This is a genomic window from Nocardia sp. NRRL WC-3656, assembly GCF_000720265.1.
Classification (GTDB): Bacteria; Actinomycetota; Actinomycetes; order Mycobacteriales; family Mycobacteriaceae; genus Nocardia; species Nocardia nova.
The window spans coordinates 1-110,996 of record NZ_JOJF01000013.1; the positions used below are offsets into that span (position 1 = coordinate 1).

The following is a 110,996-nucleotide window of genomic DNA, read 5'->3' on the forward strand; positions in this document are numbered from 1 at the left end:
CGACCCCAGCGAACAGGAGGACACCCCAGCACTGACCGCCTGACCGACCAGGATCACGCGGCAATCACCCCGATACACCACGCAATTGGACTTGACCTCGCGAGTGCGGGCGTTCTCGCGACAGTGTGGATCAGCGCTGCGGCCGTTCTCCCGTCCGCGCTCGCTCCGGTTCACGCCGAGGCGCCCGGCTGCCCGGCCTCGTCCGTGGAACAGCTGCTGCCCGCCCAGGCCCCGCTGCTCGATTTCGCGGAGAACCTCGGCTACGACGCACAAGGTAACCTCTGGGTCTCGCGCGTCTTCCGAAATGTGGTGCAGCGCTACGACTCCGGCGGGCACGTGACCGCGGAGGTGCCCGTGGAGGTGCCCGTGGACGCGCCCGGTGCGGTCCGGCTCGGGCCCGACGGTGCGCTGTACGTGATCTTCGGTGACTCGTCGGCCGGACTGCTGCCCGGCGCGCATTCCTCCGGCGTCGTGCGGTTCGATCCCGGCGCCGACCATCCGGCGCCGCAGGTCTACGTCTCCGGTCTCGGCATGGCCAACGGTGCGGCCTTCGACGGCGCGGGCAATCTGTACGTCGCCGATACGGCACACGGAGTGGTGAAGGTGCGGCCCGGCGGTTCCGTCGACGCCGACTGGACCGCGCGCGCCGCGGCATCCGGGGTGAACGGCATTGTGCTGCAGGGTGATTCGCTCTACGCGACGCTCTATCAGAGCCTCGACGGCCGCATCGTCCGCATCCCCGTCGATGCTCCGCAGGCGCAGACGACCGTCGCTTCGGTCACCGTCGGGGCGCTCCCGCTGACCGCCCTGCCCGACGATCTCACCGTGGGTCCGGACGGCATGCTGTACGTCGCGACCACGACCGGTCGTCTGGTCCACGTCGACCCGGCCACTGGCGGGGTCTGCACGGTCGCCGACCTCGGCGTGCCGGCCACCTCGGTCGCGAAGGTTCCCACCGACGATCGCGCGCTGCTGGTCACCACGGGAACGGGGACTGTGCTTCGGGTGGTTCTCGGCGCGTGAGGTTCGTCGGTGCCTGGGCGCGGATGACCGGATGCGGGCCGCGCTCGGACCGGCGGCTACAGCATCGGGGCGAGGGTGCGCAGACCGGCGACGAGCTGCTCGGCCGAGGGGGCGGACTTCGGGTCCAGCAGCCACTGGACGAGCAGGCCGTCGAGTAGCGTCCAGAGCAGCACGCCGATCGGGCCGCCGTCGTCGTCCTCGATATCCATGTCGGGCAACAACATTCGGGTCAGTGCCACTTTGCCCTCACGCTGCTTGGTCGTGATGTCGGCCTTCACCTCACCGGAATGCAATGCCTGCGCGAGACTCTCGATATTGGCCGCCCACAGCGCACGCTGCTCGGTGAATGTGGCGGTGAGACGCCCCAGGAAGGTGAGCAGCCGCTGCGCCGGTTGCGGTTCGCTGCTCTCGGCGAGCGCGTCGAGGATCTGCTGCACGGCCTCGGCGGACGATTCGATCATGGCCTGCGTGAGCAGGTTGTCGCGGGTGCCGAAGTGGTAGTTGATCGCGGCCAGATTGCTGCCCGAGGCGGCGACGATATCGCGCACCGTGGTCCGGGCGTAGCCGCGTTCGGCCAGGCAGTGTTTGGCCGCTGAGAGCAGATCCTCACGTGTTCCCACGTCGGCAGGGTAGCAAGCGCCCGCTGACGAATGTTTCAAACAAATGTTTGTGACAAGCGTTTGAAACGTCTGTATGGTTCTCCGTGTGGTCTCCGAATCGTCCGAGAGGTGCCAGATGGTCACGCAACGTCCGATATCGCCCTTCGAGTCGGGTTACTTCCAGGAACACGCCACCTTCGGGTCCGTGCCGGTCGGCGGGATGGCGCTGTTCATCGGGTCGACCGTGGAAGGGGAATTCGACACCGAACTGCTGCGCACGGTGCTGGCCGAACTGGCCGCCGAGCATCCGCTGCTCAGCTGTCGCCGATTCGACGACGCCGGGGTGCCGGTACTTCGCCATGTCGAGGGCTATCGCCCCGCGGTCACCGAAAGTCCCGGTGGCGACATCGAATACGTCGACTTCGTCAACCAGCCGCAACCGTGGGACGAGGGCTTGTTCTTCGCACGAGTGTTCCGCGAGGACGACCGGACCCGCATCGTGCTCGTCGTCCATCACGGAATCACCGACGGCCGTTCGTCTTTCGCGCTGCTGGACGAGATGTGGCGGCGCTACACGGCGCATCGCCGCGGGGCGCCGCTGCCGGTGCGCGCGAATCACGAACTGCCGCAGGCGGTCGACGAGCGCCTCGCCGCACTCGTCTCCGGGGCGGAGGTCGACGAATTGCTCGCGGCGATGCGCACGATCATCGGTGAGCCGCCCGCTAGATTGCCGCGCGACGGCACGGCGGGGTTGGGGCGCGGTCTGTTCGTCGCCGAGCGGATCGAGCTGGAACCGGAGGTGACCGCGGCCTTCGCCGCCGCGGCGCGCTCGGCCGGGATCGGGGTGAACGCCTTGCTGAGCGGGTGTGCGCTGGCCGCGGTCCGGGCCGAACTGGGCGGCGTGGGCACACTGCCGATGGTCTGCGGCTATGCCGCCGATATGCGGGCCGCGGTGGACCCGTGGCTGCCCGACGAGACGGTCCTCAACTGCGCCTCCGGCTGGGGCACGCTACTGGCGGTCGCCGAATCCGCCGATCCGTTCGAACTGGGCAGGGTGGTGCACGCCGACGTCCGTGCGGCCCTGGAGCGCCGCGACCCCGCGCGTCTGGCGTTGGCGGGCCGATACATTCGCGACGAGGCCACCGCGCGGATACTCGCGGAACAGCCCAGTATCGCGCTGTCGAACATCGGGCGGGTGCCGGACCATATCGTCCCCGAGGGGGTGCGGCTGGTGCGCGACAGCCTGCTCGCCATGGGACCCGGGATGCCGCCCAAGCTGACCGCGTTCACCCTGGGGGAGCGGCTGACGGTGCAGGTGGAATACGACACCAACGATCACAGCCGCGCCCAGATGGGCCGGGTGCGCCGCAATCTCGCGGAGTTGTTGCACCGCACCGCCGGCCGGGCGGCAGCGTCGTCCGTCGGCCGGGCGGGAACGTCATCCGCCGACGGCTCGGTTCCGGTATCCGCCGACGGCTCGGGTTCGCCCTCCGGCGGCGACGCCGAGCGCGCGGACGCCGGCGTCGCCTCGAAATTCACATGGTGGCGGCGTCGATGACGAACCGGTACCGAACGTCGCTGGCGACCACGCGCTCGTAGGCCTCGTCGATGCGGTCGGCGGAGATGACCTCGATTTCCGCGCCGATGCCGTGTTCGGCGCAGAAGTTCAGCATCTCCTGGGTTTGCGGGATGCCGCCGATATTCGACCCGGCCAGCGACCGGCGGTTGCCGGTGAGGGTGAAGGGGCGCACCGCGAGCGGCTGCTCGGGCAGGCCGAGGATCACCATGGTGCCGTCGAGGTTCAGCAGGCGCATATAGGTGTCGATCGGCAGATCGGCCGAGACGGTGTTGATGATCAGGTCGAACCGGTTGCGCAGATCGCGGAAGATCTGGCGGTCGGTGGTGGCGTAGTAGTGGTGCGCGCCGAACCGCCGGCCGTCGTCCTCTTTGCTCAGTGAATGGCTCAGCACCGTCACCTCGGCGCCCATCGCGGCGGCGATCTTCACCCCGACATGGCCCAGCCCACCCATGCCGATGATCGCCACCTGCTTGCCCGGGCCCGCGTTCCAGTGCCGCAGCGGTGAATACAGGGTGATGCCCGCGCACAGCAGCGGCGCGGCCTCGTCGAGCCCGATGCCCTCCGGAATGCTGACCACGAAGCCGTCGGTCACGACTACCTGGCTGGAATAGCCGCCGAGGGTGTAGCCGCCGGCCTGGATCTCCTCCGGGACGGCGCCGTTGTAGGTCATGGTGGCGCCGCGCACGCAGTACTGCTGCTCACCGGCCAGGCACGGCTCGCACTGTCCGCACGAATCGACCATGCAGCCCACGCCCACCCGGTCGCCGACCGAGAACTCGGTCACCTCAGGGCCGACCGCGGCGACCAGACCGGCGATCTCGTGGCCCGGGACGCAGGGGTACTTGGTGCCGTGCCACTCGTTGCGGGCGGTGTGGATGTCGGAGTGGCAGATGCCGGCGTACTTGATGTCGATCAGCACATCGTGCGGGCCGAGTGCGCGGCGTTCGATGGTGGTCTTGGTGAACCGGCCGTCGGGCGCGGAAACGGAATACGCGGCAGCTGTCGTCATGCGTTCATGCCTACCCGCGCATGGATGCCTACGCAAACCACCCGCCCGGAGCGATGCGACCGGGGCAGGGGCCATGCCCACCACCGGCGACCCGCCGGTCGGATGTGCTCGGCGGGCTCGCGCCGATATCGGATGCTGATCCGGTGGCGATCGTGCTGGCGTTGATATCGATGTGTTCGACGCTGGCAGGCGGGTTGGTGGCCGCGCGCATCGGAGAGCGCAAGCGGCTGATCCTCGGCCTGGCCGCTGGAATCATGCTCGGCGTGGTCGCCTTCGACCTGATCCCCGATGCCCTGGCCGAATCCGACCGGGTCGTCTCGGGTGTGCCCGGCGTACTCGTGGCGGCCGTGATCGGCTTCTTCACCATTCACATCATCGAACGCGAGATGGCGATCCACATCGGGCACGAGCAGGATTTCGGCCGCCACACCCACGACTTCCCGTCGGTCGGGCTGGTCGCCACCGGGGGATTGATCTTCCACAGCATGCTCGACGGTCTGAGCATCGGCGTCGGATTTCAGGCCGGAACCGCGCTGGGCATCTCGGTCGCGATCGCGGTGATCTCGCACGACTTCGCCGACGGATTCAACGCCTTCACCATTCCCACGCTGTACGGCAATGCCCGGCGGCGGGCGCTGACCCTGCTGTTCCTGGATGCGCTGGCGCCGGTGGCGGGCGCGATCATCGGCACGGTGATCCGGGTGCCCCCCGACGTCGCGGGCCTGTATCTGGGATATTTCGCCGGATTCCTGCTGTATCTGGCAACGAGTGACATTCTGCCGGAAGCACATTCGGGCCGCCCGTCGCGCACCGTGCTGTTCTGCACGATCGCGGGCGCCGCGTTGATGTTCGCGGTGGCGGCATTGCAGGACTGATACCGGGCGCCGCGCCGATTTGGTACACATAAAAGCACAAACTCCGCCAGCCCACCCCGGGCATGCAGAATCGGGAGCGGCGATGGACGAGCAGCATTCGGGCCGGCAATCGCGTCCGGCTCGGGGCGGGTGGCTGTCGACGGTCGTCTTCGTGCTCGTCATGGCCTTGGTCGGCGCGGCATTTCTGGGCTACCGCGGGGATCTGCCACGGTGGGCGGTGCCCGCGGGCCACTCCACCTCGGCGCTGTTCGGGCCGCCCGTGCCGCCGATGGATCCCGCGGCGGTGGCCTCGGCCGTCGAACCCGAACTGGTGAACATCAACGTGTCGATCCGGCCCAGCGGGATGGGCGCGGCCGGATCGGGGATCGTGCTCAGTCCCGACGGTGAGATCCTGACCAGCCACCACGTGGTGAAGGGCGCGGAGACCATCACCGTCGGCGATCTCGGCAACGGCGGGCACTATCCGGCGACGGTGCTCGGCTACGACTCCGACGCCGATATCGCCCTGCTGTCGCTGAGCGGGGCGGCGGCGCTGTCGGTGGCCCGGATCGGCAGCTCCGCCGGGGTCCGGGTGGGCGATCAGGCGCTGGCGATCGGCAATGCGGGCGGAACCGGTTCCCCGACCGCGACACCGGGCACGGTCACCGCGCTGGATGCCTCGATCGTGGCGCGCGATACCGCCGATCTGTCGCGCAAGGCGTTGATCGGCATGATCGAGGTGGCCGCGCCGGTTGTCTCCGGACAGTCCGGCGGCGCCTTGGTCGACCGGACCGGCGCGGTGATCGGCGTGGTGACCGCCGCCTCGGGAGAACTGTCCCGGCAGCAGGGGCAGGCCAGCGGCTACGCGGTGCCGATCGATCGGGCGTTGAGTGTGGTGCGCCAGATCCGCACCGGCATTCCGACCGATACGGTCCACGTCGGCCCTACCGCGACCCTCGGCGTCCTGACCTCCGATGCCAAACCCACCGGCGCCCGGGTGGACGTGGCGATCTACGGGCTGCCGGCCTTCACTGCCGGGCTCGATTCCGGCGAGGTGATCGTCGCGGTCGACGACACACCGGTCACCTCGGCGCAGACGCTCAAGGCAGCGCTCAACGTGCGCCGGCCGGACGAGGTGATCCGGCTGGATCTGGTCGAGCCGGACGGCACGCACCGCACGCTCGCGGTGACGCTGGCCGCCGGCCCGCCCAACTGATCAGAACAGCGAGAGCCAGTAGTCCTGGAAGCGCAGGAAGACCAGCAGCAGCACGATCGCGTAGTAGACCACGACGATCGTCCACCGCCACTGCGCGACGATGCCCATGATCCCGCGGGCCCCACCCCACAGCTGATCGGTGACGACCGCCAGGCAGACCGGCGTGAACGTCCACACCACCATGCAGTACGGGCACAGCGCGCCGATGCGGTAGAGGCTCTGGAAGATCAGCCAGAAGATGAAGCCCATCCCGGCGACCAGGCCGATCCACAGCCCGCCCCAGAACCAGCGCGGCAGGCCGACACCGGACACCGCGAGCACCGCGATGGTGACCGCCACCGAGAATCCCGTGACGCCGATGATCGGATTCGGGAATCCGAACACCGACGCCTGATGGGTCGCCATCACCGAGCCACAGGACAGGATCGGATTGATGCTGCACGACGGCCGATAGGACGGATCCTTCAGCAGTTTGAAGTCTTCGATCGTCAACGTCACCGCGGCCAGCCAGCCCAGCAGGGTGCCGAGCAGGAGTAGCCACGCGGGGCGGGGCCGGACGGTGATCACTTGGCCGCGGCCTCGATCACCGGGCGCAGACCGTCGGGCTGCATCAGCTGCTGCGAGCTGGTGATCTGCTTACCGTTCACGTACACCGTCGGCGTGGACTTGATGCCGCTGTTGAGCACGTCCTTGGTGGTCTTCTGCACGTACTTGTCGTACTTGTCCGACGTGATGCACTCGGCCACGGCCGGATCGGTGTAGCCGGCGGCCTGGGCGATCTGCACCAGCTTCTCGTCGGGCAGGCCGGTGCCGCCCTCCGGGGGCTGCTGCTCGTACATGGTGGTCAGCCACGGCAGGAACTTGGTCGGGTCGGAGCCGGCGACGCAGTAGGCGGCGTTGGCCGCGCGCGAGGAGTAGCGGGTGCCGCCCGAGGACTGATCCAGGAACGCGATGATGTTGTAGCGCACGCTGGCCGTGCCGGCGTTCACCGCATCCTCGATGGCCTTGGCGTTGGCGGTCTCGAACATCTTGCAGGCCGGGCACTGCAGGTCGGCGACGACCCGGATGTCGACCTTGGCGCCGGGCTTGCCGATCTTGATCTCGCCCTGGTCGGTGATCGAGCCGGTGACCGCGTCGGGCGAGGCCGGCTGCGCGGCGACCGAGGGCACCGGCCCGGTGTCGTTCTTGTTGGACTGTTTGACGGCGATGCTGATGCCGATGGCCGCAATGAGCGCGATCAGCACGGCCGCGACACCCACCTGAATCAGGATCGTGCGCGTGCGATCTCCGCCTCGCACCGCCGTCAGCGAGTTCTTCCCACGCGGATTCTTGCTCACCTCGGAGTTCACCACGCCTTTCCTGTGTTACGTGTCGGTGTGCGACATCGGTGTTGTGCGGCCGGGCGCCGCCTGCGATCGTACGGGCCGTCCGCCACGCCGTCGCGGTGCCGCATCGCGGGCGGGCGGCCGCACGAGGCACACTCGGCACCACATGATTCCCGGTCAACCTGAGAGATCCCCGAGATTCGGGCCGAAATATCCGCGGTGGTGACCGGCGTCTCCGTGCCGATCAGCTCGCGGCGAGCCGCGCCTTCTCGGTGTCGATGTCGAACTGCGGCGCGGGCCAGCCCAGCTTCAGATCACCCAGCGCATCGATGAGCAGTTCGGTGACGGCCAGGCGGGCGAACCACTTCCGGTCGGCCGGAACGACGTACCACGGCGCGTGGTCGGTGTCGGTGCGGTCCAGTACGTCCTGATAGGCCTGCTGATAGTCGGGCCAGAGCGCGCGGTCGTCGATATCGCTCGGGTCGTACTTCCAGTACTTGTCCGAGCGTTCCAGCCGTTCGCCGAGGCGGCGCTTCTGTTCCTCCAGCGAGACGAACATCGCGACCTTGACGATCGTCGTGCCCGCCTCGGTGATTTCCCGTTCGAACCGATTGATCTCGTCGTAGCGCGACTCCCATTCCTCGCGCGGCACCAGGTTCTGCACCCGCACCACGAGGACGTCCTCGTAATGGGACCGGTCGAAGACACCGATCTGCCCGCCGGCCGGCAGCCGGTGGCGGATTCGCCACAGATAGTGGTGCCGGCGTTCCTCCTCGGTGGGAACGCCGAAGGCGGCATGCCGCACCCCCTGCGGGTCGACCATGCCGATCACGTGGCGCACCACGCCGCCCTTCCCTGCGGTGTCCATACCCTGCAGGATGAGCAGCAGGTTGCGGTGGTCACCCGAGCGGCCGTTCGCGAACAGCATCTCCTGCAGCTCCGACAGCACCTGACCGCGTTCGGGCAGCAATTGCTCACCGAGTTTCTTGTCGCCGGTGAATCCGGGCGTCGCGGAAAGGTCGTAGGAATCGAGCCGGACCCCGGCGGCTCGCAACGCGGTGGTGGCCGGTTCGGTCCACGGAGATTTCGCCATAACCGTCGAGTATGGACGGCGGCCCCGACAGCCGGGTGGTGATCGTGCCGTGAGTCAGCCGATTCCGGCCAGTCTCGTCAACTGTGCGGCGAATTCGGCGTCGTCGACCGGGGTCAGCACCAGCTCGGCGGCCGTGGTGAGCAGATAACGTCCGTCGCCGGTGATGTCGAGCCAAGTGCGATGCCGCGTCGGCGGCGACATGGGATTGTCGGGTGCGACGGTGACGGTGATGAATCCGCGCGCGTCGACCGGGGCGCGCAGCGTGCGGCGGAAGCGGGCGGCGCCCGGATCCTGCGGTGTGTCGATATCGCCGCCCGGATGGGCGTCGGTCCCGATGTCGAGCACCGCGTGCTGCGGTTCGCGCATCGGCCCGCGTGTGCCCGCCGGCGCCGAGCCGATCGCGGCCACCAGACGTTCGCCCACCCCGCGCGCGTGGCAGACGGCGACCGTGACGGCGTCGGGCCGTGCGATCAGCAGCCCGGCGTGCCGGTGGACGACGGCGGCGAAGGCGAGGATCAGTTCCGGCTCGTCCGCCGGTGTGGAGCGCCGGCCGGAGACGGTGATCGTGGTGGCGTCCGGGCGGGTGCACAGCAGCAGTGCGGCGGTGAGATCCGGATCCGTGTTGCGCGCATAGCGGGTGCGCAAACCCAGTGCGGCATATTCGGATTCGGTGCGCACGGTGGATTCCGGGATCATGTTCACCGGATAGGGACGGCGGTCGAGATCGGTTTCGGTGGCCCAGACGTGGGCGAACTCGTCCGGCGTCAGCACCCACTTCACTACGGATGACCCCCACCCGAATCCGGCCGGGGTGCGGGAACGAAGCGCGGCACCCGGTCACCGGAGGCGACCAGGGTGCTGTTGTAGCGGAAGGTCATGATGTCGCGGGCGTCGGCCAGGGCCGCGGCGGCGGCGACGTCGTGGGTCATCCGGCGGGCGCCGCCGTGCACCACCTCGGCGACCGGGTCGGGCAGCGGAACATAGGTCGGCGGCGCGGGCAGGGCGTCCCGAATGGATTGCGCCGCTTCCGCATCGGCCTCCAGCAGTTGCCGCAGCCGGGCGCAGACCTCGGCCGCGGCGGCGCCTCGTTCGACGAACGCCGCCGTCGCGGGTTCGGCCGCCGCGCGGGCTCGCCCCGACCAATGCTCGAATTCGCCGTGCGTGGCCTCGGCGAAGGTCCGGAACGCCGCGGCGACGGCGTCGGCCTGCTGTTGCCAGGCCGCGGCCGCCTCACCGAGCGCGGCCGGATCCAGTGTCTCGTGCACCAGCTCCCACAGTTGCCGGTGGCTGTAGGAGCCGTACACCTCCCGATCCGCGACGAAGGGCGGATCGACATGCGATGCGTCGGTCACCTCACGCTCCCGGCTCGGGCCGGATCAGCGCCAGCGCGGCGCGGTTGGCGGCCTCGGCCTCGTCGAAGTGTTTCCCCGCGGCCAGATAGGCGGCTTTGAACAGCAGTGCCGTCTGCTGGAACGAGAGGACGGTGTCGAGGTATTCGCCGCCCTTGCGGGAGAATCCGCGCGCCAGGGCCCGGCCGGAGGCGAGTTCGCCGAAGCCGCGCACCGTCGTCGGTACGGCACCGCCGCTGCGAGCGGCATGGAGATCCTCGACGAGACGGTCGCAGGCCGCCGCGAGATTGCGCGCGGTGTCCTCGGCGATCTCGAACACCTCCGCTCCGGAACCTGTTGCCGCGGCGTACAGCTCGCGCGCCAGATGCTGGCCGGTCTCCGGAATCGGCACCGTGATGATCCCCTTCCGCCCGAGAGTTTCCCGCGAGCGAGCTTACCGGAGCAGCGGTCGCCGGGCGCGTGGCGACGCATTGTGAATGCGCACATCGATGGGTGCGAAGAATGTGTAAATCACTGTGGCGCTGTCTGTTTCAGGCGGCGTCGGCGGCCCGGGCGCTGACGTACTGCAGCAGGCCGTGCACTTCCTGCTCGATATCCACCAGCCCGGATTCGGCGAACAGTTTCGGGAACGTGTCGAGGTCGAATACGCGGAGCCCGCCCGCCCCGCCGACCGCGCTCGAGACCTCCCCCACCCAGCCCTGGGGGCGGTGACTGGTGCTGATCGCGATGCGACCGCCGGGCGCGAGCACCCGGATCATCTCGGCGGCGGCGGTCAGCGGATCCGGAATCAGATACAGCGCACCGAAACAACAGACCGCGTCGAAGCTGTTGTCGGGGAAGGGAAGCCGGCGAGCGTCGCCGCGGACGTAGCCGGCTCGCGGGCCGGAGTTGTCGGCGACGGCCTGCCGCAGCATCGGCACCGAGAAATCGATGCCCACCGCGTATCCGGGGCCGATATGTTCACTCAGGTAGTGGGTGAAATTGCCCGGCCCGCAAGCGATGTCGAGCACCCGGTCGCCCGCGTCGAGGCGCAAGGTCCGCACCGCGTCACGGCGATCGGCCTGCATGGTCCGCCCGGTGGCCAGCAGAAAACTGGTCGGCCGCCACGCCCGCTCGTAGAGCAGGGCGAAGACCGGGTTGTTCATGGTGTGGCGTGCGAGATTCACCAGGTCATCCTCGCCTCGAGGTCGTCTGCTGTCGAGATCCGATACGGCGGTGCGCTGTGCCCGACGAGCCGCAGTCGCCCCCAAAAGTCGCGATCACCGAGGATCGCGTTCGCGGCGCCTTCGGTGGTCCGCAACGTGACGCGCTGCTTCCGGTTGCCGGCCGCCGCATCCAGCGCCGCATCCGGATCGACGCGTCCGTACCAGCGGTAGATGCCGTCGATCGGCTGGCGATGGCCGCGCAGCCGCACTCGGACGGCGAACTCCCGATCGCCCAGCACGACGACGGCCGGCCCCAGATAATCCGCATCGGGTTGCCGCATGATCGCCTTTCCGAGCTACGCGTCAGGGTCCTGCCGCACTATAGCCGTGACAATGAGTAATAGGTAATATCGAGTGTGCCACCGCTCACATCGGGCGGCAAATGCGCCGACGGTGAGCACGGACAACGCGCCGGCCGCGGCGTAGCGGCAGAACGGTGAAGCCGATGACACAGCACACCGACAATCTCGCGGGGGACGGTTTCGACGGGCGCGAGCGCGTGGCCCAGCGGCTGCTTCGCTCGTCGGCGGAACACTTCTACGACGCCGATATCGACATCGACTGGGAGCAGCCGTGGGCCCCGGACAAGGCGTGGCTGCCCGAACACCGGATTTCGCTCTATGGCACTCCGCTGTGGGATCGGCTCACTGCCGAGCAGCGGATCGAACTCGGCAAACACGAACTGGTGAGCCTGCTGTCGTTCGGGATCGTCGCCGAGGGGCTGCTCAGCAAGTATCTGCTGCGCATCGTCGCACGCGACCCGACCTCGCAGCATGCGATGTACGCGCTCACCGAACTGAGCGAGGAAGCGCGTCATTCGATCATGTTCGCGCGGCTCATCGACAAGACCGGAATACCGCCGTATCGGCCGGTGGCGCTCAACCGGATGCAGCTGCGCGTCGCCGAACACTTCCCGATCGGTCCGGTCGTCTACGCCGGCACGCTGCTGATCGAGGAGATCCTCGATCGCGGTCAACGAGAAGCCATGGCCGACAGCACTGTTCAGCCGCATGTGCGGCAGTTGATGCGGATTCACGTGCTGGAGGAGGCGCGGCACATCGGTTTCGCCCGCGATGCGCTGGCGCGCGGGATGGCCCGGCGTTCGCGGTGGCAGCGGCTGCCGCATCAACTCCTGCTGGCCTACTTCGCGCTGGTGCTGTATCCGATGCTCGTCAATCCGCAGGTCTATCGCGCGGTGGGTATCGACCCCCGGCGCGGATTCGCCGCGGCCTTCACCGGCCCGCAGTACCGGCGGACGATGAGCTTCCTGTCCGAGCCGATGCTGCGCTATTTCGACGAGGTCGGCATGCTCGACGGCGCGGCGGTGCGCACGCTGTGGCGGCTGACCCGTTCACTGCCCGACGATCTGTGAACGGGCCTGCCGCCGCAAGCTCTCCGTCGTTCAGGCTCGCTCGACCTCGATGGTCATCCCGGCCCGCCGCAAGCGATCGGTGAGGGGATCGCCCATGGCGGAGGCGGGCGTGAGGATGCCCGCCAATTCCGGAAGTTCGTCGAAGGCCAGGCACAGTCCGGCCTCGCCGAGCATCACCGAGGTGGCCTGATAGCCGGGGTCGCCCTGTCCGGCGAAGGTGCAGACGTACCGTGCGCCCGAGGTGGTGTCGGCGAAGGTCTTCATGGTGAACCAGCCACTGCGGCGGGCCTGCTCGCCGGGGCCGGTGCCCGGCTTCGGCAGGATCCGGTCCAGGAGCCGGCGCCCCACCGACACGCGGGAGAGCAGAGCGCCGGCGGTCATGGTGGCGACGATGCCGCCCGCCATACCCGCGGCGACCAGCGGTGCCGCCGGCGAGCTTCCGGCGCTCATCACCTCGCGATAGCGGAAGTTCTTGCCGTAGACCCAGCCCAGCAGGCCGTTGCTGCGCCGCACCACCTTGGTGTTGTGCGCGGCCATCACGAAGGTGGCGACCCAGCCGTCGAGGCTGGGGTCGATGGCCGAGGCGCGCGAGAGAGCCTGATCGGACTGCCGGCCCACATCGGGTTCCATCGACTTGTCGGGGCTCAGCGAATACGGGTGCGAGAGCACCGAACCCTTGGCCGGATCGGTGGCGATGGCCTCCATCATCGCCCGCCCGGAGTCGATGGTGCCGCCGCTGGCGCCGCCCTTGAGCCAGGCCACCAGGGTGGTGTCGGTGAGCTCCCCGGTGTTGTCCTCGACCGACCGGCGGTAGAGCCGATAAACGCTCAGATCGGACGGAATCGAGTCGTAGCCACAGGAATTCACGATTTTCGCGCCGGTTTCGGCGGCCCGCTCGCCGAACCGATCGATACATTCGCGGATGAACAGCGGCTCGCCGGTGAGGTCCGCGTAGTGGGTGCCGGCGTTCGCGCAGGCCTGGGCCAGGGGCAGGCCGTACCGCAGATACGGGCCCACGGTGGTGACCACGACCTTGGTCCGGGCCGCCAGCGCGTCCAGTGCCGCCTGGTCGGAGGAATCGGCGACCAGCAGCGGCCAGATCGCCGCCCCGCCGCCGAGTTCGTCGCGCACCGCGGTGAGTTTCTCCGGCGAACGGCCCGCGAGGGCGATACGCGCATCCGCGGGCGCGGCCTCGGCCAGATACTGCGCGGTCAGCCGGCCGACGAACCCCGTCGCGCCGAACAGTACGAGGTCGAATTCCCTGTCGGTCATGCCCATCCCATTCTCGTGGTGGCCGATTACTTTGTGCTGGTACGTTTTCCGCCGGCGGCTTTGCGTGGCGCGGCGCGCTTGGCAGGTTTGCGCGGCAGGCCGCGCCGGGCCAGCCAGGCGTGGTGCTGCTTACCGAGTTCGGTCACCGGGTCGTCGCCGTAGAGCCACTCGCGGGCGATCCGATGCCAGTTCCCGGTCGCTTCCAGCTGGCCGAGTACCCCGAAGGTCAGGAAATCCGCGCGCCGGGAGAACAGATGTTCCGGCGGCAGATTCTGCTGCTTCATCCCGGCGTACTCACTCGCGCGCGGATCGACCGCCAGCACGAAGGCGCCGCTGGCCAATTCGGGGGTGATGGTCAGGTCCTGGTCGATCAGCGCCCACTCGCACGCGGCGAGCACATACTCCAGACAGTCCTCGGGGGTGATCTCCTCCGGCGAATCGATGATGCCGTGGTCGATCATCAATTGGCGCAGATCTTCGGCACGTTCCTCGGCCGCCGCACGGATGCAGGTGGCCTCGAACCGGACGTGTTCGGGATCCATCCGGTTGAACAGCCCGAAATCCAGGAAGGCGACCCGGCCGTCCTCGCCGAGCAGCAGATTGCCCGGATGCGGGTCGCCGCAGAATTCGTTGAAGCTGAACAGCGAACCGACGTAGAAGCGGTAGATGATCTCGCCGACCCGGTCGCGTTCGGCCTCCGGCAACCGGCGTATCTCCTCGAAACCGCGACCGGGAAAGTACTCGCTGACCAGCACGTGCGTACTCGACAGCTCGGGCATCGTGGCCGGAACCACGATGAACGGATGGTCGGCGAACAGTTCGGCCACCTCGCGCTGGGTATGCGCCTCGGCCACGTAGTCCAGTTCGCTCTCGAGGTTCAGCCGCAGTTCGTCGAGGACCGCCGGCGTCACCCACGGCATCGCCGACTGCAGGACGCGGCGGAACATCGCGAGATTCTTCAGATCGGCGCGCACGGCGGTATCGATGCCCGGATACTGCACCTTCACCGCGACCGCGCGCCCGTCGTGCAGCCGCGCCCGGTAGACCTGGCCGATGGAAGCCGCCGCGATCGGTTCGTCCTCGAATTCGGCGAACAGCTCTTCGAGCGTGCGGCCGAAATCCTTCTCGATGACGCCGCGCATGGTGTCGAAGGAGACCTTCGGCGCGCTGTCGCGCAAGACGGCCAGCCGGCGCTGGAATCGCTCGCGATGTTCGGGCGGAACCAGATCCAGATCCAGCACCGAGAGCATCTGGCCGAGCTTCATGGCCACGCCCTTCATGGTGCCCAGCACCATGACCATCTGCTCGGTGGCGCGGATCATCGACTCCTCGGCCATCCGCTCGCGCACCGCTTCGGAGCGTCCGCGCATCGAGCGGCGGGTCTTCTGCGCACGTAAGACGTTGCCGGCGACGGCCACACCCAGTTTCGTCCCCCGCGCCAGCCGCGACGTCGGCAGCTCTTTCGCCATTGATGACCTCCGTTGATGCCCCGCCTGGCCGGTCTTCAGCGTAGCCAAGCGCGAGCCGTCGGCCCAGAGACGGCGAGCGCGGATTCCTTCGCGGGCGAATCAGCCCAGGTCGGCCTCGGGAAGTTCGTGCGGCACGGCGTTGAACTTCTCCGGCGAACCACCCGCGCGGACCATGCCCTCGATGGCGCTCCACACCATCATCGCCAGGTGGTCGAGCATGCGATCGGCCGACATCGAGCGGTTGCTGATCCACCAGTCGGTGGCCAGCTGCACACCGCCGACGATCACGTACGAATACAGCAGCACGCCCTCGGTGTCGACGCCGCGATCGAAGGCCTTGGTCTGCACCACCACCGAGACCACGTCGGCGAACAGCTTCTCGAAATCGGCGAGGCTGGACTTGTCGGTGGTCGAGCCGTTGCCCATGATGAAGCGGTAGACGTCGATATCGGCCTCGACGGTGTGCACATAGGCGGCCAGAGTGTTGCGGACGAGCTGATATTCGTCGGCGTCGTCGCTGATCGCCTCGTAGATCCGCGGCATCAGCGTGGTCTCGATGAACCGTTCCATGGTGGCGCGGGTCAGATCGGACTTGTCCGAGAAGTAGCGGTAGAGGACGGTTTTGGATACGCCGATCTCCGCGGCGATCTCGTCCATCCCGACATCGCCGCCGCGTTTGCGGATAGCGGCGAGGGTGCCGTCGACGAGTTCTTCCCTGCGGTCGATCTTGTGCTGATGCCAGCGCCGCTTGCGACCGTCCACCCGGCCGGGGCGCACCGCAGCGGAGTCGACGGCAGCGCTCGCGGCACGATGTGTGGTCATGCTCTAGGGGACTCCTGGATCCGGGGATAAGGGCACCACCAGCTTAAGTCCTTCGCCGAGGTGATGTTCCCGGTTCGCCGAGTGGCCCGGCTCTCGGCCCGGGAGCGTTCGCCCGGGGCGGGCGCGGGCGCGGGGTGAGCGGGCGCACGCCGGCGACGCCGATATTCCGGCCAGAATGGGGATATGGAGCAATCTGCCGGCAGCGCCCCCGTCCTGGCGGAAGCGAACGCGCACCCCGATACCCGGCCGGGAGTGGGAAATGCCACACGGTCCTCGGCCCGGGGCGCGCCCGGACCACCGTCTTCGTTCGCCGACCTGATGGACGAATCCGGGAAGAAACGCGATCTGCGCAAGATGAAGATGGTCGCGACCGGCTTCCTGGCGGCGGCCACGGTCGTCTATCTGGTCTGTTGCTGGCTCGGCTCGAACGATATCGGCGGCAGCTGGGTCGGCTACGTGCGCGCGGCCTCGGAGGCCGGCATGGTCGGCGCGCTGGCGGACTGGTTCGCGGTCACGGCGCTCTTCCGGCATCCGCTGGGCCTGCCCATTCCGCACACCGCGATCATCCGCAAGAAGAAGGATCAACTCGGCACCAGCCTGGGCGATTTCGTCCGCACCAATTTCCTCTCGCCCGACACCGTGGCGACGAAGGTGAATTCGGCGCAGATCTCGTTGCGCCTCGGAACGTGGATGGCCGATTTCCGGCACGCCGAGCGGGTGTCGGAGGAGTCGTCGACCATTCTGCGTGCGGTGATCGGCGCGCTGCGCGACTCCGATGTCGAGCAGGTCATCGACCAGACCATCGTCAAGCGCATCGCCGAACCGCAGTGGGGGCCGCCGATCGGGCGGGTGCTCGCCGAACTGCTGGCCGAGAACCGGCAGGAGCCGCTGCTGGATCTGCTGGCCGAACGCGCCCACCAGTGGGCGCTGGCGAGTCAGGAGACCCTGGACCGGATCGTCATGCGCGATGCCCCGTCGTGGGCGCCGAAATTCGCCAATATCCTGCTTTCGGAGAAGATCTACCGGGAATTGGTGGAATTCACCTGGAAGATTCGCTCACAACCCGATCACGAAGTGCGATCGGCGGCGAACCGATTTCTCGAGGATTTCGCTCGCGATCTGCAGTACGACGAGGCGATGATCGCCAAGGCCGAGCGGGTGAAGGCCGAGATCATGGGACGCGAGGAAATAACCGGAATGGCGCGTGCGACCTGGCGTGCGGCCAAACGGATGATCCTGGAATCGGCCGACGATCCGAACAGCACCTTGCGCCGCAAGATCTCGGAGAATGTGCAGCAGTTGGGTCAGCGTCTGGTCGACGAACCCGAACTGACAAAACAAGTGGACGCTTGGGTTGAACGCGGTGTGAGATATCTCGTCGCCAACTACGGTTCCGAGATCGCGGCCCTGATCAGCGACACGGTTGCCCGCTGGGATGCCGATGAGGCGAGTCGCAAGATCGAATTGCAGGCGGGGCGCGATCTGCAATTCATCCGGATCAACGGAACGGTGGTCGGATCACTTGCCGGCCTGGCGATTTACGCCGTATCGCATTTACTCTTCCCAGGCTTCTGACGGCTGCTGCCCGAAGTTTGCTGAAATAGTGCTAACAAGGGTGCTTGCAAGAGTTAGCACCCTCATTTAGAATCGACCGTACAACCGCCGGAAGGTGAGCAGTGTGATGGCACAGGAACCAGAGGTTTCTGATCGGAACACGGGGGAAACCACAGAGACGTCTGCGGTTCCCGGAGACCGGGTGGGTCGCGTAGCCAACGCGGCGCACGACATCGGAGGCTTCATCCGGGCGCAGCGGGAGGCCGCTCAGGTCTCGTTGCGTCAGCTCGCACAGCTGGCGGGGGTGAGCAATCCGTACCTGAGTCAGATCGAGCGCGGATTGCGCAACCCGTCCGCCGAGGTACTCACGCAGATCGCCAAGGGTCTGCGCGTGTCTTCGGAGGTCTTGTACGTCCGGGCCGGCTATCTCGAACAGAGAGAGCACAGCCCGGTGCGGGACGCACTGCTGGCCGATACCGACATCACGGAACGGCAGAAGCAGGTGCTCCTGGACATCTACGAATCGTTCCGCCGCGAAAACGGGGGGAACGACAACGGAGGGAACGTCTCGGAATCCGTTCAGGGGGAATCCGAGGGGGGCGTTCCAGGGGGGAGCAGGGGCGGTGTGCCCGAGAGCCCGAGGGGCGGTGCACCCGAAAGCCCAAGGGACAACGAGGTTCCGCACCAAGCCACCGATGGCAGTACTACCGAAATCTCGCCACGCCAGGAGAACGAACAACCATGACCCAGCCCAACGTCACTGTGACCAAGCCGATCTACGCGACCGTCGGAGCCGGTGACGCGCTCTACGCGGCGGTCAACGACATCGTCGACCGCGTCCGCGACCGCGCCGCCACCGTCGATGTGAACTCCCGCGTCGAGGAGGCTCGCGAGCGCCTGTCGAATCTGCCGGCCGATGTGCAGGATCAGATCGAGACGCTGCGCGGCCGCCTGACCGGACTGCCCTCCGAACTGCCGGACGACCTCGCCGAACTGCGCGAGAAGTTCACCCCGGAGGAGCTGCGCAAGCTGGTCGACCAGTACTACCGCCAGCTGGTGGATCTGTACTCGGATCTGGCCGTGCGCGGCGAGGAGACCGTCGACCGGCTGCGTTCCAACCCCGGCTTCGACGAGCGTTTCGACAAGGTGGAGAACATCTACACCGATGTCGTCACCCGGGCCGAGGATGTGCTGACCAAGGTGTCCGATCAGGCTCGCGGGTTTCTGGGCAAAGCGGCCGAGCAGGCCGACGAGGCCGCCGCGGTCGTCGATGCCGAGGTCGTCGCGGTGACCACCGAGGCTGCCGCCGAGGAGCCCGCCCCGGCCAAGAAGGCCCCGGCGAAGAAGGCCCCCGCCAAGAAGGCGCCGGCCAAGACCACCACCACCACCACCGCCGCGAAGAAGACCACTCCGGCCAAGAAGTAATTCGGCCGCAGCAAAGACCGGCCGAGGGGTAATCCGGAACCGTCACACGGATCCGGGTCGTACCGGATCCCGCAACGCCCGCATGCGCACTGCCGCATGCGGGCGTTGCTTCTATCATGGGTGCTGTGTACCAGCTGACTAGTGCAATCCTGTGGCTGCTCTGGCTCGCCGCGATGGCCGCGACCATCTTCGCGCTGGTGCATGCGATCCGGCAGCGCGCCGACGCGTTCACGGCCGTGGACAAACTCACCAAACCCATCTGGGTGTCGATTCTGGCGGTCGCCCTCGGTTTCCTGCTGCTCGCCCGCACGCCGGTGGGATTGCTGGGGATCGCGGCGGTGATCGCCACGGGTATCTATCTGGCCGATGTGCGGCCGAAGGTCGACGAAATTCAGCGCGGTCCGCGCTGGTGAAATAGCGAACCCCGTGCTTGCACTAGCAAGCACCCACTCCTTCGGGTTACTGTATCGATCAGTAACACACAAAGGAGTGTTCTCATGCAGGCAACGTTGCCCAGCACGGTGGCGGGGATCGTGGAGCGTCTCCGCGGGCTGCCGGCCGCCCATCGCGCCGCACTGCGCACCCGGTCTTACGACCTGCCCGCATTGAATTCCCCGGCGGTGCCGTGTGAGGTGACCGCGGTGACCGCGTCCGACGGCGCCCGGCTGCGCGTGCACAGTTACGGCCCCGCCGACGGCGAGGCGATCGTGCTGGCGCACGGCTGGACCTGCTGCATCGAATACTGGAATCCCCAGATCAACGCCTTCGCCGGCGAATACCGGGTGATCGCCTACGACCAGCGCGGTCACGGCGAGAGCGAATCCGGCACCGCACCGCTGTCCACCGATCTGCTGGCCGACGATCTCGCGGCCGTCCTGGATGCCACCCTGAGCCCCGGTCAGCGCGCGGTCCTCGTCGGGCACAGTCTCGGCGGAATGACCATTCAGGCCTGGGCCGGCCGGTATCCGCGCCAGGTCGCCGAGCGGGCCGATGCGGTGGTGCTGGCCAATACCGCCTCCGGTGACCTGATCGCCGAGACCACCGTGGTGCCGCGCTTCAATCGCGGGCCGCTCGCGCTGCCGTTCCCGATCGGCCGCCTCGGACTCGGCCTGCCGGTGGTATTCCCGCCGATCCGGCTGGTGAAGTGGATCTTCCGCCGCCAGATCATGACTCTGGCCGCGGCCGGTGAGGTGGTCGATTTCGCCCTGGCGATCGTGCGCTCCTGCCCGGCGAGGGTGCGTTCGCGCTTCGGCTTCCTGCTGGCCGAACTGGCTCTGCAGAGCTGTACCCGCTGTGTGACCGTGCCGACCACGGTGATCTCCGGTTCCGCGGACGATATGACGCCGCCGGTGCACTCCGAGTGCCTGGCCGAGGAACTGCGCTCGGTCGGCGCGTTCCGCAAGCTGGTCGAACTGCCGACCGGCCACCTCGGCAACGTCGAGGCATACGAGGCGTTCAACGATGAACTCGCCGAGGTGCTGGACGAGACGTACGCCTCGCGGCACGTTCGCGAGGCGACCGCCTAGCCGGTTCGGCAATTGCCTGGCGAATTCGGCGTAGCACTTCTGTGGCGCCGGCCGATAGAAGCGGGTAGTGGGACGTTGCGCCGGCGGATGTGAATGCCGTTGGGCGGAATGGGTATTCGGTGTCTGCGGCGGTGTGAGCAGCGCTGAAGTGCGGCTTCGCCGGACAAAGGTGCGAAACCGGAAATTCTTCACTGCTTGCACTAGCAAGCACCGTTGCTAGCGCGGTAACGTGCGGTAGGACACAAAGGAGTGCTCATGCTGGTGAACCTGCCCGAGAACGTTGCCGACCTTCGGACCGGCATCGGCGCTCTGACCGGCGGATACCGCGCGAAAATGCGTTCGCGTACCTACCGCACGGCCGAGTTGAACTGCGCGCCCGACGCAGAGGTCGTCTCGGTCACGACGACCGACGGCGCCCGGCTGCGGGTACACGCGTACGGCCCTGCCGACGGCGACGTGATCGTCTTCGTGCACGGCTGGTCCTGCTGCCTCGAATACTGGAACCCGCAGATCAACTCCTTCGCCCGCGACCACCGAGTGATCGCGTTCGACCAGCGCGGTCACGGCGACAGCACCCTGGGGACGGGCCGGTTCGACGCCGAACAGCTGGCCGACGATCTGTGCGCCGTCCTGGACGCGGTTGTGCCGGCGGGACGTAAGGCCGTCCTGGTGGGACACAGCATGGGCGGCATCACGATTCAGGCCTGGGCCAAATTCCATCCGGAGCAGGTGGCGCAGCGCGCGAGCGCGGCCCTGCTGCTGACCACGACGGCGGGCGATATCGCCGCCGAAACCCGGGTTCTGCCGATCTTCAACGACATCGTCCCGGCCCCCGACTGGCTGGGCCGCGCCCTGTTCGGTCAGCCCGTGCCGTTCCCGGCCGGCGCGCCGGTGCGCGGAATCTTCAAGGCGCGCATCATGAATCGGTACGCCACAGCGGATCAGGTGGACTTCGGGCTCTCGATCGTGCGCTCCTGCCGTCCGCTGGTGCGGGCGAAGTACGCGCTGGCGCTGATCGAACTCGAAATTCACGGCGCCGCAGCGAATCTGTGCATCCCGACCAGTGTCGTGGCCGGGGCCTACGACAATCTGCTGCCGGAGAGCATGTCGCGCAAGATCGCCGACGAGCTCGCCGCGGCGGGCAATCTGGATCGCTATTCGGTTTTCGCCACCGGACATCTGGCGAATGTCGAGGCGAGCGCGGAGTTCAACGCCGAACTGCGCCGATTGATCGAGGTCACTCGCTTCGGCCGCCGTGCGGTGGCGGGCTGAGCGCCCGGCGACTGCCCGCCGGGGCTGGACGTACTCGCGGCGCGGGTGCATCCTGGTGACCCACGTTCGGATCGGGAAGTCGCCACAAGACCTGTCGTAGCGGAGCCGCTCTGCCGGCTCCGCGCGGCGAGGACGGCAACACGATGCTGAATCGTGTTGTCCGCCAAGGCCGGTCAAGGGCGCCCGGTCTTGGCCCGCCGCGTCGCCACGAGAAGACCGGCTACCAGAAGACCGGCTACGAGAAGACCCGCTACGAGAAAACCACGGTGCGCCGCCCGTGCACCAGCACCCGCCCCTCCAGGTGCCAGCGCAGTCCGCGCGCGAGCACCACACGTTCGATGTCACGGCCCTGCCGGACCATGTCGCGCACGGTGTCGGCATGGTCGATGCGGCTGACGTCCTGTTCGATGATGGGTCCCGCATCCAGGTCGGCGGTGACGTAATGGCAGGTGGCGCCGATCAGCTTCACGCCGCGGGCGAAGGCCTGGTGATACGGCCGCGCCCCCACGAACGAGGGCAGGAAGCTGTGGTGGATGTTCAGCGCGCGCCCGGCCCAGTGCTCGCACAATTCGGCCGGCAGCACCTGCATGAACCGCGCCAGCACCACCGCGTGCGGATCGTGGGCGTCGGTGAGCTCGCGCACCCGCTCGAAGGCCGGGCCGCGCTCGGCCGGATCGGCGGGGAAGGGCACGTGGTGGAACGGAATACCGTGCGCGCGCGTCATCTCGCCCAGATCCGGATGGTTGCCGATCACCGCTTCGATGGTGGCGGGCAACTCGCCACTGGCGGCCCGGCCGAGCAGATCGTGCAAGCAGTGCCCGTCACGGCTGACCAGCAGGACGGCGCGGCGGCGACGCCCGGAATCCAGCAGCTGCCAATCGGTCTGCGGCCCCAGTTCGGCGGCCACCACGGTGAAGCGCTCACGCAACTCGTCGATGCCGAACGGCACGGTCGCCGCCGCGATGGCCTGGCGGGTGAAGAACCAGCCGGTATCGGGATCGGAGTGATAACCGGCCTCCACGATCGACCCGCCGAACTCGGCGATGAACGAGGTGATGCGGGCGATGATGCCCGGTCGGTCGGGACAGCCCAGGCTCAGGACGAAACGCCGATCATCGGCTGACGCGGTGCCACTCATGGGCACGATCCTCGCAGGTCGCGCCCGGTTCGATCACGTCGCCCGGGCAGCGAGCCGCAAAGCCGGTCCCGGGTAAGCGAATTCGCGGGCCGCATCGGATCGCGAGCGCTCGGCGGCCGGGAACGCTCGCGCGCTGTGCCAGACTTGGTCCCCATGTCCGAAACCGTTCCCACCGCCTACACCCGCGCCCAGGTCGCCGCGATGATCGATCACACGTTGCTGGCGCCCGAGGCGACCGCCGCCGACGTCGCGAACACCATCGCCGAGGCTCGTGAACTGGGTGTCTACGCGGTGTGCCTGTCCCCGTCGATGCTGCCGGTGACCGCGCCCGGTCTGGTCGTCGCCACGGTCGCGGGCTTTCCCTCCGGCAAACACCACTCCCTGGTGAAGGGCACCGAGGCGCGATTCGCGGTAGAGCAGGGCGCGGCCGAGGTCGACATGGTGATCGACATCGGCGCGGCCGTCGCGGGGGACTACAACGCGGTCCTCGCCGATATCGTCACCGTCCGCGAGGCGGTCGAGGATCGGGCGCTGCTCAAGGTGATCATCGAGTCCGCGGCGCTGTCGGATGCGGCGATCGTCGAGGTGTGCCGCGCCGCCGAACGCGCCGGGGCCGATTTCGTGAAGACCTCCACCGGATTCCACCCCGCGGGCGGCGCCGAGGTACGGGCCGTGCGGCTGATGTGGGAGACCGTCGGCGGGCGGCTCGGCATCAAGGCCAGCGGCGGAATTCGCACCGCCGCCGCGGCCGCCGAACTGATCGACGCCGGTGCGACCCGGCTGGGGTTGTCCCGCTCGGCCGATGTTCTCGCAGGCTTCCCGGAGTAGAGCCCGCGAGCGGCGCCGATGAGGTGCCGGGCCCGCTGCACCCCGGCACCTCGCGGCTCGATCAGCAGCGGATCTCCGTGTCGCCACCGCCTTGCAGGGTGGTCGGGCCGCCCCGCAGGGAAACCGAGATGCCGTTGTCGGTGACCTTCACGCTGGTCGGCTGCATACCCAGCGGGTAGTTCTGCAGGCTCTGCGTCATCGACTGGACGATGCTGTCGACCAGATCGGTGGGCAGCCCCAGCCCGAGCAGCGAGGCCGACTGCGTGCTGACCTCGATCTTGCCGTCCACGATGTGCGGCTGAACCTTCAGATCGGCGATACCGCCGAGCACCTTGACGTCCAGGGTGCCGCCGGCCGGATCCGATTCCACGCCGGAGACGAGCCCGGTCAGGGTCTGGGCGATGCCCTCGTTGCTCCAGGTCGCGTCGGCGGAGCTGCTGCCGACCTTCGCGCCGCCGCGCCCGCCGTCGAGCAGGGTGATGTCGTTGAGCCGGGCGTGCACCTTCATGTCCACGGCGGGCCCGAACTTCGCGTCGTCGCTGTCGACGGTGATGTACTGGACCTTGTGGTCGACGGCGGTGAGCAGTAACGGCTTCGGCCCGAATCCCACATCGACCTTCGACCCCAGCTCCTTCTCGACCTGGGAGGCCATGCACTGCTGATTCTTGTGACGCAGATAGGTTTCGGCGCCCGCCGCGGTGCCGACCAGCGCGAGCAGCACGACGAGTCCGACGATCAGTGCGATCCGCCGCCCGTTGCGGCGTTTGGGTTCACCCGCCGGTGCGGGAGCGGGTACCGCGGTGTCCGGAGTGGTCATGGCAACCGATTCTTCCCGAGCTTTCTGAGCCCGCTCTGTGGAGCCTGTGAGGCTTGTCATGCAGTGCCGACGCGATTGTGACATGAGGCACAGCGGTCCGGCGTAACCTGATCCCATGTCCGCGCACGATGCAGAGGACGCCGCGGCCGCGCGCCGACCGGGGGATTCCGAGCAAGGCTGGTGGGTGCTGCGCCGGCTGGCCGATCGGCACGCCGGATACTTCACTACGCGCATCGTATTGCGTGCCGGCTGTGAGCACCGGGTCCGCGGCGCCCTCGCCGACGGTTCCGTGATCCGCGCCGGCCTCGGCATCCTTCGCATGGCCGATTGGCCGGACGGCCCGCTCGACGAATACGCGATGTGGGCGGCCTGGTTCGACGGCGCCGCCGCCGTCTCTCATCACAGCGCTGCCGAACTGCACGGCCTGGGCCGGCTGCGCCCGCGCTTCCTGCACCTGTCCGCGAGTGCGGGCCGCCCGCCCGCGGCCCCGCGGCTGGTCGTCCTGCGCCGCGAGCTGCACCGCGGTGATGTGGAGTCGGCCGGTGCGTTCCTGGTGACCACCCCCGTGCGGACCGTGCTGGACCTCGCCGAAACCGGGATCGGACAGGGGGCGCTGGACGAGGTGGTGGCCGACGCGGTCGCCATCCATCGCTGCATCCCGCACGAAATCGCTTCGGCGAGTGCGAGTTTGCCGCCGCATGCGGCCGCACGGGTGCGCCGCGCCCTCGCCGCGGCCTGAACCCGGCGATCGCGCACCGCGAATTCAGTCGGGCCGCACGCACTCCCACGGCACCGACAGGACGCAATCACGCATCCGCCGCCGGTAGTTTCGCACCGGAAAGCCTTGCTCCCGCAACAGTTCCGCCGCCACCCGCCAGCGCACGCGTGGCCCGTACACCGCCATCGGCGCGGCATGCGCCCACGCCCGGTCGGCCGCGGTGAGCAGCGTGTGCACGCGTTCACCGCGAATATTGCGGTGGATCAACGCCTTCGGCAGCCGTTCGGCGATATCGGAGGGTTTGGCGACGGTGAACGGATCCCAGGCCAGCGTCAGCGAGATCGGGCCGTCGCGGTCGAGCAGAATCCACGCGCAGCGGCGGCCCAGTTCGTCACAGGTGCCCTCGAGCAGGAGTCCCTCGGGCGCCAATCCGCCGAGAATTGTCGACCACGCCTGCGCGACCTCGCTCTCGTCGTATTGCCGCAACACATTGAACGCCCGCACCAGGACCGGCCGCAGTCCCGCGAGTTCGAATCCGCCCCGGGCGAAGTGCACGCCGTCGCGAGCGGGAACGACGCGCTCGGGATCGATCTCCAGACCGACGACGCGAATGTCGGCGCGAACCCGGCGCAGCCGGGCCGCCAATTCCAGCGTGGTCACCGGACTCGCCCCGTAGCCCAGATCGATCACCAGCGGGTCCGCGGCCGACCGCAGCCGCTCGACGACCAGCGGATCGTGGCTCAGCCAACGGTCGCTGCGGCGCAGCCGATTGATCCCGGTGGTTCCGCGCGTGATGGCGCCCACCGGCTTGGACGTACCCCCGGCCGACGGGACTGCGGCGGTGTGCGGGTGGCCGGCCGAGCCGAGATGTCCGATATTCGCAGCGCGGGTCCGGCCCGGCGGTCTCATCGTGGTGATGCAGGCGTGCGGTGGAGCCACGGAACTCAGGCCGTCGGGCGCTGCTCTTCCAGCCACTGCTGGGTGAATTCGGCTTCGGCGCGGAACAGGTCTACGAGGTTGACCAGCATCATCTGCTCGAGTTTGGGCCCCAGCATCGGAATGAAGACCTTCGCCACGGGTGAGGTGCGCAGGGTGCAGCCGGTCTCGGTAGGAAACAATCGCACGGTGCCGGTCAGCGTCCCCGGGCCGGCCGGAACCGATGCGCTGAACTCACCCTCCACCTCGGGACCGAACGGCCCGTAGCTCTCCTTGCGGGTGATCACCAGATCCTTGCGCATCACGGTCTGCGCGATCTCGGGCAGCATGTCGCGCGGCAGGATGTGGCGGACCTCGACCTCGATACCGTCGCCGTCGGCCTGCAGGTGGACCACCTCGTTCGGCGAGTGCTTGCGCATCTCCTCCATCCGCGCATTCCAGTAGGCGCGGTCGGACAGCGCCGCGTACACCTCTTCGGTGGTGTGCAGCGGATAGCGAGCGGAATAGTCCAGTCGGCGGGCCATGGGGGACCAGGGTACTGGTCCCCGGGGAGCGCCCTGATCAGTGGTTGGCGATCCAGGTGTTGGTGAAGTCGGTCTCCGAGGCCAGCAGTTCCAGCAGTTTCTCGGCCACCACGGCCTCGATCTTCTTGCCGAACAACGGGATCGTCACCTCGACCGAGCCGTCGACCACGGCCTGGGAGGCGGTGTCGGAACCGGTCAGGGTGACCGTGCCGCGCACCTTCGCCGGCGCGCCCTCGACATACGCTTCGAAAACGCCGGACAGGCCCTCGTAGGTTTCGGTACGCGGGATGATCAGATCGCCCGGGCGGACCGAGGTGATCGCGGCGGGCAGTTCGGAGGCGGGGATGGTCTGCACCATCTCCACTCGCAGCCGGTCCCCGTCGGCCGAGAAGGAGTCCAGCCGCGCACCGGGCCCGCCGACCTCCTCGATGCGGTCCTTCCAGTACTGCTGGTCGGCGAGCGCAGCACGCACCGCCGCGGCGGGGTGCGCGTAGTGAGCTGTGTACGCCAGGGGTGTCGCCATGGTGTGACACGCTACCGTCTTTCGATGTGCAGACATCTCGAGTGGTGGCATTCGACAACGTGCGGGAGTTGCTGGCCGCGACCGGCGCGCAGGTGCGCGAATCGGTGCCGCTGGCGCAGCTGACCACCCTGCGGGTCGGCGGGCCCGCGACGGTCGCCGAATGTCGCACCACCGAGGCACTCGTCGAGACGGTACGCACGCTCGACACCGCGGGCGTTCCGGTGCTGCTGGTGGCCGGTGGCTCCAACCTGCTGATCGCCGACAGCGGATTCGCCGGCGTCGTCGTCCGCATCGCCACCGACGCCGTCGAGCTCGGAGCCGACAGTGTGACGGCCGAGGCGGGCGCGGACTGGGACGGCGTGGTCGCCACGACGGTCGCCGCCGGATTCGGCGGACTCGAGTGCCTGTCCGGAATTCCGGGTTCGGCCGGCGCGACGCCGGTGCAGAACGTCGGCGCCTACGGCGTGGAGGTGGCGCAGGTGCTGCGCCGGATTCACCTGCTGGATCGCGTCAGCGGCGAAATCCGCTGGGTCGCACCGGAGGAACTCGGCTTCGGTTACCGCACCTCGGTGCTCAAGCATTCCGATCGGGCGGTGGTGCTGGCGGTGGAGTTCGCGGTGAATCCCGACGGTGCCAGCGCCCCACTGCGATACGGCGAACTGGCCCGCGCCTTCGATGCCGCCGACGCCGAGTCCCGTCCGGCCGCGGCCGTGCGCGAGGCGGTACTCGCCCTGCGTGCCGGCAAGGGCATGGTGCTCGATCCGGCCGACCACGACACCTGGAGCGCCGGGTCGTTCTTCACCAATCCCGTGGTGGCGCACGATCGCGCGCCCGCCGTCGTCGAGGCGATCCGGGCGCGTGTGGGCGATATCACTATTCCGACCTATGCCGCCGAGGGCGGGGTGAAATTCTCCGCGGGCTGGCTGATCGAACGCGCGGGATTCGGCAAGGGTTTCCCAGGTCCGGACGCTCCCGTCCGGTTGTCGACGAAACATACACTCGCCCTGACCAACAGGGGTTCTGCCCGCGCCGCGGACCTGGTGGACCTGGCGCGCACCGTGCGGGCGGGCGTCGAACAGTGTTTCGGAATCAGGCTGGAACCCGAACCGGTGACCGTCGGTCTCGAGCTCTAGGGGGTGGCGGGCGCCACGTTCCGATCGGACCGGGCTGTCGGAGGGGCGCGGTAAATTCGCGGAAGTGAACATTCGAGGAATTGCCGGCCGCCGGGCGGTTCTGGTCGGGGCCGGCCAGCTGGCGGTGGCCGCGCTGGTGGCCGGATGTTCGGGCAGCGGCGGGAGCGGTTCGTCCGCGCCGAAGGAGTCCGGCCCGGTCGCGAAGCTGAAATTCGAGCCCGGGAACGGAACCGGCGACGTCAACCCGATCGCGCCCGTCTCGGTGACCGTGACCAGTGGCCGCCTGGACCAGGTCGCCCTGACCAATCCGGACGGTAAGCAGGTCACCGGCATCCTGTCGCCCGACAGGAGCAGTTTCAAGGTCAACGAGCCGCTCGGCTACGGCGTCACCTACACCTGGTCGGGCACGGCGGTCGGCACCGACAACAAGCCCGTGCCGATCGAGTCGAAATTCACCACCCTCGCCCCCAAACAGACCGTGCCCGCCACCATCAACATCGGTGACGGGCAGGAGGTAGGCATCGCCGCGCCGATCATCGTGCAGTTCAAGAAGCACGTCGAGAACAAGGAGGCGGTCGAGAAGGCGCTGACCGTCACGACCACTCCGGAGACCGAGGGCGGCTGGGCCTGGCTGCCCGACGAGAACGGCGGGTCCCGCGCGCACTGGCGCCCGCGCAACTACTGGGCGCCCGGCACGGCGGTGACCTTCGCCGCCAAGCTGTACGGCCTGGACCTGGGCGGCGGCGCCTACGGCAACTCCGATCTGTCCTCGCAGTTCACCATCGGCCGCAGCCAGATCGTGAAGGGTTACGCGCCCAGCCACCGGGTGCAGGTGATCCGGGACGGTTCGACGCTGTTCGACTTCCCGTGCAGTTTCGGCGAGGGCAACGAGGCGCGCAACGTGACGCGTTCGGGCATTCACGTGGTGACCGAGAAGTACGAAGACTTCCTGATGTCGAATCCGCCGTTCTACACCAACGTTCGCGAACGCTGGGCGGTACGCATCTCCAACAACGGCGAATTCATCCACGCGAACCCGGAATCGGCCTCCGCGCAAGGCAATACCAACGTCACCAACGGCTGCATCAACCTGAGCACCGGCGACGCCCAGCAGTACTTCCCGACGGCCATGTACGGCGACCCGGTCGAGGTCACCGGCACGTCGATCGCCCTGTCCGCCGCCGACGGCGACCTCTACGACTGGACCATCGACTGGGACACCTGGAAGACCATGTCGGCGATCCAGGGCCAGCCCGCACCGGTGGTATCGGCGACTCCGGTGGCGCCGGGACCCGTGCGCGGCGGCAGCTAGAACCCGCTGACCGGCCCGTCGAGTTCGGGCCGTCGTGGTCGCGTCCGGCTGCGCGCCGGGCGCCCGCTCAGCTGCGGCGGGCGAAGCGGCCGGCGTCGGCCTGGTCGCGCGGCTTCACCACGATGGTGTCGAGGTTGACGTGCGGGGGGCGGCTCGCGACGAAGCCGATGATTTCGGCGATGTCGGCGGCGAACAGCGGGTCGATACCTTCGTAGACCTTCGCCGCGCGCTCGGTGTCGCCGCCGAACCGGACCAGCGAGAATTCGGTTTCGACCGCGCCCGGCGCGATTTCGGTGAGCCGCACCGGCTTGCCCAGCAGCTCGCCGCGCAGTGTGCGGTGCAGGACGGCCTGCGCGTGTTTGGCCGAGGTGTAGCCGGAGCCGTTGTCGTAGGGCTGCAAGGCGGCGACCGAGGTGACGGTGACGATCAACCCGTCACCCGAGTCGATCAACTTCGGCAGCAGCGCCTTGGTCACCCGCAGCGTGCCGAGCACGTTGGTCTCCCACATCCACCGCCATTCGTCGAGGTCGGCCTCGGTGACCGGCGCCAGCCCCTTCGCCCCGCCGGCATTGTTGACCAGCACGTCGGCCCGTTCGACCGCATCCGTGAACAGGCGTACCGACGACTCGTCGGTGACGTCCAATTCGATTGCGGTACCGCCGATTTCGTCGGCCAGCGCCTGCAGCCGGTCCATCCGGCGCGCCCCCACGTACACGTGATAGCCCTGTTTCGCGAGCTCGCGGGCGGTAGCCTCACCGATTCCCGAGCTCGCTCCGGTGACGACGGCGTGACGAGTGCTCATGGGAATCGAGCCTAGCGTCCCCGTTAACCTGGCGAGCATGGCGATTCGGGATGTGGTCAGCGCGGACGGAACCAATATCGTGTATCAGGTCTCCGGGCCCGAACAGGGACGTCCGCTGGTGTTGTTGCACGGGTGGGCCGGCACGTTGCGGTGCTGGGGCCGTGCGGCGGAGATTCTGGCCGAGACCTTCCGCGTGGTCGCCGTCGATCTGCGCGGGCACGGGTACTCCGATGCGCCCGAGACCGGATACGACGATCCGAAGAACTGGGCGGCCGACGTCGCCGCGGTGCTTGCCGCGGAGAACATCACCGCCGATGCCGTGCTGCTGGGCTGGTCCTACGGCGGCATCGTGCTCAGCGACTATCTGACCGCGTACGGCACCGGCGCCGTGGCCGGGGTGGTGTACTGCGGATCGCAGGCCGGGATCGGCCGGGGCGTCGAGGGTTCCCAGCCCGGGCCGGCGATGCAGAAGGCCATCCCCGACGTGTTCGAGGAGAGCGCCGGCCGGGCGATGCGCGGCTTCGCCGCCTTCGGCAACGCCAACACCGGACCCGGCCGGGACAAGGGCGAGGACGCCCAGCGCCTGTTCGGCGGCAGCCTCGCGACTCCGCCCCGCGTCCGCAAGGCGCTGTTCTACCGCACCGTCGACAACACCGAAACTCTGCGCAACCTCGACGTTCCGGTCTTCGTCATGCACGGCACCGCCGATCCCGTGGTGCCCGTCGAGAACGGCCGCTACATCGCCGAGCACGCCCCCGAGGCGCGCACGTCGTTCTGGGACGACGCCCAGCACGGCCTGTTCGTCGAGGATCCTCAGCGCTTCGCCGATGAGGTCACGGAATTCGTTGTCTCGCTCGGATGATCCCGTCCACTACCACCTCCCAGCCATGGGTGTGACTACGCTCACTCGAGGCACGAGCGCATAACGGTTGACGCGTCGAGGCGTGCACACTGGAGTGTGTGAGTTATCGCCCGGATCAACGTCCGCATCGGATCGCGGTGTTGTCGGTGCACACCTCTCCGCTCGCGCAGCCGGGTACCGGCGATGCGGGCGGGATGAACGTCTACGTGCTGCAGTCGGCGCTACAGCTGGCTCGCCGCGGCGTGGAGGTGGAGATCTTCACGCGTGCGACATCCTCCAACGACGAGCCGGTGGTCGAGGCCGCGCCGGGGGTGCTGGTGCGGCATGTGGTGGCGGGACCGTTCGAGGGGCTGGACAAACACGATCTGCCGACTCAGCTGTGCCCGTTCGCGGCGGAGGTGTTGCGTCAGGAGGCCCGGCAGCTGCCCGGTTACTACGACCTGATCCATTCGCACTACTGGCTGTCGGGGCAGGTGGGCTGGCTGGCCCGGGATCGGTGGCGGGTGCCGCTGGTACACACCGCGCACACGCTGGCCGCGGTGAAGAACGCATTCCTGGCCGAGGGCGATACGCCGGAACCGCTGTCGCGGGTGGTCGGCGAGAAACAGATCATCGCCGAATCGGATCGGCTGGTCGCCAATACCGCGGAGGAGGCCCGCCAGCTCGTCGAGCTCTACGGCGCCGAATCCGAGCGCATCGACGTGGTGCCCCCGGGTGCGGACCTGTCCCGGTATCGCCCCGGTGACCGGGCGGCCGCGCGCGCCGAATTCGGAATCGAGCCGGATGAGCAGGTGGTGGCCTTCGTCGGCCGGATCCAGCCGCTCAAGGCTCCCGATGTACTCGTCTTCGCGGCGGCCGAGGTGCTGCGCGCCGAACCCGACCGCAAGCTGCGGGTGCTCATCGTGGGTGGGCCCTCGGGCACCGGTCTGGATCGCCCGGACGCGCTGATCGAGTTGGCCGCCACGCTCGGCATCTCGGATCGGGTGACATTCCTGCCGCCGCAGCCGCCGCATCGTCTGGTGCAGGTGTACCGGGCCGCGGATATGGTCGCGGTGCCGAGTTACAACGAGTCGTTCGGCCTGGTCGCCATCGAGGCGCAGGCCAGCGGCACACCGGTGCTGGCCGCCGACGTCGGCGGGTTGAGTACCGCTGTGCGAGACGGTGTTTCGGGCATGCTGGTGTCCGGGCACCAGGCCGACGAGTGGGCGGCCGCCCTGCGCGGGCTGCTCGACGATCCGGAACGGTTGCGGCGGATGGGCGCGGCAGCGGTGGATCATGCGGCCGGTTTCTCCTGGGAACACACCGCCGACGGGTTGCTCGACTGCTATGCCGAGGCGTTGGCCGCGCATCGGGGTGTGCGTTCGCGAATGCCGGGTACGTTGCTGACAGAGAGCAGTCAAGCCAGGTCGCGGGCGCTGTGGCGGCGCCGGATGGGAGTGGTACGCCGGTGAGTGACACCATCGCGCAGACCGCGCAGCTGATCGACGACACCGTGCGTGAGCGCGAGATCGACTACACCCGCGAGGGCCGGGACACCTTCGTCGTGGTGCTGCCCGGTGAGCGCAAGCTGAAGACGACGGTCATGCTGACGGTCGGCAAGCACGGCGTGCGCTTCGAATGCTTCGTCTGCCGCAAACCCGACGAGAACTTCGAGGGTGTCTACAAGTATCTGCTGCGCCGCAACCGCCGCCTCTACGGTGTCGCCTACACCCTGGACCGGGTCGGTGACATCTACCTGGTCGGCCGCATCGCGACCCATGCCGTGACCCCCGACGAACTGGACCGCATCTTCGGCCAGATTCTCGAGGCGGTCGACGGCGACTTCAATGTGCTGCTGGAGCTCGGTTTCGCGGAATCCATTCGGCGCGAATGGAAATGGCGTGTCTCGCGCGGTGAATCGCTGAAGAACCTGCGGGCGTTCGAGCATCTGGTGGATACCGAGGAGTCCTGACAGCTCTCGCCCGCCGAGTGGGTACCGTGCATCCGATCGGGTGATGCGCTGAGGAGGCGGTGGCGAGATGGGCGTGCTGGCTGTGGATATCGGCGCGACGAAATTCGCCGCGGCCGTCGCGTCGGCGCCGATCGAGGCAGTTCCATACGACGACCCCGCAGTGCGACCCCGATCGCTGTCCCTGTTGCGGCACATGCGCCGAGTCGACGTGCCCTCCCGGGGAGCGTGGGAAGCCTGCCGCGAGCTGCTGCGGCAGGTGGTAGCTGCCGCATCGGCCGACGACACCTGTGGCACCGGCGAATTCGAGGTGACCTCGATCGGAATCGCCGCCGCCGGCCCGGTGGATGTCGGTGCCGGTAGCACCGCCCCCTTGAACATTCCCGAGTGGCGTGACGGCTTCCCGATCGTCGCCGCGGTGCGAGAACTGTTCCCCGAGGCCGATATTCGATTCGCGATCGACGGCGCGGCCTTGGCATTGGCGGAGTATCGCGTCGGTGGTTTACGCGGTGTCCGTTCCGGGTTGGCGATGACGGTCTCCTCCGGAATCGGCGGCGGCATCGTCAGCGACGGCCGAGTTCTCGTGGGCCGCACCGGGAATGCCGGGCACGTCGGCCATATCGTGGTACCGGGCTGGGATGTGCCGTGTGCCTGCGGCGGTGTCGGATGTGTGGAGGCCGTCGCGAGTGGCATGTCCTCGGTCCGGTGGGCACGCGCACAGGGCTGGACGGGAACGACCGGCATGGAACTGGCGCGCGCCGCCGGAGAGGGTGAAGCCGTCGCCGTGGCCGCGCTGTTGCGTGCGGGGACAGCTCTGGGACAAGCCATTTCGTCTGCCGCCGCGATGCTCGACATCGACCGTGTCGTGATCGGTGGCGGTTTCGCCGAATCCGGCGCCCCGCTGTGGGATCCGCTGCGGGCGGCGGTCGTGAAACATGCCGGCCTCGGCTTCATCCGTGAACTTCGTGTCCTGAAATCCCCGATCACCGACGGTGCCACGCTGGTGGGCGCGGCGGCTCTCGCGACCGATTGAGGACGTGTGCCGGTTCGACGGCCGGCGCCTGCGCGCTGTCGCGCCGGTCCTGCGCCGCCTACCCGTTGTCGATGCTGCGCACATGCGCGACAAGCGCATTCGCGTGCCCGTGCCCCAGCCCGTGCTCACTCTTCAACCAGGCGACCAGCTCCATATGCTTGGTCAGCTCCGATCCGCGAACCATGTCGAACCATTCCTCGACGGGCCGTCCGTATTTCTTCTCGATGGCGGGGAAGTAGGACGCGGGACCCTTCACCGCTGCGGTGCTCTGTGCGCTCATATTCGGGTAGACGGAACGCGCCGGGAGAACTCATCCACCTCGCGCAGTGATGTGGGTCACGAACTCCCGGCGCTCGAAGGCGCGTCGTGCGGCTTCAGTGCCGACCGGCGAAGTCGCGCAAGAGTTCTCCGGTGGGGCCGGGCTCCTCGATCATCGGGCTGTGGCCGCAGTCGAGCGATTCGATCCGCACACCCGGCACGCGCCGGTAGTCCTGGAAGGATGCGGCCGGCCACCGGTGGTCCCGGGAACCGTAGAGCACCAGGCTCGGCAGCCCGAGATCGGCGAGGCGGTCGGGTTCCTGCCGTTCCCGCAGATAGACATCCGATGCGTCGGAGGTGGCGGTGATACTGCGGTAGGTCATGCCGTGGAAGTCGTCCACCAGCTGCTGCGGAATCGCGACGTCGCGAGTGAACGCGCTGCTCATGGCGTATCGAATGGCGGCGTCCGGAAGCAGGGGCCACAGCGGTTGCCCGATCTGCGGGACGAACAGCAGGTTGCCGAGCGGGCCGTTGTCGGTGAAGGCGTCCAGGCGGGACCCGGTGCTGATCAATCCGATCGCGCTCACCAGATCCCGGCGCTGAGCGGCGAGTTCGGTCGCCACGTATCCGCCGGTGGAGTGCCCGACGACGATCGCGTGCCGAACGCCGAGCCGGTCGAGGACCGCCCCGACCCGATGTCCCTGTTCGGCCATGCCGTAACCGCTGTCCGGTTTGGCCGAGCGGCCGTGACCGAGCAGGTCCACCCGCACCACGTAGAAGTCCGTCAGCGCGGGCAGTACCGGATCCCACCACGAGACCGAGCCGCCGGTCCCGTGGATCAGCACCACCGCCCGTGCGCTCGGCGCCCCGCTGGTGACGACGTGGATATCGCCGTCCGGCAGCGGCACCATCCGGTCCACGGAATCGTCCGGTGCGGCCGTCGCGACCCCTGTGGTGTTCCCGACGAGCAGTGCGGCGAGCGCGCTGACCAGCAGCAGCACCGCGCGTCTCGCCCGACCGGCAGCGGCAGTTTTCATATCTCCTCCTGAGGACGGCTGATGCCCTTACCGTCCCGGAGGTCGCGGCCGCGCGTCTTGTAGAAATGTCGGCCGCTGCCGGCTGTGGGTCAGTCGACCACGCCCCAGTGCAAGACCCGGACGGTGAACAGCACCAGTCCCAGCGAGACCGTCGCGACCACGACCAGGCCGACCACCGCCACCGCCAGGGGCCGCCATCCGCTGCGCCCCAGTTCCCGGAAATCGGTGTTGAGACCCACGCCGGCGAAGGTGAGCAGAAACGCCCACTTCGACAGGTTGGCCCAACGGTATTGGCGATGATCAGCCCGAAAACGATGGCCCAGAGCACATATTCGATATCGGGGAAGCGCCGGTGGTGATCGTGAACGAAGTCGTTCACCCAGATCCGGGTGTACTTGCCGAGCAAGCCGACCGCCACCAGCAAAGCGATGCCCGGCAGATAGGCAGGCCGACTCCCTCATAGCCGTCGATCGCGGTGACTCCTGCGATCAGGCGTCATCATGAGCGGCGTCGAGTCGCCGGGAAAGTAAGCGAATCACCGAGATTCGAGCAGAGCGGGACTAGCGGTCCTTGCTCGTGTCGGCGGCTTCGCGCGCCAGTGGCTGGGTCCGGCGCATCGAGGTCCAGGCTTCCAGATCTTCGGCGAGGATCGCATTGAGTTCGATCATCGCCTCTCGCGCGAGCACATCGCGGTCCTCGTGCTGAGCGCGCCGGAGTTCGACGCCGCGCAGCAGTGTCTGGAGCTGGCCGATGATGACGCTGCGCTGAATCCACATCTCGCGGTGGCGATACAAGCCGTCCCAGGCGGTGACCACGCCGATCGACGCCGCGAGGCCCGTGCTGAGCAGGCCGATCCAGGGAGCCTGGAAGACGGCCACCGCGGTACCGAGGACGGCGATGACACCGTTGGCGACGGCGGTCCATACGACCACCCGCTTGGCCCGGGTCTTGACCACCAGCCGGGAGCGTTCGTACTCGTTCCGGTAATAGACCAGGTAGTGCAGGCTCACGGTCAGGGCGTCGGCGTCGCTGGGCGGCGACGGGGGACTGTGCAGTCCCGAGGAGTGACTTCCGCGCGTATTTCTCGACAGTCGCATGGAACAGGGAGGTCCTAGCGGGAGTGCGGTGTTCCGGACGGGTGATATGGAGGTTGATAAGGTAGCAGAAGTGGTTGCATTAGGGTGGCATTTTCGGCTACACTGAACTATCCGCCCGTGTTGCGGCCGGCACGTGCACTGGAGGGTTGAGACAGATGACCGTTGCGAACGCTCTCGCCATCACCAGTCATGTCGATACGGCCAAACTGCGTCCGGCGGAGCTGGCGCGACAACTCGTCCAACATCTGGGTCCCACGCTGGTGGCGTTGATCGCCGGAGTCCGCGACCGCAAGCTGCCGCACAAGTGGTCCCATGCCGAAGGGCCGACGCCCCGGGACGCCGCACTGGCTCGCCTGCAGGTCGCGCATCGGTGCTGGATCATCCTGGCGACCGCCGAGGACAGCGATGTGGCGCGGTCGTGGTTCATCGGAGCCAATCCGCGGCTGGGTGAGGAGTCGCCCGCCCTGGCGATCCGTGCGGACCGATTCCGCGAGACCATCGCTGCCGCAGTCGCATTCGTCGACGGCTCGGACAACTGACTCGGTCGACCTGGCCGCGCGGGAAAGCCCTCTTTCGATAAACTTCCCCCTTTGGGAGGCTGTCGGAAGAGGGAGACCGGTGTCTGTGCGCGAAACCCGAAATGCTCGGCGCTGCGCCAAGACCGGATTCGCGCTTCTCCCCGCGGCGTCTCGCGAGGTCTATCGGCTGGCGAAACCTTCCTATGGACCGCTCAATCCGCTCCAGCGCGGGATTTCCAGCGACGAATCACGGGCGGAGTGGAACCGCTACGACGTCGAAGGTCAGCAGACCGTGTATGCCGCCAGTACCGAACAGGGCGCGTACGGAGAGCTTCTCGCACCGCTCAAACCGAAACTTCCCCGTCGCGCGTCCCACTATTTCGACGATGTCGGCTCCGACGACGAGCTCGAATCGCTGATCAAAGAGGAATGGCAGAGTTCGGGATATCGGCCGCCCCGCGAGCTGAACATGTTGTGGCTCAGCGAATATCGGCTCTACCATCTGACGCTGCCGACGCACGGATGGTTCATCGATATCGAGGCGGCCTCCAGCCTCTCGGCGATCGCGCGATATGCCCCGATCGCACTCGTGGAGCGCGGCCTGCGGGAGGTCACGGTCGCCGAACTGCGCGGCGGTGAGCGCTGGCTCACGACGGCGATCTCCACTCGGATCTGGCAGATCACGCTCGACGACGACAGCCTCGCGCACGGGATCGCCTACGGTTCGCGGCACGGCAGCGAATGGGACTGCTGGGCCATCTGGCTGCGCCGGACCGGACTCGCGCACACCTCCAACGGACTCGTCACGTCGGCGGATCCGGGCGTGGAGGTGCTGCCTCCGCCGATCAACCCGGCCCTGCAGGCGATTCTGACGGCCTACGATCTGACCGTGAGCTGGTAGGTCGCGGCTCGCGGCGGTCGCGAGCGCCCGATCCGGCGCAGCTGAAATTCGCCGACGCGGCACCGCTAGCATGACCTGCATGACGTACACCCTCGTGTTGCTGCGCCACGGCGAAAGCGAATGGAATGCTCTCAATCTGTTCACCGGCTGGGTGGATGTGCACCTGACCGACAAGGGTGTCGCCGAGGGCAAACGGGCCGGTGAACTGCTGGCCGAGCACGGCATCCTGCCCGATATCGTCTACACCTCGCTGCTGCGCCGGGCGATCAGCACCGCGAATATCGCCCTGGACGCCGCGGATCGGCACTGGATTCCGGTGGTCCGCGACTGGCGGCTCAACGAGCGGCACTACGGCGCGCTGCAGGGTAAGAACAAGGCGCAGATCCGCGATCAGTACGGCGACGACCAGTTCATGATGTGGCGCCGCAGCTACGACACCCCGCCCCCGCCCATCGAGGCCGACAGCGAATACAGCCAGAGCGGCGACGCGCGCTACGCCGGTATCGACGTGCCGGCGACCGAATGCCTGAAGGACGTCGTCGCCCGCATGGTGCCGTATTGGGAGTCCACGATTTCCCGCGATCTGGTGGCCGGAAAGACCGTTCTGGTTGCGGCGCACGGAAATTCGTTGCGCGCACTGGTGAAACATCTGGACGGTATTTCCGACGAGGACATCGCCGGTCTCAACATTCCCACGGGTATTCCGCTGCGCTACGAACTGGACGAGAATCTGCGTCCGATCGGTCCCGCGGCGTATCTGGACCCCGAGGCGGCAGCAGCGGGCGCGGCCGCGGTCGCGGGCCAGGGCGGTAAATAAACCGGATTCCCGCACTTTCCGACGCGCCGCGGTCATCGACCGCGGCGCGTTGTCGTATATCTCGAACCCGCTGCGTGCGTACGGTTTCCGAATGTCGAAGTTCCCTCGGTCGCTCGTATGAATATGCAATACTCAGCGTTTTGTGAGCTGCATCTCTTCTGCCGATTCGTAGCTATCGAATTGCCGCGCGGCGGTTCGTGCCCCGATGCGCACCGCCGGTAGTGGCGTCCGGGCCGGTGGGGAGTGGTGTGGATAACTTCCGGTAGGTAAACCGCCGGGCTTTCCGCTGGTCATCGACGTGGGTGAGGGGCTGAGAAGTTGAGAGTTTTTTCTTGCAGAAGTTGTAACCGTTGGTTTGCAACTTACTCCGCAGTAGATACACTCTCGGTCGTTCGACCATTTCGAGAGGCGGATCACGTTCGATGAAGTACGCGTTACGCGCCACACTCGCTGCCGTCGCCGCCACGGTGACCGTCCCGTTCTTCGCCACTCCGGCTCAGGCTGGGCCCGTCGCGACCGGTCCGGACGGCGGTGCCGCCGGCGCCGCGTGGACCGCCACCGAGGACGGCCCGCAGCAGTATCCGAACATCCACATCGACTGGGATGTGCCGATCACCATGAGCGACGGCACGGTGCTGAAGGGCAATGTGTACCGGCCCGCCGATGCCGCCAGCCGTCCGGTCGACACCCGCACGCCGGTCGTCGTGAACATGACGCCCTACACCAAACTGGTCTCGAATCTGGCCGACCACGCGGGCTCGGTTCCGGGGCTGTCCGACGCGCTGCTGGGGTTGTTCCGCCAGATCGACATGAGTGGCACCGCGCTGTCCGGGGTCACCGATCTGACCAAGGCGTTCGGCGGCGGCGAGCTGCGCAACTTCTCCGTCGACCGGCAGCTGGTCGAGAGCGGTTACACCCAGGTCGTGGTCGATGTCCGCGGCACCGGCTTCTCGCAGGGCGAATGGGATATGTTGCGCCAACGCGAGCAGCAGGACACCGTGGAGGTGATCGACTGGGCTTCGCGGCAACCGTGGTCGGACGGCAAGGTCGGGATGACCGGCATTTCCTACTCGGGCATCAATCAGGTGCAGGTGGCGGAGAAGCAGCCGCCCGCGCTGAAGGCGATTTTCCCGGTGGTGCCCGGCAGCGATCTGGTCGACGATGTTCTCGCCCCCGGCGGCGGCTTCGGGTTCAACTTCATTCCGCTGTGGCTCACCGCGATCAACACCCTCAAATGGGTGCCGGACGTCCAGTCGATCGTGACCGGAAAATTCGACAGCACGTGGCTGAACGACCGGATCAGCGATCCGTACACGTATATGGATGTACTGCTGAGCGCCTACACCAACACCGATATGAACACCCTCGATCCGCGGGTGAAGAACATGTTGAACGACATGTCCTCGGAACGGCAGGCGTGGATCGGTGATCCGGGCCGGATTCAGGTGCCGACCTTCGTCACCGGCGGGTGGCACGATCTGTTCACCTACTCCGAATCCAAGATATACAACCGGATTCCGCTCCCGGCCGGGCAGAAGCAGCTGTTCATGGGCAACACCTACCACCTCAACTCGGGCAACGAGTACGGCAAGCCCGGTCTGCCGCCGCGGCTGGACGTACTGCAGCGCGCGTGGTTCGACAAGTGGCTCAAGGGAATCGACAACGGCATCGACACCTACGGTCCGGTGACGCTGCGCGAACAGGGCGGCGGCTGGATCACCCAGGGCGGTTTCGGACCGTCGGCGCCGGCCGAGGAGGCCGCGAAGTACCGTCGCATGTACCTGTCCGGTGACCGCAGCGGTACCGCGAACAGCGTCTACGACGGCTCCCTGACCGGCGAATTCACCGGTGCGCCGACACGTCTGACGGTGGCGCCCGGGCTCACCACGCTGTGCTCCAACGATGCCGCGCAGGCGACCGCCGGTGTGCTCGCCGTCATCGACGGCTGCGGCAAGGACTCGCGCATCGCGGAAACCGACGCGCTGACCTTCACCAGCGCCCCGGTCGCCGGGGAGACCACCATCTCGGGCCCGATCGCGGTGCGGCTCAATACCGTTCAGGACGCCGCCGACGGGTATTGGACGGTGACGGTCAACGACGTCGCGCCGGACGGGCAGTCGACCGTACTGTCCTCGGGGCAACTGATGGCCTCGCTGCGTGAGGTCGACGAGGCGAACAGCACCCGATCCGAGAACGGCGACTACACCGACCCGCGGGCCTACACCTCGCTGGACAAGCGGCAGCCGACGGTTCCCGGTGAAGTGACCGAACTGAACATCGCGCTGCCCGCCACGCAGGCCGTCCTCGCGCCCGGCCATCGCCTGCGGGTGGACGTGTTCGCCGGCAACTTCCCCAAGGGCCTGCCGATCGCGCCGATGCTCGCGGACACCGGCCTCAAACCCGAACACCTGCAACTGGATCCGAATGCCCCGAGCTTCGTGAACATCCCGGTCAAGGGAGACTCCGGCTGGTGAGCCGGTAGGAGGCTCCCCGACGGTCCCGGGAACGTACAACGGCGTACGTACCCGGGACTTTTCGTCTCCGGCCGGTGCCGGCGGCGCGAGATTGAGGCGCACCTCACACTCGGCGCAGGTCGCCGGACGAGCGCCGCGGCGGATCGACACGCCGGTGGTGTTCACGCGCGATTCGCGCGGACTCCAGATGTGCGGTGCCGCAAGGAAAACTGTTCGCGCGACCATTGCCAGGCGGCCGAAAACCGCCGGTGGGGGCCGATCCGGGGCTCGGCCAACTTTGTGTGAACACCCGGCCAACGATCGCGGAATCAGCCGTGACCTGCGCGAAACTTCGTCAACCCGGGTTTGGAGTACGTGTCCGCGACCGTACGATTCTCTATGTGAGCGTTCCCCAGGCCGTGCTGCTTGCAGTCCTCGCGGCCGTAGTCGGTCTGGCCGTCGGTGGCCTGGTCATCCCGTACATGAACGCCAGGCAAGCCGAGCGTCGCGCGGCCGAATCCGGCCTGACCATGTCGCAGGTCCTGGATCTGATCGTGCTGGCCTCCGAGAGCGGCATCGCGGTGGTGGACGAATATCGCGACGTGGTGCTGGTCAATCCGCGCGCCGAGGAACTGGGCCTGGTCCGCAACCGGTTGCTGGACGAACGCGCGTGGGCGGCGGTGGAGAAGGTGATCGCCACCGGCGAGGATGTCGAGTTCGACCAGACGCTGAAGAATCCGCTGCCCGGCCGCAACAGCATCGCCGTGCGCGGTGTGGCCCGCCCGCTCTCGCGCGGTGATTCGAACTTCGTCGTGCTGTTCGCCGACGACGACTCCGAACAGGCTCGCATGGAGGCCACCCGCCGCGATTTCGTCGCCAATGTCAGCCATGAACTGAAGACGCCGGTCGGCGCCATGAGTCTGCTCGCCGAGGCCATGCTGGAGTCGGCCGACGATCCGGATTCGGTGCGGCATTTCGGGCAGCGTCTGGTCAGCGAATCGAACCGGATGGGCAAGATGGTCACCGAGTTGATCGCGCTCTCGCGGCTGCAGGGGGCCGAGAAGCTGCCGCAGCTCGAGGCGGTCGACGTCGACACCGTGGTCAATGCCGCGATCGAACGGTCGCGTACCGCCGCCGAGGCCGCCGGAATCACCGTCAGCACCGATGCCAACAGTGGACTGGAAATACTCGGCGACGAAACTCTGCTCGTGACGGCGCTGTCGAATCTGGTCGAGAACGCGATCAACTATTCGCCGAAGGGCTCGCACGTATCGGTGAGCCGATCGCTGCGCAACGGCCACGTCAATATCGCCGTCACCGATCGCGGTATCGGTATCGCCAAGGAAGACCAGGAACGGGTCTTCGAACGTTTCTTCCGCGCGGACAAGGCGCGTTCGCGCGCCACCGGCGGAACCGGACTCGGGCTGGCTATCGTCAAACACGTGGCCGCCAATCACAACGGGGAAATCACGTTGTGGAGCAAATTGGGTACCGGTTCCACGTTCACGCTGCGTATTCCCGCGGTCGAATCAGGCAACCAGAATTCCGCCGCCCCGGCGGAGAGGAAGAGCCCCACCGCAATCGGGGTGGGCAAGAACGACGACGGTCCGCGCCGGCGGACCGGACAAAACGGTGTGGAGGCAACCCGATGACCAGTGTGTTGATCGTCGAGGACGAGGAGTCGCTGGCCGATCCGCTCGCGTTCCTGCTGCGCAAGGAGGGCTTCGAGGTCACGGTCGTGGGCGACGGGCCATCCGCGCTGTCGGAATTCGACCGCTCCGGCGCCGACATCGTCCTGCTGGATCTGATGCTGCCCGGGATGAGCGGCACCGACGTGTGCAAGCAGCTGCGCACCCGCAGCAGTGTGCCGGTGATCATGGTGACCGCCCGCGACAGTGAAATCGACAAGGTGGTCGGCCTGGAACTGGGCGCCGACGACTACGTCACCAAGCCGTACTCCTCACGCGAGCTGATCGCCCGCATCCGGGCGGTGCTGCGCCGCGGCGCCGGTGAGGAGATGGACGGGTCCGGCGAGAGCGGCGTCCTCGAGGCCGGCCCGGTGCGCATGGATGTGGATCGCCACACCGTGCAGGTCAACGGCAAATCGGTGACGTTGCCGCTGAAGGAATTCGATCTGCTCGAATACCTGCTGCGCAATTCCGGCCGGGTGCTGACCCGCGGCCAGCTGATCGACCGCGTCTGGGGTGCCGATTACGTCGGCGACACCAAGACCCTGGACGTCCACGTCAAGCGGCTGCGTTCGAAGATCGAGGCCGATCCGGCCAAGCCCGAACATCTGGTGACCGTGCGCGGGCTCGGGTACAAACTCGAGGCCTGATTCTCGCCGGTACGAGAAAGCCGCGAGGCCCGAGGGCCTCGCGGCTTTTCCGTATCGACACTGTGCTGATCGGCGCTGAGCTGCTGACGGTTTTGTTAGACGACGTGCACCCAGGCGATGCCGATCTGCGGCAGCTCCTGCTTCTGCAGCTGGAACCAGCCGAAGTCGTCACGCTGCCAGCAGTCGTCCAGCGGCGCGGTGTTGTCGTGGCAGGCGATCGGCTTGGAGGTGCCGTAGGGGCTCACGATGACCTGCTTGCCGTTGTCCTTCGCCGACAGCGCCGCCGGGTCGTTGTAGGCGACGAAGTTGTCGTTCTGCAGCGAGTAGTTGGCCGGATCGGTCATCGGGTCGGCGTGCGCGGCGGGAGCAAGGGTGAGGGCCGCACCGGCGGCGAGAGCGGCAGTAGCCAGGAATTTCCTCATCATGACCTACACCTATCACGGGTATGTGAAGCGCGCATGGCGAGTCGATGACCGTACAGAGGTACTTCACAATTCCCGCGGCGCCGCTGCGGCCGAAAGATGTGCACCGATCGCGGCGGCCGATTCGGCGAGAGCCTGCCGCACGGCCGCGTCCGAAACCGTTCCGTCGGCCCCGACCATGGCGCTCAGCACGGTAATTCGCCGGCACGCCGATTCGATTTCCACCGCGCCGACATATCCCAGCACCGTGCGCAGCGAGGTGATCGCACCTTCACCGCGTCCGGGGGCCGCCACCGAAATCCAGGCCACCGGTTTCTCGTGCAGATCCGCGTTGCCGACGGTCCACTCCAGCAGATTCTTCAGACTGCCGGGAATGAATCCCGCGTATTCGGGTGCGCAGAACACCACGGCATCGGCGGCCGCGAGTTGTTCACGCAGGGCCCGCACCACCGGCGGGGCGGGTTGATCGCCCGGCACGAAGGCCGGAATCTCGACCAACCCGGTGAACAATTCCGCGGTGAATGCCGGCGCGGCGAGATCGGCGAAGGTGCGCAATGCGGCGGTGTTGGTGGAGCCCGGCCGGGTACTTCCGGAAATCAACAGAATCCGGGGTACGTCCGGGCGTGATCCCGGCGCGGAATCGGTTCCCGCGGATTCGTGCTCGACAACGGAGGACTCGGATGCCGGCATACCCGGCGCGCTACCCATATCCCTACGAAATGGGTTGGCGGATCAGATATTCCCGTTCGGTTCGGTTTCGGCTTTCTCGCGCGCGGCGGTCGTCGCCGGATGCACCGCGATCAGGCCCAGTCCTTCGCGACGGCGGCAGTGCCGGGCCAGTTCGTCATAGGCCGGCTGCCCGATCAATTCGATCAGTTCGGGCGCGTAGGACTGCCAGACCGGGCGGCTGCCGACATGCGCGTCGGGCGAACCGGAGCAGTACCAGTGCAGATCCAAACCGCCCGGTCCCCAGCCGCGCCGATCGTATTCGGTGATGGTGGTGCGCAGGATCTGTTCGCCGTCGGGCCGGTCGACCCAGTCCTGCGTGCGCCGGATCGGCAGCTGCCAGCACACCTCGGGCTTCACCGTCAGCGGCTCGATGCCCTTGCGCAGGGCCATCGTGTGCAGGGCGCAACCGATTCCGCCGGCGAAACCCGGGCGGTTGAGGAAGATGCAGGCGCCCTCGTAGCGGCGGGTGCGGATGGCCGGCTCGTCGTCGAGTTCGTCCTCTTCCAGATACAGCTTCTTGCGGATCTTGCCGTCGCGATCGCGCGCCTCGTCCATCAGCTGCCAATCCTGCGGCGTGAGCATCTTCACGGCCTTGGCCAGCTTCTTGCGATCGTCGTCGTCGCTGAGGAACGCGCCGTGCGAACAGCAGCCGTCGTCCGGGCGGCCCTCGATGATGCCCTGGCAGGCGGGCGTGCCGAAGACGCAGGTCCAGCGCGACAGCAGCCAGGTGAGATCGGCCGCGATCAGATGCTCGGCATTTGCCGGATCGACGAATTCGATCCACTCCCGCGGGAAGTCGAGATCGACCTCCGGCGCCGGATCCATCTTCGCAGCTGGTCGCGGCCCGGCCGGCGCCGTGTCCGGCGAGACGGGGGTGGGCGCGGATGCTCCTGCGGTCACATCGCCAGACGCTAACAGCTTTGCCGCTCGAGCCCCAGTTCCGGGCTGGTGTGGTGAGGGGAGTTCCGATTCGTCCTCCGGTGCCTCCACCGACCCCGGTACCGTATTCATGTGCGGCTCGGTGTTCTCGATGTGGGAAGTAATACCGTCCACCTGCTCGTGGTGGACGCGCATCGGGGTGGGCACCCGATGCCGATGAGCTCGACGAAGGCCACTTTGCGGCTGTCGGAGAATATGGACGACGCGGGCTGCATCACGCCCGAGGGCGCGGCCAAGCTCACCAAGACGATCACCGAATTCGCCAGTATCGCAAAGACTTCCGGCTGTGTGGAGCTGATGCCGTTCGCGACCTCGGCGCTTCGGGAGGCGGCCAATTCCGATGACGTGCTGGCCCAGATCCGCTCGCGCGCGGGTGTCGATCTGCGGGTGCTCTCGGGTGTCGACGAGGCCCGGCTGACGTTCCTGGCGGTGCGCCGCTGGTACGGGTGGAGCGCGGGACGCATTCTGAATCTCGACATCGGCGGCGGATCGCTCGAGATGAGCAACGGCTGCGACGAGGCGCCCGACGCGGCGTTGTCGCTGCAGTTGGGGGCGGGCCGGCTGACCAGAGACTGGCTGAACGGCGATCCGCCGGGTAAGCGCCGGGTCGCGGTGCTGCGGGACTGGCTCGACGCCGAGTTGGTGATACCGGCCAAACAACTGCTCGCGGTCGGACGCCCGGATCTGGCGGTGGGCACCTCGAAAACCTTCCGCTCGCTGGCCCGGCTGACCGGAGCCGCCCCTTCGGCCGCGGGACCACGTGTGCGGCGTAGTCTCACCAGTTCCGGTCTGCGGCAGTTGATCGCATTCATCTCTCGGATGACCGCCGCCGATCGCGCAGAATTGGAAGGTGTCAGTTCCGACCGGTCCCAGCAATTGGTGGCCGGCGCACTGGTAGCGGAGGCGAGTATGCGGGCGTTGTCCCTCGATACGCTCGAAATCTGCCCGTGGGCGCTGCGCGAAGGACTGATCCTGCGCAAACTGGATACCGACCTGGGTAGCGACCCGGGTCCGGGTAGTACTCGGCCCATCGGAGTGCCGGGCCCGACCGAGGCCGTATCGGGATGATCGATGCGGGAAGCGGTCAATCGGAAAGGACCGTCGTGAACGGCAGGAGCGGAGGCGGCAGCCCGGCGTCCCCGCGCCGCAGCCCGTTCACGACCGAAAGGAGCCGGCATGAGTGAGGATTCGACCCAGCTGTCGGTCGCCGAACTGCTGGCGCGCAACGGCCAGGGAGTTCCGGCGTCGGGCGGCGGCCGCCGGCGCAGAGGCGGACGCGGCATCGCGGTCACCGACCTGACCGGCGACCTGCCGGCGGTTCGGGAGGGCTCCTCCTCGCACGCCGCTCCGGAGGCCGAACCGGATCCGGAACCGATGCCGGACTTCCAGCTCTCGGTACCCGGATACGAAGCCGAATCACCGCTGTCCGGCCCGATCAGTTTCTACGATCCCCTGGCCGCCGCTCCGGAGGCGCCGAGCGCGCCGAATTCCTGGGAGCCGTCGGGGTACGCGGCGAACAGCTTCCAGCCCACCTCGTTCGACTCTCCGGGCGGATATTCCTCGCCGGAGTTCGGCGCGGCCCCCGGATACGACGCTGCCGGATACGGCGCCCAGCCCGATTCCACCCGGCACGCCGCGCCGGAGGGTGCGCCCGCGCCGTACGGTGCGGATGCCGCGCCGGCGCCCACCGGTCGCCGCGCTCGCCGCGAATTGCGGGAGGCGCTGGCCGAGCGGGAGGCGGCGGGTGCGTTCGCCGCTCCCGAGACACCGGTGGATTCGGGGCGTCCCGGGCGCCGGCACCGGCCGGACCCCGACGAGAGCAACACCGTGATGGTGCCGCCGTTCCAGGGCGGAATGGGAACCGACCCCACGCCGCCGACCGCGGCCTGGGCGCCGCCTCGCCCGCCCGAAACCCCCTCTCCGCACCGCGAATTCGGCGCTCCGGCAGGCCGTGAATTCGGTGCGCCCGACTTCCCGACACCGGGACGCGCCGACCTGCCGCGCCGCAACGGTGCGAAGCCGGGGCGCGACGGGTCGGGCGCGCCCGAGGCATCCGCAGGTGGCCGCAACGGCGCCGACGCCCGCCAGGGACTTCCCGCGTGGTCGGCGCGGCGGCGGCCCGGTGCTCCGGCTTCGGCTCCCCGGGATTTCGACGAACCCGGATCCGGCGGCCACCCGGACGAGCCTGCCGAGGACCGGTCGCCGGGATGGTCGCTGGCCGCCCGGGAGCAGCCGCTGCTGTCCGGGCAGACCGTTGCCGGAGATCTGCTGCGCGATGCCGGAGCGCGTGAGGAGCGGCGCGGGGCCGATGCGCGCCGCGATCGCGGGCCGCGCCGCGGGGTGATCGATCTCCTCGATCCGGCCGAGGCGCGCACCGAGTTCTACGCACCGGTCGAACTCGACGAACCCGAGGACGACTACGACGACGATCTGCTCGACGACGAGGAGATCGAGCCCACCCCGCGCCGGCGCCGGGCCGCCCCGCGCAGCTTCTCCCTGCGCGACAAACTGCCGCAGCTGAGCCGACCGGCGTCCCGCCGCGGCTCGGTCGAGGACCTCAACCGGCGGCAGTGGATGATCCTCGGCGGCCAGGCCGTCGGCGCGGCGGTCGCGGGAATGTTGCTGTTCAAGGGCTTCGAGCAGATGTGGGACGTCATGCCGTTCCTGGCCCTGGTGCTGGCGATGGTCGTGATTCTCGGTCTGGTCGCGCTGGTTCGCGTGCTGCGCCGCACCGACGACATCCTCAGCACGGTGATCGCGGTCGTTGTGGGCATCTTCGTGACGCTCGGACCGCTAGCCTTTCTTCTCAGCACGAACTGAGCAGGGAGCAGCAAGTGGGGTACAGCGATCAGGTGGGGACCACCGTTCAGGTGGGATTGTCGACGGCGTCGGTCTATCCGGAGAACACCGAGGCGGCGTTCCGGTATGCCGCGGAATTGGGTTACGACGGCGTGGAATTGATGGTCTGGGCCGAGCCGGCCAGCCAGAACATCGCCACCGTCCAATCGTATGTGCGCCGGTACGCGGTGCCGGTGCTGGCCGTGCACGCTCCCTGCCTGCTCATCTCGCAGCGGGTATGGGGTGCCGACCCGGTGGCCAAACTCGAACGCAGTGTACGGACGGCGGAGTCGCTGGGGGCGGCGACCGTGGTGGTGCATCCGCCCTTCCGCTGGCAGCGGCGTTATGCGGAGGGCTTCGCCCAGCAGGTGGGCGAACTCGAGGACAGCAGTCCGGTCGTGGTCGCGGTGGAGAACATGTTCCCCATGCGCGCCGACACGCTGTTCGGACGCCGCTCCGGTTCGGCGCGTCGGCTGGAACGCCGTGGTGGACCGGGACTTTCCGTGACCGCGTTCAGCCCGTCCTACGATCCGACCGATACCGGCTTCCGGCACTACACCCTGGATCTGTCGCATACCGCGACCGCCGGGATGGATGCGCTGACGCTGGCCGGCCGCATGGGCAGCGGTCTGGCGCACCTGCACCTGGCCGACGGCCGCGGCGCCGCCCACGACGAGCACCTGGTTCCCGGCGAGGGTGGGCAACCCTGTGTGGAAGTGTGTGAATCGTTGGTGCGCAACGGTTTCCGGGGTCACGCCGTGATCGAGGTGAACACCCAGAACGCGCGGACCACCGCCGACCGCGCGGCGATGCTGGGGCGAGCGCTGCGGTTCGCGCGAACACATCTGAACAACTTGCAGCCGGTGCCGGGGCGGGAACCGACCCGGCAGGGTTGATCGGCCCGTGCCCGTACAGCTTCGTCACACCCGGTAGGGAATCGAGCGACCGTCCGGCAGACTTATACGGTGTACGAGCCGGGCCGGAACCGGCTGGGCCCACGGAGAGGAGCGGCGGGTGACGGAACTGGCGGTCGAGACGGTACGGCCGGAGTTGGACGACGCACCGTTCAGCCGCGTGTGCGCGGTGACCGAGGTGGAGGTTTCCGCGGAGTTCGCGCGCTATCGCGGCGCCATCGACCCGGTGTGGACGATCGGCAAGAAGCTGCACGGCGGCACCATGGTCGCCTCGTCGGCGGCCGCCGCCACGACCCGGTTGCGCACCACGCACCCCGATCTGGCCGAGATGTTCCCGATCGCGGCGAGCACCGATTTCCTCGGCGCCCCGGACCCGGGCGAGGTCGAGTACGAGGTCCGAATCCGCAAGACGGGCCGCCAGATCTGCCTGGTCGACGCCGATCTGGTCCAGGGTGGTCGCACGCTGGTGCATTCGGCGTTCACCTTCGGCCACCTCGACGACGCGGAACCGGCCTATCGGCGCGAGGCCGTGGCGGATATGCCGCCGGAACCGCCCGCCGAGGCCCTGGGCTACGACGCGCCGGATTCTCCGATGGGCCGGCTGGTCAACGTCTCGCGTGGCGCCTCGGTGGCGATCGATCCGGCCTGGGCGCCGTTCCTGTCCGGCGAGCGGGGCGAGCCACGGCTGCGCCTGTGGATCCGTCCGCGCGCCGCCGACGGCAGCGATCCGGACGTCGCCGCGTATTTCGCCATGATGGCGGGCGATATGAGCCCGCCCGTGCCGATGAACATGGGCCGGTTCGGCTGGGCCCCGACCGTGCAGCTCACCACCTATCTGCGGCGTCGTCCCGCGCCGGGCTGGCTGCGGGTGATCGCGACCGCCCACGAAATCGGGGAGCGCATGTTCGACGAGGATCAACTGGTCCTCGACAGCACGGGCGCGGTGGTTGCGCAGACCCGCCAGCTCGCGCTGATTCCGCTGCCGCGCTCCCACTGATCGCCCCTGCCCCGCGTCGGCCGCCGCGCACGGATAGCCTTGGGCCTCATGACGAGAATTGCGGTGATCGGTGGCGGACGGATCGGCGAGGCGTTGATTGCCGGGCTGCTCGAGGCCGGGCGGCCGGGTAAGGATCTGGTCGTGGTCGAGACGGTGACGGCCCGCGCGCAGGTGTTGAGCGAGCGGTTCGGCATCCGGGTCACCGACAGTCTGGCCGAGGCCGCGGCGGGTGCGGATGTGCTGGTGGTAGCGGTGAAGCCACATGATGTCGACGCCGTGCTGACCGAGCTCGGCAAACTCGAACTCGACAACGATCGCGATCAGATCCTGGTGTCGCTCGCCGCCGGCGTGACCACCGCCCGGGTGGAGTCGAAGTTGCCCGCCGGATTCCCGGTCGTGCGGGTCATGGCGAATACCCCAATGCTGGTCGGCCAGGGCATGAGCGCGATCGCGGCCGGTCGCTACGCGAAATCCGCCGAGCTGAATACGGTCTCGGAGCTGCTGGGGGCGGTCGGCAAGGTCGTCACCGTCGCCGAGAGCCAGATGGACGCGGTGACCGCGGTGTCGGGTTCGGGGCCCGCATACTTCTTCCTGGTGGTCGAGGCCATGGTGGAGGCCGGCGTCGGCCTCGGCCTGACGCGGGACGTGGCCACCGAACTGGTGGTGCAGACCATGCTCGGCTCGGCGGCGCTGCTGGAGGAGTCCGGTCAGGATGCCGCGGAGTTGCGTGCCGCGGTGACCTCGCCGGCGGGGACCACCGCGGCGGCCGTGCGCGAGCTCGAGCGCGGCGGCGTGCGCTCGGCGTTCTGGGAGGCGTTGCACGCGGCCAAGCGCCGCTCGGTCGAACAGGGGGCGACCGGCGAGTAACCGCGGAGTGGCCGCCGGGTGTGACGTGACATCCGCTGGTGACACTGCTATTTCTCCCACCCGTCGCAGCAATCCCACTGGTAACGCTAAGCTCGGGGGAGCACGTGCGTGTCTGTTCCGCCGGTGGGGAAGCCGGCGGCGCGGACGTGCCGGAGGTCAGTGGTGCAATGATGTCTGGAAACAGCTCTGCGAGTTCCGGTCCTGTCATCGGCGGTGGAGGAACACAGTTCCTCACCGTTGCCGAGGTGGCGAATCTGATGCGGGTTTCCAAGATGACGGTGTATCGGCTGGTTCACTCGGGAGAACTACCCGCTGTCAGAGTCGGTCGATCGTTCCGGGTACACGCCAAGGCGGTGCACGACTATCTGCAGACGTCGTACTTCGACGCCGGATAGCAGCGTGCGAACGCCGGTCGGCGGTGTCGGCGACCGGGCACAGCGGTGCCCGTTTCGTTCGCCGTGGGTTGGCCCGGTACGATGAACCACCGTTGTGTTACCCGCTGCCGATCTGGTCAGGTCGGGAGCTGAACACTGGTTGCCAGGCGGCCGCCGAGCGAACCGGAAGATGGGCGTACGTAACCGGCGTGCGTGCCGAGGGTAGAGAGAGAACGCGAGGAACAACCCTATGGGTTCTGTGATCAAGAAGCGCCGTAAGCGGATGTCGAAGAAGAAGCACCGCAAGCTGCTTCGCCGTACGCGTGTGCAGCGTCGCAAACTCGGCAAGTAAACTTATTGCTGGAAATTAGCTGAAAGCCCGCCACCATCTTGGGTGGCGGGCTTCGGCATTTGTTTCCGGTGACTGAAGTCATCGTTAGATCCTGGTTAATACTCTCGGCCACCTCCGTAACAGCCGCTACTCTGGTTAACGGAACTAGCCAAGCAGGGGTGCACAGGTGGGATTCGGCGTGGGTTCGGATATGCGGGACGGGCGTACGGCTGGCCGCAACGACCAGCCGCCCAAAGTTGTCCTCGTCACCGGCGCGAGCCGCTTCTTCGGCGGCAATGTCGTCACGCGGCTGGCGGCCGATCCGGCGATCGAACGCGTCATCGCGGTCGATGCCCGCATGCCCAGTCGCGATCTGCTGCGCCGGATGGGCCGGGCCGAGTTCGTTCGCGCCGATATTCGAAACCCGTTGATTCGCAAGGTGATCGACGGAAATCAGGTCGACACGGTCGTGCATCCGGCCGTACTGTCCCGCCCGCCCGCCGGTGGCGGCCGGGCGGCGATGAAGGACTACAACGTCTTCGGCGCCATGCAGCTGATGGCGGTCTGCCAGAAGGCGCCGAGTGTGCGCCGTGTCGTGGTCCGCTCCTCCTCGGCGGTCTACGGGTGCGGTCCGAAGGATCCGGCGAAATTCACCGAGGAAATGAGTGCGCGCACGCCGCCGAAGGGCTGGTTCGCGCGCGACATGATCGAGGTCGAGGGATTCGTCCGCGGAATGGCGCGCCGGCGTCCGGATATCGCCGCGACGATCCTGCGATTCGCACCGATAGTGGGGCCGCGTCTGGCGGGCCGGGGCGTGCAGTATTTCCGCTCCCCGATCACGCCGACGATCTTCGGCCGCGACCCCCGTATGCAGCTGTTGCACGAAGAGGACGCGATCGCGGTGCTGGCGCATGCCGCGCATTCCGCACCCGGCGGCACCTTCAATGTCGCCGGTGACGGGGCGCTGGCATTGTCGCAAGCCATCCGCCGCGCCGGTCGCGTCGAACTACCGGTGCCGATGAGTGTTTTCCAGACGGTCGGCCGGTCGTTCATGGGCCCGGTGATGCGTGAGTTCACCACCGAGCAGATCGATTACTTCCACTTCGGCTGTGGATTGGACACCACGAGAATGCGTACCGAACTCGGCTTCGCACCGCGTTGGACGACGGTGCAGGCGTTCGACGACTTCATCGGGGGCGCAGCGCTGCGGCCCGTCATAGATCCGCGCTGGATCGACGCTGCAGAAAACAGACTCCTCGGCCTCGTCGGGGCCGGGACGGGAGCACATCGATGAACGACGTGGCCAAAGTCATTCACCTGCACGAGACGGATTTCGAGGCTCGGCAGCGCCCCGCGTCGCGGCGTTGGCCGGTGGAGCCGGCCATGCAGCCGGTGACCTCGCTGACCGAGCGGCTGGCCGAATCGGCCTCGCCGCGCTCGCTGGGTGATCTGGTGCGGAGCGCGGTGGCCGACGGAATTCGCAATACCGCCGATTTCGCCCGCCGCCGCCTCACCGGGGACTACCAGGTCGACGAATTCGGGCGGGACGAGCATCTGCTCGAATCGGTCATCCTGCCGACGCTGCGACCACTGTCGGATCTGTGGTTCCGGGTGGATGTCAACGGCATCGAGAACATTCCGTCCACCGGTGGTGCGCTGGTGGTTTCCAATCACGCCGGCGTGGTGGCACTGGACGCGCTGATGCTGCAGCTGGCCGTGCACGACCGGCATCCCGCCCATCGGTCGCTGCGCTTGCTGGCCGCTGATCTGGTGTTCGAGACGCCGGTGGTCGGCGGGCTGGCCCGCAAGGCGGGCCATACCCTGGCCTGCCCCGCCGACGCCGAGCGGCTGCTGCGGTCGGGCGAGGTCGCGGGGGTGTTCCCCGAGGGCTTCAAGGGCATCGGCAAGCCGTATTCGGAGCGCTACAAGCTGCAGCGCTTCGGGCGCGGCGGATTCGTCTCGGCGGCGGTGAAAACCGGTGTGCCGATCATTCCGTGCTCGATCGTCGGGTCCGAGGAGATCTATCCGAAACTCGCCGACATCAAGCCGTTGGCCCGCCTGCTCGGATTGCCGTATTTCCCGGTGACTCCGACATTTCCGCATCTGGGACCGCTGGGCGCGATCCCGTTGCCGTCGAAGTGGACCATCGAATTCGGCAAGCCCATCGCGACCGAGGACTATGCGGCCGAGGCCGCCGACGATCCGATGACGATGTTCGAGGTCACCGATCAGGTCCGCGAGACCATCCAGCAGACGCTGTACAAACTGCTCACCAAGCGGCGTAACCCCTTCACCGGCTGACGTCGGAACAGAGCCGGAGAAATCGAGCCTCCTCGCTGCGGCGAGGAGGCTCGATCGTTTCCTTCCGGAAAATCTCAGCCGTGCTGTTCGCGCCTGCGGGTGAGGACGGCCGCCGCCGCTCCACCAGCCGCACCCAGCGCCAATGCGGTGGGAACGCCGATCTTGGCGGCCTTGCGCCCGGTGCGGAAATCGCGGATCTCCCAGCCGCGATTCTTGGCGACCTCACGCAGGTCCGAATCCGGGTTGATCGCCACCGCGGTACCGGCCAGCGAGAGCATCGGCACGTCGTTGTGGCTGTCGGAATAGGCCGTGCAGCGTTTGAGATTGAGCCCCTCGCGAATGGCCAAGGTGCGCACCGCATGTGCCTTGCCCAGGCCGTGCAGAATATCGCCGACCAGCCGTCCGGTGAAGACGCCGTCCACACTTTCGGCGACCGTGCCCAGCGCGCCGGTCAATCCCAGGCGCTTCGCGATGACCTGCGCGAGTTCCACCGGCGTGGCGGTCACCAGCCACACCTGCTGACCGGCGTCCAGATGCATTTGCGCCAGCGCGCGGGTGCCGGGCCAGATCTTGTCGGCGATGATTTCGTCGTAGATTTCCTCGCCCAGGGCCGCGAGTTCGGCAGTCGAGCGGCCGGCGATGAATGACAGCGCCTTTTCCTTGCCGCTGGCCATATCGCCCTGGCTTTCCTTACCGGTGACCCGGAATTTCACCTGCTTCCAGGCCATATCGACGAGGTCGGAAGTCTTGAAATATTTCCGCGCCGCCAGGCCGCGCGCGAAGTGCACGATCGAGGCGCCCTGCACCATCGTGTTGTCCACGTCGAAAAATGCCGCAGCGGTCAGGTCGCGCGGCGGGCGCGCATGGGGCGGTAATTCCGAATCGGCTTCGGCGCCATAGGTTTCGGCCAATTCCGCGTCGTGCAGCGCGAGGGCGGCATCGGCGCTGGCCTCACCGGCGAGGTTGGCGCGTACCTCCTCCTCGCTGGGCCCGAACGGGCTGCGCGCGATCCGCGTGAGCTGGTCCGACAGACCCTGCCCCCAGCGCGCCGGGAATTCGCCGAACCTTCCCGCGATGAAGCCCGTCCTCGCATCTTTCGATCGTTCCGGCACCAGTACCTCCGCCCGTTCGCGCGAACACTCCAACATTAGCCGAGCACAGCGTTGTCCCGACGGCTGCTCGACGATGTGTGCTCAGCGACTCAAATCGGCCCGCAACCGGGATTCGTCCACGTCGAAGTAACTGTGTTCGCGGCCGTCGAGCAGCACCACCGGCAGCCGGTCGCCGAACTCGGCCCGCAGCGACGGGTCGGTGGCCGCCGCCGCGTCCACATCGACGGTCGCCGGTTCCAGCCCGAAGTCGGCGCAGATGGCGCGCAGTTGCGTCAGTGCGACCGTGCACATACCGCAGCCCTCGCGGGTCAGCAAAGTCACCGAATGCGTGGCAGTACTCATATCGCCATTAAATGCCACCGTGCCGACAGACCTGCGATTAGCCGCGAATCGCCGCATTCGCGCGGACAAATCGCCGGTCCGGCGTGCCTGCACCGAAGCCGGTGCTACACGGCGGTTGAATGTGAGCAGGCATTCGTGGAGCCGACGAGTGGAGAGTGACTGAATTCACCGACTTTGTGCAGGGCTTCACAAGCGGTTACGGTGGTGACACGCGACCCGCCTGCCTCTGGCGGCGGACGCAACCGCACCCCGTGTACCAATACCGATCCGATACCGATGCCTGTGCCCGGTGTCGGCGGTGGACCAAGCGAAACCCGGACACTACCCCCCGGCCGGACGAGGAGCCGAACGACGTGACAGAGCAGCATGAGACGCCAGGTGGCGTCTCCGGCAGAGCTCTGAACAGCGTTTCCGGCAAATCCATCAACAAGGACATCCCGCAGGCGACGGTGACCCGTCTGGCCACCTACCTCCGAGTGCTCGCCGTCCTGGCCGACGAGGGTGTGCTCATCGTATCGAGTGAAGAACTGGCTGTCGCGGCGGGTGTCGGTTCGGCCAAGCTTCGCAAGGATCTATCCTTCCTCGGCCCCAACGGGGTTCGCGGCGTCGGCTACGACGTGGCCAAGCTGCGCAACCGCATCGAAGACGTTCTCGGCCTGGCGGACGGCCATCGGGTGATCCTGGTCGGCGCCGGGAATCTGGGCCGGGCATTGGCCGGTTACGGCGGATTCTCGCGGCGCGGATTCACCATGGTCGGCATCTTCGACAACGATCCCGCGGTGATCGGCGCCTCGGTCGCCGGGCTGCGGGTGCTCGACACCGCCCGGCTGCGGGCCGCGGTCGCCGAACTCGCGCCCACGATCGCGGTGGTCACCGTTCCCGATGCCGCGGCCCAAGCCGTCTGCGACGAACTCGTCGCCGCCGGGGTGCAGTGCATTCTCAGCTTCTCGCCGGTGAACCTGGCGGTTCCGGCCACCGTGGAGGTCCGCCGCGTCGACCTCGCCGTCGAACTGCAGATGCTGTCGTTCGAGCGCGCTCGCAGCGCGGAACTCGAGGCGACCGAGCCGGCGGCCACCGAGCGCGTCGCCGCGGGGGAGACCGTGCACGCGGTCTCCACCCCGATCGGGCGCCGGATGGCCGGACGCGCGGCCCACCAGCCCACACCCCGCAAGACAACCTCGCATTCGGCAACGGAGCCAACCAGCAAGGGATCGGTGGTCGCACCATGAGTGTGCTTCTCGTCGGAATTTCGCATCGCAGCGCTCCCGTGGCGGTGCTGGAGAAGGTCGCGGTCACCGAGGAGGACCGGCCCAAGCTCACCGATCGCATGCTGGCCTCCCAGCACATCTCGGAGGCGATGATCGTCTCCACCTGCAACCGCGTCGAGATCTACGCCGTGGTCGACGCCTTCCACGGCGGCCTGGCCGAGGTCGGCGATCTGCTGGCCAAGCATTCCGATCTGCCACTGCCCGAACTGACCAGGCACGCTTACGTGCGCTACAGCGAGGCGGCGGCGGAACATCTGTTCGCAGTCGCCAGCGGCCTGGATTCGATGGTCGTCGGCGAGCAGCAGGTGCTCAGCCAGATCCGCTCGGCCTACGCCGCCGCCGATGCCCAGCAGGCCGCCGGGCGCACCCTGCACGAATTGGCCCAGCATGCCCTGCGCGTCGGCAAGCGAGTGCATTCGGAGACCGGGATCGACCGCGCGGGCGCCTCGGTGGTGTCGGTCGCCCTGGAGCGCGCCGCGAACGTGCTCGGCGACCTGGCCGGCCGCACCGCGGTCGTGGTCGGCGCGGGCGCGATGGGCGGGCTGTCGGTGGCCCATCTGGCACGGGCCGGAATCGGCCGGATCGTCGTGGTCAACCGCACTCTGGAGCGGGCTCAGCGGCTGGCCCACACCGCGACCACCATGCACGGCGCACCGGCGACCGCGATGGAGCTGTCGAATCTGGTGAACGCCATGGCCGATGCCGACATCGTGATCACCAGCACCGGCGCGGTCGGTTCGGTGGTGAGCCTGGCCGACGCCCACCGGGCGCTCAACGTCTCCCGCGCCGGACATCAGATGGTGATCTGCGATCTGGGCCTGCCCCGCGATGTGGATCCCGCGGTGGCCGGACTGCCCGATATCACCGTCATCGACATGGAGACGCTGCAGCGTGATCCCGCGGCGGGTGCGGCGGCCGACGACACCAGCGCCGCGCGCGCCCTGGTCGCCGAGGAGCTCGCCAAATATCTGTCCGGCCAGCGAATGGCGGAGGTGACCCCGACCGTCGCGGCCCTGCGCCAGCGCGCGGCCGAGGTGGTCGAGGCGGAGCTGATGAGGCTGGAATCCAAACTGCCCGATCTGGGCGATCCGCAGCGCGAAGAGGTGGCCCGCACGGTGCGCCGGGTGGTCGACAAACTGCTGCACGCGCCCACGGTCCGGGTCAAGCAGCTGGCCTCGGCGCCCGGCGGTGGCAGCTACGCCGAGGCGCTGCGTGAGCTGTTCGAATTGAAACCCGGTGCGGCACAAGCGGTTGCGGCGCCGATGGAAATCGCCACTCTCGGCGGCGAACTGGCCGACGACTTCACCACGAGCCATCTCGGAGACGAACAGGGGCATCCGCAGTGAGCGCTGATACGGCCACCGCATTCGGGGGCGCGGCCACCGAGGTCGACACGCAGGAGCACAACATGACGCGACGTGGCACCACGGACACCCCGTGGCGGATCGGCACTCGCGGCAGCGTGCTGGCACTGACCCAGGCCGGCACCGTGCGCGACGCGCTGATCGCCGCCGGGCAGCACGCCGAATTGGTGATCGTGAAGACGGCGGGCGACAAATCCTCCGATCCGGTCGAGAAGATCGGTGTCGGGGTGTTCACCGCCGCGCTGCGCGAGGAACTGGCCGCCGGGACCGTCGACATCGCGGTGCACTCCTACAAGGATCTGCCCACCGCGCCCGACCCGCGCTTCACCATCGCCGCGATACCGCCGCGCGAGGATCCGCGTGACGCCCTGGTGGCCCGCGACGGTCTGGTACTGGGCGAACTGCCCGCCGGATCCCGGGTCGGCACCTCCGCGCCGCGGCGTGCCGCCCAGTTGCGCGCACTCGGCCTCGGCCTCGAGATCGTGCCGCTGCGCGGCAATATCGACACCAGACTTCGCAAGGTCGCCGAGGGTGAACTCGACGCCGTGGTCGTCGCGCGGGCCGGGCTGTCCCGCGTGGACCGGCTCGGTTCGGTCACCGAGGCTCTGGAGCCCGTGCAGATGTTGCCGGCACCGGCCCAGGGCGCGCTCGCGGTTGAATGCCGCAGCGAGGAAAGCGATCTCGTCAGCATCCTGTCCACCCTCGACGATCCGGGCAGTCGCGCCACGGTCGTCGCCGAACGCGCGCTGCTCGCCGAACTGGAAGCCGGTTGCACGGCGCCGGTCGGTGCGCTCGCCGAAGTCGTCGAATCGCTCGACGACGAGGGCCGCGTGGTGGAGGAACTGTCGCTGCGCGGCGGCGCGGCGGCGATCGACGGTTCGGATGTCATCCGGGCCTCGGCGGTCGGCTCGCTCGCGAACGCAGAGCAGCTGGGCCGCGATCTGGCGCGTGAGCTCCTGGAGCTGGGGGCGCGCGACCTGCTGGCCGGCGAGGTATCCGCCGGCGCGTCCGACTTCACCAATCCCAGCCCGATGGAGAACAAGCCATGAGCCGAGCCACCAAGAAACATCCCGGTCGGATTCTGTTCGTCGGGTCGGGTCCTGGTGACCCGGCACTGCTCACGGTCCGCGCCCGCGAGGTGCTGGGACGAGCCCGGCTGGCGTTCACCGACCCCGATGTCGACAAGGGCGTGCTGGCCATGATCGGCACCGCCGTAGAGCCGGGTCCCGACGGGGAATCCGCCGTCGACGTGCGCCCCGCGCTGGGCGAGCCGGCCGAGGTCGCGAAGACCCTGGTCCACGAGGCCCGCGCCGGACACGACGTGGTGCGGCTGGTCTCCGGCGATCCGATGACCACCGATTCGGTGATCTCCGAGGTCAACGCCGTCACCCGGTCGCATATGAACTTCGAGGTGCTGCCCGGGCTGCCCTCGGCGACCACGGTTCCGGCCTACGCCGGTATCGCCCTGGGCTCCTCGCACACCGAGGTCGACGTGCGCGGTGAGGTCGATTGGGCCTCGGTCGCGGCCGCTCCCGGCCCGCTGGTGCTGCATGCCACCTCCGGCCACCTGGCCGAAACCGCGAGCGCGCTGGTCGAGCACGGTCTCGCCCCGCAGACCCCGGTGGCCGTGACCGTGCGCGGCACCACCCGGCAGCAGCGCACCATCGAGGCGACGCTGGCCACCCTGAACTCCGCCGCCTCCGAACTGGTCGGACCGCTGGTGGTCACGGTCGGCAAGGAGGTCGAGAAGCGCGCCAAGATGTCCTGGTGGGAGTCGCGGGCGCTGTACGGCTGGACCGTGCTGGTGCCGCGCACCAAGGAGCAGGCCGGCGAGATGAGCGAGAAGCTCGTCATGCACGGCGCCATCCCGATGGAGGTGCCGACCATCGCCGTCGAGCCGCCGCGCAGCCCCGCGCAGATGGAGCGCGCGGTCAAGGGCCTGGTCGACGGGCGCTACCAGTGGGTCGTGTTCACCTCGACCAACGCCGTGCGCGCGGTGTGGGAGAAGTTCGGCGAATTCGGTTTGGACGCACGGGCTTTCTCCGGTGTGAAGATCGCCTGCGTCGGTGAGGCGACCGCCGACAAGGTGCGCTCGTTCGGCATCAATCCCGAACTGGTGCCCAGCGGTGAGCAGTCCTCGGAAGGTCTGCTGGCCGACTTCCCGCCCTACGACGATGTTTTCGACCCGGTCAACCGCGTGCTGCTGCCGCGCGCCGATATCGCCACCGAAACTCTGGCCGAGGGTCTGCGCGACCGCGGCTGGGAGATCGACGATGTCACCGCGTACCGCACCGTGCGGGCCTCGCCGCCGCCGGCCGAAACCCGGGAGATGATCAAGACCGGCGGTTTCGACGCCGTGCTGTTCACCTCCTCGTCCACGGTCCGGAATCTGGTCGGTATCGCCGGAAAGCCGCACGCGCGCACCATCGTTGCCTGCATCGGCCCCAAAACCGCCGAGACCGCAATCGAATTCGGCCTGCGCGTGGATGTGCAACCCGAGATCGCCCAGGTCGGCCCGCTGGTCGACGCCCTGGCCGAACACGCCGCCCACCTGCGCGCCGAGGGCCTGCTGCCCCCGCCGCGCAAGAAGAGCCGCCGCAGCCGCTGAGCGGCTCGATAACCAGGCCGCTGAGCGGTACGGCGAGGAGGCACTCACACCCGGCGTACGCGCATCAGGTCGCGGACGAGGCTGCAGGTCTTGTTCGAGGGCGGCCGGATGCCGACGACCTCGGCGGTATGCCGAATGGTCCGGTTGTCGGCGAGGTTGGCGCGGTAGACGCCGGAGTCGAGCAGGGCGATGGCGAGGCGCATGGCCTTCAACCTGCGGTTGTGCATGACGTACCAGGAGCGCGGCCGGCCGGCCGGTAGGGCCTGTTTCACCAGCGGCGCGTAGGGATCGATGATCGTCGGTGCGGTGGGCATGAGAATCCTCCCCTCGGATGGAGATTCATCGGGTCGTCGATGGGCCGAGTCGAAGGCGGGACGGATATGGGCAGTCCGTCCCACCGCCGATCGATCGGTCGCGCGCCGTGGGCAGTAGCGCGTTACCGAGGCCGGTTCGACTGTTGACGAATCCCCTCGAACACATCTTCGATTCTACCGGAGGGCACCGACAAAAACCGCTCGCCGCAACGGGTTTCGGCGCCGTGCCCGCGTCGCCGGTGCGTCGCCCGTGATTTGCCGGGTGTGACCCACGCCAACCGGCCGGGAGGTGCCTGGGAGCCGGGCTCCCGCGCGGCGTATCGTGCGGTTATGACCGGAATGGACCGCCCGCGGCGGTTGCGTCGTACCCCCGCGATGCGTCGCCTCGTCGCCGAAACCACCTTGGAACCAAGGCAATTGGTACTGCCCATGTTCGTCGCCGACGGACTGGCCGAACCGCGCGAGATCAGTTCGATGCCCGGCGTGTACCAGCATTCGATGGATTCGCTGCGCAAGGCCGCGGCCGAGGCGGTCGGGGCGGGCGTCGGTGGGCTGATGCTGTTCGGCGTGCCGCGCCCGGAGGACAAGGATGCGGTGGGTAGCCAGGCCAGTGCCCCGGACGGCATCCTCAACCGCGGCCTGCGCGCGCTGGCCGAGGAGGTCGGCGGTGACACCGTCGTGATGGCCGATACCTGTCTGGACGAATTCACCGATCACGGGCACTGCGGTGTCCTGGCAGGCGACGGCTCCGTCGACAACGACGAGACCCTGGAACGCTACGTGGAGATGGCGCTGGCCCAGGCCGAGGCCGGCGCCGAACTGCTGGGCACCAGCGGCATGATGGACGGCCAGGTCGGTGCGATCCGCGCCGGACTGGATGCGGCCGGTCATATCGATACCGGGATCCTCGCCTACGCGGCCAAATACGCCTCGGCGTTCTACGGCCCGTTCCGGGAGGCCGTCGGCTCGTCGCTGCAGGGCGATCGCCGGACCTATCAGCAGGATTCGGCGAATCGGCGGGAATCGCTGCGTGAGCTGGAACTGGACCTGGCCGAGGGCGCCGACATCGTGATGGTCAAACCGGCCATGTCGTATCTCGACATCCTGCGCGATGTCGCCGATCATTCGCCGGTTCCGGTCGCCGCCTATCAGATCTCGGGCGAGTACGCGATGATCACCGCCGCCGCCGAACGCGGCTGGATCGACCGCCGCGGCGCCATCCTCGAATCGCTTCTCGGCATCCGCCGGGCGGGCGCGGACATCGTGCTCACCTACTGGGCCACCGAGGCCGCGCACTGGCTGTCGTGAATCCGGCGACCCTCCCGGCCGAGCCCGGCATTCGAACCAGACCCGAGGATGTGCGCACCGCCTGCCAGCTGTGGTGGGCCGTGGTCGCGCTCGGGGTGTTGCGGCTGATCCTCGGCGCGGTCGATCGCCTCGGCAATCGCCGCCAGCTCGCCCAGGACTTCTACGACCAGTTGCACGGCGAGCGGCCCGACTTCAGCGTGGCGCAGATGGAGCTGGTGGTCTCGATTCTCGAGGTTCTGGTCCTCACCTACGGCCTCGCCGTCGGGATCGGCGCGGTGGCCGTGGTGTACCAACTCGGTCGCGGCCGACTGTGGGCACGCACGGCTGCCGATGTGGCGACCGTGGTGCTGGTGCTCGGCGCCATCGGGTCGATGTTCGGCCTCGGCGCGGTCGCCGGTGGCCCGGCGGTGCTGATCGGGGCCGCGGCGATATTACAGGCCGTTCTGGCCTGCGGAGCCGTATTCCTCTGCCGCAGAAAGGAATCCGAGGCGTTTTTCCGGGCGAACGGCAACTGAGACGCGAGGCCGAATTTGTCGCGTGCCGACCGGGATGTATGGTGAGGGTTGTCACAGAGAGCTCGGGAACTGAAAGTCGTTGGTTGTGCGTTGTTCTTCGGATGTGGTTTTTCGATCGGTGGTCGCATCGATCGGCTACCTCGATGAGAGCGCAGCACGGATGGCTTCGGTGGATCGGAGACATCGATGCGCGTGGTGATTCAGCAGCGACAAAGCATTCGACGCGATGTTCTGGTGATGGGTTTGCTGCTGCTCTTGGCACTGCTCACCCTCGCCGGCCTGCTGCTCCCGGGGAAGGTCGGCTGACTTCGCCGCCACCCGCTCGCGCCGGCACGCGCGTCGTATTCGGAGGTCCTGCGTGAGCGACGCCCAACCCACCGCCGCGGTGCGGCCGGATTCCGTGCTGTTCAGTGAGCCCGGTGCCCGCTGGCGAACGGTCGCCTACGGCCCGCTGCTCTGTCTGTTCGTGCTGATCCTGGAACTCGCGCTGCGGCGCGGCCCGGTGCACTGGTTCGGCCTCGCCTTCTGCGCGATTCTGCTCGCCGGATTCGTGACTCTGCAGGTCGTGGCCGGAAAACGACACGTCAGCGTCGAACTCACCGACTCCGTGCTGCGCGAGGGCGCCGAAACGCTGCCCCTGAGTTCGATCGCGCGAGTCTTTCCCGAACTCGACGAGGAATCGTGGGACGACGAGCCCTGGGAGTCGGCCCGCGCACTGGGTGAGCTGACCGGAGTGCCGCGCCGCCGCCGCGGCATCGGCCTGAAATTGCGCGACGGCGCCATGGTGCAGGCCTGGGCGCGCGATCATCGGCAGTTGCGCGCGCAGTTGAGCGCCGCGCTCGACCGGCTCGCCGAGGGTTCGGCGCCCGTGACCGAGCAACCAGCGGCGCCCCGGTCGGCGAAGATCGAGACTGCCGCTCGGAACGAGTCCGATGGCGCCGAAGCTCCGGCGGGCGCGGTGAGTTGTTCCGGGGACGACGAGGTTGTCGAGGGCAAGGAGGACGTGGCGTGATGCGCCGGCTGTGGATCCTGCTCGATCTGGTGCTGGTCGTGGTCTGCGCGGTGGCCGCCGTGCCCAGCTGGCGGCTCGGTGTCCATCGGACCTGGTTCGCGGCGGCGGGGGATCAGCCCGCCTTCGAATCCACCCACTACGCCGGGCCGTGGCTTGCGCTGGCCACCGTACTGGTCACGGCCGCGGGCCTCGCGGCCATCGATCTGGTGGTGCGGTGCGCGGTTCGCCCGCGCTGACACGCCTGTTCGCCACAGCCGCACCCGAATTCGCGGCGCGTCGCCCGATAGCGGATCGAGTGTTGTGGGTATTGCCGGAAAATGAGCACCATGACGCGCACCCGAGCAGTGCGGAAGACCTCGTTCACGATTCTCGCAGCCGCGGCGATCGGTATGACTCCGGTCGCCGTGGCCACCGCGGCCCCCGAAAGCCCCTCGGCCGCAGGCACTTCGGCGACCGCCTCGCAGACGTCCGGGCCGAGAGTTACCGGCGCGAGTTCCGCCGATGCGCAGGCCACCGGCGCGGGCTCCACTCCGCTGCGCGCCGATCAGGTCTCGCTGCTGGATCTGCTTCCCACGCCACTGAATTGCCTGCTGTCCACCGGCTATGCCCTGCTGTGCCTGGGCGTTCCGGTCCCCTGAACCGCTTCGGTCAGTGCCACTGCTGGAAAACGTCGAGCAGGCGCGTGCCGTGCGATCCGGGGACGTTCGCCATCACCACGACGCTCCCGTCCGGATGGCTCGCCGCCTCCTCGATCACCTGTCGCAGTGAGGCGTGCACATTGCCGTTCTCGTCGTGATAGAGCTGGGTGTCCGGTTTGAGGCCCGCCCCGATCCGGTTCATCGGAACGACCATGGTGACCAGTGCGGGAATCGGCCCGTCGCCCAGTGCGGCGGTCTCGTCGTGGGTGAGGATGACTCCGGCCCGTTGCTGGTCGGGTTGGACGACCGGCGTCACGGCGGCCGCCTGAGTCGCCGCCGCGACCGAGCCGACGAGGGTTGTCAACAGGGCTACCCCGAATACTGCTTTCCGCATGAACCCTCCCGGCCGTGAGCGTGATGGTGGGTACGAGGTTACGCATGGGCAACTCAGCGACAACCCTTATGGCAGGAAATTTACGCCGCGTGTTGCGGTAACGCCGCTGACCGGCGCATGTGAGGAAACTCTCGGCAAACTGCTGGTCGGGTCGGTGGTAGTACAATCTGGCGCCTCGGCTTGTGGGGTGGCTCACCCCACTACACCCTGTCGTCGACCGCTTCGGCGGGGGCTGCGACACTGGTGGTCGTGAGTTCTTCTCCGCGCGCGACCCAGGTAAACGTGCCGGTCTCCGCCCGACTCTTCGAACGCGCCGCCGCGATCATTCCCGGCGGTGTGAACTCGCCTGTGCGGGCCTTCAATTCGGTGGGTGGCACCCCGCGATTCATCGCTTCGGCGCGCGGATACACGCTCACCGACGCCGACGGTAACGACTATGTGGACCTCGTGTGTTCCTGGGGGCCGATGATCCTCGGGCACGCCCATCCGGCCGTCGTGGACGCGGTACAGCGCGCCGCCACCGGCGGGCTGTCCTTCGGCGCGCCGACCGAGGCCGAGATCGAACTGGCCGAGGCGATCGCCGCCCGCGTCGATCCGGTGCAGCGGGTGCGGCTGGTGAACTCCGGTACCGAGGCCACCATGAGCGCGGTGCGGCTGGCACGCGGGTTCACCGGGCGCAGCAAGATCGTCAAGTTCGCCGGCTGCTATCACGGCCATGTCGACGCGCTGCTGGCCGATGCCGGCTCGGGCGTCGCGACCCTGGGTCTGCCGACCTCGCCGGGCGTGACCGGAGCGCAGGCCTCCGACACCCTCGTGCTGCCCTACAACGACCTCGAAGCCGTCGCCACGGCCTTCGCCGAATATCCGGGCCAGATCGCCGCCGTGATCACCGAGGCCGCCGCCGGCAATATGGGTGCGGTCCCGCCGCTGCCCGGATTCAACGCCGGCTTGCGCGAGCTGACCAGCGAACACGGCGCCCTGCTGATCATGGACGAGGTCATGACGGGCTTCCGCGTGAGCGCCGCGGGCTGGTACGGGCGCGACCCGGTGGCGGGCGACCTGTACACCTTCGGCAAGGTGATGAGCGGCGGACTACCCGCCGCGGCCTTCGGCGGCCGCGCCGAGGTCATGAACCACCTCGCGCCGATCGGGCCGGTCTACCAGGCCGGCACGCTCTCGGGTAATCCGGTGGCGGTGGCCGCCGGGCTGGCCACGCTGCGTGCCGCCGACGCGGACGTCTACGCCGCCCTCGACCGCAACGCCGAACGCCTCGGATCCCTGATCACCGAGGCTCTGACCACCGCGGGGGTCCCGCACACCGTGCAATTCGCGGGCAATATGGTGAGCGTGTTCTTCGCCGAGGGTCCGGTTACCGACTACGCCACCGCCAAGGCCACCGCCACCTGGCGCTTCCCGGCCTTCTTCCACGCGCTGCTGGAACGTGGCGTCTACGCGCCGCCGAGCCCGTTCGAGGCCTGGTTCGTCTCGGCTGCCCTCGACGAGGACGCATTCGACCGTATCGCTGCCGCACTGCCCGCCGCCGCCGCGGCAGCCGCGGCCGCCACACCCGAAGGATCCCGCGCGTGAGCGACTCAGATCAGCTCGAATCCGTCACTGCCGCAACAGAATCCCCCTCGCACGAAGAACCGGCGTCGCCCGGTGCAGCCGCGGCGAGCGGGGAAGCCGAACCCTCGCAGGGGCCCGGCCCGGACTCCGGAGCCGATGCCGGCAAGGTTCCCTCGCTACCAGGTGACGTGGCCTCGGATACCGAGACCATCGTGCACGTGATGCGCCACGGCGAGGTGCACAACCCCAAGAGCATCCTGTACGGCCGCCTGCCCGGTTTCAGCCTCTCGGTGACGGGTCGTTCGCAGGCGGCGACGGTCGCGCGCACCCTGGCCGATCACGACATCGCCCTGGTCGTCGCCTCGCCGCTGCAGCGCGCCCAGGAGACCGCCGCGCCGATCGCCGGACACCACGGGCTGATCGTGCGCACCGACGACAACCTCATCGAGGCCGGCAACACCTTCGAGGGGCTGCGGGTGTCGGTCGGGGACGGCGCGCTGCGCAAGCCGCGGCACTGGTGGAAGTTGCGCGATCCGTTCACCCCGTCGTGGGGTGAGCCGTATCTGCAGATCGCGCATCGCATGCTCGCCGCCGTGAACAAGGCGCGGGTGGAGGCGACCGGGCACGAGGCCGTGGTGGTGTCGCATCAGTTGCCGGTGTGGACGTTGCGGCGCTTCCTGGAGGGTAAGCGGCTGTGGCACGATCCGCGGCAGCGGCAGTGCTCGCTGGCCTCGCTGACTTCGCTTGTGTACCAAGGCGATACGTTGATCGACATCGTCTACTCCGAGCCGTCCGGCGGCTCGGATCCCAGGGTGACCGGGGCGTGAGCGGGGCGGTCCGGCGTCTGCTGCCGATGCTGCTGGCCTGCGTGGCGGTCGTCGCCGCGCTGGCCGGTTGTTCGTCGGGTAACGACGCGGTCGCCCAGGGCGGCACCTTCGATTTCGTCTCACCCGGCGGCAAAACCGATATCCGGTACGACCCACCGGCCGCCCGCGGCACGATCGGCCACCTCTCGGGGCCGAATCTGATGACCGGCAAGACCGTCTCGGTCGACGACTTCCCGAATCAGGTCGTCGTGCTGAACCTCTGGGGACAGTGGTGCGGGCCGTGCCGCGCCGAAGCGCCCGCGCTGGAACAGGTCTACGAACAGTCCAAGGACAAGGGCGTCGCCTTCCTGGGGATCAATGTGCGTGACCCGCAACAGGACAAGGCGCGCGACTTCGTGACCGACAATCATGTCGGCTACCCGTCCATCTACGATCCCGAGATGCGCAGCCTGCTGGCGCTCGGCGGCAAATTCCCGACCAGCGTCATCCCCACCACGCTGGTGCTCGATCGGCAGCATCGCGTCGCCGCGGTCTTCCTGCGGTCACTGCTGGCCGAGGATCTGCTGCCGGTGGTGAACCAGGTCGCGCAGGAGGGCCGGCAGTGACAGCCGTCGCCTCGCCGGCATTGGCTTCCGTCGGCGAATCGTTCCAGCAGACCGCGGCGACCGGGCCGCTGCTGCTGGCGCTGGGCGCCTGCCTGCTCGCCGGATTGGTCTCGTTCGCCTCGCCGTGTGTGGTGCCGCTGGTGCCGGGATATCTGTCGTATCTGGCCGGGCTCGTGGGCGCCGAAGCGCCGCCGGTCACCGTCGACGAAGCCCAGGGCAAGAGTACGGCCGTCGCGCTGCGCACCGGCCGGATGCGGGTCGCGGGTGCGGCCGGGCTCTTCGTCGCCGGTTTCACCGTGGTGTTCGTGCTGGCCTCGGCGACGGTCTTCGGTGTCATCCAGACCTTGAATGTCAATCGTGAACTGCTGCAACGCATCGGCGGGGTGGTGACGATCGTGATGGGGCTGGTGTTCCTCGGCCTGGTGCCGATGTTGCAGCGCGACACCAGAATGCATCCGCGCCGGCTCACCGGAATCGTCGGCGCCCCGCTGCTGGGTGCGGTCTTCGCGCTCGGCTGGACGCCGTGCCTGGGCCCGACGCTCTCCGGCGTGATGGCGGTATCCGCCGGAACCGACGGCGCGACGGCCGCTCGCGGTGTCGCGCTGATCGTGGCGTACTGCCTCGGACTCGGGCTGCCGTTCGTGATTCTCGCGTTCGGGTCGGCCACCGCGCTGCGCGGAGTCGGCTGGCTCCGGCGCAATTCGCGCACCATCCAGATCATCGGCGGCATCCTGCTCGTCGTGGTCGGCATCGCACTGGTCACCGGGATGTGGGATCAGTTCGTCGGATGGATCCGCAATGTTTTCGTCTCCCAGGTAACCCTGCCGATCTGAGCCCCATGACTGCCACGATGACGCCCCCGTCCACCGCCGCGAAGCCGCCGCGCCAGTCGTTGCCGCGCCGCGCGTTCGCACTGCTGCGCAATGCCTGGCGCGGATTGACCAGTATGCGCACCGCGCTCATGCTGCTGTTCCTGCTGGCGCTGGCGGCGATTCCGGGGGCGCTGCTGCCGCAGCGCAGTCTGAACCCGCAGAAGGTCGACAAGTACATCGCCGATCGCGGCACCCTCGGCCCGTGGATGGACCGGCTGCAGCTGTTCGACGTGTTCTCCAGCTTCTGGTTCACCGCGATCTACGCTCTGCTGTTCGTATCGCTGGTCGGCTGCATCGTGCCGCGCGTCTTCGATCACTACAAGGCGCTGCGCACACCGCCGGTCATGGTGCCGCGCAACCTGTCCCGGCTGCCGCACCACGCCGCGACCACCACCGGCGACACCCCTGCCGAGGCGATCGAGCAGGCGCGGCGCGGGCTGCGCGGCTGGCGCACGGTGGTGCGGGATGGATCCGAGGCGCGCAACGGACGTCCCGGTGAGGTGACCGTCTCGGCGGAGAAGGGTTATCTGCGCGAGCTCGGCAATCTGGTCTTCCACCTGGCCCTGGTCGGCCTGCTGGTCGCGGTGGCGGCGGGCAAGTTGTTCGGCTACGAGGGCAACGTGATCGTCGTCGCCGACGGCGGTCCCGGATTCTGCACCACCTCACCCGCGGTCTTCGACTCCTTCAAGGCCGGCCGGGTCAACGACGGCACCGGGCTGACCCCGGTCTGCGTGCGGGTCAAGGACTTCAAGGCCGACTATCTGCCCAACGGCCAGGCCGAGATGTTCACCGCCAACATCTCGTATCAGACCGGCGATGATCTGGCGACCGACACCTGGCGTGACACCACCATCCAGGTCAACCATCCGCTGCGCGTCGCCGGAGACCGCGTCTACCTGCAGGGGCACGGGTACGCGCCGACGTTCACCGTCACCTATCCGAACGGGCAGAAGCGCACCGAGACCATCCAGTGGCGGCCCGACGACGGCGCCACCTTCCTGTCCAGCGGCGTGATGCGGTTCGACCCGCCGGGCGGCATGTACGGCAGCGAGGACGAGCGGCGCAAAAACCAGATCGCGATCGAGGGCCTGTTCGCGCCCACTGCACTGATGCACGGCAGCCTGCTGACCTCCTCGTATCCCGGACTGACGGATCCGGCGGTGGCGATCGACATCTATCGCGGCGAGACCGGACTCGACACCGGGCGCGCGCAGTCGCTGTTCTCGCTCGATCCGGAGATGATCAAACAGGGCCGGTTGACGAAGCAGCAGCGCGTCAATCTGCGGCCCGGTGAATCGGCGACACTGGCCGACGGCACCAAGGTCACCTTCGACGGGGCGCAGCAGTACGCGAATCTGCAGGTTTCCCACGACCCGGCGCAGAACTGGGTCCTGGTGTGCGCCTTGACGATGATGGCCGGGCTGCTCGTCTCGCTGCTGGTGAAGCGGCGGCGGATCTGGTTGCGCGCCTATCCGGAAGGCCCGGACGACGGCGGTTCCGGTGAACGACGTACTGTAGTAGAAATGGGTGGGCTGGCCCGCACCGACCAAGCGGGTTGGGGCGGCGAGTTCGACCGCTTGCTGACGCGGCTGCTGGGCTCCGACCGCACCGACATCGGCAGCCCCACGGATCAGCGCCCGGTCGCCCGGACCGAGAGCACGGGAGAGTGAACATGCCGATCGACGAAACACTCGCCGGTTACAGCAATCTCGCCTTCAAGACGGCGTTCGTCGTCTACCTGCTGGTGCTGGCGATGCTGATCGTGCAGTACGCCTCGGCGAAGAAGAAGGTGACCAGCGCCCAGGAGCGTGAACGCGAACTGGTCGGCGTCGGCGCCTCCTCCGGAGTGAGCGCGGACCGGCCGGTCGTCCCCGGCAAACTGGAGCCCGCCCCGAAGCGTTCGCTGGCCGAGCAGCTCGGCAATATGGCGTTCGCGGTGGTCTTCGTCGCGATCGGGCTGCACCTGGCCTCGATCGTGTTGCGCGGCTTCGCGACCCACCGCTTCCCGCTCGGCAACATGTACGAGTTCATCACCATGGCGACCGCAGCCGCGATGGTCACCGGCCTGGTGTTCATCCACGACCGCCGGTACCGCGCGATGTGGGTCTTCCTGCTGGTTCCGGTGCTGATCCTGATGTTCCTGGCCGGCCAGGTGCTCTACGCCGACGCCGCGCCCGTGGTTCCGGCGCTGAAGTCGTACTGGCTGCCGATCCACGTCACCATCGTCAGCATCGGCAGCGGCATCTTCATGCTCTCCGGTGTGGCGAGCCTGCTGTTCCTGCTGCGCATGCACCAGCCGGAAGGCCAGGAGTCGAGCAACCCGCTCGGTGCCCTCGCCCGCCGCCTCCCCGACGCCCGCACCCTCGACCGCCTCGCCTACCGCACGACGGTCGTAGCCTTCCCTCTCTTCGGCACCGGCATCATCCTCGGCGCCATCTGGGCCGAAAGCGCGTGGGGCCGCTTCTGGGGCTGGGACCCGAAGGAAACCGTCTCCTTCATCGCCTGGGTCATCTACGCGGCGTACCTGCACGCCCGCGCGACCTCCGGCTGGCGCGAAACCAAGGCCGCCTGGATCAACGTCGCCGGCTTCGTCGCGATGCTGTTCAACTTGTTCATCATCAACATCGTGGTGAGCGGGCTGCACTCCTACGCGGGACTCAACTAGCTCCGTCCGCGGGTCCACGCCGGTGTCTCACCGAAGTCGGGCGCTGCATCCGTCCGATTCCTCACCTGGGCCCTTGGTCCTCTAGCCGCGGACCCGACCGCAGTCATAGGGTCGATCTGTCAGCCAGGGAAGGCGCCGAGGCGAAGGGGCTGATCGGATGGGTGCTACATCTGGCGGTACGCCGGGGACAGTGGATCGAGGTCCGGCCGGGATCGACAAGATCAGGCTGACGATCCTGCCGACCGGGACCATGCACGGCGACCTCACCTGGCTGTTGATCGACCCGGGGCATATGGCCACGAGTGCCGACAAGCATCCGCCCCGCGACTGGGTCGAGGTCCCCACTTACGTGGTGTATATCGAGCACCCCGACGGCACGAAGCTGCTCTGGGACACCGGGGTTCCCCGGGACTGGGAAAAGCGCTGGGGCCCAACCGGTATGGACAAGTTCTTTCCGGTCGATTCCGTCACCGAGGACATGTGGCTGGACTCGCGACTGAGGCAGCTCGACCTCGAGCCGGGGGACATCGACTATCTGGTGCTGTCCCACCTGCACGGTGACCATGCCGGCAACGCGCAGCTGTGGGCCGGCACCCGCACCACGATCGTCGTCGACGCGGAGGAGAAGAAGGGAGCGTTCGGCTTCGACGGTTACAGCAACGGCGCCTACTTCCGGCCCGACTACGACGGATTGGAGCTGACCACCATCGACGAGGACACCGAGCTGCTGCCCGGTGTCACGCTGTTGCGCACCCCGGGCCACACCCCGGGGACCCTGTCATTGCTGGTCGACCTCGCCGACACCGGCACCATGCTGTTCAGCTCGGACTCGCTGTACCGCAGCGAAAGCTACGGGCCGCCCGCCATCGCCGCGGGCATCGTCTACGACACCGTCGCCTGGTTCGAGTCCGTCGACAAGATCCGCGCCATCGCCGACCGGACCGGCGCCACCGTCGTGTTCGGCCACGATCCCGGCCAGCTGGCCGGGCTGAAGACCGGCGTCGGCAACTACTACACCTAGCACCGCCCGCGGCAGCTGCGCGCGGATCTCAACCGGCCTGTTCGCCCACCGCCAGCACGGCGCGGAAGCCCTCGTCGAGGCAATCGGTGAAGACATCCACGTCGGGCACCGCGGCGCTGTCGGCGTTGATGCCTACGCAGCAGGTGTCGATATGCGAGATGAGGGTGACGTTGAAGGCCGTTCCGATGGTGGGGCCGAACGCGTACATCCGCTCCACCGCGGCTCCGGCGATGAAGATGGGCACCGGTGAGCCCGGCACGTCCGATGCCACGAAGTCCACGTGCTTGAGCATGGCGGTGACCATGGCGACCGGCAATCGGTTGAGCGTGGCGGCGACGGCGGCCGAATACGGGATCGCCGGCTCGTGGCGCCAGCCGACCACGATTCCGTCGAGCACGGGCATGAGCAGCGCGGGATCGGTGATGTCGGCCGGGAGTGCGAACCTGACCAGAGTGATGCGATTTCCGCCGATCGGGTCGTCGGCTTTCCGCACGCTGACCGGCATCGTGACCCGCAACCGCTCGACCTGCCCGTCGTGCAGTTCGTGGTAGCGGTGCAGACCGAGCACCACCCCTGCCAGGAACGCGTCGTTGACGGTGCAGCCGACCGAGTGCGCGGCTCGGCGCAGTGGCTCCATCGGCACGTCGACCGTCGACAACTGGCGTGCCAGACCGCGTTTCGTCATCACGGGTGACAGGGTGTCGACCACCGGCCGGGCCAGTTTGCCGATCGATACGGCCAGAGCCACGCCGTCGCGGACGGTGCCCAGCGGGTGGGTGATGGCATGCCGGGCCAGCGGCAGGACATGCGCGAGTCCGCCGCGCAGCAACTCCGATCCCACCGCCCAGTTCCACGCGACGATGTCGAGCAGTCCACCGCGGCTCTCCGGGGCCGGCTCGGGATCCGGACGAGGTTCGCCGCCGGCGCGGGTGAAATCGACGATCTCGTTGGCCAATTGGATGCCGCCCAACCCGTCGGTCAGGCAGTGATGCACCTTGAGCACCAGCGCGCTGCCGCCACCGGTCACATCGCCGAGCATGGTCACCTGCCACAGCGGGCGGACCGGGTCGAAGGCCGTCATGGCCTCGACGCGGGCGAATTCGAACACCGCCGTGCGGTCGACCGCGGCCGGCAGGGCGACCCGCCGCATATGCCAGGACAGGTCGAAATCGGGGTCGGCTTCCCAGCGTGGTGGCGCGAGACCGGCAGGCAGGGCGACCAGCCGATCCCGGAAGCGGGGGGCCACCCGGGTGCCGCGATCGATGGCCTGCACCAGGCGTTCCCAGTCCGGCTCCGCGTCGAGCATCACGACCGAGACGATCGTCGAGCGCAGGATCGCGTCGCGCTCCATACTCCACGAGAACAGGTCGGACTGGCTGAGATGAGATTCGCGCGTGTCCGTCATCGGCTTGCCTTCGCTGAGGAACAGCCGCCGTGATCGCCGCGGATGCGACTCCCGGCGCCGCTCGTGTCTCGACCGTATTCACCTCACCCGTCGCGCCGGTAGGGCCGAACGTCGGTGCCGCCGTGACCAAGGGCTCCCCGGGAAAAAAAAAGTTTCTCCTCCATGTCGAAATCCCGGACGGTCGCACGAAGGAGTGTCGAGAGCCGGACCGGCCGGCCCAGCCACAGAGGGAAGAACGAGATGAACACCGACGTCACCGCCTACATCGACGGTAAGAAGAACTGGCAGACCGGAATCTGCACGAGCCTGCGCGAGACCGTGCACAGCACCCTGCCGGGTGTGGTGGAGGTATTCCGGTACGGCAAGCCACATTTCACGGTCGACGGGACGAACGTCGCGGTGTTGCACGTGGCCGCGGCTAAGGTCTCGTTCATGGTTTTCGGCGCACAGGACATCGAGCCGGTGCCGGGGGTGCTTCGTTCGCTGGGCTCCGGCGACCGCAAGGCTGTCGACTTCCGCGAGGGCGACGCTGTCGATCCCGCATACATCGCCGACCTGCTGCGCCGCGTGGCCGGCACCAACTGAGAAAGAGGTTTCGTCATGCGCGTGATGGTGATGACCAAGGGCGATGCCGCCGATGAGGGCAAGGGGCAGCCGACCCAGGAGATGTTCGAAAAGATGCAGGCCTTCAACGAGAAGTTGGTGAAGGCCGGCATCATGCTCGGCGGCGAGGGCCTCCAACCGAGCAGCACCGGGGCGAAGGTCGCGTTCTCGACGTCCGGGACATCGGTGGTCGACGGTCCCTTCACCGAATCCAAGGAAGTCATTGCGGGATACTGGATTTGGGAGGTCAGCTCGCTGGCGGAGGCCGTCGAGTGGGCCAAGCGCTGCCCGTTCGATCCGTCCTACGGAGATTCCCAGGTTCTGGAGATTCGCCCGCTCTTCGACATGGACGACTTCGCCGAGACCGTCGACGCCGAGACCCTGGCCCGCAGCGAGCAGTTGCAGCACCGGCCCTCGGACTGAACCCGGCCGACCGATGGAACTGCGCGAATCGGTCGAGGCGCTGTGGCGGATCGAGGCTCCTCAGCTGATCGCCACGCTCGCCCGCCGCATCGGGGACCTCGACATCGCCGAGGATCTGGCCTCCGAGGCCTTCGTGGCCGCCTTGGAGCAGTGGCCCGCCGAGGGCGTGCCGGCCCGGCCCGGCGCATGGTTGATGAGCACCGCGTGGCACAAGGCGATCGACCGTGCCCGGCGGGAGGAGACGGCGCGTAAGAAGGCGCCGCTCCTGCTCGCCGGGCAGGACGGCGAACTGCCGGACGTGAGCGCCGAGGCGCTCGCCCCCATTCCGGACGATCTGCTCACCATGGTCTTCACCACCTGCCATCCGGTGCTCTCACCCGAGTCGCGGGTGGCGCTCACCCTGCGGTTGTTCGGCGGCCTGACCACCGAGGAGATCGCCCGCGCGTTCCTCTGCCCCTCGGCGACCATCGGTCAGCGCATTTCGCGCGCCAAGCGCACGCTGGCGGAGGCTCGGGTGCCGGTCGAGGCGCCCTCGGCCGGGGAACTGCCCGAGCGCCTGCGCGCGGTGCTCGAGGTCCTGTATCTGATCTTCAACGAGGGATATTCGGCCTCCTCCGGCGAGAGCGTCGTTCGTGCCGACCTCGCGACCGAGGCCATGCGGATGGGACGGGTCCTGGCCGGCCTGCTCCCGGCGGAGCCCGAGGTGTTCAGCCTCGCGGCGCTCATGGAACTGCAGGCGTCGAGATTTCGCACCCGCGTCGACGACAACGGCATTCCGGTCCAACTCGAGCATCAGGACCGCCGCCGCTGGGACCGCACGCTGATAGAACACGGTCTCGGCATGCTCGACCGTGCCTTCGATCTGGGGCGTCCGCTCGGGCCGTATTCGCTGCAGGCGGCGATCTCCGCGTGTCATGCCCGCGCCGCCGCCTTCGGTGATACCGATTGGGTCGCCATCCTTGCTCTCTACGACGCTCTCGCCCAGCTCACCGCGTCTCCCGTGGTCGAGATGAACCGGGCGGTCGCGCTTCTCCACGTCGACGGCCCGGAAGCCGCACTGGCCGCGACCGAGCCGCTGCTCGCCGACCGGCGGATGGCTCGATACCACCTGCTCGGCGCGGTCCGCGGCGATTTCCTCACCCGGCTCGGCCGGCATCACGACGCCGCCGCCGAGTTGGAACGAGCCGCCGAACTCGCCCCCACCAGGCAAGAGCGGCAACTTCTGCTGGACCGCATGGCCGCCGCACTCGCCGCCGCAGGGTAAGGCGCCGGTGCGGGCAGTCCTGTTGCGCAATCTTGCGACCTTCGCGCTGGACGTCGAAAACGCGGAGTGAAGCCGGACAAAACCCTGTCAACCTGCGTAGACATCGAAATCTGCCGTACCTGCGGGGTTATGGGTCGGCCGCGATGGTAGGTAACGATTCATTGCAATCGCATTAATGCGACCTAACCGGAGGGGATGTACCGGTTACCGTGTGTGCGCGGAGGTTGCCCCCATGGGGAGCGGATACGTCGGCCTCCGTTGTTAGGGGATGAACCGGTGCCCCACTTCTGTGGGTCTGAGCCGCCCAGCGGGTGGGGCACTGCCTCCTCTCGCGCCGCGCTGTTGACACTTGCCGGTGGGCGCGGGCGGTCACGGCGTCGCAGGCTCTCCGCAGATGTGCGAGGTGGCCCGGTGTTCATGCCGGCCTGCGGGACGTTCGATGTCGTCGCCGTCGATGACGATGACGATGCGGTGCGGTGGAGATCGTCCGCCGAGTACGAACGCCTCGGCCGGAACAAAATTTCGCCCGTACAGGTCGGCCAGTATGCGGCCCAGAGAAGTACGGTCGTCGGAATTCCCGCGGCGATCAGCAGGCCGATCACCGGATCGTCGCAGCGACGGCGCGACCGCGCGGGCTCAGCTGCCATCGGCAGCGGTCCCGGCTCGGGACGATCAGGCCGCGCGCGTGCAGGCGAGCCAGCGCGTTGCGGATGCTTCGCGTGGTGTGAGCTGTGGCTCGTTGCAGTTGAGCGGTGGTGAGGAGACCGCCCGGCGCGAGCGTGCGCAGGACGGCGCGCTCGGCCGGATTCACGCCCGGGCTCCGGAGGCGTTCCACCGTGCGAAAGACATTCGAGGACAGGCGGTTTCGACGTCTGCGAGGTGCATGACCAGGTCGAGGGTGCGGGCGTCGAGATGGGCGGGTGTGGGCATGACGATTGCATCCACATCGGCAGTGCGGATCTGGTCGATCAGCGGAATCGTCCGATGCGGAACCGGCCAGACCAGTGCGTACCCGAGGTGGCGGGCGAGTCGTTTCACCTGTGCCGCATCCCAATTCGGTGCGGTGCTGACCTCCGGATCGATCCAGGCCAGCGCTGTCGGACGTGTTCTCATCCCTACCCCTCCTGTCTGTGTATGTCAGATTCGGCGCAGGTAGGAGCCCCGAGGACCAGTGAAGGGACAGGGGGACAGGGCGGCGGTATCGATCTACTCTCGGAGCATGGGCGAACACGTGGGGCGGCGGATCGCATCCGAGCGCAAGATTGCCGGTTTGGGGCAGCGCCAGTTGGCGGCGCGCGCGAACTACTCGCTGTCGATGGTGAAGGCGGTCGAGCAGGGGCGGGAGGTCGCGTCGCCCGGGTTCATATCGGCCGTCGCTCGGGCGTTGCACATTACGCCCGAACAGCTCACCGGAGCGCCGTACGACGACGGAAAGCCGTTGTCGGACGCGGTGAACGGGCTATCGGTATTGCTCACCGAGGGGCGCTACGCGCGAGCGGCGGAGCCGGGCTCGCTGGTCCAACTGGAATCGGAACTGGCTGCGGCGCAACGGCTCTACCGGAGCGATCGAACCCGTCAAACGATCGAGGTACTGCCGGACCTGATTCGCCGTCTGCACGGCGCGGTGCGAGATCTGAACGGCGATGAGCGAGCGCGGGCATACACGCTGCTGACCGCGGCCTACGTCCTGGCGGAATGGTCGGTTCGCCGCACCGGGCATATGATGCTCGCCCTTCCGGCATTGGATCTCGCGGATACCTATGCTCCGCTGGCCGACGACTCGAACTACGCGGCGTTCTCGGTACTGGCCCGCGCACGCGCGCTCATGCACTACGGCGAGTCGGAAGTCGCTGCGCGGCTGGTCGATTCGGCGCTGGACGCCGCTGACGATTCTCATGCCGGGATGGTGCTGGCCGGCTACTCACATCTCGCCGGCGCGATCAACGAGGCGCGCTCCTTGAATTACGCCCGGGCGCTGGACCATATCGGTGCCGCACGAGAACTGGCCGCTCACACCGGCGAGACCGACCTGTACATGACCGCGTTCGGTCCGCTGAACGTAGACATACATGCTCACGCAGTAGAGCTCGAAGCGGGCGATCCGAACAGGGCGGCGATCGACGGCGCGCAACTAGCCGCGCCGACGGGTGCGCCGCCTACCCGCCTCGGCCATCACTGGCAGGACAACGCGCGGGCGTGGTTGATGTCCGGTAAGCCGGATCGAGCGCTGGCGGCGCTCAACAAAGCCCGCGCCGCGGCGCCGCAGCAGACGCGACTGCATCCTTCGGTGCGCGAAACCGTGTACGGCATCGCTGCCGCGCAGCGTCGTCAGTCCGAGGGGTTGCTGGGATTCGCGGCGTGGATCGGCGCTGGTCTCTAGCAAGAAATCCGGGGCCGAACTTTTGGATTTACGGAAAACTCAAAAAATCGGCGAGGTTTGCACGAAAAGTTCAGGGGTTCCGTCACTCCGGATCGAACGCCCGGGCGACGGCAAGGCTGTCCTCGTAGACGTGGTGACGGGTGATCAGGCCGTTCTCGACCGTCAGGTGAAGGGCGAACCGTGCTCGGTAGGGGCGACGGGTCGCGCGCGCGGTCTGGCGAATTTCGCCCAGTACCACCGCATCCGCGCCGTCGACGAGAATTCCTTCGACCACCGTATCGACCTCTTCGGGAATATGGTGCTCGGCGATTACGCGGAAATGCGCGGCCGCGTCGGCGCGGGTGGAGCGGTGTGTGATCCACGGGGTGGCGACGCGGCCGTGCTCGTCTTCCGGCCAGTTCAGTTTCCAGTCGCTCGTCGGGGCGTACAACGCGGCGATGTTCTCCGGATCGCCGGCGGCCATGCGGGCCAGCAGATCTTCGACGACGGTGCGGGTGAGCGCGGCATCATTCACCGTTCCGACTCTGCCCGTGCGGGCGATTGGAGTCCATTACCTCCGACGTCATGCGAATCGAACGGTCAGGATTTCTTGCTGGGAATGACGACGACCACGATGAGGGTCAGGATGCTGAAGAACAGACCCAGTAGCCCCCACCCGAATGGGTTGCGGCCCTTGGCTGCGGCGATGGCGGCGCAGATGAACGCGGCGATGATGCTGCCGATGGCGACGAAGATTCCTTTGACACCGCGCAGGATGAATCCGGCCGCTTCCGGATCGGTGTGAGCGGCAGCCAGCAACAAGTTCATGATCACTCCTTCTGTGCCGCGAGCGTCCGGGCCGAATGGATTCCGGTGTGCGGCTTCTCAGCAGTACCCGGGCGCCGAGACCGCAAACGGGAGCTCCTCCCGGCCGCGGCCGTCATCCCTTCGCCGTCGCCAACACCAACTTGCCTGTGCTCGTTCCTGATTCGAGGCGACGGTGGGCCTCGACAACCTGGTCGAACCGCAGGGACTCGACCTGGACGCGAAGTGCGCCACGAGCGGCTGCTTCGACTGCCCGCCGCAGGGCGGCGCCCGCTTCGGCGGGGTAGGCGGCGGCGAAGGCGGCGAGATTGAATCCGGAGGCCGTCTTGTTGGTGAACCACAGCTCGTTCGCCGAAACTCCGACGTCCTCGGCGCCGGACGCGTTGCCCATCACGATCATTCGGCCCAGCGGACGAAGCCGGTCCAGGCTCGCGCGGCGGGCCGGGCCGCCGACCATATCGACCACGATGTCGAATTCCCCCGCACTGGAGATGTTCTCGCGAAGGATCACCTCGTCGTAGCCGAAAGACCTGGCTACCTCGATCTTCTCGGCGCTGCCGACGGTGCCGACCACCCGGCCCGCGCCGAGCAACCGCGCGGCCTGGCCGAGTTGGCTGCCGACGCCGCCCGCTGCCGCGTGCACCAGCACACTCTCGCCGGGTTCGATGCGCGCCACGCGGTCGAGGACGAGAAAGGCGGTGGTGCTGTTGGACGGCAGCGCCGCCGCGAGGTCCAGGCTCAGGTCGAGGCCGTCCAGCGGTGCGACCAAGGCCGCGGAGGTGACGACGATCTCGGCGTAACCGCCACTGTCGACGATGGTCAGCGCCGCGACCGGCCGGCCGACGGTCAGGTCCGTCACATCCGGGCCGACCGCGCGGATCCGGCCCGAAACCTCGATACCCGGCACGAACGGCAACGGCACACCGACGACGCCCTGCCGATACAGCACCTCGGCGAAGTTGGCTCCCGCATAGGCGACGTCGATGGAAACCTGGCCGGGACCGGGTTCCGGGATGTCGACGGTGGCCGGCCGCAGCACCTCCGCGGGACCGAATTCGGGGATGGTGATCGCCTGCATCTGTGTAGTGCTCATGACAACGATCCTCGGCGCGCGGAAGTCGAGGAGGCAGTGTCAGCTCATCCTGGGTGTGGCACCACCAGGCTGCAACAGCCGTTCCAGGCGTTCGGCGGTGTCGGTGCCGGGGCGCGGGTTGTGCAGGATCAGGTGGTGGCCGGGGTGGTCGGGTACCGGGAACAGCGTGGCGTCGAAGATCAGCAAGCCCACGTCGGGATGTTCGACGGCCTTCACCGCGACGCTGTGTTCGGCGGCGTCGTGGCGCGCCCACAGTTCGGCGAACTCCGGGCTGACCTGGGCGAGATCGTTTGCGATACGGTCGAATTCGGGATCGTCGGGATAGCGGGCGGAGTCGGCGCGGAAGCCGGCCGCCACACCCGGCGCATTCTCCGACCACTGCTGATGCAGGACGCGGTAGCGGGCATTGGTGAAGTAGGACACCAGGCAGTTGTGATCGGTGTCGCCGTAACCGAATACGCGGCGCGCGGCATCGTTGACGGCGGTGAAATTCCAGTGCCGGTCCCTGATGTATCCCGGGCGCGGAGCCCATGCGTCGAGCAGGGCCTGCATCTGCGGAGACGCCGGAACCGACGGCGCGGCCTCGCGCTGCGGCGGATTGAGACCGGAGAGGCGATACAGATGTGCACGCTCGGCCTCGTCGAGCAGCAGCGCGCGGGCCACCGCGTCGAGCACCTCACCCGAGACCTTGATATCGCGCCCCTGTTCGAGCCACGTGTACCAGGACACGCCGACCCCGGCCAGCACAGCGACCTCTTCGCGCCGCAACCCGGGAGTGCGCCGCCGCCCGGCCTCCGGCAGGCCCACCTCGGCGGGCGTGAGCCGTTCCCGGCGGCTGCGCAGATAGTCGCGCAACTCCGCCCGCCGCCGATCTCCCGCACTCGTGCCGCGCGGATCATCGTTCGCGCTGATACTCACCCGTTCACGATAGAGACGGGCGGCGGTGCCCGCCGAGTTCGCCCCCGCACCCGATCAGCTCGAACTGCACGGATTCTATGAATGCCTGCGGGCCAAGGGAATTTACATCGCCCAGGCGCAGCGGCGGATCGGTGCGCGCAGCGCCACCCGGGCCGAGGCGCAACTGCTGGACGAGCGCACGAACGCGCCGTTGCTCACCATGCGGCGGGTCGCCTTCGATGATTCCGGGCGTCCGATCGAAATGGGCAGGCATGTGTATCGGGCCTCGCGGCATTTCTTCGATACCACTGTGAAATTCCCAGCAGTGGAAGGTCGGCCTGATGGTGTCAGTGCATAAACTCTGTAAATGTGACGGTAGCAATGGATGCTTCGTGGCGGAATTGGCTTCAGGGAAATCTCGCACGGGGTTGTTCTGTCGAATCGGTAGTCGAATCGATGGTCAGGGGTGGATTCGACAAGGATGTGGCCTCGGCGGCGGTGCGTGCCGTGCTGGCGGGAGAGGCCCCAGGCTCTTCGTCCTACGAGTACGACACGTGTCCCGTTTCGCCGGATCCAATTGTTCACGCGCACGACCGCGAGATCTACTCCTTATTGCGGGTGGAGCGGCCGCAGCTGATTCTGTTCGGCAATGTGCTCTCCGCCGACGAATGCGATCAGGTGATCGAGCTGTCCCAAGGCAAATTGCAACGGTCCACGATCGTCGACCCCGAAACCGGGCATACGGAGACGATTCAGAATCGCTCCAGCGAAGGCACATATTTCACGTTGTCCGAGAACCCATTGATCGACCGACTCGATCGGCGAATCTCCGCCCTGATGAACTGGCCATTGGAAAACGGCGAGGGACTGCAAATTCTGCGGTACGGGGTCGGGGGCGAGTACCGTCCCCATTTTGACTACTTTCCACCGGACCAACCGGGGCACGCCGCTCATCTCGTTCGCGGCGGACAGCGCACGGCAACACTCCTGGTATATCTCAACGACGTCGAACGCGGCGGGGAAACTGTCTTTCCCGAGGCAGACATTTCGATTTCCCCACGCAAAGGCAATGCCGTTTATTTCCGATACTTCAATAACATCGGACAGCTCGACCCGGTCACAAAGCACGCCGGAGCGCCGGTCCTCGCCGGCGAAAAATGGATCATGACCAAGTGGATGCGCCGCTACCCCTATTCTGGTTGAGATGCGGATTGATCGCGCACACGCCACCGGTAGCCGGTCCCCGCCGGCGCACGACAGCGGGGCCCGAACATGTCGGTGTCGCGTGGGAGAATCGACTCCGTTCGTTGGAATCGGGGGGTGGAAATGAACGAGCAATCCGGGCGTCGGCGCGAGCAATCCGGGCGTCGGCCCAAGGGGCTGGGGAAGCGGGCATGGCTCACCACGCAGTTCGTGCGGCGAATTCTGCGCACGCTGGCGTGGTCGAATGTCGTGCGCGTCACCGTGACGGGGCGAGAGCTGGTGCCGAAGTCGGGGCCGGTGATCGTGGCGAGCAATCACATCTCGATGCTGGACGCGGTATTCCTGTGGGGAGCGTTGCGGCGCAGGGCAATTGCCATCGCGATGGCCGAGCTGTGGTCGTGGCCGGTGGTCGGGTGGCTGGTGCGGCGCCTGGGGCATATTCCGGTGGTGCGGCGCGACAGTGTGTCCGGGCAGTCGGCGATGGCGCAGGCGGAACAGATTCTGCGGCACGGCGGCGTGCTGATCATCTATCCCGAAGGGCGACTGGTCGCACCGGGCGAGAGTGAACCGTACAAACCGGGAGTGGCGAAACTGGCGCTGGCGACCGGAGTTCCGATCGTCCCGGTGGGCACCACGGGGACCGACCGCGTGCTGCCGATGCGCCGCACCCGCGGCGCCGGCCCCGCGTTCGACCGCCGCCAGCGTGTGCGTATCCACTTCGGCACGCCCATCGATCCCGCGGAATTCGACGATCCGGAGAAATTACTCGATCACCTGCGCCGGCGCATCGAGGACCTGCGGGAATGAGCTCGGCGGCAGGCAGTGCCGACGGCCCGGCGGTGTCCTCCCGTAGGGTCGGGCATGTGCGCACTCCGGAAGGAAACGAGCTCCGATGACCGCGGAACTCGTCTGGTACGCCGCTTACGGATCCAATTTGTTCGAGAAGCGGTTCACCTACTACCGGGCGGGCGGCAACCCGCCGGGCACCCCGCGTCTCTACGGGGGTTTCCGGGATCCCACGCCGCCCGCGCGGAACCGGCCGTTGTCACTGCCCGGATGCGTCTATTTCGCCGGGCAGAGCCCGGTGTGGAGCGGTGGCGTCGCGTTCTACGCCCACCGTCCGCCTTCGGACTGGCCGGTCGGCGCGGCCGCGCGTGGCTACCTGTTGACCGTCGGCCAGTTCAGCGATCTGATGGCCCAGGAGATGCACCGCCAGCCCGGGGACGGCCCCGACTTCGATCCGTCCGAGGTGGTTCGCCAGGGCTACGTCCAACTCGGGGACGGACGCTACGAAACCCTGTGGCACGTCGACGACGTGGACGGCATTCCGGTCCTGACCTTCACCTCCCCGGGCAGCCCGCTGACCAGAGACCTGACCAAACCGTCCGCACGCTACCTCGGCATGCTGGCCGGCGGTCTCGGTGAATCCCACGGCTGGCCGCCGGACCGTATCCTGCGCTATCTGTCCGAACTTCCGGGCGTGCGGGATTTCTGGGAGCCGGAAGAACTCCGCGGTGTGGTGGACGGCCGGAGCCTCTGACGTGGCGGCCGGCTTCAGGTGAGATCTTCCACCGGGGGGATCGTTCCGGTGGTGGCGTGCAGCGCGGTGCGGGCGGCGGAGATCGTGGGATGGGTGCGGGTGCCGGCGCGGTAGGCGATCCGGGTGCGGCGGCGAATGGGGAGCGGGGTCAATTCGAGCGGGGTGGTGTCGGTTTCGGGATGGACGGGAATCGCGAGCTGAGGGATGAACGCGACACCCTGCCCGGCGGCGACCAGGGCGAGGACGGTGCCGAAATCGTCGGAGCGGTGGCGAATATGAGGAACGAAACCCGCTGCCTCGCAAGCTCTTACGGTCATGGTGTGGCAGAGGGTGCCGGGTGTTCCGGAGATCCATGCCGCATCGCGGTAGGCGGACAGCGGCTGGGTGGTGCGGGCGGCCAGATAGACCGGTTCCTCCAGGAACGGTTCGGTGTCCAGGCCGGCTTCCGCTTCGGCGGGCACGTAGTCGTATTCCTGGATGAGCGCGATATCCAGGGTGCCGGCACGCAGTGCCGCGGGCACGGCTGCCGGATCGAGTTCCGTCACATGCAGTTCCAAGCGCGGATGAGCCCGGCTGAGCGAGACCAGCGCATGTGGCAGGATCCGCTGCACGGCGGTGGGGAAGGCGCCGATGTGCAAAGCGCCGGTGAGCTCGGCGGTAGCCAGTTCGGCCTCCGCCTCTTCGAGGATCGCGAGGACCGCTTCGGTGTGTTCCACGAGGCGGCACGCCGCCGCGGTCAGGGTGACGCGGCGACCGCTGCGTTCCAGTAGCGTGACTCCTGCCTCGCGTTCCAGCGCGGTGAGCTGCTGGGATACCGCCGACGGGGTGTAGGACATGGCCTCGGCGACCGCAGCAATCGTCCGGCGATGGGCCAATTCCCGCAGTAGCCGTAGGCGGCGAACATCGAGCATAAGTTCAGCTTAAGCTCGAAAGAAGATTTGTGAACTGGACCTGAATCAACGCCTCGACGAGGGTAGGTGGCATGACGTTCAGCGGTCTCTTCGTTCCACTCGTCACGCCGTTCACGGCGGACGGCGAGCTGGCCTGCGACGCACTGGCCCGGCTCGCGCACGAGGTCCTCGATGCGGGCGCCTCCGGCCTCGTCGCCCTGGGTACCACCGGTGAGCCGGCCACCCTGACGGCGGAGGAGAAGGCCCGGGTCGTCGACATCTGCGCCCAGGTCTGCGCCGAGCGTGACGTGCCGCTGATCGTGGGGACCGGCTCGAATTCGACCGCCGATTCCGAGCACGCATTGGCCGCGCTGGATGAGCGCGTCTCGGCGGCGCTGACGGTGGTGCCGTACTACACGAAACCCTCGCAGCGCGGCGTGGTGGAACACTTCCGGCGGCTCGCGCAGCGAAGCCCGGTGCCGCTGCTGATCTACAACGTTCCGCATCGCACGGGCCGGCCGCTCGATACGGAGATCTTGACGGAACTGGCCGAACTGCCGAATGTCGCGGGCTTCAAACACGCCGTCGGCGTCGTCGACGAGACCACAGTCGCGTGGCTGGCTGCGGTCGGCGACCGGACGACGGTGTTGTGCGGCGATGACCTGTACGCGGCGCCGTTGCTGGCGATGGGCGCCCAGGGGGCAATTCTGACCTGCTCGAATGTGGCGCCCGCGGCCTATGCGGAGTTGATCGCGGCCTGGCGGGACGGACGGATCGAGGCGGCGCGCAAAATCGGCAACCGGTTGGTCGAGCTGGCGCGGGCACTGTTCGCCGAGGCCAATCCGACCGTGGTGAAAGGCGTGCTCGCGGCGCAGGGCCGGATACCGAGCGCGCACGTGCGCCTGCCACTACTGCCCGCGTGCGCCGATTCGGTCTCGGCGGCGCTGGCCGCAGCCGGCCCCATCGGCTGAGCGCGCCTCAGGGCCCATCACCCGAGGTGACGATATGCGCGTCAGTGATCCGAGCCGGAATCGCCGTCGCGACGTTGGCGGGAGATCCGCCACAGGAATTCGGGATCGTCATCGGGACCCACGACTCGACGTCTCTTCTCGGGTCCTCGTCCGATGCCGATCCGGGGCGCATGCTCCGGTCCGAACGCTTTCCAGCACAGCACCGCGACAGCCACGACCGCGATGAGTGCCAACAGGTACGCCACGTCGCTCACCTCCTGACATCGAGGGTAATCCCGTGCGCGTACCTGTCGCACTGTGACCGCCGGAATGGGCGGTCCTGTCGGCTCAGGGGCGGGTTGCCTCGGTGGTCAGCGACTTCAGCAGCTGCATTACTTCGGACTCACGGAAACGGCGATGTCCGCCCGGGGTGCGCAGCGAACCCAGCCGCCCGGCGTGTGCCCATCGAGTGACCGTTTTCGGATCGACGTGGAACAGCGCCGCCACCTGGCCCGGGGTCAGGAGGGCCTCCTGGCCGTTGACGGAACCCAACGTGCGGCTCGCCGCGGTGATCGCAGTCATTCGCAAACCTTTCCGTAATCGACAGATCCCTCATCAGATAGCGACATCGTTGCACCCGGACCCCCAGGTGTTCGAACGATCTAACGTTGGTAAAGGGGAAGTAATAGACAAAACGGATATACGTACGGCTGGGTTCGTTGCCTCGGCGAATATCCGGCGATCGAATTCGGTGGTACCCGGGCAGGTCGGAACGGGTGTGGCGGCGTCGCCTACCCTGGTCGTGTGAGTGAAGCATCCCGATCCGACGACGCCGCGAGCGATCGGGCCCCGGCCTCGGCGGGTCGGCGGCTCGCGCGCAATCTGGCGCTGTACACCCTGGCCCGGCTGGCTCTCGTCGCCGTGATCGCCGCCATCATCCTGGTGGTGGCGCACGTGGTGAACGTCGACATCCCGCTGATCGTCGCGCTGCTGTTCGCGTTGGTCGTGGCGATGCCGCTGTCGCTGGTGCTGTTCAAGCGGCTGCGGGCGCGCGTGAACGAGGACATCGCGGCGGTCGACGAGAAGCGCCGCAACGACAAAGCGAACCTGCGAGCTCGCCTGCGCGGCGAGGAGGCGCAGTGAGCGACAATCGCGTAGCGGCTCGCTGCGCCGACCGGGTGCGGGTGTCCCGCATGGCACAGGAGGCGCAGTGAGCGACAATCGCGTAGCGGCTCGCTGCGCCGACCGGGTGCGGGTGTCCCGCATGGCACGGGAGGCGCAGTGAGCGAGCGGGTACTGCGGTGAAGTACTGCGATCGCAGTACTTCGCGGGAGTGGGTCGACAATGCGGTGCGGCTGATCGAGGCCGATGCGCAGCGCAGCGCCGACACCCATCTGCTGCGGTATCCGCTGCCGCCCGAGTGGAGTGTGCGGCTGTATCTCAAGGACGAGTCCACACATCCGACCGGCAGCTTGAAACATCGGCTGGCGCGTTCGCTGTTTCTCTACGCGATCTGCAACGGCTGGGTGCGCGAGGGGACGACCATCGTCGAGGCGTCCTCGGGATCGACGGCGATCAGCGAGGCCTATTTCGCGAAACTGCTCGGCCTGGACTTCGTGTCGGTGGTGCCGACGAAGACCTCGCCGGAGAAGATCGCCCTGATCGAGGCGCAGGGCGGCCGATGCCATTTCGTCGACTGCGCGCCCGATATCTATGCCGAGGCCGTGCGCCTGGCCGCCGAGTCCGACGGCCATTACATGGACCAGTTCACCTATGCCGAACGGGCCACCGACTGGCGCGGTAACAACAACATCGCCGAATCCATCTATCAGCAAATGATTTTGGAGACCCACCCGGTGCCGGACTGGGTGGTGGTCGGTGCGGGTACCGGCGGTACCAGTGCGACCATCGGCCGGTATATCCGCTACCGCCGCCACGCCACCCGGCTGGCCGTGGTCGATCCGGAGAATTCGGCGTTCTACGGCGGATACGAGGTCGCCGACTCGGGATATCAGACCGGTATGCCGTCGCGGATCGAGGGAATCGGCCGCCCGCGGGTGGAACCTTCGTTCATCGGCGATGTGGTCGACCGGATGATCGAGGTACCCGACGCCGCCTCGATCGCCGCCTGCCGCCACGCCAGTGACGTGCTCGGCAGGCGGGTGGGCGGGTCCACCGGAACCAATCTGTGGGGTGCGTTCGCCCTCGTCGCCGAGATGATCGCCGCCGGCCGCGAGGGCAGCGTGGTGACGCTGCTGTGCGACGGCGGAGATCGTTATGCCGGAACGTATTTCAACGACGAGTGGGTCGCGGGGCAGGGGCTGGACCTCACCGATTCGCACGCGATTCTCGACGAATTCACCGCCACGGGTATCTGGACCGCCTGAGCCGCGGAATCGCTTCCTCACCGTTCGCCGCGGGTGAACATGCCTGATGTCAATTTTGATTGACGCGCCCGCGATGTCAACGTAAATTGACGTACATGAGTGAAGCGACAACGCTGGCGGCCGCCGCGGGCAGTCCCGACCCCCAGGTCGGGCTGCGGGCGGTGCTCGCGCTGCGGCGATTGCTCGAGCGGCTCGAGGCGATCCAGGTGGCCAATGCCCGTAAGCAGGGCTGGTCCTGGCAAGCCATCGCCGAGGCGCTCGAGGTCAGTCGGCAGGCGGTCCATCAGAAGTACAACCGGAAAGGCGGAATCCGCTGATGTTCGAGAGATTTGCCAAGACGGCGCGCTCCGCCGTCGTGGACGCGCAGGAGGAAGCGCGTGAATTGCGTTCGCCCAGTATCGATGTCGAACATCTGCTGCTGGGGCTCGCGACCTGCGCCGACGACCAGCTGCGACAAGTGCTGGAGGACAACGGCATCACCGCCGAAGCGATTCGGCGCGCGCTGCCGAGCCGGGTGCGGACGGAGGAACCGCTGGGTGAGGAGGACGCGGCCGCGCTGAAGTCGATCGGCATCGATCTGGACGCGGTGCGAGACAGTGTGCAGGCCACCTTCGGCGAGGGCGCCTTCGACGAGGCCGTGCCGGTTCCGGACAAGGGCCGCGGGCGTTTCCGGTTCGGCGGCGGAATGAGCTTCGGTCACATCCCTTTCACCCGCGAGGCCAAGAAGACGCTGGAATTGTCACTGCGCGAGGCGATCTCCCGCGGTGACGATCGCATCGAGGCGGGGCACGTACTGCTCGGCATCCTGCGCGCGCCCAACCCGGCCACGCGAGAACTGCTGGGCGGGAACGAAGGGATGGAACGCGTGCGCGGCGCGGTCCAGGAGATGCTCGACCGCGCGGCGTGAGGGGCGAGCGCACCCGTCGTCAGGGGCGGGGAGGGGTCGCAGCGCGTGACCGGTAACCCGCCCCGTCCGCCGTTAGCATTGCGGCATGGCACTTCTGCTCCGTTTGGCGATCAACGCCCTCGCGATCTGGCTCGCGGCGGCCTGGGTCGGCGGTATCGAATTGAAGGATCCGCCCGATGCGGGCACCGGCGGCAAGATTCTCGTCGTGGTCTGCGTCGCGATCGTCTTCGGACTGGTCAATGCGCTGATCAAGCCGATCGTGAAATTGCTGTCGCTACCGCTGGTGATCGTCACGCTCGGGCTGTTCCTGCTGGTGATCAACGCCCTCATGCTGTGGCTGACCGCCAAGATCACCGAAACAACCGATTACGGGCTGAGGGTCGACGGCTTCTGGGCGGCGGTCTTCGGTGCCGTCATCGTGACCCTCGTCAACTGGGTGCTCGGCGTCTTGGTTCCCGAGGGCGGCCGGGACTGACGCTGCGGTGCGGCCGTTCGTCAGCCGAGGCCGAGCGCCAGTGCGGTGAGCAGGGACCAGCCCAGCATCGCCAAACCGGTATCGCGCAGTGAGGGGATCAATCCCGGTCCCTGCTGCCCACCGCGCACCGGGGCGTTGGATCGGACGGCGAGCGGTATCGCCAGCAGGCCCACCAGGGCCCACGGGGTGCGCAGCACCAGCAGCAGCGAGGCCACGAACGGCACCACCATCAGCACCAGATGCAGTGTGCGGGTGCGGGTGTCGCCCAGTTTGACGGCGAGGGTGGTCTTGCCGGTCACCGAATCGGTGGGGATGTCGCGCAGGTTGTTGGTGACCAGCACCGCGCTGGAGAACGCGCCGACCGCGATCGCGCCGACCAGTCCGGCCCAGTCGAGCCGTTCGGCCTGGACGAATTCGGTGCCCAGCACCGCGACCAAGCCGAAGAAGACGAAGACGGCGATCTCACCGAAACCGCTGTAGCCGTAGGGTTTACTGCCGCCGGTGTAGAACCAGGCGCCGGCCAGACAGGCCGCGCCGATCAGCAGCAGCCACCACGCGGTGGTGATCACCAGGATCAACCCGAAGATCGCGCCCACGCTCAGGCAGGCGATCGCCGCGCCGCGCACCGCGGCCGGACTCGCCAGACCGGAACCGACCAGTCGCAGCGGGCCCACGCGCTCGTCGTCGGTGCCGCGAATGCCGTCGGAATAGTCGTTGGCGTAGTTGACGCCGATGATCAGAGCCAGCGAAACCAGCAGGCTCAACAGGGCCTTCCACCACACCGCGGCGTCCAGCGACGCGGCCGCGCCGGTGCCGACGAGGACCGGGGCGATCGCATTGGGCAGCGTCCGCGGGCGGGCGCCTTCGAGCCATTGTGCTGCACTAGCCATATCCGGCAGCCTAATGGTGGTAGCCCGGAGGCGGCGGCGCAGTGTCAGCGCAGCATCACTGCCGGACCCTGTCGATAACATTATTGCGATATATCGGAGTAAACTGCACGACGTAACGCGGCCCGGGGAGCGGTCGGCCCCGGCGCAGCGCCCGATATTCATTCGACCGGTCACATACGATTGCGACGGCATGTTTCCTGATCACAGCGGCTCCGGGTCGACATCGCGCTCCGCCCGTCCGGATGCCGGGACGACGCACACCCGACCGGACAGCAGCGGCCGGGACGAAAGGCTGCCCGAGCCGGGCGTTCGCGTGGCGCTTCTGGGGGAGGTCGCGCTGCGCCGTGACACGGATCTCGTCGCGGTGCCCGGCGCCCGGGCGCGATTGCTGATCGCCGCACTGGCGGTGCATCCCGGCCGCAGCCGCAGCGCCCAGGCGCTGATCGACGACGTCTGGGGCGAGCAGCCGCCGCGCGCACCGATGAACGCCCTGCATACGCAGGTATCGAGATTGCGATCCGTCTTGCCGGAGGGGGCACTGGAAATCGGCCCGGCGGGGTATCGGCTGCTGCTGGCCGAGGAGCAGGTCGACCTGAGCCTGGCCCGCGGCCTGGAACGGGAGGCGCAGCTGCGGTTCGAGCGCGGCGATACCGCCGGATGCCTCGGCCTGGTGCAGCGGGCACGCGCGCTGTGGCGGGGCGAACCCGGCGCTGATCTGCCGCCCGGTCCCGTCGCCGACGAGCTGCACGAATTCGCGGCCGCGCGCTGGTCGGCGCTGGACACCGTGGAACTGGCGGCACGGGAGGCCGCCGGCGATCTCGGCGGTGCGTTGCGGGTGGCGCGGCGGGCGGCCGCGGCCGAACCGCTCGACGAGCCCGCGCATGCCACCCTGATGCGCTTGCTGGCCGGCGACGGACGCGCGAACGAGGCCTTGGAGGTCTTCGCCGGACTGCGGACGCGACTGGGTGAGGAATTGGGTGCGGACCCCGGTCCGGCGCTCGTGGCGTTGAACACCGCGATTCTGCGCGGCGACCATACGGCGGTGCAGCCGCAATCGGGGCAGGCCACCTCCGCGACACAGCGGGTGTCCACCGCCCAGCACGCGCTGTCACCGGAACCGTACGGGCTTCCGGAAACCGCTGCCGCGCCTCCGAATACGGCGCTCGGCTTGCGCGCGGCCCCCAATCCGCTGCTCGGCCGCGACGGCGATCTGGTGGCACTGGAGAAGCTCGCCCAGGAGTTCCGGGTGACCACCGTGCTCGGTCCGGGCGGCACCGGCAAGACTCGCGTCGCCAACGAGCTGGGCACGCGGATCGCGGGCAAGCAGGCGGTGGCGCTGGTCGAATTGGCCTCGCTGCGTGCCGCTTCCGACGGCGACCCCGGTGAGCGCCGCGCCGCGACGTGCGCGGAGATCGAAGCGGCCATCGGGGCGGTCCTCGGTGTCAACGAATACTCCCGCGAAGCGAATGTGTTGCGCCGCAACCAGACCATCGACGGCCGGCGCCGGTTGCGGGAGGCGCTGTCGCTGCGTCCCGTCCTGTTGATCCTGGACAACTGTGAACATCTCATCGACGCGGCCGCCGAGGTGGTCGCCGACCTGGTCGGCAGTTGTGAACATCTGACGGTGGTGACCACCAGCCGGGCGCCGCTGGCGATCACCGCCGAGACGGTATATCCGTTGCCGCCCTTGGCGATCGACGCGCAGGGCTCCCCGGCCACCGAGCTGTTCGTCAGCCGGGCCCGGGCGGTGCGACCCTCGGCGAGGCTGGATCCGGCGGTCGTCGCGCGCTTGTGCCGCACCCTGGACGGGCTGCCGCTGGCCATCGAACTGGCCGCGGCGCGGGTGCGGACCATGAGCGTGGAGGAGATCGAGAGCCGGCTCGAACACCGCTTCGCCCTACTGCGTTCCGGTGACCGCAGTTCACCCGAACGCCACCGCACCCTGCACGCGGTGATCGAGTGGAGCTGGAATCTGCTCGAGCCCGAACAGCGGCTGGCACTGCGGCGGCTGTGCCGCTTTCCCGCCGGATTCTCCTTGGAGGCAGCCGAATCCGTGGTCGCGGGCCCGGATTCGATCGACGCGGTGGCCGCTGTGGACGGGCTGGTGAGCCAGTCGCTACTCACCGTGCTGGCCGACGACGAGATGGTAGCCACTCGGTACCGCATGCTCGAGACGGTGCGGGAATTCGGTGAGGAACAGCTGCTCGCGACCGGCGAGGCCGATCTGGTGATGGATCGGATGTGCTGCTGGGCAAGGCAATTCGCGCACCACACGGCACTGAACTACGACGGGCCGGATCAGGTCCGCACGGTGCTGTCGCTGGCCGCCGAACTCGACAACCTGCTGGCGGTGCTGCGCCACGCCGTGGAAAACGCCGATTCCCGTACGGTGTTCTCGGTTTTCGCGCCCGTCGCCATGCTCTGGGTAATGCGTGGCGCGCATATGGAGCTGATGAGCTGGGCGCCCCGCATCGTGCCGGTGCCGCCGCCCGAGGGGCCGCGCACTCGGATCGAGGCCGATCTGGAATTGCAGAGTTACGTGTTCCTGGCGATGCATCTGGCCTTCGGCGAGCCCGGAGTGCGGCCCCTCGCGGTGATCCGCTCCCGGGCCCGCCGCGTGCTCGCCACCGCCGATCTCACGCCCGGCGTCCGGTATCTCGGTGACATGCTCTGCGCGCGAATCGATGTCGCCTACGGCGTGCGTTTGATGGCGGCGGGCACCCGCTCCGGCGACGACCTCGTCCGTGCGCTCGCCTTCCTGCTGCGCGCCAATATGCGCGAGAACGCCAGCTATACCGCCGGGTCGATCCGCGATGCGCGCCAGGCTCTCGCATTGCTCGAGGGACGCGATGTCTGGGGCACCGCGATGTGCTCCCAGCATCTCGGGCAGATGGCCTCGCAGGCGGCGCGGTACGAGGAGGCCGTGGCCTACTACCGTCGCGCGGTGGAGCTGATGCAGGAGTTGCGCTGCTTCGAGGAGAGCGTGGAACTGCGCAGCTTCCTCGCGGTCTCCATGGTCGGCGCCGGACAGCTGGCCGATGCGCGGCGGGAACTCGAACACGCGCTGGGCGTCATCGACGACGGCGTCGGATTGGACGAACCGGTGACGCAGCCGAACCACCGCAAGGGTGCGGTTGTCGCCGGGATGGCGGAACTCGAACTGGCGGAAGGTGATATCGAGCGCGGCCTGCGCACGTTCCGGCGCAGCCTGCAACTGTTCAACTGGCCGTATGCCGGGGCCGGTCCGGGGCCGGGGGACATCATCGTCGCCAGCGCCGTGCTCGACGCCCACATTCTCCACGACGCCGTGCACGAGGTGCCGGAGTTGCCCGGTCAGGTGGCCAGGGTGGCGCGGGAGCGGCTCACCCAGTTCATCGACCTTCCGCAGATCGGCGGCGCCGCCGGTGCGCTCGGTTCCTATCTGGTCCGGACCGGTACCGATCCGGAAACCGGCGCGACGCTGTTGGCGCTGGCGATGAAAGTTGTCGGCCGCCAGGACTATTCGTCGATGCGCTGGAATCGGCATCTGGATCTGGCGCGGGCCACCGTCGGTGCGGAGATGATCGATGCCGGACAGGATGCGGTCTCGAGTCTCAACCGCCGTTCGGCCGCACAGCGCATCCTCGCGATGCTGCCGGAACTGGAAACTCTGCTCGGCGCCTGAGGCGGCGGTCGCGCGATCTCCGCGGGAGGTGGCGACGGCTGCCCACAGCACTGTCCGCCGGTCACCTTCGCGACCGGCGGACAGTGTGGTGGTGGATTCGATCACGCCCGGCGCATGTAGGCCCGGATGGCCAGCGGGGCGAAGATCGCGATCACGACCGCCGAGCCGATCAGGCACCACGCCAGGTTGCTGCTGTAGACGTTGCCGTTCATCAGCTCGCGGCACGAATTCACCATGTAGTAAACGGGATTGGCCTTGTTGATGCCCTGCATCCAGCCGGGCATGGTGCTGACCAGAGCGAACGCTCCGGACATGAAGGTCAGCGGGAACATGATCATCATCGAGATGCCCTGGACCGAGGCGGCGCTCTTACCGGTGACACCGACCAGCGCCCAGATCCAGCTGACCGCGAACGAGCAGAACACCACGACCAGACCGGCGACGACCACGCCGACGACGCCACCCTCGGGCCGGTAGCCCAGGATCAGGCCGACCACGATGGTGAGGACGGTGGCGATGCCGTAGCGCACCATATCGGCGATCAGCGCGCCCGCCAGTGCCGAAACGCGGGCGATGGGAAGGGATTTGAAGCGGTCGAAGACGCCCTTGTCCATATCCTCACGCAGCTGGGTGCCGGTGACGACCGAGGTGAGTACGACCGTCTGGACCAGGATGCCCGGAATCAGCACCGGTAGGTAGGCCTGCACGCTGCCGCCGATGGCGCCGCCGAAGATGTAGGCGAACAGGGCGGTGAACAGGATCGGCTGCACGGTGACGTCGAACAGCTGTTCCGGATTGTGCTTGATCTTGAGGATGCCGCGATACGCCATGGTGAGCGAGTTCTCGACGGTCTGGCGCAGTGAAATGCGGTTGCTGGCAACGGGAATCGCGGCGCCCGCGGCGTGCCGGCCGGTTGCGGGGGCGGGAAGTGTGGTGGTCACGATATGTCCTTCGGGGGAGTCGGGAACGTGGCGGGGGCCGGTCTCATGCCGCGGTGCCCTCGGAATCGGTATCGGCGTCGTCGGATTCGGCGGCGTGGCCGGTGAGGGCGAAGAACACCTCGTCCAGGCTGGGCTTGCTGACGGTGATCTCGTCGACGCGGATATCGTTGTCGCGCAACCGGATCAACAGATCCGCGGTCACGCTCGGATCGCTGAGCGGGGCGGTGACGCGACCGGCCTCGGGCGAGATGCTCGCCTCGACGAGCTTGCCGTCGGCGCGGGAGAGGAATTCGCCGATCAAGGTGCGGGCCCGTTCGATGGCATCGCGGTCGGCCACGGTGATCTGCAGCGCGGACTGCCCGACCGAACCCTTGAGTTCGTCGGAGGTGCCATCGGCGATCACCCTGCCGTGGTCGATCACCGCGATGCGGTCGGCGAGCTGGTCGGCCTCGTCCAGATACTGCGTGGTGAGCAGCACTGTGGCGCCCTCGCGCACGAGCCGCCGGATGGTCTCCCACATCTGCGCGCGAGTGCGCGGATCCAGGCCGGTGGTCGGCTCGTCGAGGAACAGCAGCGGCGGCGTCGCGATCAGGCTGGCGGCCAGATCCAGGCGCCGGCGCATACCGCCGGAGAAGTTCTCCAAAGCCTTGGTCGCCGCCTCGGTGAGCCCGAATTCCTCGAGCAGTTCGGCGGCGCGGCGCTTGGCCTGCGACCGGCTCAGCCCGAGCAGCCGGGAGAAGATGATCAGGTTCTCGGTGGCGCTGAGCTTTTCGTCGACCGAGGCGTACTGGCCGGTGACACCGATCAGCGAGCGGACCGCGGTGGGTTCGGCCACGACGTCGTGGCCGAAGATCCGGGCCCGGCCGCCGTCGGGGCGCAGCAGGGTCGCGAGCATGCGGATGGTGGTGGTCTTGCCGGCCCCGTTCGGGCCGAGCACGCCGTAGACGGCGCCCTGCGGCACCGCCAGGCTCACGCCGTCGACGGCCCGCTGCTCCCCGAAGACCTTGACCAGCCCGTCCGCCTCGATGGCGAGTGCATCAGCAGGTGCGTAAGAAGTCATGCCACAACTGTGCGGGTGCCGACTTGCACCCGTCTTGCACCGCTGTTGCACGGTCGCGCAAGGGCGATCGCGGGCCGCTTGCGTATCGCACCGCCCACGCAAGTGGCGGCATCATCGCAGGTGGAAGCGTTGATCAGAGCTGCGGCGCGGTGATCGATGTCACCGCGGCACGGTCAGTGGGTCGCCTGCTCCAGCAGGTGCTCGCGCAGCTTCACGCGATTCGGTTTGCCGGGCCCGCGCATCGGGATCTCGTCGAGGATCGCCAGCTCCCGCGGGGCGGCGATCGGGTCGAGCTCAGCGACCACATGGGCGCGCAATTCGTCCAGCGTGGGGGTCGTGCCCGGATTGGGCACCACCGCCACCGCCACCCGCTGACCCAGCCGCGGATCGGGCAGACCCAGCACCACGACCTCGTTGATCGCCGGGTGGGTGGCGAGCACGGCCTCGACGACCTGCGGGATCACCAGCAGGCCACCGGTCATGATGGCCTCGTCCAGGCGCCCGGTGATGGTCAACACGCCGTTGTCGAAGGTGCCGGCGTCCTCGGTGCGGAACCAACCGGGTTCGGCGAACGCCGGGTGGTCGGGGATGCCGCGATAGCCCTTGGCCAGCATGGTCCCGCCGAGCAGTACCCGTCCGTCCTCGATGCGCACCTTCGCACCCGCCAGCGGCACGCCCTCGTAGACGCAGCCACCGCAGGTCTCGCTCATGCCGTAGGTGCGGACCACGTTGATGCCGGCCGCGCGGGCCCGGTCGAGTACCGGCTGCGGTGTCGCCGCGCCGCCGACCAGTACCGCGTCCAGCGCCGCGAGCGCCTGTGCGCCGACCGGATCGTCGAGTGCCTTGATGAGCTGGGTCGGCACCAGTGAGGTGTAGCGCCGGGGCGCGGTCATACCGGACACCGCTGTCGCCAGCCCCCCGGGCAGGAAACCACCCGAGACGTCCAGCACCACCGGTTCGGTGCCCGCCTGGATGCTGCGCAACAGCACCTGCACCCCGGCGATGTGATGGGTGGGCAGCGCCAGCAGCCACTGGCCCGGACCGCCGAGCCGCTCGTGGGTGGCATCGCCGCTGGCGCGCAGGGCGGCCGCGGTGAGCATCGCGCCCTTGGGGACGCCGGTGGTGCCGGAGGTGGTGACCACGAGGGCCACGTCGTCGTCGATTTCCTCACCCGGGCGCAGTGCGCTGGAGAGTCGATGGGATTCCCGGCGATCGCCGGTGGGGATCGGCAGCCACGCCGGACCGCTGCCCTCCAAGGCTTCCCGCAGATGCGGCAAGACGTCACCCACCGCGGCTCCGGTGGGCATGGGGAGGGTCCGCAGGGTGGTGCTCACGTTCGCGATCGTGTCATGTCGAGGTCGATGACCCGTGAACGGGTCCGCACTTCCTTCGCTGAATAAGGGGAGAAGGTCAGTCCGACGTCGGTGTCGCCAGCGGCCAACCACCCGCTGCCAGGTGCGATGCCACTCGAGCGATATCGTCCTCGCCCGGCAGCTCCTTGGCAACTCGGGCGATCGCCGCCTCGATCTCGTCCTGGGCGATCTCGTCGTCGCCGGCGCGTTCGCGCACCAGCTCCTCGACCACCAGATGCACCTCGTAGTCGGTGAGCCGGCGATGCAGGACGGCCAGCAGCGCGACATAGTCCGATTGGGGCACACCCTGCGGATATCCGGCGCGCAGCCAGCCCAGCACCTTCTGCAGAACCGACGGCGCGGCGTCGTTCGATTCGGGTTGCTGTGGCGATGCGGATTCGGTGGTCACGTATGTCCTTTCGACGATCGGGGCGGCGCCGCGCGGCAGCTCAGCCCTGACCGAACAGATGGATGCCGAGTCGGGCGGCCAGAAAACCTCTGGCAACGAACAACACTCCGGCGATGACGGTCAGCAATACCACCGCATAACACAACCCCGCGCAGGCCGCAGCCGCACGCCGGCGGGTGGAATCCGGTTGTGGCGCATCTCCCGCGATCGAATGCAGCCGCACCCCGAGCGCGAAGATCGCCGGCAATCCGGCCCCGAAGATCAAGGCGGCGGCGGTGACTCGCCACAGCTCGGTCAGATCGTCGATCAGGGTCTGCATCAGAAGTTCCTTGCGGCGCGATGGGCGGCGCGTGAGTCGCCGGAGGGGGAGGTCGTGTCACCGGAGTCGGCGGCGCCCGAATCGGCGGGCCCCGAATCGGCGGTACCCACGGTCTGCTCGGGGGCGGCGGACCGGGATTCGACGGCCGGTCCGGTGCCGTCGGCCCCCGGCAGGCTCGTCCACTGCTCGTTCACGTTCGCGGCGTGCACCGGGGTCCGGCGCGAGCGCAGGTAGATCAGGCCGGCCGTCGCGATCAGAAGGGCGAAGACGATCAGCACGCCGGGCAGTCCGCCGATCAGATGCGCCAGCGCCCAGCAGATCGCACCCGCCAGCCCGGCCAGCGGCAGGGTGAACACCCAGGCCACCACCATGCGCCCGAGCACCGACCAGCGCACCTCGGCGCCCGGACGGCCCATGCCGGTACCCAGGATGGCGCCCGTCACCGTCTGCGTGGTCGACAGCGGCAACCCGAAATGCGCCGAGGTGAGAATGATCGCGGCACTGGTGGATTCGGCCGCCAGGCCCTGCGGCGGGGTGATGTCGACCAGGCCCTTGCCGAGGGTTCGGATGATGCGCCAGCCGCCCAGCGAGGTGCCGGCGGCGATGGCCACCGCACACGCCACGATCACCCACAGCGGCAGCGGGTCGCTGGGTTGTGCGGACCCGTAGGCGATGAGCGCCAGGAAGATGATGCCCATGGTCTTCTGCGCGTCGTTGGTGCCGTGGGCCAGCGACACCAACGAGGCCGAGCCGATCTGGCCCCATCGGAAACTGCGGTTCACGATCCGCTGATCACTGCTGCGGGTGATCCGGTACACCAGCCAGGTGCCGATCGAGGCGACCAGTGCCGCGACCACGGGCGCCAGCACCGCGGGCACGATGATCTTGGTGAGCACGCCCTTCTGCCCGGCCGACCAGATCACCCCGCTCCAGCCGAGCGCGGCGACGGTGGCGCCGATCAAGCCGCCGAACAGGGCGTGTGAGGAGCTGGAGGGCAGGCCGAAGAGCCAGGTGAGCAGATTCCACAGGATCCCGCCGACGAGCCCGGCGAAGACGATGGCGAGCAGGTCCGCACCGCCCACCTCGTCCAGTCGCACGATGCCCTCGGCGACGGTGGCGGCCACCTCGACACTGAGGAAGGCACCGATCAGATTCAGCCCGCCGGACAGCAGTACCGCGGCGCGCGGGCGCAGGGCGCCGGTGGCGATCGAGGTCGCCATGGCGTTGGCGGTGTCGTGGAAGCCGTTGGTGAAGTCGAAAACGAGAGCCGTGACGACGACGATGAGCAGAACGAACAGTTCGGCGGTCACGCCTCCAGTGTGCGTTATCGATCCGTTAACGCGATGGCCAGGTTCCCGACATGTCCGACCCACCGGGATGGTAAGGCGGGGTCATTCCGGTGGCCTGCGGGTGTCGCGGCGCATCGGATGGTCGGCGGGCACCTCGACCAGAACGATCGGAACACCGTCCGGGTCGCGCAGCCACATCTCGGTCAGGCCCCAGGGTTCGCGCACCGGCGGCCGGTCGATGGGGATGCCGCGGGTCGCCAGTTCCGTGGCCGCGATGCTCGCGTCGCGCACCTGCAACCACACCGCGCCCGCGAAGCCGGCGGGGGCCGTCTCGTCGCGTCCGTGCGCGGCCACCTCGATCAGGGACTGCCCGGCGAAGAACACCGTGCCGCCCGGATACTCCCGCGCGATCGCCAATTCCAGCCCGTCTCGGTAGAACGCCAGCGTGCGTTCGTAATCGCTCGGCCGCAGGATGATTCGACTGCTGAGGATGTCCACGAATCGAGCCTAGAGGGACCGCCTCGGGCCGGGCGGCGGCTTCGCGAGGTCCGCCGCGATCCGGCCGGACTCCGTGACCGAATGACGGCCACGGAGTCGCTGGGAGGCTGCTCAGAAGTAGTACGGGTAGGGACTCCAGTCCGGCTCGCGCTTCTCCAGGAACGCGTCGCGGCCCTCGATCGCCTCGTCGGTCATGTAGGCCAGGCGCGTCGCCTCACCGGCGAACAGCTGCTGGCCCACCAGGCCGTCGTCGGTCAGGTTGAACGCGTATTTGAGCATGCGCTGCGCCTGCGGCGATTTCGCGAGGATGTCGGCGGTCCACTCCAGCGCCTCGTCCTCGAGCCGGTCGTGGTCGACGACCGCGTTCACCGCACCCATCTGATGCATCTGCTCGGCGGTGTAGGGGCGTCCCAGGAAGAAGATCTCCCGGGCGAATTTCTGCCCGACCATCTTCGCCAGGTAGGCACTGCCGTAGCCGCCGTCGAAGCTGCCCACATCGGCGTCGGTCTGCTTGAACCGGGCGTGCTCCCGGCTGGCCAGGGTCAGGTCGCAGACCACGTGCAGGCTGTGCCCGCCGCCGGCCGCCCAGCCGTTGACCAGCGCGATGACCACCTTCGGCATGAACCGGATCAGCCGCTGCACCTCGAGGATGTGCAGGCGTCCGGCGCGGGCCTTGTCGACGGTATCGGCGGTATCACCCTCGGCGTACTGGTATCCGCTGCGCCCGCGGATGCGCTGATCGCCGCCGGAGCAGAACGCCCATCCGCCGTCCTTGGGACTGGGCCCGTTCCCGGTGAGCAGGACCGCACCGACATCCGGCGTCGTCCGCGCGTGGTCGAGCGCGCGGTACAGCTCGTCGACGGTGTGCGGCCGGAAGGCATTGCGAACCTCCGGACGATCGAAGGCGACGCGCACGGTGCCCTGTTCGATGTGCCGGTGGTAGGTGATGTCGGTCAGGTCCTCGAAACCCGCGACGGGCTCCCAGAGTTTCGGATTGAACGTCACCCGAGCCATCATGCACCCCATCCGTCACCGGCTGTTCGCCCCCGCCGGGGCGGGCCGTCGGAAATGTGATGTTCGTCCGATTCGTCCTGTAACCGGAGAGCTACCGACGGGTTGGGTTGGACGGTGTAAGAACTGGCGTTACCGTGCAGGTATGAGTGAGCGCGCGGAACCGGCGATCGACACCAGTGCGGTCGATGCCGATCGGTACGAGAAGCACGGCGGATTTCCCAAGGTGGAGGAGGCCGAACTCGGCGCGAACTATGCGCCGTTCCTGGAGGCGATGCGCACCCTCCAGGACCTCACCGTCTCGGTCGACTGTCCCGACGAGGTATTCGGGCAGGCCCTCGCTCAGGCCAACGCGCTTGCCGAACTGCTCGAGCCCTATCGCGCACCGGAATTGCAGGGCCCGTCGGGACGCGTGCCGGCGCTGCCGGGGCGCGGCAGCCTCCTGCTGCCGCCGTGGGTGATGACCGAGGCCGGTCCCACCGGTGTCCGGATGCGCGGCGAATTCCGCCGATATCACCTCGGCGGCAACAACGCCGTGCACGGCGGCGTGCTGCCGCTGCTGTTCGACGATCTGTTCGGCTCGCTCGTGCACTATGCGGGCCGGCCGATCAGCCGCACCGCATTTCTGCACGTCAACTACCGCAAGGTGACCCCGTTGGAGACGCCGCTGACGGTCGAGGGGACCGTCGATCGGGTGGAGGGACGCAAGACTTTCGTCTCCGCGCGACTGCGCGACGAATCCGAAACGTTGCTCGCCGATTGTGAAGGGCTCATGGTGCAGTTGCTGCCCTGGCAGCCGTAGTCGGCGAGAGGACGGTGTGTCCGGTGCGTCCGATGCGTATAGTTACCCGCGCTCGCTCATCGAAAAACTATCCGGAGGAACCTGAAAGTGGTTGCAGCACTGTCTGAATCCCTGCTCGATGACGCCAAACGCCCGGCCTTCCTGGCCGACGCCCAGGAGGTTCTGGATGCGGAGGTGTCGGATAAGGGGGGTGCATCGGGCCTGGCCGTGAAGGGCGGCTACGCCGCGGTGAAGAAGGTCAGCCCGACCATCGTCTCGGACGCGCTGGAGTCGTTCGCACCCAAGTTCGTCGAGCGACTGGAACCGTACTGGGCTCAGTACCAGGCGGCGGGTAGCGGCTCGTTTGCCGATCTGCTGGTCGCCAACTCCGACGAGGTTGCCGAGTCGCTGCTCGCGGTGACCGACGCTCGTGCCGAGGCCTCGTCGCGTCCGGCGCTGAAGAAGGCGTACTCGTCGCTGCGTTCGTCGGCGAAAAAGCATGTGGTCGAGGCGCTCCCGCGCGTCGGCGACCTGGTCCAGCGGCACGCCGGCTGAGTTGCGGTTCTGCGACCTCGTCGTTCGGCATCCGGATGGAGTGTGATCCCCGGATGCCGAACGGCGGGGGCCCGCGGCCGGCTCGATCAGCCCGGCGCCGACTTCCCGAACCGCTCGGCCATGGAGATCGGGTTAGCGAAACCTAACTCGATGAACGGGGTGTGAGCGGGTCGACGTCCCCTCCGGCCGGAAGGTCTGACAGTCTGAGAGTGTGAATCCATCGACAGCACAGGCCCAGGTCGTGGTGGACGAGCTGGTGCGCGGGGGTGTGCGCGATGTCGTGCTGTGCCCGGGCTCGCGTAACGCGCCGCTGGCCTTCGCGCTGCAGGCGGCCGATGCGGCGGGGCGGCTGCGACTGCATATGCGCATCGACGAGCGGACCGCCGGATTCCTCGCGGTCGGCATGGCGGTGTCCACCGGGGCACCCGTGCCGGTGGTGATGACCTCGGGAACCGCGGTGGCCAACCTCGGGCCCGCGGTGCTGGAGGCGAACTACGCCCGGCAGCCGCTGATCGTGCTCAGCGCCAACCGTCCCTACGAGATGCTGGGCAGCGGCGCCAATCAGACCGTCGAGCAGTTCGGCCTGTTCGGTAGTCAGGTGCGTGCCGCGATCAGCCTGGGCTTGGCCGAGGAGGAACCGGATTACCGCAGCCAGAACAGCGTCTGGCGGGCCGCGGTCTGCCGCGTCCTGGCCGCCGCGCGCGGCACCCGGTCCGGCAACGCCGGGCCCGTGCACTTCGACATTCCGCTGCGGGAACCGCTGGTCCCCGATGCCGTTGCGGGCGAGCCGATTCCGGCCGGACGCATCGGTGACGCGCCGTGGACCGAGACCCAGTACGCGACCCTGGACGTCCCGCTGGAGATCGATCTGACGCTCGATACCGTCGTCATCTCCGGTCACGGCGCGGGCTATCGCGCCGAGCTGGCGCAACTGCCCACGGTCGCCGAGCCCACCGCCGCGATGCCCGGCCCGGCCCTGCATCCGCTGGCGCTGCCGTTGCTGAAGCCACGGCAGGCGATCATCACCGGCCGGCCCACGCTGCATCGGCAGGTGTCGAAGGTGCTGGCCGATCCGGATGTCACCGTCTTCGCCCTGACCACCGGCCCGCGCTGGCCCGATGTCTCCGGCAATGTCGTCGGCACCGGCACCCGCGCGGTCACCTCCGGGGCGCCGCGTCCGGAATGGCTCGAGCAGTGCCGCGAACTCGACGCGATGGCCTGCCGCGCGATCCGGACCGAACTGGCCCGCCATCCCAAGCCGACCGGCCTGCATGTGGCCTCCGTGGTGATGGACGCCCTGCGCGAGGGGGACCAGCTACTGCTCGGCGCCTCCAATCCGGTGCGGGACGCGGCGCTGGTGTCGCATCCCCATCCCGGGGTGAAGGTGCTGTCCAACCGCGGTGTGGCCGGTATCGACGGCACGGTGTCCACCGCGGTCGGCGCGGCGTTGAGTCATCCCGGCCGGACCTTCGCGCTGATCGGCGACCTGACCTTCCTGCACGATGCCTCCGGCCTGCTGATCGGCCCCGGAGAGCCGCGTCCGGCGGATCTCACCATCGTGGTCGCCAACGACGACGGTGGCGGCATCTTCGAACTGCTCGAACAGGGTGATCCGCAGTACGCCGGCGTCTTCGAGCGCATTTTCGGCACTCCGCACGGGATGGACCTGGCAGCGCTGTGCGCCGCCTACCGGATTCCGCATCGGCAGGTCGATCCGGCCGAGCTGGCGGTGGAACTGACCGGGCACGCCCACGGCATTCGCGTGCTGGAAGTCGCGACCGAGCGATCCAGCCTGCGCGAGTTGCATGCCGCGGTGCGCGCCGGCATCGAATAGGTCAGTATTCGGCCTCGGACTCGGCCTCCGGCTCGTCGTATTCGTCGTCGAGCGGCACGGGAATCGACTGCTCGATGAGGTCGGCCTCGGCGGCTTCGCGGTCGGCCGTGGCCACGGGCATATCGACTTCGGATTCCTCCGGAGCGACCTCGAGGCTCTGCTCCAGCTGATCGGCCTCCGGAACCATGTCCACGGAGGTGGTGTCGATGGTGGGATCGGTCATCGGTTGCTCCCTTCCGCTGGGGGTCCGACATGTCGGATACGGCGATCCGGCACTGTCGAGGATGCCCTCACCCGCTCCGGCTGGCAACCCGCTCGCGTGCTGGCACCGATGAATTCCGGTGGCTCGCCCCGTCCCTTCTGTGGGTGCCTGTGCCGGTACAGGCCGTATTCGGAGGAGGATCACATGGCGACACCCCACTTCGATCTGGAGAGCGCCACCGATGCGATGGTCGAGATCGTCAGCGGCATCGGCGCGGACGATCTGACCGCGGCGACCCCGAGCCCGGGCGTCACCGTGCGAGATCTGCTGTTCCACACCATCGGCTTCAGCGAGGCGTTCCGGCAGGGCGCCACCAAGGAGGGCATCGGTCGTTCCGCGCCGCCGGAGCAGGCGCCGGATGCCGATCTGCCCGACGGTTGGGGCGAGCTGATCACCACGCAGTTGAAAGCCCTCGCCGAGGCGTGGCGCGACCCGGCCGCCTGGGAGGGCGATACCGAGGTCGGCGGCGTCACCGCCCCCGCGCCCGCGATGGCCGGATTCGCCCTGAACGAGGTCGTGATGCACAGCTGGGACCTGGCCCGCGCCACCGGCCGCCGCTTCGAGCCCGCCGACAAGGATGTGGCGGTGCTGCTCGAGCAGTTTCGCGATACGCCGCGCGAAGGCGTTCGGGGTCTGTTCGGCCCGGTGATCGAGGTCCCGGCCGACGCGTCGGACTGGGAGCGCCTGCTCGGCCTGACCGGCCGCGACCCGTACCGGCAGGCCTGAGCTCACCCGGTGAACAGGCCTGCGGTGGCCGCTGCCGCCGCGGCGTCGGCGGCGGTCACCGCCACCGCGTCGTCGATCGGGTCGCCGGAGATCAGGAAGCGGTAATACAGCGGGGCGGAGACGGCGGAAACCACTGCGCGCGTATCGGTTCCGGGGGCGAGTTCGCCCCGTTCGATCGCGGCCGCGACGCACGGCTCCCATTCCGCGATCCGCACGTCGTAGAACCGGTGCAGGGCGGAGGTGGTTTCGGGATCGCAGACGGCCGCGGCCACAAGTGCTTTGAACAACGGGCCCTGGCGGGGATCGGTCAGGGTGCGTGCGACGAGGCGCGCATTGGCGGTGAGGTCGCCGCGCAGCGATCCGGTGTCGGCATGCGGCAGTGAGGTTTCCGCCATGTCGGTGAGCAGGTCCGCCACCAGCCCGGCCGGGGTACGCCAGCGGCGGTAGACGGTGGTCTTGCCGACCTCCGCGCGGGCCGCCACCTCGGCGAGGTCGAGTTCGGCGAAGCCGCGTTCGGCCAGCAGATCCCCGGCCGCGCGCAGGACGGACTCACGGACGCGGGCCGTGCGACCCCCCGGGCGCACCGAGCCGGGTGCGGCGGTGTCCGAACTCATAACGGTCCTCCAGTTTCATTAGCGTCCGATCGAGTGTATCGTCTCGTCTGTTAATGAAACTTCAGTTCCGTTAGGGGTTGATCATGGACTATCGTCGACTGGGTGCCTCGGGCCTGCTCGTTCCGGCTCTCAGCTTCGGGGCGGGCACCTTCGGCGGCCGCGGTGAACTGTTCGGCGCGTGGGGTGATACCGACGCCCAGCAGGCGCGCCGGATGGTCGATGTGGCGCTGGAGGCCGGCGTCACGATGTTCGACACCGCGGACGTGTACTCCGACGGCGCCTCGGAAGAGATTCTGGGCCAGGCGATTCGCGGCCGGCGGGATCGAGTTCTGCTGTCCACCAAGGCGGGCCTGCCCACCGGGCCCGGAGCCGCCGAGGCGGGATCGGGACGTTCCCGGCTCATCACGGCCGTCGATACCGCGCTGCGCCGGCTCGGCACCGACTACATCGATCTGTTCCAGCTCCACGCCTTCGACGCCGCGACGCCGGTCGAGGAGGTGCTGGATACCCTCGCGGATCTGGTGCGCGCCGGGAAGATTCGCTATCTGGGCGCCTCGAATTTCGCGGGCTGGCAGCTCATGAAATCGCTGGCGGCGGCCGACCGGGGCGGTCATCCGCGATACGTCGCCCATCAGGTCTACTATTCGCTCGTCGGCCGCGACTACGAGTGGGAGCTGATGCCGCTCGGCCGTGATCAAGGCGTCGGCGCGATGGTGTGGAGTCCGCTGGGCTGGGGCCGGCTGACCGGCAAAATCCGGCGCGGACAGCCACTTCCGGCGGGCAGCCGGCTGCACCGCACCGCCGAGGCCGGACCGCCGGTGAACGACGAACTGCTCTACGACGTCGTGGACGTCCTCGACGAACTCGCCGCCGAAACCGGGAAATCCGTCCCGCAGATCGCCCTGAACTGGCTGCTCTCCCGCCCGACCGTCGCGACGGTCATCGTCGGCGCCCGCAACGAGGAACAGCTGCGTCAGAACCTCGGCGCGGTCGGCTGGCAGCTCGACCCCGAGCAACTGGCCCGTCTGGACAAGATCAGCGCCGTAACGCCACCGTATCCGTACTACCCCTACTACCGGTTGCCGGATTTCGCGCGCCTCAACCCGCCTGTCGCCTAGCGCGAACCGCCGCCGTCGAGCGGGATATTCCCGCCATTGGGAACCTCGATACTGGATCTACCGCGATGCACCCCGTCATCGCGCACACCGCGAGGTCACGAGGTTCCCATCGACGAATTCACCACCGATTACGGCGGCGTGCATCATGCCGTGCCCCGTGCGGTCCATCGGATGCCCGCCGCGTTTCCCGCTGCCCTGCTCGGCTCCGGACGTCCACTGACGCTGCGCGGCGCGGGACACTCGTGCGACGGGCAAACCGTTTCCGATTCCGAACTCCTGGTCAGCTATGCGCCCGAGACCGCTGTGCAACAGGTTCGCGACCTCGGCGGCGGGCTGTTCGAAGTGCCTGCCGGAGCGAGTTGGTACGGCCTCGAGCGGTACCTCAACCGCCAAGGCAGAGCGGTCCCGGTATTGCCCAACTACTTGCACATGTCCGTCGGCGGCACCCTGTCGGTCGGCGGAATCGGAGTCGACTCGGTCCGTCTGGGGATGCAGATCGATCATGTCGAGCGGATTCAACTGATCGACGGGATGGGAATCAGTCGCTGGTGCTCGCGAACCGAACATCCCGAACTGTTCCGCTTCGCGCTCGGCGGGCTGGGGGCAGTCGGGCTGATCGAGCGGGCGGTGCTGCGGACGATTCCGCACCGTAGCGACACCCATCTGCATCGGGTCGATCACGCAACCCTGGGCGAACTCGGCGAATACGCCGAACGGATCGCGCAGCGCGACGACGTCGACATCTACTGGGCATCGATGCGCCGCGGCAGGATTTCCTCCACGGTGGGATGGCGGAGCGGCGATCGCGCACAGTGCGCTGCCGGCAACTGTGAGATCGCATCCGACCTCACATTCGGCGGACATCCGGATATCGCACAAGCGCCGCCCACCGACCGGGTACGCCTGTGGGCCGACTACGTCGTACCTGCCGGGCAGTTCGTTCCGATGATCGCGGCTGTCGAGGACATCTGCCACCGCTTGCCGATCGATCACGCGCTGACGATGGTGTACATCCTGATCATCCGGCGCTCGATCGGCGCACCCGCGTTCGCCTTCGCTCCTGTCGGCGCCGCCCCCGTCTCGATCGGCGTGGGACTTTACACATCGGTGGAACGGACCGGGGCCGCCATCGAGGCCACGCGCCTGGCGCTGCGGGAGTTGTTCGAGCAGTGCTGCGAATTGGACGGGCGGCCTTATCTTTACGGGGTCGCCGATCTCGATGCCTCGACGGCGCAGCGATTGTACGGAACGGATGTGGATCGCTTGGCCGAGCTACGTTCAACCTATCGATTGCATCATCTCAACGCTCACATTCCGCTTGTGCGGACGGCCGCCGGACGCAGCGGTTCTCTCACTGATTCGCGGAACGAAAGCTCGGTCACCGGCCGGAGTTGACGACAGCTCCCCAGGTCGGCGTTCCGTAAACGTTGAGCTTATCGATGCCGTCGTCGGCGGAGAACCCGAGTCCGAACCCTGAATAGCACCAACTCGCGCCGTGGGATTCCGCCGCCTTGGCCAGCGCATCGATGGCGTAGGTGCTGCCGTGGTGCCGGGCGGCTAGTTCGGGTACGAGCTGCGAAAGATCGTCATTGCGTCGTGTCGCTACGGACAGCGCGAACGACCGGGCCCCGCTGCTATCACGCGAACAGCAAACGAAGAAATCGTGATCGTGCAGCCCTGCCGGATTCACTCCGCACCGGACGAGTTCGGACAGCACCTCCCACGCCGGATCGCCGAAGTGCCGGACCAACTTCATCGGTACAGCCGGATTGCGAGTGCGGGACGTCAGATAGAGCTTGTGGTTGACCTCCCCGTGCGCATCCACCTCGATCGCGGCGATGCTGTATCTGAAGTGCTCGTCGTTCTGGGGCACCGACACCAGTTCGCGGAAGCCTGGAAACTCGCTGGAAAGCCTTTCCAATGTGCGGGGCACCACCCACGGCGCGCCATACACCTTGAGTCGGTTCAGGCGAGAGGACGCCCCGGCGTGATGAACGATTCCTGTCCAGGTAGCGAAACGTTGCCGCTGCGAAACCTGCGCCGGGTCGGGATACAACGTCCTCAGAAAAGAACTCAAAAGATCGGCGGCCTTTCGGCCGTCACCGGGTAGCCAGTCTGCGAGATCGCGGATCGCGGCGAGTTGCGCGCCGACTCGGGAGGCGAAGGTCGTCTCCTGAGTTCCCGCCTCCGCGAGGTACCGAACGGCGGGCGCGTACCGGTTTCGACCACCCGCCACGCTCACTTCGAGCGGGATGCCGGAGATGGTAAGCCCGCTCGCGCGACGACCGTCGGGCGCGCGAGCGGCCAGCTGTCCTCCGCAAGCGCGCGCGACCACGGCACGGATCGAAGACGGATCGCACCCTAGCTTCAGGCGCTCGGCGACGTCGACGAGATAGTCTCCGGCGGCCGCAGCAGTCGCCTCGGTCACGTTTCGATAGTCGACGTTGCGCCACTCGGCGGCGCTGCGGGTGCCGAGAACGCCACGGCCTGCGCACTCGAATTCCCTTGCGCCTGTTGCCCGTTGTTCGATCCGGCCCCGTCAGGGTGGAAGAATGTGAAGTCCTGATTCGGGTCCTTGACGTTCAGCGGCCTCAACTGACCGTCGACAATCATGTAGGCATTGTCCGGGCCTTCCCGGACGATGACCGCGCTGCCGCCGTTCCAGCGCACGATGTCACCGGTGTGCGCCGCAGACGGATCGATCTGCGTCTCTTGACCGCGCAATGTCCCGTAAGCGGCATCGGCATTGCTGCCGTTCGGGTTGTTCAACTCTTTGTTCACGACATCCGCGACCGTCGACGGGACCACCTGGTTGCTTCCGTCCGGCAGCTTCATATCGACATTCGAGTGCGTCGGCACGGGGCCGGCGGCCGGGGTCGCGGAAATTGGAGACACATGACCCGGCTCAGCCGTCTGCTGGGTCGTGCCAGGGATGTTGAGCATGGGGTTGGAGCTCGCCACCGCGGGTGCCGCCTGTCGCGCCGCACCGCTGTCGCCCGAAGCGGACCGACCGCCCATCTGCGTGAAGGGGTTGCTCTGATCCGCCGATGTCGGATTCATCATCGGGTTCATCATGGGGTTCAGCATCGGATTCGTCATGGGGTTGGTCATCGGATTCGATGCCTGAGTGAACGGATTCGACGACTGTGCTGCGGGGGTGGCACCACTGGCTGCGTCGCTATTGGTGATATCGGCGATAGCCTGCTGAATAGCCGATGTGGCGTCAGTCTTACCGCTGGTGTCGGTCGATTGCTGGTCGCCGCCGGTGAGGTCGGTCTGGGTGGGATCGGTCGACGTCAGATCGTTGCCCGCGGTCGAATCGGTCCCGTTCAGGATTCCCTCCGGGAACAAG

General features: G+C 67.9%; 122 protein-coding genes and 3 pseudogenes (1 of these 125 running past the window's edge). 71 read left to right on the plus strand and 54 right to left on the minus strand.

Going from position 1 to position 110,996, the window contains the following annotated elements:
• Positions 1-123: 123 nt before the first annotated feature.
• On the plus strand, positions 124-1,023 hold the full coding sequence (locus tag IG65_RS0118260; protein WP_156055677.1) for an SMP-30/gluconolactonase/LRE family protein: 900 nt from the start codon (positions 124-126) through the stop codon (positions 1,021-1,023).
• A gap of 56 nt (positions 1,024-1,079) precedes the next feature.
• On the opposite strand, the gene IG65_RS0118265 is transcribed toward IG65_RS0118260, so the two are convergent.
• Positions 1,080-1,643 (minus strand): TetR/AcrR family transcriptional regulator, encoded by a 564-nt coding sequence (locus IG65_RS0118265; protein WP_030516136.1) that lies wholly within the window; start codon positions 1,641-1,643, stop codon positions 1,080-1,082.
• Positions 1,644-1,758: 115 nt separating this feature from the next.
• On the opposite strand from IG65_RS0118265, the gene IG65_RS0118270 reads away from it, so the two are divergent.
• Positions 1,759-3,180 (plus strand): hypothetical protein, encoded by a 1,422-nt coding sequence (locus IG65_RS0118270; protein ID WP_030516137.1) that lies wholly within the window; start codon positions 1,759-1,761, stop codon positions 3,178-3,180.
• On the opposite strand, the gene IG65_RS0118275 is transcribed toward IG65_RS0118270, so the two are convergent.
• Positions 3,158-4,210 carry an NAD(P)-dependent alcohol dehydrogenase gene (locus IG65_RS0118275; protein ID WP_030516138.1) on the minus strand — a complete coding sequence of 351 codons (1,053 nt, stop codon included), beginning with the start codon at positions 4,208-4,210 and terminating at the stop codon, positions 3,158-3,160. The genes IG65_RS0118270 and IG65_RS0118275 overlap by 23 nt on opposite strands.
• Before the next feature lie 143 nt (positions 4,211-4,353).
• Here IG65_RS0118275 and IG65_RS0118280 point away from each other — a divergent pair, with 143 nt between their 5' ends.
• On the plus strand, positions 4,354-5,085 hold the full coding sequence (locus IG65_RS0118280) for a ZIP family metal transporter (RefSeq protein ID WP_030516139.1): 732 nt from the start codon (positions 4,354-4,356) through the stop codon (positions 5,083-5,085).
• Positions 5,086-5,167: 82 nt separating this feature from the next.
• On the plus strand, positions 5,168-6,280 hold the full coding sequence (locus tag IG65_RS0118285) for a S1C family serine protease (protein WP_051756426.1): 1,113 nt from the start codon (positions 5,168-5,170) through the stop codon (positions 6,278-6,280).
• Here IG65_RS0118285 and IG65_RS0118290 read toward each other — a convergent pair whose 3' ends face one another.
• The 8 genes from IG65_RS0118290 to IG65_RS0118325 form a co-directional block, all read right to left on the minus strand.
• The gene (locus IG65_RS0118290; RefSeq protein ID WP_030516141.1) at positions 6,281-6,847 is read right to left on the minus strand and encodes a vitamin K epoxide reductase family protein; all 567 of its coding nucleotides are present in this window, start codon (positions 6,845-6,847) and stop codon (positions 6,281-6,283) included.
• Entirely contained in the window at positions 6,844-7,629 is a 786-nt protein-coding gene (locus tag IG65_RS0118295; protein WP_227462677.1) for a thioredoxin domain-containing protein, read from the minus strand. The genes IG65_RS0118290 and IG65_RS0118295 overlap by 4 nt, the downstream gene beginning before the upstream one ends.
• Positions 7,630-7,849: 220 nt before the next feature.
• On the minus strand, positions 7,850-8,698 hold the full coding sequence (locus tag IG65_RS0118300) for a PPK2 family polyphosphate kinase (protein WP_030516143.1): 849 nt from the start codon (positions 8,696-8,698) through the stop codon (positions 7,850-7,852).
• A gap of 54 nt (positions 8,699-8,752) precedes the next feature.
• Entirely contained in the window at positions 8,753-9,478 is a 726-nt protein-coding gene (locus IG65_RS0118305) for an ESX secretion-associated protein EspG (RefSeq protein WP_030516144.1), read from the minus strand.
• Positions 9,478-10,050: a hypothetical protein gene (locus IG65_RS0118310; RefSeq protein ID WP_030516145.1), complete on the minus strand. Its 573-nt coding sequence runs from the start codon at positions 10,048-10,050 to the stop codon at positions 9,478-9,480. Before IG65_RS0118310 ends, IG65_RS0118305 begins: the two co-directional genes overlap by 1 nt.
• A 1-nt stretch (position 10,051) precedes the next feature.
• Entirely contained in the window at positions 10,052-10,438 is a 387-nt protein-coding gene (locus tag IG65_RS0118315; protein WP_030516146.1) for a hypothetical protein, read from the minus strand.
• 139 nt (positions 10,439-10,577) lie between these two features.
• Complete coding sequence (locus IG65_RS0118320; protein ID WP_036525068.1) at positions 10,578-11,213, minus strand: class I SAM-dependent methyltransferase; 636 nt, start codon at positions 11,211-11,213, stop codon at positions 10,578-10,580.
• Positions 11,210-11,533 (minus strand): DUF4873 domain-containing protein, encoded by a 324-nt coding sequence (locus IG65_RS0118325; RefSeq protein WP_030516148.1) that lies wholly within the window; start codon positions 11,531-11,533, stop codon positions 11,210-11,212. Before IG65_RS0118325 ends, IG65_RS0118320 begins: the two co-directional genes overlap by 4 nt.
• A 164-nt stretch (positions 11,534-11,697) precedes the next feature.
• Here IG65_RS0118325 and IG65_RS0118330 point away from each other — a divergent pair, with 164 nt between their 5' ends.
• Complete coding sequence (locus IG65_RS0118330) at positions 11,698-12,624, plus strand: diiron oxygenase (RefSeq protein WP_051756429.1); 927 nt, start codon at positions 11,698-11,700, stop codon at positions 12,622-12,624.
• A 30-nt stretch (positions 12,625-12,654) separates the two neighbouring features.
• Here the strand turns inward: IG65_RS0118330 and IG65_RS0118335 are convergent, their stop codons facing one another.
• From IG65_RS0118335 to IG65_RS0118345, 3 genes are all read right to left on the minus strand, one after another.
• Positions 12,655-13,902 carry a trans-acting enoyl reductase family protein gene (locus IG65_RS0118335; RefSeq protein WP_030516150.1) on the minus strand — a complete coding sequence of 416 codons (1,248 nt, stop codon included), beginning with the start codon at positions 13,900-13,902 and terminating at the stop codon, positions 12,655-12,657.
• Between the two features lie 20 nt (positions 13,903-13,922).
• Positions 13,923-15,365, minus strand: coding sequence for an AarF/ABC1/UbiB kinase family protein (locus IG65_RS0118340; RefSeq protein WP_030516151.1), 1,443 nt, complete (start codon positions 15,363-15,365; stop codon positions 13,923-13,925).
• 99 nt (positions 15,366-15,464) lie between these two features.
• Entirely contained in the window at positions 15,465-16,187 is a 723-nt protein-coding gene (locus tag IG65_RS0118345; protein ID WP_030516152.1) for a TetR/AcrR family transcriptional regulator, read from the minus strand.
• A 318-nt stretch (positions 16,188-16,505) separates the two neighbouring features.
• Here IG65_RS0118345 and IG65_RS0118350 point away from each other — a divergent pair, with 318 nt between their 5' ends.
• The 6 genes from IG65_RS0118350 (at position 16,506) to IG65_RS0118375 (ending at position 21,964) form a co-directional block, all read left to right on the plus strand.
• The gene (locus tag IG65_RS0118350) at positions 16,506-17,762 is read left to right on the plus strand and encodes a DUF445 domain-containing protein (protein ID WP_030516153.1); all 1,257 of its coding nucleotides are present in this window, start codon (positions 16,506-16,508) and stop codon (positions 17,760-17,762) included.
• Between the two features lie 106 nt (positions 17,763-17,868).
• Entirely contained in the window at positions 17,869-18,486 is a 618-nt protein-coding gene (locus IG65_RS39155; RefSeq protein WP_030516154.1) for a helix-turn-helix domain-containing protein, read from the plus strand.
• Entirely contained in the window at positions 18,483-19,166 is a 684-nt protein-coding gene (locus tag IG65_RS0118360; protein ID WP_030516155.1) for a heparin-binding hemagglutinin, read from the plus strand. The genes IG65_RS39155 and IG65_RS0118360 overlap by 4 nt, the downstream gene beginning before the upstream one ends.
• A gap of 116 nt (positions 19,167-19,282) precedes the next feature.
• Positions 19,283-19,579 (plus strand): DUF2516 family protein, encoded by a 297-nt coding sequence (locus IG65_RS0118365; RefSeq protein ID WP_030516156.1) that lies wholly within the window; start codon positions 19,283-19,285, stop codon positions 19,577-19,579.
• Between the two features lie 84 nt (positions 19,580-19,663).
• A complete protein-coding gene (locus tag IG65_RS0118370) occupies positions 19,664-20,692 on the plus strand; it encodes an alpha/beta fold hydrolase (RefSeq protein WP_051756431.1) in 1,029 nt (342 codons plus the stop codon).
• A gap of 255 nt (positions 20,693-20,947) precedes the next feature.
• On the plus strand, positions 20,948-21,964 hold the full coding sequence (locus IG65_RS0118375) for an alpha/beta fold hydrolase (RefSeq protein WP_030516158.1): 1,017 nt from the start codon (positions 20,948-20,950) through the stop codon (positions 21,962-21,964).
• Between the two features lie 250 nt (positions 21,965-22,214).
• Here IG65_RS0118375 and purU read toward each other — a convergent pair whose 3' ends face one another.
• Positions 22,215-23,102, minus strand: coding sequence for a formyltetrahydrofolate deformylase (purU, locus tag IG65_RS0118380; protein ID WP_030516159.1), 888 nt, complete (start codon positions 23,100-23,102; stop codon positions 22,215-22,217).
• 153 nt (positions 23,103-23,255) lie between these two features.
• Here purU and deoC point away from each other — a divergent pair, with 153 nt between their 5' ends.
• Positions 23,256-23,930, plus strand: coding sequence for a deoxyribose-phosphate aldolase (deoC, locus tag IG65_RS0118385; RefSeq protein ID WP_030516160.1), 675 nt, complete (start codon positions 23,256-23,258; stop codon positions 23,928-23,930).
• A 61-nt stretch (positions 23,931-23,991) separates the two neighbouring features.
• On the opposite strand, the gene IG65_RS0118390 is transcribed toward deoC, so the two are convergent.
• Positions 23,992-24,747 (minus strand): DUF2993 domain-containing protein, encoded by a 756-nt coding sequence (locus IG65_RS0118390; protein ID WP_051756433.1) that lies wholly within the window; start codon positions 24,745-24,747, stop codon positions 23,992-23,994.
• Between the two features lie 115 nt (positions 24,748-24,862).
• On the opposite strand from IG65_RS0118390, the gene IG65_RS0118395 reads away from it, so the two are divergent.
• Positions 24,863-25,486 (plus strand): hypothetical protein, encoded by a 624-nt coding sequence (locus IG65_RS0118395; RefSeq protein WP_030516162.1) that lies wholly within the window; start codon positions 24,863-24,865, stop codon positions 25,484-25,486.
• A gap of 24 nt (positions 25,487-25,510) precedes the next feature.
• Here the strand turns inward: IG65_RS0118395 and IG65_RS0118400 are convergent, their stop codons facing one another.
• The 3 genes from IG65_RS0118400 to IG65_RS0118410 all read right to left on the minus strand — a co-directional run bounded on the left by IG65_RS0118400 (position 25,511) and on the right by IG65_RS0118410 (position 27,448).
• Positions 25,511-26,269: a hypothetical protein gene (locus IG65_RS0118400; RefSeq protein ID WP_030516163.1), complete on the minus strand. Its 759-nt coding sequence runs from the start codon at positions 26,267-26,269 to the stop codon at positions 25,511-25,513.
• Positions 26,270-26,409: 140 nt separating this feature from the next.
• Positions 26,410-26,925 carry a DUF2505 domain-containing protein gene (locus tag IG65_RS0118405; protein ID WP_030516164.1) on the minus strand — a complete coding sequence of 172 codons (516 nt, stop codon included), beginning with the start codon at positions 26,923-26,925 and terminating at the stop codon, positions 26,410-26,412.
• 37 nt (positions 26,926-26,962) lie between these two features.
• Positions 26,963-27,448, minus strand: a complete 486-nt coding sequence (locus IG65_RS0118410; RefSeq protein WP_030516165.1) for a DUF2505 domain-containing protein — start codon at positions 27,446-27,448, stop codon at positions 26,963-26,965.
• Between the two features lie 41 nt (positions 27,449-27,489).
• On the opposite strand from IG65_RS0118410, the gene IG65_RS0118415 reads away from it, so the two are divergent.
• Positions 27,490-28,581, plus strand: coding sequence for a UDP-N-acetylmuramate dehydrogenase (locus IG65_RS0118415; RefSeq protein WP_081879576.1), 1,092 nt, complete (start codon positions 27,490-27,492; stop codon positions 28,579-28,581).
• A 64-nt stretch (positions 28,582-28,645) separates the two neighbouring features.
• Positions 28,646-29,893 carry an Ig-like domain-containing protein gene (locus tag IG65_RS0118420; protein WP_081879577.1) on the plus strand — a complete coding sequence of 416 codons (1,248 nt, stop codon included), beginning with the start codon at positions 28,646-28,648 and terminating at the stop codon, positions 29,891-29,893.
• A gap of 67 nt (positions 29,894-29,960) precedes the next feature.
• Here the strand turns inward: IG65_RS0118420 and IG65_RS0118425 are convergent, their stop codons facing one another.
• A complete protein-coding gene (locus tag IG65_RS0118425) occupies positions 29,961-30,695 on the minus strand; it encodes an SDR family NAD(P)-dependent oxidoreductase (protein ID WP_030516168.1) in 735 nt (244 codons plus the stop codon).
• Positions 30,696-30,732: 37 nt separating this feature from the next.
• Here IG65_RS0118425 and IG65_RS0118430 point away from each other — a divergent pair, with 37 nt between their 5' ends.
• From IG65_RS0118430 to IG65_RS0118445, 4 genes are all read left to right on the plus strand, one after another.
• Positions 30,733-31,557: an alpha/beta fold hydrolase gene (locus IG65_RS0118430; RefSeq protein ID WP_030516169.1), complete on the plus strand. Its 825-nt coding sequence runs from the start codon at positions 30,733-30,735 to the stop codon at positions 31,555-31,557.
• A 98-nt stretch (positions 31,558-31,655) separates the two neighbouring features.
• Positions 31,656-33,008 carry a D-inositol-3-phosphate glycosyltransferase gene (gene mshA, locus IG65_RS0118435; protein WP_030516170.1) on the plus strand — a complete coding sequence of 451 codons (1,353 nt, stop codon included), beginning with the start codon at positions 31,656-31,658 and terminating at the stop codon, positions 33,006-33,008.
• Complete coding sequence (locus IG65_RS0118440) at positions 33,005-33,508, plus strand: YbjN domain-containing protein (protein ID WP_369801564.1); 504 nt, start codon at positions 33,005-33,007, stop codon at positions 33,506-33,508. Before mshA ends, IG65_RS0118440 begins: the two co-directional genes overlap by 4 nt.
• 67 nt (positions 33,509-33,575) lie before the next feature.
• The gene (locus IG65_RS0118445; RefSeq protein ID WP_030516172.1) at positions 33,576-34,538 is read left to right on the plus strand and encodes an ROK family protein; all 963 of its coding nucleotides are present in this window, start codon (positions 33,576-33,578) and stop codon (positions 34,536-34,538) included.
• Between the two features lie 58 nt (positions 34,539-34,596).
• Here IG65_RS0118445 and IG65_RS0118450 read toward each other — a convergent pair whose 3' ends face one another.
• The 5 genes and pseudogenes from IG65_RS0118450 to IG65_RS0118465 all read right to left on the minus strand — a co-directional run bounded on the left by IG65_RS0118450 (position 34,597) and on the right by IG65_RS0118465 (position 36,930).
• Positions 34,597-34,818, minus strand: coding sequence for a DUF4287 domain-containing protein (locus IG65_RS0118450; RefSeq protein ID WP_030516173.1), 222 nt, complete (start codon positions 34,816-34,818; stop codon positions 34,597-34,599).
• A gap of 94 nt (positions 34,819-34,912) precedes the next feature.
• Entirely contained in the window at positions 34,913-35,833 is a 921-nt protein-coding gene (locus IG65_RS0118455) for an alpha/beta fold hydrolase (protein WP_030516174.1), read from the minus strand.
• Between the two features lie 89 nt (positions 35,834-35,922).
• Positions 35,923-36,111 (minus strand): annotated as a pseudogene (locus IG65_RS39160) (putative sulfate exporter family transporter); the annotation flags it as partial.
• Between the two features lie 2 nt (positions 36,112-36,113).
• Positions 36,114-36,275, minus strand: a pseudogene (locus tag IG65_RS39805) (putative sulfate exporter family transporter); the annotation flags it as partial.
• A gap of 118 nt (positions 36,276-36,393) precedes the next feature.
• Entirely contained in the window at positions 36,394-36,930 is a 537-nt protein-coding gene (locus tag IG65_RS0118465; protein WP_146098765.1) for an SLATT domain-containing protein, read from the minus strand.
• 155 nt (positions 36,931-37,085) lie between these two features.
• Here IG65_RS0118465 and IG65_RS0118470 point away from each other — a divergent pair, with 155 nt between their 5' ends.
• From IG65_RS0118470 to IG65_RS0118495, 6 genes are all read left to right on the plus strand, one after another.
• The gene (locus IG65_RS0118470; RefSeq protein ID WP_030516176.1) at positions 37,086-37,469 is read left to right on the plus strand and encodes a hypothetical protein; all 384 of its coding nucleotides are present in this window, start codon (positions 37,086-37,088) and stop codon (positions 37,467-37,469) included.
• 85 nt (positions 37,470-37,554) lie between these two features.
• Complete coding sequence (locus tag IG65_RS0118475) at positions 37,555-38,349, plus strand: hypothetical protein (RefSeq protein ID WP_030516177.1); 795 nt, start codon at positions 37,555-37,557, stop codon at positions 38,347-38,349.
• A 79-nt stretch (positions 38,350-38,428) separates the two neighbouring features.
• Positions 38,429-39,166, plus strand: coding sequence for a phosphoglyceromutase (locus IG65_RS0118480; protein WP_030516178.1), 738 nt, complete (start codon positions 38,429-38,431; stop codon positions 39,164-39,166).
• A gap of 422 nt (positions 39,167-39,588) precedes the next feature.
• A complete protein-coding gene (locus IG65_RS0118485) occupies positions 39,589-41,640 on the plus strand; it encodes a CocE/NonD family hydrolase (protein ID WP_030516179.1) in 2,052 nt (683 codons plus the stop codon).
• 380 nt (positions 41,641-42,020) lie between these two features.
• Positions 42,021-43,271, plus strand: coding sequence for a cell wall metabolism sensor histidine kinase WalK (locus IG65_RS0118490; protein WP_030516180.1), 1,251 nt, complete (start codon positions 42,021-42,023; stop codon positions 43,269-43,271).
• A complete protein-coding gene (locus IG65_RS0118495) occupies positions 43,268-43,957 on the plus strand; it encodes a response regulator transcription factor (protein WP_030516181.1) in 690 nt (229 codons plus the stop codon). Before IG65_RS0118490 ends, IG65_RS0118495 begins: the two co-directional genes overlap by 4 nt.
• Before the next feature lie 95 nt (positions 43,958-44,052).
• Here IG65_RS0118495 and IG65_RS0118500 read toward each other — a convergent pair whose 3' ends face one another.
• The 3 genes from IG65_RS0118500 to IG65_RS0118510 all read right to left on the minus strand — a co-directional run bounded on the left by IG65_RS0118500 (position 44,053) and on the right by IG65_RS0118510 (position 45,933).
• On the minus strand, positions 44,053-44,382 hold the full coding sequence (locus tag IG65_RS0118500; RefSeq protein ID WP_030516182.1) for a hypothetical protein: 330 nt from the start codon (positions 44,380-44,382) through the stop codon (positions 44,053-44,055).
• A gap of 63 nt (positions 44,383-44,445) precedes the next feature.
• Positions 44,446-45,069, minus strand: a complete 624-nt coding sequence (locus tag IG65_RS0118505; RefSeq protein ID WP_081879578.1) for an NADPH-dependent FMN reductase — start codon at positions 45,067-45,069, stop codon at positions 44,446-44,448.
• 42 nt (positions 45,070-45,111) lie between these two features.
• Complete coding sequence (locus IG65_RS0118510) at positions 45,112-45,933, minus strand: hypothetical protein (RefSeq protein ID WP_030516184.1); 822 nt, start codon at positions 45,931-45,933, stop codon at positions 45,112-45,114.
• A 186-nt stretch (positions 45,934-46,119) separates the two neighbouring features.
• Between IG65_RS0118510 and IG65_RS0118515 the strand changes: the two genes are divergently transcribed.
• The 9 genes from IG65_RS0118515 (at position 46,120) to IG65_RS0118550 (ending at position 54,669) form a co-directional block, all read left to right on the plus strand.
• Positions 46,120-47,115 (plus strand): Ppx/GppA phosphatase family protein, encoded by a 996-nt coding sequence (locus tag IG65_RS0118515; RefSeq protein WP_051756436.1) that lies wholly within the window; start codon positions 46,120-46,122, stop codon positions 47,113-47,115.
• 108 nt (positions 47,116-47,223) lie between these two features.
• On the plus strand, positions 47,224-48,867 hold the full coding sequence (locus tag IG65_RS0118520; protein WP_030516186.1) for a hypothetical protein: 1,644 nt from the start codon (positions 47,224-47,226) through the stop codon (positions 48,865-48,867).
• A 50-nt stretch (positions 48,868-48,917) separates the two neighbouring features.
• Positions 48,918-49,781, plus strand: a complete 864-nt coding sequence (locus tag IG65_RS0118525) for a sugar phosphate isomerase/epimerase (RefSeq protein WP_051756455.1) — start codon at positions 48,918-48,920, stop codon at positions 49,779-49,781.
• 154 nt (positions 49,782-49,935) lie between these two features.
• The gene (locus IG65_RS0118530) at positions 49,936-50,796 is read left to right on the plus strand and encodes a thioesterase family protein (RefSeq protein ID WP_369801566.1); all 861 of its coding nucleotides are present in this window, start codon (positions 49,936-49,938) and stop codon (positions 50,794-50,796) included.
• Between the two features lie 48 nt (positions 50,797-50,844).
• The gene (proC, locus tag IG65_RS0118535; RefSeq protein ID WP_030516189.1) at positions 50,845-51,663 is read left to right on the plus strand and encodes a pyrroline-5-carboxylate reductase; all 819 of its coding nucleotides are present in this window, start codon (positions 50,845-50,847) and stop codon (positions 51,661-51,663) included.
• 167 nt (positions 51,664-51,830) lie between these two features.
• A complete protein-coding gene (locus tag IG65_RS0118540; RefSeq protein WP_030516190.1) occupies positions 51,831-52,058 on the plus strand; it encodes a helix-turn-helix domain-containing protein in 228 nt (75 codons plus the stop codon).
• A gap of 229 nt (positions 52,059-52,287) precedes the next feature.
• Positions 52,288-52,389: a 30S ribosomal protein bS22 gene (locus IG65_RS36960; protein WP_003402602.1), complete on the plus strand. Its 102-nt coding sequence runs from the start codon at positions 52,288-52,290 to the stop codon at positions 52,387-52,389.
• Between the two features lie 190 nt (positions 52,390-52,579).
• A complete protein-coding gene (locus IG65_RS0118545) occupies positions 52,580-53,662 on the plus strand; it encodes an NAD-dependent epimerase/dehydratase family protein (RefSeq protein ID WP_030516191.1) in 1,083 nt (360 codons plus the stop codon).
• Positions 53,659-54,669 (plus strand): lysophospholipid acyltransferase family protein, encoded by a 1,011-nt coding sequence (locus tag IG65_RS0118550; protein WP_030516192.1) that lies wholly within the window; start codon positions 53,659-53,661, stop codon positions 54,667-54,669. Before IG65_RS0118545 ends, IG65_RS0118550 begins: the two co-directional genes overlap by 4 nt.
• Positions 54,670-54,743: 74 nt before the next feature.
• Here IG65_RS0118550 and IG65_RS0118555 read toward each other — a convergent pair whose 3' ends face one another.
• Together IG65_RS0118555 and IG65_RS0118560 are read right to left on the minus strand one after the other, a co-directional pair.
• Positions 54,744-55,781 (minus strand): HAD family hydrolase, encoded by a 1,038-nt coding sequence (locus tag IG65_RS0118555; protein WP_369801565.1) that lies wholly within the window; start codon positions 55,779-55,781, stop codon positions 54,744-54,746.
• Between the two features lie 81 nt (positions 55,782-55,862).
• Entirely contained in the window at positions 55,863-56,123 is a 261-nt protein-coding gene (locus IG65_RS0118560; protein WP_030516194.1) for a glutaredoxin family protein, read from the minus strand.
• Positions 56,124-56,476: 353 nt separating this feature from the next.
• Between IG65_RS0118560 and IG65_RS0118565 the strand changes: the two genes are divergently transcribed.
• The 4 genes from IG65_RS0118565 (at position 56,477) to IG65_RS0118580 (ending at position 61,363) form a co-directional block, all read left to right on the plus strand.
• A complete protein-coding gene (locus IG65_RS0118565; RefSeq protein ID WP_030516195.1) occupies positions 56,477-57,352 on the plus strand; it encodes a redox-sensing transcriptional repressor Rex in 876 nt (291 codons plus the stop codon).
• Entirely contained in the window at positions 57,349-58,737 is a 1,389-nt protein-coding gene (locus IG65_RS0118570) for a glutamyl-tRNA reductase (protein WP_030516196.1), read from the plus strand. Before IG65_RS0118565 ends, IG65_RS0118570 begins: the two co-directional genes overlap by 4 nt.
• Positions 58,738-58,799: 62 nt before the next feature.
• A complete protein-coding gene (gene hemC, locus IG65_RS0118575; RefSeq protein WP_036525108.1) occupies positions 58,800-59,804 on the plus strand; it encodes a hydroxymethylbilane synthase in 1,005 nt (334 codons plus the stop codon).
• A complete protein-coding gene (locus IG65_RS0118580; RefSeq protein ID WP_030516198.1) occupies positions 59,801-61,363 on the plus strand; it encodes a bifunctional uroporphyrinogen-III C-methyltransferase/uroporphyrinogen-III synthase in 1,563 nt (520 codons plus the stop codon). Before hemC ends, IG65_RS0118580 begins: the two co-directional genes overlap by 4 nt.
• A gap of 44 nt (positions 61,364-61,407) precedes the next feature.
• Here IG65_RS0118580 and IG65_RS0118585 read toward each other — a convergent pair whose 3' ends face one another.
• Positions 61,408-61,677 (minus strand): hypothetical protein, encoded by a 270-nt coding sequence (locus tag IG65_RS0118585; RefSeq protein ID WP_036525074.1) that lies wholly within the window; start codon positions 61,675-61,677, stop codon positions 61,408-61,410.
• Between the two features lie 330 nt (positions 61,678-62,007).
• Here IG65_RS0118585 and hemB point away from each other — a divergent pair, with 330 nt between their 5' ends.
• The 5 genes from hemB to IG65_RS0118615 all read left to right on the plus strand — a co-directional run bounded on the left by hemB (position 62,008) and on the right by IG65_RS0118615 (position 65,150).
• Entirely contained in the window at positions 62,008-62,985 is a 978-nt protein-coding gene (gene hemB / locus IG65_RS0118590; protein WP_030516200.1) for a porphobilinogen synthase, read from the plus strand.
• Positions 62,982-63,500: a hypothetical protein gene (locus tag IG65_RS0118595; RefSeq protein WP_051756438.1), complete on the plus strand. Its 519-nt coding sequence runs from the start codon at positions 62,982-62,984 to the stop codon at positions 63,498-63,500. The genes hemB and IG65_RS0118595 overlap by 4 nt, the downstream gene beginning before the upstream one ends.
• Positions 63,501-63,885: 385 nt before the next feature.
• Positions 63,886-64,512 (plus strand): hypothetical protein, encoded by a 627-nt coding sequence (locus IG65_RS0118605; protein ID WP_231509285.1) that lies wholly within the window; start codon positions 63,886-63,888, stop codon positions 64,510-64,512.
• Positions 64,509-64,748 carry a hypothetical protein gene (locus IG65_RS0118610; RefSeq protein ID WP_146098768.1) on the plus strand — a complete coding sequence of 80 codons (240 nt, stop codon included), beginning with the start codon at positions 64,509-64,511 and terminating at the stop codon, positions 64,746-64,748. Before IG65_RS0118605 ends, IG65_RS0118610 begins: the two co-directional genes overlap by 4 nt.
• An 81-nt stretch (positions 64,749-64,829) precedes the next feature.
• Positions 64,830-65,150: a hypothetical protein gene (locus IG65_RS0118615; protein ID WP_030516204.1), complete on the plus strand. Its 321-nt coding sequence runs from the start codon at positions 64,830-64,832 to the stop codon at positions 65,148-65,150.
• Positions 65,151-65,160: 10 nt separating this feature from the next.
• Here IG65_RS0118615 and IG65_RS0118620 read toward each other — a convergent pair whose 3' ends face one another.
• A complete protein-coding gene (locus IG65_RS0118620) occupies positions 65,161-65,544 on the minus strand; it encodes a hypothetical protein (protein WP_030516205.1) in 384 nt (127 codons plus the stop codon).
• Positions 65,545-65,793: 249 nt separating this feature from the next.
• Between IG65_RS0118620 and hemL the strand changes: the two genes are divergently transcribed.
• The 7 genes from hemL (at position 65,794) to IG65_RS0118655 (ending at position 73,100) form a co-directional block, all read left to right on the plus strand.
• Complete coding sequence (gene hemL, locus IG65_RS0118625) at positions 65,794-67,131, plus strand: glutamate-1-semialdehyde 2,1-aminomutase (protein ID WP_030516206.1); 1,338 nt, start codon at positions 65,794-65,796, stop codon at positions 67,129-67,131.
• Positions 67,132-67,331: 200 nt separating this feature from the next.
• Positions 67,332-67,937, plus strand: coding sequence for a histidine phosphatase family protein (locus IG65_RS0118630; protein ID WP_051756461.1), 606 nt, complete (start codon positions 67,332-67,334; stop codon positions 67,935-67,937).
• A gap of 26 nt (positions 67,938-67,963) precedes the next feature.
• The gene (locus IG65_RS0118635; protein ID WP_030516208.1) at positions 67,964-68,542 is read left to right on the plus strand and encodes a TlpA disulfide reductase family protein; all 579 of its coding nucleotides are present in this window, start codon (positions 67,964-67,966) and stop codon (positions 68,540-68,542) included.
• A complete protein-coding gene (locus IG65_RS0118640; RefSeq protein WP_030516209.1) occupies positions 68,539-69,375 on the plus strand; it encodes a cytochrome c biogenesis CcdA family protein in 837 nt (278 codons plus the stop codon). Before IG65_RS0118635 ends, IG65_RS0118640 begins: the two co-directional genes overlap by 4 nt.
• Before the next feature lie 5 nt (positions 69,376-69,380).
• The gene (locus IG65_RS0118645; protein ID WP_051756440.1) at positions 69,381-71,084 is read left to right on the plus strand and encodes a cytochrome c biogenesis protein ResB; all 1,704 of its coding nucleotides are present in this window, start codon (positions 69,381-69,383) and stop codon (positions 71,082-71,084) included.
• Between the two features lie 2 nt (positions 71,085-71,086).
• On the plus strand, positions 71,087-72,079 hold the full coding sequence (gene ccsB / locus IG65_RS0118650) for a c-type cytochrome biogenesis protein CcsB (RefSeq protein WP_030516211.1): 993 nt from the start codon (positions 71,087-71,089) through the stop codon (positions 72,077-72,079).
• A 157-nt stretch (positions 72,080-72,236) separates the two neighbouring features.
• Positions 72,237-73,100: an N-acyl homoserine lactonase family protein gene (locus IG65_RS0118655; protein WP_051756442.1), complete on the plus strand. Its 864-nt coding sequence runs from the start codon at positions 72,237-72,239 to the stop codon at positions 73,098-73,100.
• A gap of 28 nt (positions 73,101-73,128) precedes the next feature.
• On the opposite strand, the gene IG65_RS0118660 is transcribed toward IG65_RS0118655, so the two are convergent.
• The gene (locus IG65_RS0118660) at positions 73,129-74,505 is read right to left on the minus strand and encodes a wax ester/triacylglycerol synthase domain-containing protein (RefSeq protein ID WP_030516213.1); all 1,377 of its coding nucleotides are present in this window, start codon (positions 74,503-74,505) and stop codon (positions 73,129-73,131) included.
• Positions 74,506-74,745: 240 nt separating this feature from the next.
• Between IG65_RS0118660 and IG65_RS0118665 the strand changes: the two genes are divergently transcribed.
• The 3 genes from IG65_RS0118665 to IG65_RS0118675 are packed head-to-tail and all read left to right on the plus strand — an operon-like array spanning position 74,746 to position 76,795.
• Complete coding sequence (locus IG65_RS0118665) at positions 74,746-75,090, plus strand: DUF1801 domain-containing protein (protein ID WP_030516214.1); 345 nt, start codon at positions 74,746-74,748, stop codon at positions 75,088-75,090.
• A gap of 15 nt (positions 75,091-75,105) precedes the next feature.
• Positions 75,106-75,531, plus strand: a complete 426-nt coding sequence (locus IG65_RS0118670; protein WP_030516215.1) for a YciI family protein — start codon at positions 75,106-75,108, stop codon at positions 75,529-75,531.
• Between the two features lie 13 nt (positions 75,532-75,544).
• Positions 75,545-76,795: an RNA polymerase sigma factor gene (locus IG65_RS0118675; RefSeq protein WP_030516216.1), complete on the plus strand. Its 1,251-nt coding sequence runs from the start codon at positions 75,545-75,547 to the stop codon at positions 76,793-76,795.
• A gap of 598 nt (positions 76,796-77,393) precedes the next feature.
• Here IG65_RS0118675 and IG65_RS0118680 read toward each other — a convergent pair.
• Together IG65_RS0118680 and IG65_RS0118685 are read right to left on the minus strand one after the other, a co-directional pair.
• Positions 77,394-77,606, minus strand: coding sequence for a helix-turn-helix domain-containing protein (locus IG65_RS0118680; RefSeq protein ID WP_030516217.1), 213 nt, complete (start codon positions 77,604-77,606; stop codon positions 77,394-77,396).
• Entirely contained in the window at positions 77,603-77,908 is a 306-nt protein-coding gene (locus IG65_RS0118685; RefSeq protein ID WP_030516218.1) for a hypothetical protein, read from the minus strand. Before IG65_RS0118685 ends, IG65_RS0118680 begins: the two co-directional genes overlap by 4 nt.
• A gap of 106 nt (positions 77,909-78,014) precedes the next feature.
• On the opposite strand from IG65_RS0118685, the gene IG65_RS0118690 reads away from it, so the two are divergent.
• A complete protein-coding gene (locus IG65_RS0118690) occupies positions 78,015-79,175 on the plus strand; it encodes a helix-turn-helix domain-containing protein (RefSeq protein WP_030516219.1) in 1,161 nt (386 codons plus the stop codon).
• A gap of 82 nt (positions 79,176-79,257) precedes the next feature.
• On the opposite strand, the gene IG65_RS0118695 is transcribed toward IG65_RS0118690, so the two are convergent.
• The 4 genes from IG65_RS0118695 to IG65_RS0118710 form a co-directional block, all read right to left on the minus strand.
• Positions 79,258-79,689 (minus strand): nuclear transport factor 2 family protein, encoded by a 432-nt coding sequence (locus IG65_RS0118695; RefSeq protein ID WP_030516220.1) that lies wholly within the window; start codon positions 79,687-79,689, stop codon positions 79,258-79,260.
• 65 nt (positions 79,690-79,754) lie between these two features.
• Positions 79,755-79,982 carry a deoxyribodipyrimidine photolyase gene (locus IG65_RS0118700; RefSeq protein WP_227463165.1) on the minus strand — a complete coding sequence of 76 codons (228 nt, stop codon included), beginning with the start codon at positions 79,980-79,982 and terminating at the stop codon, positions 79,755-79,757.
• 112 nt (positions 79,983-80,094) lie between these two features.
• The gene (locus IG65_RS0118705) at positions 80,095-81,072 is read right to left on the minus strand and encodes a zinc-binding dehydrogenase (RefSeq protein WP_036525078.1); all 978 of its coding nucleotides are present in this window, start codon (positions 81,070-81,072) and stop codon (positions 80,095-80,097) included.
• Positions 81,073-81,111: 39 nt separating this feature from the next.
• Positions 81,112-81,990 carry a helix-turn-helix transcriptional regulator gene (locus tag IG65_RS0118710; protein WP_231509283.1) on the minus strand — a complete coding sequence of 293 codons (879 nt, stop codon included), beginning with the start codon at positions 81,988-81,990 and terminating at the stop codon, positions 81,112-81,114.
• Positions 81,991-82,015: 25 nt separating this feature from the next.
• Here IG65_RS0118710 and IG65_RS0118715 point away from each other — a divergent pair.
• From IG65_RS0118715 to IG65_RS0118730, 4 genes and pseudogenes are all read left to right on the plus strand, one after another.
• Positions 82,016-82,327 (plus strand): annotated as a pseudogene (locus tag IG65_RS0118715) (UTRA domain-containing protein); the annotation flags it as partial.
• 11 nt (positions 82,328-82,338) lie between these two features.
• Complete coding sequence (locus IG65_RS0118720; protein ID WP_197039869.1) at positions 82,339-83,172, plus strand: 2OG-Fe(II) oxygenase; 834 nt, start codon at positions 82,339-82,341, stop codon at positions 83,170-83,172.
• Positions 83,173-83,295: 123 nt separating this feature from the next.
• Entirely contained in the window at positions 83,296-83,979 is a 684-nt protein-coding gene (locus IG65_RS0118725) for a 1-acyl-sn-glycerol-3-phosphate acyltransferase (protein ID WP_030516226.1), read from the plus strand.
• A gap of 85 nt (positions 83,980-84,064) precedes the next feature.
• Entirely contained in the window at positions 84,065-84,712 is a 648-nt protein-coding gene (locus tag IG65_RS0118730; protein ID WP_030516227.1) for a hypothetical protein, read from the plus strand.
• A gap of 14 nt (positions 84,713-84,726) precedes the next feature.
• Here IG65_RS0118730 and IG65_RS0118735 read toward each other — a convergent pair whose 3' ends face one another.
• Entirely contained in the window at positions 84,727-85,623 is an 897-nt protein-coding gene (locus tag IG65_RS0118735) for a LysR family transcriptional regulator (protein WP_030516228.1), read from the minus strand.
• Between the two features lie 71 nt (positions 85,624-85,694).
• On the opposite strand from IG65_RS0118735, the gene dapA reads away from it, so the two are divergent.
• The gene (gene dapA / locus IG65_RS0118740) at positions 85,695-86,573 is read left to right on the plus strand and encodes a 4-hydroxy-tetrahydrodipicolinate synthase (protein WP_030516229.1); all 879 of its coding nucleotides are present in this window, start codon (positions 85,695-85,697) and stop codon (positions 86,571-86,573) included.
• 41 nt (positions 86,574-86,614) lie between these two features.
• Here the strand turns inward: dapA and IG65_RS0118745 are convergent, their stop codons facing one another.
• Positions 86,615-86,818: a hypothetical protein gene (locus IG65_RS0118745; protein ID WP_030516230.1), complete on the minus strand. Its 204-nt coding sequence runs from the start codon at positions 86,816-86,818 to the stop codon at positions 86,615-86,617.
• Positions 86,819-86,900: 82 nt separating this feature from the next.
• The gene (locus tag IG65_RS0118750) at positions 86,901-87,134 is read right to left on the minus strand and encodes a BldC family transcriptional regulator (protein ID WP_051025198.1); all 234 of its coding nucleotides are present in this window, start codon (positions 87,132-87,134) and stop codon (positions 86,901-86,903) included.
• Positions 87,135-87,356: 222 nt separating this feature from the next.
• Between IG65_RS0118750 and IG65_RS0118755 the strand changes: the two genes are divergently transcribed.
• The 5 genes from IG65_RS0118755 (at position 87,357) to IG65_RS0118775 (ending at position 90,321) form a co-directional block, all read left to right on the plus strand.
• The gene (locus tag IG65_RS0118755) at positions 87,357-87,695 is read left to right on the plus strand and encodes a DUF4229 domain-containing protein (RefSeq protein WP_030516232.1); all 339 of its coding nucleotides are present in this window, start codon (positions 87,357-87,359) and stop codon (positions 87,693-87,695) included.
• 158 nt (positions 87,696-87,853) lie between these two features.
• Positions 87,854-88,939, plus strand: a complete 1,086-nt coding sequence (locus IG65_RS0118760) for a PLP-dependent cysteine synthase family protein (RefSeq protein ID WP_030516233.1) — start codon at positions 87,854-87,856, stop codon at positions 88,937-88,939.
• Between the two features lie 95 nt (positions 88,940-89,034).
• Positions 89,035-89,256 (plus strand): helix-turn-helix domain-containing protein, encoded by a 222-nt coding sequence (locus IG65_RS0118765; RefSeq protein ID WP_030516234.1) that lies wholly within the window; start codon positions 89,035-89,037, stop codon positions 89,254-89,256.
• Positions 89,256-89,846 carry a Clp protease N-terminal domain-containing protein gene (locus IG65_RS0118770; protein WP_030516235.1) on the plus strand — a complete coding sequence of 197 codons (591 nt, stop codon included), beginning with the start codon at positions 89,256-89,258 and terminating at the stop codon, positions 89,844-89,846. Before IG65_RS0118765 ends, IG65_RS0118770 begins: the two co-directional genes overlap by 1 nt.
• A gap of 85 nt (positions 89,847-89,931) precedes the next feature.
• Positions 89,932-90,321 (plus strand): phage holin family protein, encoded by a 390-nt coding sequence (locus tag IG65_RS0118775; RefSeq protein WP_030516236.1) that lies wholly within the window; start codon positions 89,932-89,934, stop codon positions 90,319-90,321.
• A 20-nt stretch (positions 90,322-90,341) separates the two neighbouring features.
• On the opposite strand, the gene IG65_RS0118780 is transcribed toward IG65_RS0118775, so the two are convergent.
• Positions 90,342-91,211, minus strand: a complete 870-nt coding sequence (locus IG65_RS0118780) for a 1,4-dihydroxy-2-naphthoate polyprenyltransferase (protein WP_030516237.1) — start codon at positions 91,209-91,211, stop codon at positions 90,342-90,344.
• Positions 91,212-91,524: 313 nt separating this feature from the next.
• On the opposite strand from IG65_RS0118780, the gene IG65_RS0118785 reads away from it, so the two are divergent.
• Positions 91,525-94,875: a BTAD domain-containing putative transcriptional regulator gene (locus IG65_RS0118785; RefSeq protein WP_231509284.1), complete on the plus strand. Its 3,351-nt coding sequence runs from the start codon at positions 91,525-91,527 to the stop codon at positions 94,873-94,875.
• Positions 94,876-94,976: 101 nt separating this feature from the next.
• Here the strand turns inward: IG65_RS0118785 and IG65_RS0118790 are convergent, their stop codons facing one another.
• The 8 genes from IG65_RS0118790 to IG65_RS0118825 all read right to left on the minus strand — a co-directional run bounded on the left by IG65_RS0118790 (position 94,977) and on the right by IG65_RS0118825 (position 101,748).
• Positions 94,977-95,816: an ABC transporter permease gene (locus IG65_RS0118790; protein WP_030516239.1), complete on the minus strand. Its 840-nt coding sequence runs from the start codon at positions 95,814-95,816 to the stop codon at positions 94,977-94,979.
• 43 nt (positions 95,817-95,859) lie between these two features.
• Positions 95,860-96,876, minus strand: coding sequence for a daunorubicin resistance protein DrrA family ABC transporter ATP-binding protein (locus IG65_RS0118795; protein WP_030516240.1), 1,017 nt, complete (start codon positions 96,874-96,876; stop codon positions 95,860-95,862).
• 173 nt (positions 96,877-97,049) lie between these two features.
• Positions 97,050-98,183, minus strand: coding sequence for an o-succinylbenzoate--CoA ligase (gene menE, locus IG65_RS0118800; protein ID WP_030516241.1), 1,134 nt, complete (start codon positions 98,181-98,183; stop codon positions 97,050-97,052).
• A 103-nt stretch (positions 98,184-98,286) separates the two neighbouring features.
• Entirely contained in the window at positions 98,287-98,637 is a 351-nt protein-coding gene (locus tag IG65_RS0118805; protein WP_081879581.1) for a DUF3349 domain-containing protein, read from the minus strand.
• A 40-nt stretch (positions 98,638-98,677) separates the two neighbouring features.
• Positions 98,678-98,956 carry a hypothetical protein gene (locus IG65_RS0118810; protein WP_030516243.1) on the minus strand — a complete coding sequence of 93 codons (279 nt, stop codon included), beginning with the start codon at positions 98,954-98,956 and terminating at the stop codon, positions 98,678-98,680.
• Positions 98,956-100,266 (minus strand): inorganic phosphate transporter, encoded by a 1,311-nt coding sequence (locus IG65_RS0118815; protein WP_051756444.1) that lies wholly within the window; start codon positions 100,264-100,266, stop codon positions 98,956-98,958. The genes IG65_RS0118810 and IG65_RS0118815 overlap by 1 nt, the downstream gene beginning before the upstream one ends.
• Before the next feature lie 81 nt (positions 100,267-100,347).
• Complete coding sequence (locus IG65_RS0118820; protein ID WP_030516245.1) at positions 100,348-100,743, minus strand: VOC family protein; 396 nt, start codon at positions 100,741-100,743, stop codon at positions 100,348-100,350.
• A 111-nt stretch (positions 100,744-100,854) separates the two neighbouring features.
• Entirely contained in the window at positions 100,855-101,748 is an 894-nt protein-coding gene (locus tag IG65_RS0118825) for a 1,4-dihydroxy-2-naphthoyl-CoA synthase (RefSeq protein WP_030516246.1), read from the minus strand.
• A gap of 151 nt (positions 101,749-101,899) precedes the next feature.
• On the opposite strand from IG65_RS0118825, the gene IG65_RS0118830 reads away from it, so the two are divergent.
• The 3 genes from IG65_RS0118830 (at position 101,900) to menD (ending at position 104,924) form a co-directional block, all read left to right on the plus strand.
• On the plus strand, positions 101,900-102,556 hold the full coding sequence (locus IG65_RS0118830) for a PaaI family thioesterase (RefSeq protein WP_030516247.1): 657 nt from the start codon (positions 101,900-101,902) through the stop codon (positions 102,554-102,556).
• Positions 102,557-102,643: 87 nt separating this feature from the next.
• On the plus strand, positions 102,644-103,090 hold the full coding sequence (locus IG65_RS0118835) for a hypothetical protein (RefSeq protein WP_030516248.1): 447 nt from the start codon (positions 102,644-102,646) through the stop codon (positions 103,088-103,090).
• Between the two features lie 211 nt (positions 103,091-103,301).
• Complete coding sequence (menD, locus tag IG65_RS0118840; RefSeq protein WP_030516249.1) at positions 103,302-104,924, plus strand: 2-succinyl-5-enolpyruvyl-6-hydroxy-3-cyclohexene-1-carboxylic-acid synthase; 1,623 nt, start codon at positions 103,302-103,304, stop codon at positions 104,922-104,924.
• A gap of 1 nt (position 104,925) precedes the next feature.
• Here menD and IG65_RS0118845 read toward each other — a convergent pair whose 3' ends face one another.
• On the minus strand, positions 104,926-105,147 hold the full coding sequence (locus IG65_RS0118845; protein WP_030516250.1) for a hypothetical protein: 222 nt from the start codon (positions 105,145-105,147) through the stop codon (positions 104,926-104,928).
• A 183-nt stretch (positions 105,148-105,330) separates the two neighbouring features.
• Here IG65_RS0118845 and IG65_RS0118850 point away from each other — a divergent pair, with 183 nt between their 5' ends.
• Positions 105,331-105,912 (plus strand): TIGR03086 family metal-binding protein, encoded by a 582-nt coding sequence (locus IG65_RS0118850; protein WP_030516251.1) that lies wholly within the window; start codon positions 105,331-105,333, stop codon positions 105,910-105,912.
• A 2-nt stretch (positions 105,913-105,914) separates the two neighbouring features.
• Here the strand turns inward: IG65_RS0118850 and IG65_RS0118855 are convergent, their stop codons facing one another.
• Complete coding sequence (locus tag IG65_RS0118855) at positions 105,915-106,526, minus strand: TetR/AcrR family transcriptional regulator (protein WP_030516252.1); 612 nt, start codon at positions 106,524-106,526, stop codon at positions 105,915-105,917.
• Between the two features lie 83 nt (positions 106,527-106,609).
• On the opposite strand from IG65_RS0118855, the gene IG65_RS0118860 reads away from it, so the two are divergent.
• Both IG65_RS0118860 and IG65_RS35975 read left to right on the plus strand, forming a co-directional pair.
• Positions 106,610-107,644 carry an aldo/keto reductase gene (locus IG65_RS0118860; protein ID WP_030516253.1) on the plus strand — a complete coding sequence of 345 codons (1,035 nt, stop codon included), beginning with the start codon at positions 106,610-106,612 and terminating at the stop codon, positions 107,642-107,644.
• A 171-nt stretch (positions 107,645-107,815) separates the two neighbouring features.
• Positions 107,816-109,039 carry an FAD-binding protein gene (locus IG65_RS35975; RefSeq protein ID WP_156055680.1) on the plus strand — a complete coding sequence of 408 codons (1,224 nt, stop codon included), beginning with the start codon at positions 107,816-107,818 and terminating at the stop codon, positions 109,037-109,039.
• On the opposite strand, the gene IG65_RS0118870 is transcribed toward IG65_RS35975, so the two are convergent.
• The gene (locus IG65_RS0118870) at positions 109,023-110,072 is read right to left on the minus strand and encodes a hypothetical protein (RefSeq protein WP_030516255.1); all 1,050 of its coding nucleotides are present in this window, start codon (positions 110,070-110,072) and stop codon (positions 109,023-109,025) included. The genes IG65_RS35975 and IG65_RS0118870 overlap by 17 nt on opposite strands.
• Positions 110,069-110,996 carry the 3' portion of a hypothetical protein gene (locus IG65_RS0118875; protein WP_030516256.1) on the minus strand. Its footprint extends 1,175 nt past the window's final position, so 928 of the gene's 2,103 nt are visible here — the last part of the coding sequence; the start codon falls outside the window, past its right edge — the gene reads right to left on this strand; its stop codon occupies positions 110,069-110,071. Before IG65_RS0118875 ends, IG65_RS0118870 begins: the two co-directional genes overlap by 4 nt.

Excerpts from the sequence above, each read along its gene's own strand:
- IG65_RS0118270 (WP_030516137.1), top strand. The coding sequence starts at position 1,759 with ATGGTCACGCAACGTCCGATATCGCCCTTCGAGTCGGGTTACTTCCAG.
- IG65_RS0118275 (WP_030516138.1), bottom strand. The coding sequence starts at position 4,210 with ATGACGACAGCTGCCGCGTATTCCGTTTCCGCGCCCGACGGCCGGTTC.
- IG65_RS0118285 (WP_051756426.1), top strand. The coding sequence starts at position 5,168 with ATGGACGAGCAGCATTCGGGCCGGCAATCGCGTCCGGCTCGGGGCGGG.
- IG65_RS0118300 (WP_030516143.1), bottom strand. The coding sequence starts at position 8,698 with ATGGCGAAATCTCCGTGGACCGAACCGGCCACCACCGCGTTGCGAGCC.
- IG65_RS0118325 (WP_030516148.1), bottom strand. The coding sequence starts at position 11,533 with ATGCGGCAACCCGATGCGGATTATCTGGGGCCGGCCGTCGTCGTGCTG.
- IG65_RS0118330 (WP_051756429.1), top strand. The coding sequence starts at position 11,698 with ATGACACAGCACACCGACAATCTCGCGGGGGACGGTTTCGACGGGCGC.
- IG65_RS0118335 (WP_030516150.1), bottom strand. The coding sequence starts at position 13,902 with ATGGGCATGACCGACAGGGAATTCGACCTCGTACTGTTCGGCGCGACG.
- IG65_RS0118340 (WP_030516151.1), bottom strand. The coding sequence starts at position 15,365 with ATGGCGAAAGAGCTGCCGACGTCGCGGCTGGCGCGGGGGACGAAACTG.
- IG65_RS0118345 (WP_030516152.1), bottom strand. The coding sequence starts at position 16,187 with ATGACCACACATCGTGCCGCGAGCGCTGCCGTCGACTCCGCTGCGGTG.
- IG65_RS0118350 (WP_030516153.1), top strand. The coding sequence starts at position 16,506 with ATGGACGAATCCGGGAAGAAACGCGATCTGCGCAAGATGAAGATGGTC.
- IG65_RS39155 (WP_030516154.1), top strand. The coding sequence starts at position 17,869 with ATGGCACAGGAACCAGAGGTTTCTGATCGGAACACGGGGGAAACCACA.
- IG65_RS0118360 (WP_030516155.1), top strand. The coding sequence starts at position 18,483 with ATGACCCAGCCCAACGTCACTGTGACCAAGCCGATCTACGCGACCGTC.
- IG65_RS0118365 (WP_030516156.1), top strand. The coding sequence starts at position 19,283 with ATGGGTGCTGTGTACCAGCTGACTAGTGCAATCCTGTGGCTGCTCTGG.
- IG65_RS0118370 (WP_051756431.1), top strand. The coding sequence starts at position 19,664 with ATGCAGGCAACGTTGCCCAGCACGGTGGCGGGGATCGTGGAGCGTCTC.
- IG65_RS0118375 (WP_030516158.1), top strand. The coding sequence starts at position 20,948 with ATGCTGGTGAACCTGCCCGAGAACGTTGCCGACCTTCGGACCGGCATC.
- purU (WP_030516159.1), bottom strand. The coding sequence starts at position 23,102 with ATGAGTGGCACCGCGTCAGCCGATGATCGGCGTTTCGTCCTGAGCCTG.
- deoC (WP_030516160.1), top strand. The coding sequence starts at position 23,256 with ATGTCCGAAACCGTTCCCACCGCCTACACCCGCGCCCAGGTCGCCGCG.
- IG65_RS0118390 (WP_051756433.1), bottom strand. The coding sequence starts at position 24,747 with ATGACCACTCCGGACACCGCGGTACCCGCTCCCGCACCGGCGGGTGAA.
- IG65_RS0118395 (WP_030516162.1), top strand. The coding sequence starts at position 24,863 with ATGTCCGCGCACGATGCAGAGGACGCCGCGGCCGCGCGCCGACCGGGG.
- IG65_RS0118405 (WP_030516164.1), bottom strand. The coding sequence starts at position 26,925 with ATGGCCCGCCGACTGGACTATTCCGCTCGCTATCCGCTGCACACCACC.
- IG65_RS0118410 (WP_030516165.1), bottom strand. The coding sequence starts at position 27,448 with ATGGCGACACCCCTGGCGTACACAGCTCACTACGCGCACCCCGCCGCG.
- IG65_RS0118425 (WP_030516168.1), bottom strand. The coding sequence starts at position 30,695 with ATGAGCACTCGTCACGCCGTCGTCACCGGAGCGAGCTCGGGAATCGGT.
- IG65_RS0118430 (WP_030516169.1), top strand. The coding sequence starts at position 30,733 with ATGGCGATTCGGGATGTGGTCAGCGCGGACGGAACCAATATCGTGTAT.
- IG65_RS0118445 (WP_030516172.1), top strand. The coding sequence starts at position 33,576 with ATGGGCGTGCTGGCTGTGGATATCGGCGCGACGAAATTCGCCGCGGCC.
- IG65_RS0118450 (WP_030516173.1), bottom strand. The coding sequence starts at position 34,818 with ATGAGCGCACAGAGCACCGCAGCGGTGAAGGGTCCCGCGTCCTACTTC.
- IG65_RS0118455 (WP_030516174.1), bottom strand. The coding sequence starts at position 35,833 with ATGAAAACTGCCGCTGCCGGTCGGGCGAGACGCGCGGTGCTGCTGCTG.
- IG65_RS0118465 (WP_146098765.1), bottom strand. The coding sequence starts at position 36,930 with ATGCGACTGTCGAGAAATACGCGCGGAAGTCACTCCTCGGGACTGCAC.
- IG65_RS0118470 (WP_030516176.1), top strand. The coding sequence starts at position 37,086 with ATGACCGTTGCGAACGCTCTCGCCATCACCAGTCATGTCGATACGGCC.
- IG65_RS0118480 (WP_030516178.1), top strand. The coding sequence starts at position 38,429 with ATGACGTACACCCTCGTGTTGCTGCGCCACGGCGAAAGCGAATGGAAT.
- IG65_RS0118485 (WP_030516179.1), top strand. The coding sequence starts at position 39,589 with ATGAAGTACGCGTTACGCGCCACACTCGCTGCCGTCGCCGCCACGGTG.
- IG65_RS0118495 (WP_030516181.1), top strand. The coding sequence starts at position 43,268 with ATGACCAGTGTGTTGATCGTCGAGGACGAGGAGTCGCTGGCCGATCCG.
- IG65_RS0118500 (WP_030516182.1), bottom strand. The coding sequence starts at position 44,382 with ATGATGAGGAAATTCCTGGCTACTGCCGCTCTCGCCGCCGGTGCGGCC.
- IG65_RS0118505 (WP_081879578.1), bottom strand. The coding sequence starts at position 45,069 with ATGCCGGCATCCGAGTCCTCCGTTGTCGAGCACGAATCCGCGGGAACC.
- IG65_RS0118510 (WP_030516184.1), bottom strand. The coding sequence starts at position 45,933 with ATGGATCCGGCGCCGGAGGTCGATCTCGACTTCCCGCGGGAGTGGATC.
- IG65_RS0118520 (WP_030516186.1), top strand. The coding sequence starts at position 47,224 with ATGAGTGAGGATTCGACCCAGCTGTCGGTCGCCGAACTGCTGGCGCGC.
- proC (WP_030516189.1), top strand. The coding sequence starts at position 50,845 with ATGACGAGAATTGCGGTGATCGGTGGCGGACGGATCGGCGAGGCGTTG.
- IG65_RS0118540 (WP_030516190.1), top strand. The coding sequence starts at position 51,831 with ATGATGTCTGGAAACAGCTCTGCGAGTTCCGGTCCTGTCATCGGCGGT.
- IG65_RS36960 (WP_003402602.1), top strand. The coding sequence starts at position 52,288 with ATGGGTTCTGTGATCAAGAAGCGCCGTAAGCGGATGTCGAAGAAGAAG.
- IG65_RS0118545 (WP_030516191.1), top strand. The coding sequence starts at position 52,580 with ATGCGGGACGGGCGTACGGCTGGCCGCAACGACCAGCCGCCCAAAGTT.
- IG65_RS0118550 (WP_030516192.1), top strand. The coding sequence starts at position 53,659 with ATGAACGACGTGGCCAAAGTCATTCACCTGCACGAGACGGATTTCGAG.
- IG65_RS0118560 (WP_030516194.1), bottom strand. The coding sequence starts at position 56,123 with ATGAGTACTGCCACGCATTCGGTGACTTTGCTGACCCGCGAGGGCTGC.
- IG65_RS0118570 (WP_030516196.1), top strand. The coding sequence starts at position 57,349 with ATGAGTGTGCTTCTCGTCGGAATTTCGCATCGCAGCGCTCCCGTGGCG.
- hemC (WP_036525108.1), top strand. The coding sequence starts at position 58,800 with ATGACGCGACGTGGCACCACGGACACCCCGTGGCGGATCGGCACTCGC.
- IG65_RS0118580 (WP_030516198.1), top strand. The coding sequence starts at position 59,801 with ATGAGCCGAGCCACCAAGAAACATCCCGGTCGGATTCTGTTCGTCGGG.
- IG65_RS0118585 (WP_036525074.1), bottom strand. The coding sequence starts at position 61,677 with ATGCCCACCGCACCGACGATCATCGATCCCTACGCGCCGCTGGTGAAA.
- hemB (WP_030516200.1), top strand. The coding sequence starts at position 62,008 with ATGACCGGAATGGACCGCCCGCGGCGGTTGCGTCGTACCCCCGCGATG.
- IG65_RS0118615 (WP_030516204.1), top strand. The coding sequence starts at position 64,830 with ATGAGCACCATGACGCGCACCCGAGCAGTGCGGAAGACCTCGTTCACG.
- IG65_RS0118620 (WP_030516205.1), bottom strand. The coding sequence starts at position 65,544 with ATGCGGAAAGCAGTATTCGGGGTAGCCCTGTTGACAACCCTCGTCGGC.
- IG65_RS0118630 (WP_051756461.1), top strand. The coding sequence starts at position 67,332 with ATGCGCCACGGCGAGGTGCACAACCCCAAGAGCATCCTGTACGGCCGC.
- IG65_RS0118635 (WP_030516208.1), top strand. The coding sequence starts at position 67,964 with ATGCTGCTGGCCTGCGTGGCGGTCGTCGCCGCGCTGGCCGGTTGTTCG.
- IG65_RS0118645 (WP_051756440.1), top strand. The coding sequence starts at position 69,381 with ATGACTGCCACGATGACGCCCCCGTCCACCGCCGCGAAGCCGCCGCGC.
- ccsB (WP_030516211.1), top strand. The coding sequence starts at position 71,087 with ATGCCGATCGACGAAACACTCGCCGGTTACAGCAATCTCGCCTTCAAG.
- IG65_RS0118655 (WP_051756442.1), top strand. The coding sequence starts at position 72,237 with ATGGGTGCTACATCTGGCGGTACGCCGGGGACAGTGGATCGAGGTCCG.
- IG65_RS0118660 (WP_030516213.1), bottom strand. The coding sequence starts at position 74,505 with ATGACGGACACGCGCGAATCTCATCTCAGCCAGTCCGACCTGTTCTCG.
- IG65_RS0118665 (WP_030516214.1), top strand. The coding sequence starts at position 74,746 with ATGAACACCGACGTCACCGCCTACATCGACGGTAAGAAGAACTGGCAG.
- IG65_RS0118670 (WP_030516215.1), top strand. The coding sequence starts at position 75,106 with ATGCGCGTGATGGTGATGACCAAGGGCGATGCCGCCGATGAGGGCAAG.
- IG65_RS0118675 (WP_030516216.1), top strand. The coding sequence starts at position 75,545 with ATGGAACTGCGCGAATCGGTCGAGGCGCTGTGGCGGATCGAGGCTCCT.
- IG65_RS0118685 (WP_030516218.1), bottom strand. The coding sequence starts at position 77,908 with ATGAGAACACGTCCGACAGCGCTGGCCTGGATCGATCCGGAGGTCAGC.
- IG65_RS0118690 (WP_030516219.1), top strand. The coding sequence starts at position 78,015 with ATGGGCGAACACGTGGGGCGGCGGATCGCATCCGAGCGCAAGATTGCC.
- IG65_RS0118700 (WP_227463165.1), bottom strand. The coding sequence starts at position 79,982 with ATGAACTTGTTGCTGGCTGCCGCTCACACCGATCCGGAAGCGGCCGGA.
- IG65_RS0118705 (WP_036525078.1), bottom strand. The coding sequence starts at position 81,072 with ATGAGCACTACACAGATGCAGGCGATCACCATCCCCGAATTCGGTCCC.
- IG65_RS0118725 (WP_030516226.1), top strand. The coding sequence starts at position 83,296 with ATGAACGAGCAATCCGGGCGTCGGCGCGAGCAATCCGGGCGTCGGCCC.
- IG65_RS0118730 (WP_030516227.1), top strand. The coding sequence starts at position 84,065 with ATGACCGCGGAACTCGTCTGGTACGCCGCTTACGGATCCAATTTGTTC.
- IG65_RS0118735 (WP_030516228.1), bottom strand. The coding sequence starts at position 85,623 with ATGCTCGATGTTCGCCGCCTACGGCTACTGCGGGAATTGGCCCATCGC.
- dapA (WP_030516229.1), top strand. The coding sequence starts at position 85,695 with ATGACGTTCAGCGGTCTCTTCGTTCCACTCGTCACGCCGTTCACGGCG.
- IG65_RS0118750 (WP_051025198.1), bottom strand. The coding sequence starts at position 87,134 with ATGACTGCGATCACCGCGGCGAGCCGCACGTTGGGTTCCGTCAACGGC.
- IG65_RS0118765 (WP_030516234.1), top strand. The coding sequence starts at position 89,035 with ATGAGTGAAGCGACAACGCTGGCGGCCGCCGCGGGCAGTCCCGACCCC.
- IG65_RS0118770 (WP_030516235.1), top strand. The coding sequence starts at position 89,256 with ATGTTCGAGAGATTTGCCAAGACGGCGCGCTCCGCCGTCGTGGACGCG.
- IG65_RS0118775 (WP_030516236.1), top strand. The coding sequence starts at position 89,932 with ATGGCACTTCTGCTCCGTTTGGCGATCAACGCCCTCGCGATCTGGCTC.
- IG65_RS0118780 (WP_030516237.1), bottom strand. The coding sequence starts at position 91,211 with ATGGCTAGTGCAGCACAATGGCTCGAAGGCGCCCGCCCGCGGACGCTG.
- IG65_RS0118795 (WP_030516240.1), bottom strand. The coding sequence starts at position 96,876 with ATGACTTCTTACGCACCTGCTGATGCACTCGCCATCGAGGCGGACGGG.
- menE (WP_030516241.1), bottom strand. The coding sequence starts at position 98,183 with ATGCCCACCGGAGCCGCGGTGGGTGACGTCTTGCCGCATCTGCGGGAA.
- IG65_RS0118810 (WP_030516243.1), bottom strand. The coding sequence starts at position 98,956 with ATGCAGACCCTGATCGACGATCTGACCGAGCTGTGGCGAGTCACCGCC.
- IG65_RS0118830 (WP_030516247.1), top strand. The coding sequence starts at position 101,900 with ATGAGTGAGCGCGCGGAACCGGCGATCGACACCAGTGCGGTCGATGCC.
- IG65_RS0118845 (WP_030516250.1), bottom strand. The coding sequence starts at position 105,147 with ATGACCGATCCCACCATCGACACCACCTCCGTGGACATGGTTCCGGAG.
- IG65_RS0118850 (WP_030516251.1), top strand. The coding sequence starts at position 105,331 with ATGGCGACACCCCACTTCGATCTGGAGAGCGCCACCGATGCGATGGTC.
- IG65_RS0118855 (WP_030516252.1), bottom strand. The coding sequence starts at position 106,526 with ATGAGTTCGGACACCGCCGCACCCGGCTCGGTGCGCCCGGGGGGTCGC.
- IG65_RS0118860 (WP_030516253.1), top strand. The coding sequence starts at position 106,610 with ATGGACTATCGTCGACTGGGTGCCTCGGGCCTGCTCGTTCCGGCTCTC.
- IG65_RS35975 (WP_156055680.1), top strand. The coding sequence starts at position 107,816 with ATGCCCGCCGCGTTTCCCGCTGCCCTGCTCGGCTCCGGACGTCCACTG.